116 protein-coding genes and 2 tRNA genes (2 of these 118 running past the window's edge) are annotated in these 112503 nt (G+C 65.9%); 81 read left to right on the forward strand and 37 right to left on the reverse strand.

Features of this window, described 5'->3' with window-relative positions:
- The 14 genes from pyrH to MWU52_RS03185 all read left to right on the forward strand — a co-directional run.
- On the forward strand, nucleotides 1-188 hold the final stretch of the coding sequence (gene pyrH / locus MWU52_RS03125) for a UMP kinase (RefSeq protein ID WP_246949332.1). 565 nt of this gene lie to the left of the window's left edge; only the last 188 of its 753 coding nucleotides appear in the window; the start codon falls outside the window, past its left edge; its stop codon occupies nucleotides 186-188.
- A gap of 110 nt (nucleotides 189-298) precedes the next feature.
- Nucleotides 299-856 carry a ribosome recycling factor gene (frr, locus tag MWU52_RS03130; protein WP_246949334.1) on the forward strand — a complete coding sequence of 186 codons (558 nt, stop codon included), beginning with the start codon at nucleotides 299-301 and terminating at the stop codon, nucleotides 854-856.
- Between the two features lie 96 nt (nucleotides 857-952).
- Nucleotides 953-1678 carry a polyprenyl diphosphate synthase gene (uppS, locus tag MWU52_RS03135; RefSeq protein WP_246949336.1) on the forward strand — a complete coding sequence of 242 codons (726 nt, stop codon included), beginning with the start codon at nucleotides 953-955 and terminating at the stop codon, nucleotides 1676-1678.
- On the forward strand, nucleotides 1675-2544 hold the full coding sequence (locus MWU52_RS03140) for a phosphatidate cytidylyltransferase (protein ID WP_246949339.1): 870 nt from the start codon (nucleotides 1675-1677) through the stop codon (nucleotides 2542-2544). Before uppS ends, MWU52_RS03140 begins: the two co-directional genes overlap by 4 nt.
- A gap of 2 nt (nucleotides 2545-2546) precedes the next feature.
- Nucleotides 2547-3722 carry a 1-deoxy-D-xylulose-5-phosphate reductoisomerase gene (gene dxr / locus MWU52_RS03145; protein ID WP_246949341.1) on the forward strand — a complete coding sequence of 392 codons (1176 nt, stop codon included), beginning with the start codon at nucleotides 2547-2549 and terminating at the stop codon, nucleotides 3720-3722.
- Nucleotides 3723-3738: 16 nt separating this feature from the next.
- Entirely contained in the window at nucleotides 3739-5070 is a 1332-nt protein-coding gene (gene rseP, locus MWU52_RS03150; RefSeq protein ID WP_246949343.1) for an RIP metalloprotease RseP, read from the forward strand.
- Nucleotides 5071-5180: 110 nt separating this feature from the next.
- Nucleotides 5181-5306: a hypothetical protein gene (locus tag MWU52_RS17930; protein ID WP_281493889.1), complete on the forward strand. Its 126-nt coding sequence runs from the start codon at nucleotides 5181-5183 to the stop codon at nucleotides 5304-5306.
- Nucleotides 5307-5524: 218 nt separating this feature from the next.
- Nucleotides 5525-7804: an outer membrane protein assembly factor BamA gene (gene bamA / locus MWU52_RS03155; protein WP_246949345.1), complete on the forward strand. Its 2280-nt coding sequence runs from the start codon at nucleotides 5525-5527 to the stop codon at nucleotides 7802-7804.
- Nucleotides 7804-8400 carry an OmpH family outer membrane protein gene (locus tag MWU52_RS03160; protein ID WP_246949347.1) on the forward strand — a complete coding sequence of 199 codons (597 nt, stop codon included), beginning with the start codon at nucleotides 7804-7806 and terminating at the stop codon, nucleotides 8398-8400. Before bamA ends, MWU52_RS03160 begins: the two co-directional genes overlap by 1 nt.
- Before the next feature lie 63 nt (nucleotides 8401-8463).
- Nucleotides 8464-8937, forward strand: a complete 474-nt coding sequence (fabZ, locus tag MWU52_RS03165) for a 3-hydroxyacyl-ACP dehydratase FabZ (protein WP_246949350.1) — start codon at nucleotides 8464-8466, stop codon at nucleotides 8935-8937.
- Nucleotides 8934-9731, forward strand: a complete 798-nt coding sequence (gene lpxA, locus MWU52_RS03170; protein WP_246949352.1) for an acyl-ACP--UDP-N-acetylglucosamine O-acyltransferase — start codon at nucleotides 8934-8936, stop codon at nucleotides 9729-9731. Before fabZ ends, lpxA begins: the two co-directional genes overlap by 4 nt.
- Nucleotides 9728-10516, forward strand: coding sequence for a UDP-2,3-diacylglucosamine diphosphatase LpxI (gene lpxI / locus MWU52_RS03175; protein WP_246949355.1), 789 nt, complete (start codon nucleotides 9728-9730; stop codon nucleotides 10514-10516). The genes lpxA and lpxI overlap by 4 nt, the downstream gene beginning before the upstream one ends.
- Nucleotides 10516-11643: a lipid-A-disaccharide synthase gene (gene lpxB, locus MWU52_RS03180; RefSeq protein WP_246949358.1), complete on the forward strand. Its 1128-nt coding sequence runs from the start codon at nucleotides 10516-10518 to the stop codon at nucleotides 11641-11643. The genes lpxI and lpxB overlap by 1 nt, the downstream gene beginning before the upstream one ends.
- 40 nt (nucleotides 11644-11683) lie before the next feature.
- Nucleotides 11684-11760: transfer RNA gene (locus MWU52_RS03185), tRNA-Arg, on the forward strand.
- 31 nt (nucleotides 11761-11791) lie between these two features.
- Here MWU52_RS03185 and MWU52_RS03190 read toward each other — a convergent pair.
- On the reverse strand, nucleotides 11792-12916 hold the full coding sequence (locus MWU52_RS03190) for an aminotransferase class I/II-fold pyridoxal phosphate-dependent enzyme (protein WP_246949361.1): 1125 nt from the start codon (nucleotides 12914-12916) through the stop codon (nucleotides 11792-11794).
- Between the two features lie 319 nt (nucleotides 12917-13235).
- A tRNA-Ser gene (locus MWU52_RS03195) sits at nucleotides 13236-13325 on the reverse strand.
- 159 nt (nucleotides 13326-13484) lie between these two features.
- Between MWU52_RS03195 and MWU52_RS03200 the strand changes: the two genes are divergently transcribed.
- The 16 genes from MWU52_RS03200 (at nucleotide 13485) to phoB (ending at nucleotide 28812) form a co-directional block, all read left to right on the forward strand.
- Nucleotides 13485-14333 (forward strand): DUF2059 domain-containing protein, encoded by an 849-nt coding sequence (locus tag MWU52_RS03200; RefSeq protein WP_246949364.1) that lies wholly within the window; start codon nucleotides 13485-13487, stop codon nucleotides 14331-14333.
- A gap of 186 nt (nucleotides 14334-14519) precedes the next feature.
- Nucleotides 14520-15239, forward strand: a complete 720-nt coding sequence (locus MWU52_RS03205) for a 50S ribosomal protein L21 (RefSeq protein WP_246949366.1) — start codon at nucleotides 14520-14522, stop codon at nucleotides 15237-15239.
- Nucleotides 15240-15245: 6 nt separating this feature from the next.
- Nucleotides 15246-15515, forward strand: coding sequence for a 50S ribosomal protein L27 (rpmA, locus tag MWU52_RS03210; RefSeq protein ID WP_246949367.1), 270 nt, complete (start codon nucleotides 15246-15248; stop codon nucleotides 15513-15515).
- Nucleotides 15516-15689: 174 nt separating this feature from the next.
- A complete protein-coding gene (locus MWU52_RS03215) occupies nucleotides 15690-16292 on the forward strand; it encodes a LysE family translocator (RefSeq protein ID WP_246949368.1) in 603 nt (200 codons plus the stop codon).
- A gap of 74 nt (nucleotides 16293-16366) precedes the next feature.
- Nucleotides 16367-16855 (forward strand): GNAT family N-acetyltransferase, encoded by a 489-nt coding sequence (locus tag MWU52_RS03220; RefSeq protein WP_246952740.1) that lies wholly within the window; start codon nucleotides 16367-16369, stop codon nucleotides 16853-16855.
- A 32-nt stretch (nucleotides 16856-16887) separates the two neighbouring features.
- Nucleotides 16888-17946, forward strand: coding sequence for a GTPase ObgE (obgE, locus tag MWU52_RS03225; protein ID WP_246949370.1), 1059 nt, complete (start codon nucleotides 16888-16890; stop codon nucleotides 17944-17946).
- Nucleotides 17931-19034 (forward strand): glutamate 5-kinase, encoded by a 1104-nt coding sequence (proB, locus tag MWU52_RS03230; RefSeq protein ID WP_246949372.1) that lies wholly within the window; start codon nucleotides 17931-17933, stop codon nucleotides 19032-19034. The genes obgE and proB overlap by 16 nt, the downstream gene beginning before the upstream one ends.
- Nucleotides 19031-20290, forward strand: a complete 1260-nt coding sequence (locus MWU52_RS03235; RefSeq protein ID WP_246949375.1) for a glutamate-5-semialdehyde dehydrogenase — start codon at nucleotides 19031-19033, stop codon at nucleotides 20288-20290. Before proB ends, MWU52_RS03235 begins: the two co-directional genes overlap by 4 nt.
- A 26-nt stretch (nucleotides 20291-20316) precedes the next feature.
- A complete protein-coding gene (locus tag MWU52_RS03240; RefSeq protein ID WP_246949378.1) occupies nucleotides 20317-21507 on the forward strand; it encodes an aminotransferase class I/II-fold pyridoxal phosphate-dependent enzyme in 1191 nt (396 codons plus the stop codon).
- Between the two features lie 12 nt (nucleotides 21508-21519).
- Nucleotides 21520-22551 (forward strand): ATP-binding protein, encoded by a 1032-nt coding sequence (locus tag MWU52_RS03245; RefSeq protein WP_246949381.1) that lies wholly within the window; start codon nucleotides 21520-21522, stop codon nucleotides 22549-22551.
- A gap of 154 nt (nucleotides 22552-22705) precedes the next feature.
- Nucleotides 22706-23740: a substrate-binding domain-containing protein gene (locus tag MWU52_RS03250; protein ID WP_246949384.1), complete on the forward strand. Its 1035-nt coding sequence runs from the start codon at nucleotides 22706-22708 to the stop codon at nucleotides 23738-23740.
- A 56-nt stretch (nucleotides 23741-23796) separates the two neighbouring features.
- Entirely contained in the window at nucleotides 23797-25245 is a 1449-nt protein-coding gene (gene pstC, locus MWU52_RS03255; protein ID WP_246949386.1) for a phosphate ABC transporter permease subunit PstC, read from the forward strand.
- Nucleotides 25242-26594, forward strand: a complete 1353-nt coding sequence (pstA, locus tag MWU52_RS03260) for a phosphate ABC transporter permease PstA (protein WP_246949389.1) — start codon at nucleotides 25242-25244, stop codon at nucleotides 26592-26594. The genes pstC and pstA overlap by 4 nt, the downstream gene beginning before the upstream one ends.
- A gap of 5 nt (nucleotides 26595-26599) precedes the next feature.
- On the forward strand, nucleotides 26600-27397 hold the full coding sequence (gene pstB, locus MWU52_RS03265) for a phosphate ABC transporter ATP-binding protein PstB (RefSeq protein WP_246949391.1): 798 nt from the start codon (nucleotides 26600-26602) through the stop codon (nucleotides 27395-27397).
- Between the two features lie 4 nt (nucleotides 27398-27401).
- A complete protein-coding gene (phoU, locus tag MWU52_RS03270; protein WP_246949392.1) occupies nucleotides 27402-28121 on the forward strand; it encodes a phosphate signaling complex protein PhoU in 720 nt (239 codons plus the stop codon).
- Nucleotide 28122: 1 nt separating this feature from the next.
- A complete protein-coding gene (gene phoB / locus MWU52_RS03275; protein ID WP_246949394.1) occupies nucleotides 28123-28812 on the forward strand; it encodes a phosphate regulon transcriptional regulator PhoB in 690 nt (229 codons plus the stop codon).
- Between the two features lie 57 nt (nucleotides 28813-28869).
- Here the strand turns inward: phoB and MWU52_RS03280 are convergent, their stop codons facing one another.
- Nucleotides 28870-29280 carry a MarR family transcriptional regulator gene (locus MWU52_RS03280; protein WP_246949397.1) on the reverse strand — a complete coding sequence of 137 codons (411 nt, stop codon included), beginning with the start codon at nucleotides 29278-29280 and terminating at the stop codon, nucleotides 28870-28872.
- 74 nt (nucleotides 29281-29354) lie between these two features.
- Here MWU52_RS03280 and hmgA point away from each other — a divergent pair, with 74 nt between their 5' ends.
- The 7 genes from hmgA to MWU52_RS03315 are packed head-to-tail and all read left to right on the forward strand — an operon-like array spanning nucleotide 29355 to nucleotide 35659.
- Nucleotides 29355-30689: a homogentisate 1,2-dioxygenase gene (gene hmgA, locus MWU52_RS03285; protein ID WP_246949399.1), complete on the forward strand. Its 1335-nt coding sequence runs from the start codon at nucleotides 29355-29357 to the stop codon at nucleotides 30687-30689.
- Nucleotides 30686-31627 (forward strand): fumarylacetoacetate hydrolase family protein, encoded by a 942-nt coding sequence (locus MWU52_RS03290; RefSeq protein ID WP_246949401.1) that lies wholly within the window; start codon nucleotides 30686-30688, stop codon nucleotides 31625-31627. Before hmgA ends, MWU52_RS03290 begins: the two co-directional genes overlap by 4 nt.
- Nucleotides 31624-32112, forward strand: coding sequence for a DUF2059 domain-containing protein (locus MWU52_RS03295; RefSeq protein ID WP_246949403.1), 489 nt, complete (start codon nucleotides 31624-31626; stop codon nucleotides 32110-32112). Before MWU52_RS03290 ends, MWU52_RS03295 begins: the two co-directional genes overlap by 4 nt.
- Entirely contained in the window at nucleotides 32109-33065 is a 957-nt protein-coding gene (locus MWU52_RS03300; protein ID WP_246949405.1) for an MBL fold metallo-hydrolase, read from the forward strand. The genes MWU52_RS03295 and MWU52_RS03300 overlap by 4 nt, the downstream gene beginning before the upstream one ends.
- Nucleotide 33066: 1 nt before the next feature.
- On the forward strand, nucleotides 33067-34638 hold the full coding sequence (locus tag MWU52_RS03305; RefSeq protein WP_246949407.1) for an FAD-dependent monooxygenase: 1572 nt from the start codon (nucleotides 33067-33069) through the stop codon (nucleotides 34636-34638).
- Nucleotides 34635-34823 (forward strand): DUF2783 domain-containing protein, encoded by a 189-nt coding sequence (locus MWU52_RS03310; RefSeq protein ID WP_246949409.1) that lies wholly within the window; start codon nucleotides 34635-34637, stop codon nucleotides 34821-34823. The genes MWU52_RS03305 and MWU52_RS03310 overlap by 4 nt, the downstream gene beginning before the upstream one ends.
- Nucleotides 34824-34879: 56 nt before the next feature.
- On the forward strand, nucleotides 34880-35659 hold the full coding sequence (locus MWU52_RS03315; RefSeq protein ID WP_246949411.1) for a LuxR family transcriptional regulator: 780 nt from the start codon (nucleotides 34880-34882) through the stop codon (nucleotides 35657-35659).
- Between the two features lie 281 nt (nucleotides 35660-35940).
- Here the strand turns inward: MWU52_RS03315 and tsf are convergent, their stop codons facing one another.
- From tsf to MWU52_RS03330, 3 genes are all read right to left on the reverse strand, one after another.
- A complete protein-coding gene (gene tsf, locus MWU52_RS03320) occupies nucleotides 35941-36816 on the reverse strand; it encodes a translation elongation factor Ts (protein ID WP_246949413.1) in 876 nt (291 codons plus the stop codon).
- 75 nt (nucleotides 36817-36891) lie between these two features.
- Complete coding sequence (gene rpsB / locus MWU52_RS03325) at nucleotides 36892-37701, reverse strand: 30S ribosomal protein S2 (protein WP_246949415.1); 810 nt, start codon at nucleotides 37699-37701, stop codon at nucleotides 36892-36894.
- Nucleotides 37702-37903: 202 nt separating this feature from the next.
- Complete coding sequence (locus tag MWU52_RS03330) at nucleotides 37904-38461, reverse strand: YSC84-related protein (RefSeq protein WP_246949418.1); 558 nt, start codon at nucleotides 38459-38461, stop codon at nucleotides 37904-37906.
- Nucleotides 38462-38701: 240 nt separating this feature from the next.
- Between MWU52_RS03330 and MWU52_RS03335 the strand changes: the two genes are divergently transcribed.
- On the forward strand, nucleotides 38702-39343 hold the full coding sequence (locus MWU52_RS03335) for a LysE family translocator (protein ID WP_246949420.1): 642 nt from the start codon (nucleotides 38702-38704) through the stop codon (nucleotides 39341-39343).
- Nucleotides 39344-39451: 108 nt separating this feature from the next.
- Here MWU52_RS03335 and hflX read toward each other — a convergent pair whose 3' ends face one another.
- The 4 genes from hflX to trkA form a co-directional block, all read right to left on the reverse strand.
- Nucleotides 39452-40855 carry a GTPase HflX gene (gene hflX / locus MWU52_RS03340; RefSeq protein WP_246949421.1) on the reverse strand — a complete coding sequence of 468 codons (1404 nt, stop codon included), beginning with the start codon at nucleotides 40853-40855 and terminating at the stop codon, nucleotides 39452-39454.
- Nucleotides 40818-41072: an RNA chaperone Hfq gene (hfq, locus tag MWU52_RS03345; RefSeq protein ID WP_246949422.1), complete on the reverse strand. Its 255-nt coding sequence runs from the start codon at nucleotides 41070-41072 to the stop codon at nucleotides 40818-40820. The genes hflX and hfq overlap by 38 nt, the downstream gene beginning before the upstream one ends.
- Nucleotides 41073-41209: 137 nt before the next feature.
- On the reverse strand, nucleotides 41210-42730 hold the full coding sequence (locus MWU52_RS03350) for a potassium transporter TrkG (RefSeq protein ID WP_246949423.1): 1521 nt from the start codon (nucleotides 42728-42730) through the stop codon (nucleotides 41210-41212).
- A 46-nt stretch (nucleotides 42731-42776) separates the two neighbouring features.
- Entirely contained in the window at nucleotides 42777-44159 is a 1383-nt protein-coding gene (gene trkA, locus MWU52_RS03355; RefSeq protein WP_246949425.1) for a Trk system potassium transporter TrkA, read from the reverse strand.
- 121 nt (nucleotides 44160-44280) lie between these two features.
- Between trkA and MWU52_RS03360 the strand changes: the two genes are divergently transcribed.
- Nucleotides 44281-44700 carry a hypothetical protein gene (locus MWU52_RS03360; protein ID WP_246949427.1) on the forward strand — a complete coding sequence of 140 codons (420 nt, stop codon included), beginning with the start codon at nucleotides 44281-44283 and terminating at the stop codon, nucleotides 44698-44700.
- Here MWU52_RS03360 and MWU52_RS03365 read toward each other — a convergent pair.
- The 5 genes from MWU52_RS03365 to dusB form a co-directional block, all read right to left on the reverse strand.
- Complete coding sequence (locus tag MWU52_RS03365; RefSeq protein ID WP_246949429.1) at nucleotides 44697-46091, reverse strand: sigma-54 dependent transcriptional regulator; 1395 nt, start codon at nucleotides 46089-46091, stop codon at nucleotides 44697-44699. The two genes, MWU52_RS03360 and MWU52_RS03365, sit on opposite strands and share 4 nt — an antisense overlap.
- Before the next feature lie 3 nt (nucleotides 46092-46094).
- Complete coding sequence (locus tag MWU52_RS03370; protein WP_246949431.1) at nucleotides 46095-48293, reverse strand: PAS domain-containing sensor histidine kinase; 2199 nt, start codon at nucleotides 48291-48293, stop codon at nucleotides 46095-46097.
- 105 nt (nucleotides 48294-48398) lie between these two features.
- The gene (locus MWU52_RS03375; RefSeq protein ID WP_246949433.1) at nucleotides 48399-49766 is read right to left on the reverse strand and encodes a response regulator; all 1368 of its coding nucleotides are present in this window, start codon (nucleotides 49764-49766) and stop codon (nucleotides 48399-48401) included.
- A 3-nt stretch (nucleotides 49767-49769) separates the two neighbouring features.
- Nucleotides 49770-50846: an ATP-binding protein gene (locus MWU52_RS03380; RefSeq protein ID WP_246949435.1), complete on the reverse strand. Its 1077-nt coding sequence runs from the start codon at nucleotides 50844-50846 to the stop codon at nucleotides 49770-49772.
- On the reverse strand, nucleotides 50843-51862 hold the full coding sequence (dusB, locus tag MWU52_RS03385; RefSeq protein ID WP_281493890.1) for a tRNA dihydrouridine synthase DusB: 1020 nt from the start codon (nucleotides 51860-51862) through the stop codon (nucleotides 50843-50845). The genes MWU52_RS03380 and dusB overlap by 4 nt, the downstream gene beginning before the upstream one ends.
- Before the next feature lie 196 nt (nucleotides 51863-52058).
- On the opposite strand from dusB, the gene MWU52_RS03390 reads away from it, so the two are divergent.
- From MWU52_RS03390 to MWU52_RS03400, 3 genes are read left to right on the forward strand one after another with little or no spacing between them, the layout of a single operon-like run.
- Nucleotides 52059-53189 (forward strand): bifunctional 2-C-methyl-D-erythritol 4-phosphate cytidylyltransferase/2-C-methyl-D-erythritol 2,4-cyclodiphosphate synthase, encoded by a 1131-nt coding sequence (locus tag MWU52_RS03390; protein ID WP_246949436.1) that lies wholly within the window; start codon nucleotides 52059-52061, stop codon nucleotides 53187-53189.
- Complete coding sequence (locus MWU52_RS03395) at nucleotides 53186-53665, forward strand: phosphatidylglycerophosphatase A (protein WP_348645486.1); 480 nt, start codon at nucleotides 53186-53188, stop codon at nucleotides 53663-53665. The genes MWU52_RS03390 and MWU52_RS03395 overlap by 4 nt, the downstream gene beginning before the upstream one ends.
- A complete protein-coding gene (locus MWU52_RS03400; RefSeq protein ID WP_246949438.1) occupies nucleotides 53662-54129 on the forward strand; it encodes a CinA family protein in 468 nt (155 codons plus the stop codon). Before MWU52_RS03395 ends, MWU52_RS03400 begins: the two co-directional genes overlap by 4 nt.
- On the opposite strand, the gene MWU52_RS03405 is transcribed toward MWU52_RS03400, so the two are convergent.
- Nucleotides 54108-54563: a type II toxin-antitoxin system RatA family toxin gene (locus tag MWU52_RS03405; protein WP_246949440.1), complete on the reverse strand. Its 456-nt coding sequence runs from the start codon at nucleotides 54561-54563 to the stop codon at nucleotides 54108-54110. The genes MWU52_RS03400 and MWU52_RS03405 overlap by 22 nt on opposite strands.
- Before the next feature lie 70 nt (nucleotides 54564-54633).
- Between MWU52_RS03405 and hpt the strand changes: the two genes are divergently transcribed.
- Nucleotides 54634-55176 carry a hypoxanthine phosphoribosyltransferase gene (hpt, locus tag MWU52_RS03410; RefSeq protein WP_246952746.1) on the forward strand — a complete coding sequence of 181 codons (543 nt, stop codon included), beginning with the start codon at nucleotides 54634-54636 and terminating at the stop codon, nucleotides 55174-55176.
- Here the strand turns inward: hpt and MWU52_RS03415 are convergent.
- The 6 genes from MWU52_RS03415 to MWU52_RS03440 form a co-directional block, all read right to left on the reverse strand.
- On the reverse strand, nucleotides 55173-56747 hold the full coding sequence (locus MWU52_RS03415) for a hypothetical protein (RefSeq protein WP_246949442.1): 1575 nt from the start codon (nucleotides 56745-56747) through the stop codon (nucleotides 55173-55175). The two genes, hpt and MWU52_RS03415, sit on opposite strands and share 4 nt — an antisense overlap.
- 69 nt (nucleotides 56748-56816) lie before the next feature.
- On the reverse strand, nucleotides 56817-57920 hold the full coding sequence (locus tag MWU52_RS03420) for an ABC transporter ATP-binding protein (RefSeq protein ID WP_246949443.1): 1104 nt from the start codon (nucleotides 57918-57920) through the stop codon (nucleotides 56817-56819).
- Nucleotides 57921-57941: 21 nt separating this feature from the next.
- A complete protein-coding gene (locus MWU52_RS03425) occupies nucleotides 57942-59588 on the reverse strand; it encodes an alpha-amylase family glycosyl hydrolase (protein ID WP_246949445.1) in 1647 nt (548 codons plus the stop codon).
- 8 nt (nucleotides 59589-59596) lie between these two features.
- Nucleotides 59597-60736, reverse strand: coding sequence for a carbohydrate ABC transporter permease (locus tag MWU52_RS03430; protein ID WP_246949448.1), 1140 nt, complete (start codon nucleotides 60734-60736; stop codon nucleotides 59597-59599).
- 1 nt (nucleotide 60737) lies between these two features.
- Nucleotides 60738-61715 carry a sugar ABC transporter permease gene (locus MWU52_RS03435; protein ID WP_246949451.1) on the reverse strand — a complete coding sequence of 326 codons (978 nt, stop codon included), beginning with the start codon at nucleotides 61713-61715 and terminating at the stop codon, nucleotides 60738-60740.
- A 93-nt stretch (nucleotides 61716-61808) separates the two neighbouring features.
- Complete coding sequence (locus tag MWU52_RS03440; protein ID WP_246949454.1) at nucleotides 61809-63158, reverse strand: ABC transporter substrate-binding protein; 1350 nt, start codon at nucleotides 63156-63158, stop codon at nucleotides 61809-61811.
- 234 nt (nucleotides 63159-63392) lie between these two features.
- Between MWU52_RS03440 and MWU52_RS03445 the strand changes: the two genes are divergently transcribed.
- The 10 genes from MWU52_RS03445 to MWU52_RS03490 all read left to right on the forward strand — a co-directional run bounded on the left by MWU52_RS03445 (nucleotide 63393) and on the right by MWU52_RS03490 (nucleotide 71541).
- Nucleotides 63393-64418, forward strand: a complete 1026-nt coding sequence (locus MWU52_RS03445) for a substrate-binding domain-containing protein (protein ID WP_246949456.1) — start codon at nucleotides 63393-63395, stop codon at nucleotides 64416-64418.
- A complete protein-coding gene (locus tag MWU52_RS03450) occupies nucleotides 64373-65734 on the forward strand; it encodes a GH1 family beta-glucosidase (RefSeq protein ID WP_348645487.1) in 1362 nt (453 codons plus the stop codon). Before MWU52_RS03445 ends, MWU52_RS03450 begins: the two co-directional genes overlap by 46 nt.
- Nucleotides 65735-65746: 12 nt before the next feature.
- The gene (locus MWU52_RS03455) at nucleotides 65747-66706 is read left to right on the forward strand and encodes a glucokinase (RefSeq protein WP_246949458.1); all 960 of its coding nucleotides are present in this window, start codon (nucleotides 65747-65749) and stop codon (nucleotides 66704-66706) included.
- 74 nt (nucleotides 66707-66780) lie between these two features.
- Complete coding sequence (locus MWU52_RS03460) at nucleotides 66781-67077, forward strand: STAS domain-containing protein (protein WP_246949460.1); 297 nt, start codon at nucleotides 66781-66783, stop codon at nucleotides 67075-67077.
- Nucleotides 67074-67445, forward strand: a complete 372-nt coding sequence (locus MWU52_RS03465; protein WP_246949462.1) for a response regulator — start codon at nucleotides 67074-67076, stop codon at nucleotides 67443-67445. Before MWU52_RS03460 ends, MWU52_RS03465 begins: the two co-directional genes overlap by 4 nt.
- Nucleotides 67445-69445 carry a chemotaxis protein CheA gene (locus tag MWU52_RS03470; RefSeq protein ID WP_246949464.1) on the forward strand — a complete coding sequence of 667 codons (2001 nt, stop codon included), beginning with the start codon at nucleotides 67445-67447 and terminating at the stop codon, nucleotides 69443-69445. Before MWU52_RS03465 ends, MWU52_RS03470 begins: the two co-directional genes overlap by 1 nt.
- Nucleotides 69442-69957 (forward strand): chemotaxis protein CheW, encoded by a 516-nt coding sequence (locus MWU52_RS03475; protein ID WP_246949465.1) that lies wholly within the window; start codon nucleotides 69442-69444, stop codon nucleotides 69955-69957. The genes MWU52_RS03470 and MWU52_RS03475 overlap by 4 nt, the downstream gene beginning before the upstream one ends.
- The gene (locus MWU52_RS03480) at nucleotides 69954-70811 is read left to right on the forward strand and encodes a CheR family methyltransferase (protein WP_246949467.1); all 858 of its coding nucleotides are present in this window, start codon (nucleotides 69954-69956) and stop codon (nucleotides 70809-70811) included. The genes MWU52_RS03475 and MWU52_RS03480 overlap by 4 nt, the downstream gene beginning before the upstream one ends.
- Nucleotides 70802-71191, forward strand: a complete 390-nt coding sequence (locus MWU52_RS03485) for a response regulator (RefSeq protein WP_246949470.1) — start codon at nucleotides 70802-70804, stop codon at nucleotides 71189-71191. Before MWU52_RS03480 ends, MWU52_RS03485 begins: the two co-directional genes overlap by 10 nt.
- The gene (locus MWU52_RS03490; RefSeq protein ID WP_246949473.1) at nucleotides 71188-71541 is read left to right on the forward strand and encodes a hypothetical protein; all 354 of its coding nucleotides are present in this window, start codon (nucleotides 71188-71190) and stop codon (nucleotides 71539-71541) included. Before MWU52_RS03485 ends, MWU52_RS03490 begins: the two co-directional genes overlap by 4 nt.
- Before the next feature lie 21 nt (nucleotides 71542-71562).
- Here MWU52_RS03490 and MWU52_RS03495 read toward each other — a convergent pair whose 3' ends face one another.
- A complete protein-coding gene (locus tag MWU52_RS03495; RefSeq protein ID WP_246949476.1) occupies nucleotides 71563-73377 on the reverse strand; it encodes an ABC transporter ATP-binding protein/permease in 1815 nt (604 codons plus the stop codon).
- A gap of 54 nt (nucleotides 73378-73431) precedes the next feature.
- Nucleotides 73432-75045: a LysM peptidoglycan-binding domain-containing protein gene (locus MWU52_RS03500; RefSeq protein ID WP_246949479.1), complete on the reverse strand. Its 1614-nt coding sequence runs from the start codon at nucleotides 75043-75045 to the stop codon at nucleotides 73432-73434.
- Nucleotides 75046-75134: 89 nt separating this feature from the next.
- Between MWU52_RS03500 and MWU52_RS03505 the strand changes: the two genes are divergently transcribed.
- On the forward strand, nucleotides 75135-75671 hold the full coding sequence (locus MWU52_RS03505) for a TIGR00730 family Rossman fold protein (RefSeq protein WP_246949482.1): 537 nt from the start codon (nucleotides 75135-75137) through the stop codon (nucleotides 75669-75671).
- Between the two features lie 21 nt (nucleotides 75672-75692).
- Here the strand turns inward: MWU52_RS03505 and MWU52_RS03510 are convergent, their stop codons facing one another.
- From MWU52_RS03510 to MWU52_RS03545, 8 genes are all read right to left on the reverse strand, one after another.
- A complete protein-coding gene (locus tag MWU52_RS03510) occupies nucleotides 75693-76160 on the reverse strand; it encodes a host attachment family protein (protein ID WP_246949485.1) in 468 nt (155 codons plus the stop codon).
- On the reverse strand, nucleotides 76160-76387 hold the full coding sequence (locus MWU52_RS03515; protein ID WP_246949487.1) for a hypothetical protein: 228 nt from the start codon (nucleotides 76385-76387) through the stop codon (nucleotides 76160-76162). The genes MWU52_RS03510 and MWU52_RS03515 overlap by 1 nt, the downstream gene beginning before the upstream one ends.
- A 116-nt stretch (nucleotides 76388-76503) precedes the next feature.
- On the reverse strand, nucleotides 76504-77103 hold the full coding sequence (locus tag MWU52_RS03520) for a superoxide dismutase (protein WP_246949489.1): 600 nt from the start codon (nucleotides 77101-77103) through the stop codon (nucleotides 76504-76506).
- 75 nt (nucleotides 77104-77178) lie between these two features.
- Complete coding sequence (locus MWU52_RS03525; RefSeq protein ID WP_246949491.1) at nucleotides 77179-77670, reverse strand: sarcosine oxidase subunit gamma family protein; 492 nt, start codon at nucleotides 77668-77670, stop codon at nucleotides 77179-77181.
- The gene (locus MWU52_RS03530) at nucleotides 77663-80638 is read right to left on the reverse strand and encodes a sarcosine oxidase subunit alpha family protein (protein WP_246949493.1); all 2976 of its coding nucleotides are present in this window, start codon (nucleotides 80636-80638) and stop codon (nucleotides 77663-77665) included. Before MWU52_RS03530 ends, MWU52_RS03525 begins: the two co-directional genes overlap by 8 nt.
- Nucleotides 80635-80943, reverse strand: coding sequence for a sarcosine oxidase subunit delta (locus tag MWU52_RS03535; RefSeq protein ID WP_246949494.1), 309 nt, complete (start codon nucleotides 80941-80943; stop codon nucleotides 80635-80637). Before MWU52_RS03535 ends, MWU52_RS03530 begins: the two co-directional genes overlap by 4 nt.
- Nucleotides 80944-81000: 57 nt before the next feature.
- On the reverse strand, nucleotides 81001-81180 hold the full coding sequence (locus tag MWU52_RS03540) for a hypothetical protein (RefSeq protein ID WP_246949495.1): 180 nt from the start codon (nucleotides 81178-81180) through the stop codon (nucleotides 81001-81003).
- A gap of 232 nt (nucleotides 81181-81412) precedes the next feature.
- The gene (locus MWU52_RS03545; protein WP_246949497.1) at nucleotides 81413-82657 is read right to left on the reverse strand and encodes a sarcosine oxidase subunit beta family protein; all 1245 of its coding nucleotides are present in this window, start codon (nucleotides 82655-82657) and stop codon (nucleotides 81413-81415) included.
- 179 nt (nucleotides 82658-82836) lie between these two features.
- Between MWU52_RS03545 and ccmI the strand changes: the two genes are divergently transcribed.
- From ccmI to MWU52_RS03560, 3 genes are read left to right on the forward strand one after another with little or no spacing between them, the layout of a single operon-like run.
- Entirely contained in the window at nucleotides 82837-84033 is a 1197-nt protein-coding gene (ccmI, locus tag MWU52_RS03550; protein WP_246949500.1) for a c-type cytochrome biogenesis protein CcmI, read from the forward strand.
- The gene (ruvX, locus tag MWU52_RS03555; protein WP_246949503.1) at nucleotides 84030-84506 is read left to right on the forward strand and encodes a Holliday junction resolvase RuvX; all 477 of its coding nucleotides are present in this window, start codon (nucleotides 84030-84032) and stop codon (nucleotides 84504-84506) included. Before ccmI ends, ruvX begins: the two co-directional genes overlap by 4 nt.
- The gene (locus MWU52_RS03560) at nucleotides 84503-84748 is read left to right on the forward strand and encodes a DUF1289 domain-containing protein (RefSeq protein ID WP_246949505.1); all 246 of its coding nucleotides are present in this window, start codon (nucleotides 84503-84505) and stop codon (nucleotides 84746-84748) included. The genes ruvX and MWU52_RS03560 overlap by 4 nt, the downstream gene beginning before the upstream one ends.
- Here MWU52_RS03560 and MWU52_RS03565 read toward each other — a convergent pair.
- Together MWU52_RS03565 and dusA are read right to left on the reverse strand one after the other, a co-directional pair.
- A complete protein-coding gene (locus MWU52_RS03565) occupies nucleotides 84745-85563 on the reverse strand; it encodes a sulfite exporter TauE/SafE family protein (protein ID WP_246949508.1) in 819 nt (272 codons plus the stop codon). The genes MWU52_RS03560 and MWU52_RS03565 overlap by 4 nt on opposite strands.
- A 71-nt stretch (nucleotides 85564-85634) precedes the next feature.
- A complete protein-coding gene (gene dusA, locus MWU52_RS03570) occupies nucleotides 85635-86624 on the reverse strand; it encodes a tRNA dihydrouridine(20/20a) synthase DusA (RefSeq protein WP_281493891.1) in 990 nt (329 codons plus the stop codon).
- Nucleotides 86625-86737: 113 nt separating this feature from the next.
- Here dusA and MWU52_RS03575 point away from each other — a divergent pair, with 113 nt between their 5' ends.
- Both MWU52_RS03575 and MWU52_RS03580 read left to right on the forward strand, forming a co-directional pair.
- Nucleotides 86738-87826: a site-specific integrase gene (locus MWU52_RS03575; RefSeq protein WP_246949513.1), complete on the forward strand. Its 1089-nt coding sequence runs from the start codon at nucleotides 86738-86740 to the stop codon at nucleotides 87824-87826.
- Nucleotides 87827-87915: 89 nt separating this feature from the next.
- On the forward strand, nucleotides 87916-89106 hold the full coding sequence (locus MWU52_RS03580; RefSeq protein WP_246949516.1) for a DUF932 domain-containing protein: 1191 nt from the start codon (nucleotides 87916-87918) through the stop codon (nucleotides 89104-89106).
- A 68-nt stretch (nucleotides 89107-89174) separates the two neighbouring features.
- Here MWU52_RS03580 and MWU52_RS03585 read toward each other — a convergent pair whose 3' ends face one another.
- Together MWU52_RS03585 and MWU52_RS03590 are read right to left on the reverse strand one after the other, a co-directional pair.
- The gene (locus MWU52_RS03585; protein ID WP_246949518.1) at nucleotides 89175-89864 is read right to left on the reverse strand and encodes an RES family NAD+ phosphorylase; all 690 of its coding nucleotides are present in this window, start codon (nucleotides 89862-89864) and stop codon (nucleotides 89175-89177) included.
- Nucleotides 89861-90250 carry an antitoxin Xre-like helix-turn-helix domain-containing protein gene (locus tag MWU52_RS03590; protein ID WP_036172788.1) on the reverse strand — a complete coding sequence of 130 codons (390 nt, stop codon included), beginning with the start codon at nucleotides 90248-90250 and terminating at the stop codon, nucleotides 89861-89863. The genes MWU52_RS03585 and MWU52_RS03590 overlap by 4 nt, the downstream gene beginning before the upstream one ends.
- Before the next feature lie 170 nt (nucleotides 90251-90420).
- Between MWU52_RS03590 and MWU52_RS03595 the strand changes: the two genes are divergently transcribed.
- The 10 genes from MWU52_RS03595 to MWU52_RS03640 all read left to right on the forward strand — a co-directional run bounded on the left by MWU52_RS03595 (nucleotide 90421) and on the right by MWU52_RS03640 (nucleotide 100045).
- On the forward strand, nucleotides 90421-92550 hold the full coding sequence (locus MWU52_RS03595) for a ParB N-terminal domain-containing protein (protein ID WP_246949520.1): 2130 nt from the start codon (nucleotides 90421-90423) through the stop codon (nucleotides 92548-92550).
- A gap of 100 nt (nucleotides 92551-92650) precedes the next feature.
- Entirely contained in the window at nucleotides 92651-93694 is a 1044-nt protein-coding gene (locus MWU52_RS03600; RefSeq protein ID WP_246949521.1) for a toprim domain-containing protein, read from the forward strand.
- 251 nt (nucleotides 93695-93945) lie between these two features.
- The gene (locus MWU52_RS03605) at nucleotides 93946-94872 is read left to right on the forward strand and encodes a DUF2493 domain-containing protein (RefSeq protein ID WP_246949523.1); all 927 of its coding nucleotides are present in this window, start codon (nucleotides 93946-93948) and stop codon (nucleotides 94870-94872) included.
- Nucleotides 94873-94991: 119 nt separating this feature from the next.
- Nucleotides 94992-95444 (forward strand): hypothetical protein, encoded by a 453-nt coding sequence (locus MWU52_RS03610; RefSeq protein ID WP_246949524.1) that lies wholly within the window; start codon nucleotides 94992-94994, stop codon nucleotides 95442-95444.
- A 643-nt stretch (nucleotides 95445-96087) separates the two neighbouring features.
- On the forward strand, nucleotides 96088-96426 hold the full coding sequence (locus tag MWU52_RS03615; RefSeq protein ID WP_021100681.1) for a DUF736 domain-containing protein: 339 nt from the start codon (nucleotides 96088-96090) through the stop codon (nucleotides 96424-96426).
- A 233-nt stretch (nucleotides 96427-96659) separates the two neighbouring features.
- Nucleotides 96660-97601 (forward strand): hypothetical protein, encoded by a 942-nt coding sequence (locus MWU52_RS03620; RefSeq protein WP_246949526.1) that lies wholly within the window; start codon nucleotides 96660-96662, stop codon nucleotides 97599-97601.
- Complete coding sequence (locus MWU52_RS03625) at nucleotides 97556-98101, forward strand: hypothetical protein (protein ID WP_246949528.1); 546 nt, start codon at nucleotides 97556-97558, stop codon at nucleotides 98099-98101. Before MWU52_RS03620 ends, MWU52_RS03625 begins: the two co-directional genes overlap by 46 nt.
- 120 nt (nucleotides 98102-98221) lie before the next feature.
- Complete coding sequence (locus MWU52_RS03630; protein WP_246949530.1) at nucleotides 98222-98491, forward strand: hypothetical protein; 270 nt, start codon at nucleotides 98222-98224, stop codon at nucleotides 98489-98491.
- Nucleotides 98488-98805 carry a type II toxin-antitoxin system RelE/ParE family toxin gene (locus MWU52_RS03635; protein WP_246949532.1) on the forward strand — a complete coding sequence of 106 codons (318 nt, stop codon included), beginning with the start codon at nucleotides 98488-98490 and terminating at the stop codon, nucleotides 98803-98805. Before MWU52_RS03630 ends, MWU52_RS03635 begins: the two co-directional genes overlap by 4 nt.
- Nucleotides 98806-98809: 4 nt before the next feature.
- Nucleotides 98810-100045 carry a hypothetical protein gene (locus tag MWU52_RS03640; RefSeq protein ID WP_246949534.1) on the forward strand — a complete coding sequence of 412 codons (1236 nt, stop codon included), beginning with the start codon at nucleotides 98810-98812 and terminating at the stop codon, nucleotides 100043-100045.
- A gap of 108 nt (nucleotides 100046-100153) precedes the next feature.
- Here MWU52_RS03640 and MWU52_RS03645 read toward each other — a convergent pair whose 3' ends face one another.
- Nucleotides 100154-100393 (reverse strand): helix-turn-helix transcriptional regulator, encoded by a 240-nt coding sequence (locus MWU52_RS03645; protein WP_246949536.1) that lies wholly within the window; start codon nucleotides 100391-100393, stop codon nucleotides 100154-100156.
- Between the two features lie 140 nt (nucleotides 100394-100533).
- Between MWU52_RS03645 and MWU52_RS03650 the strand changes: the two genes are divergently transcribed.
- From MWU52_RS03650 to MWU52_RS03705, 12 genes are all read left to right on the forward strand, one after another.
- Nucleotides 100534-100806 (forward strand): DUF2285 domain-containing protein, encoded by a 273-nt coding sequence (locus MWU52_RS03650; RefSeq protein ID WP_246949537.1) that lies wholly within the window; start codon nucleotides 100534-100536, stop codon nucleotides 100804-100806.
- Between the two features lie 131 nt (nucleotides 100807-100937).
- Nucleotides 100938-101108 (forward strand): DUF6499 domain-containing protein, encoded by a 171-nt coding sequence (locus tag MWU52_RS03655; RefSeq protein WP_246949539.1) that lies wholly within the window; start codon nucleotides 100938-100940, stop codon nucleotides 101106-101108.
- 28 nt (nucleotides 101109-101136) lie between these two features.
- Nucleotides 101137-101682 carry a DUF2285 domain-containing protein gene (locus tag MWU52_RS03660; RefSeq protein ID WP_246949541.1) on the forward strand — a complete coding sequence of 182 codons (546 nt, stop codon included), beginning with the start codon at nucleotides 101137-101139 and terminating at the stop codon, nucleotides 101680-101682.
- A gap of 176 nt (nucleotides 101683-101858) precedes the next feature.
- Nucleotides 101859-102140, forward strand: a complete 282-nt coding sequence (locus tag MWU52_RS03665) for a helix-turn-helix domain-containing protein (protein WP_021100692.1) — start codon at nucleotides 101859-101861, stop codon at nucleotides 102138-102140.
- 4 nt (nucleotides 102141-102144) lie between these two features.
- Nucleotides 102145-102603 (forward strand): DUF2840 domain-containing protein, encoded by a 459-nt coding sequence (locus MWU52_RS03670; RefSeq protein ID WP_246949542.1) that lies wholly within the window; start codon nucleotides 102145-102147, stop codon nucleotides 102601-102603.
- A complete protein-coding gene (locus MWU52_RS03675; protein WP_246949544.1) occupies nucleotides 102600-103127 on the forward strand; it encodes a S26 family signal peptidase in 528 nt (175 codons plus the stop codon). Before MWU52_RS03670 ends, MWU52_RS03675 begins: the two co-directional genes overlap by 4 nt.
- On the forward strand, nucleotides 103114-103818 hold the full coding sequence (locus MWU52_RS03680) for a lytic transglycosylase domain-containing protein (RefSeq protein WP_246949546.1): 705 nt from the start codon (nucleotides 103114-103116) through the stop codon (nucleotides 103816-103818). Before MWU52_RS03675 ends, MWU52_RS03680 begins: the two co-directional genes overlap by 14 nt.
- A 247-nt stretch (nucleotides 103819-104065) precedes the next feature.
- Nucleotides 104066-105823 (forward strand): DUF3363 domain-containing protein, encoded by a 1758-nt coding sequence (locus MWU52_RS03685; protein ID WP_246949548.1) that lies wholly within the window; start codon nucleotides 104066-104068, stop codon nucleotides 105821-105823.
- 17 nt (nucleotides 105824-105840) lie between these two features.
- Complete coding sequence (locus MWU52_RS03690; RefSeq protein WP_246949550.1) at nucleotides 105841-107835, forward strand: conjugal transfer protein TraG; 1995 nt, start codon at nucleotides 105841-105843, stop codon at nucleotides 107833-107835.
- Nucleotides 107836-107844: 9 nt separating this feature from the next.
- Complete coding sequence (locus tag MWU52_RS03695; RefSeq protein ID WP_246949552.1) at nucleotides 107845-108267, forward strand: CopG family transcriptional regulator; 423 nt, start codon at nucleotides 107845-107847, stop codon at nucleotides 108265-108267.
- 216 nt (nucleotides 108268-108483) lie between these two features.
- The gene (locus MWU52_RS03700; RefSeq protein WP_246949555.1) at nucleotides 108484-112104 is read left to right on the forward strand and encodes a hypothetical protein; all 3621 of its coding nucleotides are present in this window, start codon (nucleotides 108484-108486) and stop codon (nucleotides 112102-112104) included.
- Between the two features lie 18 nt (nucleotides 112105-112122).
- Nucleotides 112123-112503, forward strand: partial view of a hypothetical protein gene (locus MWU52_RS03705; protein ID WP_246949558.1) — the 5' portion only. Its footprint extends 114 nt past the window's final position; 381 of the gene's 495 nt are visible here — the first part of the coding sequence; its start codon is at nucleotides 112123-112125; its stop codon lies beyond the right edge, outside the window.

Raw genomic sequence — 112503 nt, forward strand, 5'->3', positions numbered from 1 at the left:
ACGCGAAACGCTACGACACGATCACCTACGACGAGGTGCTGTCGAAGCATCTGAAGGTCATGGACGCATCGGCCATCGCGCTGGCGCGCGAGAACGGCCTGCCGATCATCGTGTTCTCGCTGGATGCGCCCGGAGGGTTCCGGTCGATCCTGGCGGGCGAGGGGACGTATACCCGCGTCGAGGGCTGAACGGCACCGGGGCCACCGGGCCACGGGTGGCGGGCATGTCGGGCCAACCGTCTTTCCCTGCGCGGGATCCCCCGATATACCGCGCCGAAAGCCTGCGGGAGACGAATGACATGGCCGACGATTTCGAGCTGGACACCGACGACATGAAACGCCGGATGGACGGCGCGATGACCAACCTGAGGACGGAATTCGGCAGCCTGCGCACCGGCCGCGCCTCGGCCTCGATGCTGGAGCCTGTGATGGTCGACGCCTACGGCGCGCCCACGCCGATCAACCAGGTCGGCACCGTCAACGTCCCCGAGTCGCGCATGGTCACCGTCAACGTCTGGGACAAGGGACTCGTCGGCAAGGTCGAGAAGGCCATTCGCGAAAGCGGGCTGGGCATCAACCCGCAGCTCAACGGCACCATCATCATGCTGCCGATCCCCGAATTGAACGAGGAGCGGCGCCGCGATCTGACCAAGGTGGCCGGGCAGTATGCCGAGCACGCCCGGGTCTCGATCCGCAACATCCGGCGCGACGGCATGGACCGCATCAAGAAGGCCGATGGCCTGGCCGAGGACGAGGCGAAGATGTGGGAGAGCGAGGTCCAGGAAATGACCGATTCCTACATCAAGAAGATCGACCAGGCGCTGGAAGACAAGCAGGCCGAGATCATGCAGGTCTGACCCGGTCTGCCCCGGCGCGCCGGTGATGGCCACGGGAAAACGGGCACAAGGCCGCGGGACGAACCACGCGGCCCCGACAAAGCGAGGACGAGCGAGATGACCATGCCGACCCAAGTCACGATCGGGCCACGCCACGTCGCCATCATCATGGACGGCAACGGACGCTGGGCGCAGAGCCGGGGGCGGCCGCGCCTGCTGGGCCATCGCGCGGGCGCCCGGCGCGTGCGCGAGATCGTCGCCGCCTGCCCGGATCTGGGCGTCGAATACGTGACCGTCTTCGCCTTCTCGACCGAGAACTGGAAACGCACGCAGAGCGAGGTCTCGGGGCTGATGTCGTTGTTCCGGCGCTACATCCAGACCGAGGCGAACAGCCTGCTGGAGCAGGGGACGCGGGTGCGCTTCATCGGCGACAGACTGCGCCTGGACGCCAAGCTGCGCGGCCTGATGGACATGATCGAGGCGCTGACCGCGCACAACACGCGGGTGAACCTGACGATCGCGCTGAACTATGGCGGGCGGGACGAGGTTGCGCGCGCGACCAAGCGGCTGGCCCGCGATGTGGCCAGCGGCCGCCTCGACCCCGAGGCGATCACCGACGAGACCTTGCCGCGCTATCTGGACACCCATGTCCTGCCCGATCCCGATCTCGTGATCCGCACCTCGGGCGAGGCGCGGATCTCGAACTTCCTGCTGTGGCAGTCGGCCTATGCCGAGTACGAATTCGTTGACACGCTGTGGCCCGACTTCACGCGTGAGCGGTTCGAGGAGGTCCTGTCGCGCTTCGGCACCAGGGAACGCCGCTATGGCGGTATGACCGCGTGAACGAGCGGCCCGAGGACCACGCCGAGGAGGAGGAGCCGCCCCTTTTCGAGTTCGAGTTCCAGCCCCCGCTGGAGCCCAAGGTCGCGGGCCGGTTTCAAGATCTGGCCCCGCGGCTGGGCACGGCGATCTTCCTGCTGGTGATCGGCGGCGTGGCCATCGTGGGCGGCGGGCTCTGGTTCGTGGCGCTGATCTCGGTCTGCGTGGGCCTGATGCTGTGGGAGCTGGCGACGATGCTGCGCTGTGGGCCCAAGCGCGCCAAGCTGATGGCCGGAGTGGGCGCGGTCGCGCTGTTCCTGGCCAACATCCTACCCATCGGGTTCGGCCTGCCGCTTCTGATGCTGGTGCCGATGACGGGGATCGCGTTCATCCGCAACGACCGCCGGATCATGGTCGGCTTCTCGGCGGCGATCGTGTTGGCGGGCCTGAGCCTGACGCAGCATCTGACGCAGTTCGGCCTGATCTGGATGCTGTGGCTGATCGCGGTCGTCGTGATGTCGGACGTGGCGGGATACTTCGCCGGGCGCATGCTGGGCGGGCCGAAGTTCTGGCCGCGCGTCAGCCCCAAGAAGACGTGGTCGGGCACCATCGCGGGCTGGATCGGCGCGGCGCTGGTCGGCTGGATCTGGGTGATCTGGCAGGATGCCGGGTGGGAGACGGTCGGCGTCTCAGTCGCGCTGGCGATGATGGCGCAGATGGGCGACATCGCCGAGAGCGCGGTCAAGCGGAAGGTGGGCGTCAAGGACAGCTCCAACCTGCTGCCGGGGCATGGGGGACTGTTCGACCGGTTCGACGCGATGCTGGGCGCGGCGCTGATGCTCTTGGTGATCGAGTCCCTGTCGGAGTTTCCGCCCGTCCCGGTGCTCTGAGCATGCGGCGCGTGTCGATCTTCGGCGCGACCGGCAGCATCGGTCAGAACACGCTCGACCTGATCCGTCGCGCGCCGGACGCCTATCATGTCGTCGCCCTGACCGGGGGCGCGAATGTCGAACGGCTGGCCGCGGATGCGCGCGCGCTCGGGGCCGAGATCGCCGTCACCGCCTTCGAGGATCGACTGCCGGAATTGCGCGCGGCGCTGGACGGGTCGGGGGTGGACGCGGCGGCCGGGGCAGGGGCACTGCTTGAGGCCGCGGACCGGCCCGCCGACTGGATCATGTCGGCGATCGTCGGCTCCGCCGGTCTGGCGCCTGGCCTGCGGGCCTTGCGTCATGGCACGACGCTGGCGCTGGCCAACAAGGAGAGCCTGGTCTGCGCCGGCCCGTTGCTGATGGCCGAGGCGCGGGCGCAGGGCGCCACCGTCCTGCCGGTCGACAGCGAACATTCGGCCGTCTTCCAGGCCCTGCGCGGCGAGGACATGAATGCCGTCGACAAGATCACCATCACGGCGTCCGGCGGGGGCTTGCGCGATTGGCCGCTGGAGGCGCTGGACGGCGCCACGCCCGCGCAGGCCGGCACCCATCCGAACTGGGACATGGGGCGGCGGATCACCATCGACTCGGCCTCGATGTTCAACAAGGCGATGGAGCTGATCGAGACCCATGAGTTCTTTGGACTGCCGCCCGACCGCATCGACACCGTGATCCACCCGCAATCCATCGTTCACGCGTTGGTGCGGTTTCGCGACGGGGCGACGATGGCGCATCTGGGGGCGCCCGACATGCGCCACGCCATCGGCTTCGCGCTGAACTGGCCGGAACGCCGGGATCTGCCCGTGGCGCTGCTTGACCTGGCCGAAACCGGGCGGCTCGATTTCCGTGCGCCCGATCTGGCGCGTTATCCCGCCCTGCGCCTGGCGCATCGCGTGATGGAGGCCGGCGGGCTGGCCGGCGCCGCGTTCAACGCCGCCAAGGAGGCGGCGCTGGATCTGTTCATCGACGGCCGCATCCGGTTCACCGACATGGCCCCGCTGGTCGCGACGGTGCTGGACAGGCTTGCGACGGAAGATCGCCTTGAAGCTGCCACCATGACCCTCGATATGGTGCAGCAGACCGACCGTGTCGCCCGCGACACCGCGCGGGCCGTCGCCGCGCAGGGTCGGCACGCCTAAGCAGGAAAGACCGCCAATGATCGCATCACTCGTCCCGCAGTTCGGCGGCTTGATCTGGACGCTTCTGGCCTTCGTGCTGGCGCTGTCGGTGATCGTGGCGATCCACGAATACGGCCACTACATCGTCGGGCGCTGGTGCGGCATCAAGGCGGACGTCTTCTCGATCGGCTTCGGGCCGGTGCTCTGGTCGCGGATGGACCGGCACGGCACGCGCTGGCAGATGGCGGCGCTGCCGCTGGGCGGCTACGTCAAGTTCCGGGGCGACGCGAACGCGGCGAGCGTCGGCGATGACGGCACCGTGGCCGAGATGACCGAGGCGGAGCGCGCGCAGACGATGACGGGCGCATCGCTTTGGCGCCGGGCGGCCACGGTGGCGGCGGGACCGATCTTCAACTTCATTCTGTCGATCCTGATCTTCGCGGGGTTCGTCATCGTGTCGGGCCGGGTCGTCGACAATCCGGTGGTAGGTGAACTCAAGCCGTTGCCCGAGGCGGTGGTGACGCTGCAACCGGGCGACGAGATCCTTTCGATCGGCGGCCAGTCGATCGAGGCCATCACCGATGTGGCGTCCACCGCGGCGGAACTGCCGGCGGGCGAGTCCATCTCCTACGAAGTGCGGCGCGATGGCGAGATGTTGCGGCTGGACGCCGCCCCGCCGATGCCCGCGCGGGTCGAGCAGGTGCAGGCCCGCTCCGCCGCATGGGATGTCGGCATTCGCGCGGGCGACGTCGTGACGGCCATCGACGGCGTTGCGATCCACTCCTTCCGCGACCTGCAGCGCAAGGTCGAGGTGGCCGAGGGCGCACCGCTGGGCCTGACGGTATGGCGCGAGGGCGAGGTGCTGGAGTTCACGCTGACCCCGCGTAGCCAGGCGCTGCCGCTGCCTGATGGCGGGTTCGAGACGCGCTATCTGATCGGCATCACCGGGTCGCTCTTCTTCGAGCCGGTGACCGAGACGGCGGGGCTTGTCGAGGCGGTGAGCTATGGTTTCAGCCAGACCGGCTATATCCTGAAATCCTCGCTGTCGGCGCTTGCGCATATCGTCACCGGGCAGATCAGCACCTGCAACCTGTCGGGGCCCATCGGCATCGCCGAGACGTCGGGGGCGGTCGCGACACAAGGGTTGGAGAACTTCGTATGGTTCATCGCCGGCCTGTCGGCGGCGGTGGGTCTGCTGAACCTGTTTCCCATCCCCGTTCTCGACGGCGGCCACCTGGTCTTCCACGCCTACGAGGCCGTTCGCGGCAAGCCGCCTTCGGACAATGCGGTGCGCGTGCTCATGACCATCGGGATCGCGCTGATGGGGGCGTTGATGCTCTTCGCGCTCTGGAACGACATCTTCTGCTAGGGCTGGCGACAGCCCCGAAACGCCGCGCACCGAAATCGCCCGAACTGCGCCTCAATCGCGCCCCATTCCGCGGGCATCCCGGGGTCGATTGGAGTTTCGAGGATTTTCCCATGCGACACGTGCAGAACGGATATCGCGGCCTGACCATCTTCATGGGCCTGAACATCGACCGTTTCCTGTCGGCCTTCGCGATCCTCGCCGCGGTGATGCTGGCCGCGTGGATCCAGTCTCTCTGATCGGGCACGCCCGTCGATCGACGGTGTGTTGCATGCCGACGACCCCTTGCGCCGCGCGTGATTTGCGGCGCTCTCGCGCTTTGACATGACTCCGTCCAGCCGATAGGACCGTCCTCAAGAAAATCGAGGACGGGGCAGACGACATGGACCGACGGGGCGGGGCCTTTCCGGGCACGGGGCGGCAGGGTTTTCAGGGCAACCGAACGGGCGGCAGGACGATGCGTCTGACCGCCCTTGCCATATGCGGGGCCGCGTTTCTGGCGGGGGCCGCCGCGGCCCAGACCTATCAGTTCAACAGCTTCGAGGTGCAGGGGAATACCCGCATCGAGACGGCGTCCATCCTCGCGAACCTGGGCGTGGCGCCGGGCGAGGTCATCACCGCCGGGCAGCTCAACGACGGGTTCCAGCGCCTGCAGGCCTCGGGCCTGTTCGAGACGGTCGAGATCGTGCCGCAGGGATCGCGCCTGGTCGTGATCGTGACCGAGTATCCGACCGTCAACCGCATCTCCATCGAGGGCAACAACCGCCTCTCGGACGAGGATCTGCAGACCATCATCGGCAGCCAGGTGCGCCGCGTCTACGACCCGCGGCAGGCCGAGCGCGACGCCGCCGCCATTACCGACGCCTATGCGCAATCGGGTCGTCTGGCGGCGACCGTTCAGCCCAAGATCATCCGCCGCAGCGAGAACCGCGTCGACCTGATCTTCGAGGTGGCCGAAGGTCGCGTGTCCGAGATCGAGCGGGTCAGTTTCGTCGGCAACCGCGCCTTTTCCGACCGCCGCCTGCGCCGCGTGCTGGAGACCAAGCAGGCCGGGATCTTCCGCGCCCTGATCCGCGCCGACACCTTTGTCGGCGACCGGGTCGCGCTCGACACGCAGCTGCTTCGCGACTTCTACCTGTCGCGCGGCTATGCCGATGTGCAGGTCCTGTCTGCGACGCCCGAACTCGTGCCGACGCGCGACGCGTATTTCCTGACCTTCCGCATTCAGGAGGGGCAGCAGTTCCGGTTTGGCCGGGTCGCCGCGATGTCGAACCTGCCCGAGATCAACGTGGCGGAATACCAGTCCGAGATCCGCGTGGACCCCGGCGACATTTTCACGCCGCAGGCGCTGGAGCGGACGATCGAGCGGCTGGAGCTGTTGGCGACGCGCCAGGGTCTGACCTTCATCCGCGTCCGCCCCGAGATCCGCCGCAACGACGCTGATCTGAGCCTGGACATCGATTTCGTCATCGAAAAGGGCGAGCGGCGCTTCGTCGAGCGGATCGACATCGAGGGCAACGCCACGACGCTCGACCGGGTAATCCGGCGGCAGTTCGACACGGTCGAAGGCGACCCGTTCAACCCGCGCGAGATCGAGGCCGCCGCGCGGCGGATCCGCGCGCTGGGCTATTTCAGCGAGGCCGAGGTGACGGCCCGCGAGGGAACGGCGCCCGAGCAGGTGATCGTCGATGTCGATGTCGAGGAGCAGCCGACGGGCGCGCTGGGTTTCGGCGCGAACTACTCGGTCGAATCCGGCGTGGGCGTGTCGTTCAGTTTCTCGGAGACGAACTTCCTGGGGCGCGGCCAGACGCTGAACTTCGCGGTCGACACGGGATCGGAGAATTCCAACTCCGCGCTGACCTTCATCGAGCCCTACTTCCTCAATCGCGACCTCGCCGCGTCGGTGTCGGTCTTCTACCGCGAGACCTCGCGCGACTCGCTCACCTTCGACACGCGGAGCGCGGGCGCCCGGTTCGGGCTGGAGTTTCCCGCCGGTGAATACAGTCGCCTGGGCGTCTTCTACGGCATTACCCAGGACAAGCTGGACGCACGCGACAGCACCGACCTGTCGCCGATCCTGCTGGCCGACGAAGGCGAGGCGACCACCTCATTCGTGGGTTACAGCTGGACCTACAACACCATCGGCACCGGCCTGGACCTGACGCGCGGCTACCGGTTGCGCTTCGGCCAGCAATTCGCCGGCGTGGGGGGCGACGAGGAGTTCATCAAGACGACGATGCTGGCCGCGGCGCAGCGAACCATCCGCAACGATGAGATCGTGCTGAACGCCACGTTCGAGGCGGGCGCGGTCAACACGCTGGACGACGACGCGTCGCGGCAGTCGACGCGGTTCTTTAACAGCCAGTCGATCATCCGCGGCTTCGAGTCGGGCGGCATCGGCCCGCGCGACCTGAACTTCTCGGATGCGGCGCTGGGCGGCAACTATTTCGCCGCCGCCCGGTTCGAGGCGCAGTTCCCGTTGGGCTTCATTCCCGAAGAGTACGGAATCGCGGCCGCGACCTTCCTGGATGCCGGCTCGGTCTGGGGGCTAGACGACACGTCGGCGACGGGCCCGATCCCGGTGGACGACGATTTCTACCTGAACTCCGCCGTGGGCATCGGCCTCCTTTGGGATACCGCGATCGGACCGCTCCGGTTCAACTTCACGCGGGCGATCCGCAAGCGGGATTTCGACCGCGAGCAGACGTTCGACCTGACGATCGAGACCCGCTTCTGATGCGCGCGGCGCTGCTGCTGGCGGCGCTGCTGACGGTGGGGCCGGCAGCGGCACAACAGGCGGGGTCGCAAGGCCCGTCGCCCAGCCTGGGCGTGCCGCAATCGTCTGTGGTCGTGCTGGACCGCGATGCCCTCTTCGCGCAGAGCATGTTCGGCCGCCGCGTGGCGCGCGACATCGAGGCGGCCTCGGCCGAACTGGCGGTCGAGAACCGCCGGATCGAAAGCGAGCTGGAGGCCGAGGAGCAGGCGTTGACCGATCGTCGCGCCGCGATGAACCCGGAGGCCTTTCGAGAGCTGGCCGCCGATTTCGACGCCCGGGTCACGGACATCCGCCAGACGCAGGCGGCGAAGGCCCGCGCCATCACCCAGCAGGGCGAACGCGCGCAGGCCCTGTTCCTGGAGCGTGCGAACCCCATCCTGGTGGAGCTTGCCCGCGAGACCGGCGCGCTTGTGATCCTGGACCGGCGTCTGGTGATCGCATCGGCCGACCAAGTCGACATCACCGTTCTTGCGCAGGACCGGATCGATGCCGCCCTGGGCGACGGGACCGAGATCGAGCCATCGGCGCCCCAGCCCCGGCCCGAAGGGGACCGCTAGCCGCCGCTTGCCCCATACCCCCGGCGCACGATATGCCCCGGAAATCAAACGGGGGACCGCGACATGACGACCGAGGCCGACATTCACCTGATCCAACGGGTGCTGCCCCATCGCTATCCGTTCCTTCTGGTCGATCGGGTCCGCGACATCGTGGAGAACCGTTCGGCCGTCGGCATCAAGAACGTCACCTTCAACGAGCCGCATTTTCAGGGCCATTTCCCCGGCACGCCCATCATGCCCGGCGTCACAATCATCGAGGCGATGGCCCAGACGGCGGGCGTGCTGGTCGGTGTCTCCAATAACCTGATGGACCGCGACGCGCTGATCTATTTCATGTCCGTCGAAGGGGCCAAATTCCGACGCAAGGTCGTGCCCGGCGACGTGCTGGAGCTGCATGTCGAGGTCGTGCGCGGCAAGCCGGGTGCGAAGGTCTGGAAGTTCCGGGGCAAGGCGACGGTCGATGGCGAGGTGGCCGCGACCGCCGATTTCACCGCCATGATCGACATGCCCAAGGACCAAGCGGACACCGGGGCGTGAGCGTCGACCCGACCGCGACCGTTCATCCCTCGGCCGTGATCGAGGACGGGGCGACGATCGGCCCGGGTGCCCGGATCGGGCCGTTCTGCGTCATCGGGCCCGAGGTCACGGTCGCGGCCGATGTCGACATCCGCAGCCACGTGGTCGTCGCGGGCTGGACCGATATCGGCGCAGGCACGGTGATCTTTCCCTTCGCATCGATCGGTGAGGTGCCGCAGGACCTGAAATTCGCCGGCGAGCGGACCCGCCTGCGGATCGGCGCGCGCAACCGGATCCGCGAGCATGTGACGATGAATACCGGGACCGTCCAGGGCGGCGGCGAGACGGTGGTGGGCGATGACGGCCTGTTCATGGCCGGATGCCACATCGCGCATGACTGCCATATCGGCGACCGGGTGATCGTGGTGAACCAGTCGGCCATCGCCGGCCACTGCCAGATCGCGGACGACGTGATCGTGGGCGGGCTGTCGGGCATTCATCAATGGGTCCGCATCGGCCGAGGGGCGATCATCGGCGCGCTGTCGATGGTGACGAACGATGTGGTGCCGTACGGGCTGGTCCAAGGGCCGCGGGCGGAGCTGGACGGCCTGAACCTCGTCGGGCTGAAGCGGCGCGGTGTGGCGCGGGCGGACATCCAGGCGCTCCGCGTGGCGCTTCTGACACTAAAGCAGGGGGAGGGGACGTTCCTGGAGCGGGCCCGCCGTCTGGGCGACGAGACCGAGAGCGATCACGTCCGCCAGATGGTGGAGTTCATCACCGGCGCCTCGGATCGAAGCTTCCTGGTCCCCAAGTGACGAAGCTGGCCCTGATTGCCGGGCAGGGGGGGCTGCCGGCCGTACTGGCCCGCGGGCTGGACGGCCGGGACTGGCGGGCCTGGCATCTCGCCGATCATCCGCCGGACGGCATCGCGTCCGAGGGGTTCCGCATCGAGCGGCTGGGAACGCTGCTGGCGCATCTGGCGGAGGACGGCTTCACCGAGGTTTGCTTCGCCGGCCGCGTTGCCCGGCCGGCCATCGATGCGCAGGCGATCGACGCCGCGACCGCGCCGCTGGTGCCGCGCATGATGGCGGCGCTGCGGCAGGGGGACGATGCGGCGTTGCGCACCGTCCTGTCCTTCTTCGAGGAGGCGGGGTTGCGCGTGGTGGCGCTACAGGAATTGGTGCCGGGCCTGATGGACGTCCCGCAGGTCGGCACGCCCGCGCAGGCGGACCGGGCGGATATCGCACGCGCGGCCGAGCTGCACCGGGCGCTTTCGCCGCTGGATGTCGGGCAGGGGCTGGTGGTGGCGGGCGGCCAGGTGCTGGCGATCGAGGCGCTGCCCGGCACCGATCACATGCTGGACGGATTGGCCGCGCCATTCGCGCGCCCGCCGGGCGGCGTGTTCTACAAGGCGGCCAAGGCCGGGCAGGACAGACGAATCGACATGGCGACGTTGGGCCCCGACACCGTCGATCGCGTGCGCGATGCGGGACTGTCGGGCATCGCGGTGGAGCGCGGCGCCGTCCTCGTCTTGGATGCCGATGAGATGCGCCGCGCCCTGACCGAGGCGGGGCTGTTCCTGGCCGTGCAGGGCCCCTGATGCGGCTGTTCCTGATCGCGGGCGAACCTTCGGGCGATCGGTTGGGCGCGGCGCTGATGCAAGGGCTGCGGCACCTGGTGCCGGACGTCGAAATCGTCGGCATCGGCGGCCCGGCCATGACCGCCGAGGGGTTGGAGAGCCTGTTCCCGATGGAGGTGCTGTCGGTCATGGGGCTGGCCGAAGTGGTGCCCCGGTTGCCGGAACTTTTGCGCAGGCGGGATGCGGCCGTCGCGGCCATCGCCGACCTGCGGCCGGATGCGTTGATCACGATCGACAGCCCCGATTTCTGCCTGCGTGTGGTCGCGCGCGCCCGGCGGGTCCGCCCGTCGCTGCCGGTCATCCACTATGTCGCGCCGTCGGTCTGGGCCTGGCGTCCGGGGCGGGCCGAGAAGATGGCGCGGCATGTCGACCATGTCCTGGCCCTTCTGCCTTTCGAGCCGCCCTATATGCAGGCGGCCGGGATGAGCTGCGATTTCGTCGGTCACCCGGTCGTGACGGAGCCGCGGGCCACACCGGCCGAGGCCGCCGCCTTCCGCGCACGGGCGGGCGGCGAGGTCGCGCTCGTCCTGCCTGGATCGCGGCGGGGGGAGGTGACGCGCCTGGGACCCGTCTTCGGCGAAGCGATCGAGCAGCTACCCCGCGGCAGCCGGGTCGTCGTTCCGACCGTGCCGCATCTGGAGCCAGTCCTGCGCGAGATGACGCGGGGCTGGCCCTTCGATCCGATCCTGGTGACGGACCCGGCCGACAAGCGTGCGGCCTTCGGGGCGGCGACGGCGGCACTCGCCGCATCGGGCACCGTCAGCCTGGAACTCGCCGCGAGCGGGACGCCGATGGTCATCGCCTACGACATGAACTGGTTCAGCTGGCAGATCGTCAGCCGGATGCTGCGTGTGGATACGGGGACCCTGGTGAACCTGATCGCGGGCCGCAACGTCGTGCCCGAGTTCCACGGCCCGGCCTGTCGCGCCGGCCCGGTCGGTGCGGCCTTCGCACGGCTGATGTCGGTGCCGTCGGAACGCGATCGCCAGACGCAGGCCCTGTCGGATGCGATGGACGCGCTCGGCCGCGGCGGCGTGGCGCCCGGCCTGCGCGCGGCACGGTCGGTGGTGGACCATCTCGCGAAGTGACTTGCGGGGGGCGGGGATCGCGGCTATCCCCCGGCGCGAGGCACCCATAGCTCAGCTGGATAGAGCGCTGCCCTCCGAAGGCAGAGGTCTCAGGTTCGAATCCTGATGGGTGCGCCAATCCCCTCTCTAGCGGTCGGCCGTCGCCATTTCACGCACGGCGTGCGGCCAGGAACCTCGACAGGCGCGGCAGGCCGTCCGCCATCGCCGCGGGGTCGTTGCCGAACCCTATCCGCACGCAGCCCTCGACCCCGAAGACCGATCCGGGGGTCAGCAGGACGCCGGTCTGTGCCAGAAGATCGAGGCAGAACGCCTCGGACGGCAGGTCGATGTCGTAGTGGATCAGCGCGGTCGTCCCGGCCTCGGGCCGGACCCATGTCAACGAAGGCTCGCCCGCCATCCAGTCGTCGATGAGCGCCAGATTGCGGGACGTGATCGCGCGCGCGCGGTCCAGCAGGCGGTCGGCGGCGCCGAGCGCGATGGCCGCCAGGTGGTCGTCGATCATGCCGACGGAAATGGTGTTGTAGTCGCGATGCAGCGCCACCGCCTCCAGAACCTCGCGCGGGGCCGTCACCCAGCCGAGGCGCAGCCCGGCCAGCGAGAACGCCTTGGACATGCCCGCCGTGGCGATCCCCTTTTCGTAGAGGTCGACGATGGACGGATCGAAGCCCGGATCTTCCCGCCCGGTGCCGCGATAGACCTCGTCCACCAGCACCCAGGCATCGGCAGCGCGCGCGATTTCGACGATCCGGGCCATCGCGTCCGGTGCGATCCGGGCCCCGGTCGGGTTGTTGGGGTTGGTGAAGGCGATCATCCGGGTCTCCGGCGTGACGGCATGGTCCAGCGCGCCGAGATCGGGGTGCCAGCCGTCCCCGGGATGAAGGGGAAAGCGCACGACGTCGGCGCCCAGGCTTTCGGGGATGGAGACATGCTGCTGATAGGTCGGCACGAAGCTGACGACGCGGTCGCCCGGTCCGACCATCGCCTGCCAGACGAGCGCGTTCGCGCCCGCCGTGCCATGCGTCACCACGATATCGCCGCGCGTCCGGTCGACATAGAGGGCCGCGATCGCATCGCGCAGCGCGTTCGATCCTTCGATCGCGCCATAGGTCAGGCGCAGGGGAAGCAGGTCGCCGAGCGCCGCCTCGTTCCGGCCGGCCAGTTGCAGCAACTCGCCCAGCGTCAGGCTGCGCACGCAGGTTTCGGCGAGATTGAGTTCGCACGCGGTCTCATGCGCGTTCATCCAGATCTCGACCGCGAATGGATCGATATGCATGCGGTGCCCTCTCCGGTTCGATTGTTCGAACCGATCATCCCGGGCGCGCGTCGTCCAGCCCATGTGAACCGGGGGCGATGCAAGTGGGTAACAGTCAAGACTTGGTTTGCGGGTTTGCGAAAATGCGCGGATCGACGGCGATGCCGCGGCTGAGACATGGGCCGGGGTGACCCGTGCGGGGGCGCCCCGCCGGGAGCGGAAACGCCGGAGGACGGATTCGGGCCGGCCGTGACCCGCATGCCGAAGTCGAGACGCCGCGCAGGCCGGTCCAAAGCCGAATTTTCGCATTTTTTGGAATGTCTTGCGAAGCAGGGCGGGGTGGCGGAGAGACAGGGATTCGAACCCTGGGTAGACGTTAATCCACAACGGTTTTCGAAACCGTCCCGTTCGACCACTCCGGCACCTCTCCGCACCTCGGGTCGTGGCGCGTCTTTAGGCAAGTGCTTCGAGTGCTGCAAGAGGATCACGCAGCTTTTCACACGATGCCGCGAGGGGGGCGGTTTCGGGTTCTCAGCCGGGCCCCGGCCCTGTTCACTGGGGCGGGGACAATGAACGAGGGAGCGGTAACATGAAAAGGACGATCAGGATCCTCGCCACGGCGTTTTTGGGCATCGGACTGACCTGCGGCGCGAGTTGGGCGGAGAACACGGCGGAGCAGGAAGTGCGCGCCGACACAGTGGGCACGATCATGAACGCGGTCCGGGTGGAGGCCCTGATGCAGGTCGTCGCCACCGAAGGCGCGCGTCACGGCATGAGCCTGGAGAAGGCGCTCTTCGCCGGGCGCGGCGGGCGGGACTGGGCGCGGGCCGTCTCGGCCATCCAGACGCCCGAGCGGCTGGTGCCGATCATCGCGTCCACCCTTCGGGACGAGCTGTCGCCAGCCGATGCCGAGGTGGTGGCCGCATTCTATTCCGGCGATCTGGGCGGGCGGATCGTCCGCCGCGAGGTCGAAGCGCGGCGCGACATGCTGGATACCGACATCGAGACGAGCGCGACCCGGGCCGTCGCGGACCAGGGGACGGAGCGCACGGCGCTGATCGATCAACTGATCGATGGCATGGATCTGGTCGACAGTAACGTGTCGGGCGGGCTGAACGCGAACTTCGCATTCTATCGCGGGCTGGGCGATGGCGGCGCGCTGCGCAAGCGCATGACCGAAAGCGAGATGATCGCGATGGTCTGGAATCAGGAAAGCGCGGTTCGCGCGGCGACGACGCGTTGGCTGCGCGGATACCTGACGCTCGCCTACGCGCCGTTTTCGGATGCCGAACTGCGCACCTACATGACGTTCACGCAGACGCCCGCGGGCCGGCGCTATGTCGCGGCGATGTTCGCGGGGTTCGGCCGCGTGTTCGAGACGACGTCCTACGATCTGGGCCTGGCCGCGGCCCGTTTCATCGCGCAGGACACGATCTGACCGCGACTTGACAGTCGGCCGACCCCATGGGATAGGGCCGCGCGTGGGCCGTGAGGATTCTCGCGGCCCATTGATATTCTTGCATGCCCCGCGAAGGGCACGCTGTCCGAGGTGGCCCGTTCGACGGGTCGGAAACGTCCGGGATCCCGGGGACCGCAGGGCGCGACTGACATAAGGAGAGAACGGATGTTCGCCGTTCTGAAGACCGGTGGGAAGCAGTACCGGGTCGCCACGGGCGACGTGCTTCGCGTGGAGAAGCTGGCTTGCGAGGCCGGCGAGAAGATCCAGTTCAATGACGTGATGATGATCGGTGGCGACAAGGTCACCGTGGGCGCGCCCCTGATCGACGGTGCGGCGGTCCAGGCCGACGTGATCGACCAGATCCGCGGCGAGAAGCTGATCCACTTCGTCAAGCGCCGCCGGAAGCACGGGTCGCAGCGCACCAAGGGCCATCGTCAGTACCTGACCTTGCTGCGCATCACCGACATCTTGGAAAAGGGCGCCGACAAGTCCGGCGTGAAGGTCGCGATCGGGGCCGGCTCGGCGCCTGCCGCGAAGGCTGCACCGAAGAAGGCCGCCGCCAAGAAGGCGGATGTCAAGAAAGCCGTGCCCGCCACCGCGTCGAAGGAAGACAAGATCGCGGATGCGGCGCTGAACGGCACGCGTCCGGCGAACCTTCTGGACGCGCCGCGTGGCGGCAAGGCCGACGACCTCAAGAAGATCGCGGGCGTCGGACCGAAGCTCGAAGGGCTGCTGCACGAGAACGGCGTCTTCCATTTCGACCAGATCTCGGCTTGGGGTCCCGAAGAGATCGCCTATATGGATGACAAGCTGTCGTTCAAGGGCCGGATTGAGCGGGACGGCTGGATCGACCAGGCGAAGCAATTCGCCGCAGAACAGGAGTAATTTCTCATGGCACACAAGAAAGCCGGTGGTTCCTCCCGCAACGGTCGCGACTCCGCGGGCCGCCGTCTGGGCGTGAAGCTCTTCGGTGGTCAGCAGGCGATCGCGGGCAACATCATCGTTCGCCAGCGCGGCACGAAGTGGTGGCCGGGCGAGGGCGTGGGCCTGGGTCGCGACCACACGATCTTCGCGACGACCGATGGCGCCGTCACGTTCCGAAAGGGCTTCAAGGGCCGCACCTTCGTAAGCGTGCTTCCCGTGGCCGAGGCAGCCGAGTAAGCCGGATTTCCAAGGTTTCATGAAATGGGGATCGGCGGATTGCCGGTCCCCATTTTCGTTTTATCCCCTCACGCGGAAGGGTCAGATGCCCCGCCTGCAGCCGCACAATGGATACGCCGCGCGGACGTGCGTCGACGGGATGGCCGATGGTCCGGTCCCACGCGGGTATCGGGCGTGACGGTCGCGGTCCTGCCGTTCCTGGCCTTCGCAGCCAGTCAGGTCGGCACGCCCGGCCCGGCGAACATGGCGCTAATGGCGACGGGCGCGCGGTTCGGCTTGCGCGCGGCGCTGCCCTTCGTGGCGGGCGTCGCGTTGGGAAAGCAGTTCATCATCTGGCCCGTCGGGTTCGGCCTTATGCAGCTGGCGGCATCGGCCCCCTGGGCGTTCGAGGCGCTGAAATGGGCCTCGGCGGCATATATCATCTGGCTGGCGTGGCGGGTCGCGAACCTGCGCCTGGGAGAGGGCGGCGCGGCGGAGGCGCCGGGGTTCGTCGCGGGGTTGATCGTGCATCCGCTGAACCCGAAGGCTTGGGCGATGATCACGGGCGGCTTCACCGCGTTCGTGGCGCCCGGCACGCCCGCGATCGAGGCGACGGCGACCATCGCGGCGGTCCTGTTCGGATGCCAGGTGGTGCTTCACCCGCTCTGGACATGGGGTGGCAGCTTGGTCGCCCACCATCTTCGCGGCACCGCCGCGGAACGTTACCTGATGTGGACATTGGCCGGGCTCACCGTCGCCAGCGTCCTGTTCGTGCTGTTCGGAGGAGGAACGACATGACGCCGCAGAAAGCCCCCATCCGGCTGGACCCCGACAGGTCGGCCGAGCAGCCGCGCATTCAGACCGAACGTCTGATGCTGCGACCGCTCCGGCGGGCGGATATGGGCCTGATCGAACACTATGCACGGGATCGGCGCGTGGCGGAGATGACGACCGCGATCCCGCACCCGCTGCCGCCCGGTGCCACCGACGCCTTTGTGACCCGCTGTCTGGGCGACGCGGGCGACGAGGTGGTCTGGGTGATGGACGCGTCGGAGGCGAGCCTGGGCGAACTGGTGGGCCTGATCACGTTGGAGCGGATGGACCGGGGCCAGGCCGAGATCGGCTATTGGGTTGCGCCCGTGGTTTGGAACACCGGCCTCGCCACCGAAGCGGTGCGTGCCTTGATGGAGGCCAATCCGCTGGGCAACGCGCAGGTCTTCGGCAAGGTCTTTCAGGACAATCCGGCCTCGGCCCGGGTGCTGACCAATGCGGGCTTCGACTACATCGGCGACGCCGAGGCGTTCAGCGTCGCGCGGGGGGCCGTCGTTCCTCAATGGACCTATATCCGGCAGATGGCTTGAGGCTACGGGCGGGCGGGCGTAAGGGCTGACGCATGAAATTCCTCGATCTGGCCCGCGTCTATATCCGCTCGGGCGGCGGCGGCTCGGGCGCGGTGTCGTTCCGGCGCGAAAAGTACATCGAATACGGCGGTCCCGACGGTGGCAACGGCGGGCGCGGCGGCGATGTCGTCGTCGAGACGGTCGAGGGTCTGAACACCCTGATCGACTTCCGCTATCAGCAGCATTTCTTCGCCAAGGCCGGCCAGGGCGGCATGGGCAAGCAGCGCACCGGCAAGGACGGCGACGACATCGTCCTGCGCGTGCCCGTCGGCACCGAGATCCTGGACGAGGATCAGGAGACGGTCATCGCCGACATGACCGAACCCGGCCAGCGGGTCGTCCTGGCCAAGGGCGGCAATGGCGGCTTCGGCAACATGCATTTCAAGTCGGCCACCAACCAGGCGCCGCGCCGGGCCAACCCCGGACAGCCGGGGGTGGAGCGTGAGGTCTGGCTGCGGCTGAAGCTGATCGCGGATGTCGGGCTGCTGGGCCTGCCGAATGCCGGAAAGTCGACCTTCCTGGCCGCCACGTCCAACGCGCGGCCCAAGATCGCGGATTATCCGTTCACCACCCTGGTTCCGAACCTGGGCGTCGTGGGTGTCGATGGTGTCGAGTTCGTGGTCGCGGATATCCCCGGCCTGATCGAGGGCGCGCATGAGGGGCGGGGCATCGGCGACCGGTTTCTGGGCCATGTGGAGCGATCCGGTGCGCTTCTGCACCTGATCGACGCGACGAGCGGCGACGTGGTGGCCGATTACCGCACCATCATTGCCGAGCTGGAGATGTATGGCGGCGGCCTTGTCGAGAAGCCGCGCCTGACCGTGCTGAACAAGATCGACGCCATCTCGGACGAAGATCTGGCGGAGCGCCGCGCGACGCTTGCGGATGCCGTGGGCGGGGACGTGCTGGCCATGTCGGGCGTGTCGGGCGAAGGCGTGACCGTCGTGTTGCGCGCGCTGCGGGACCTGATCGGCCGGGGTGGCGCCGACGGGGCGGGGGACGGCCCGTCCGATCCCTCGGGAGACGGGGACGCGCCGTGGTCGCCCGTCTAGAGGACGCGGCGCGGATCGTCGTCAAGATCGGCTCCGCCCTGCTGGTGGATCCTGAATCGGGCGCGCTGAGGCAGGATTGGTTGCGCGGTCTTGCCGCCGACGTGGCCGAGTTGCGCGGGTCGGGAAGGGATGTGATTCTGGTGTCGTCGGGCTCGATCGCGCTGGGACGGCGCGTGCTGGGCCTGCGATCCAGCCTGACGCTGGAACAGTCGCAGGCGGCCGCGGCGGTCGGCCAGATCCGCCTGGCGGCCGCGTATGACGACGTCCTCGGTCCCTTGGGGATCACCTCGGCGCAGGTGCTGGTGACGCTGGACGACAGCGAGAACCGCCGCCGCTATCTGAACATGCGCGCCACGTTCGAGACGTTGCTGGGTCTGGGCGTCGTGCCGATCGTCAACGAGAACGACACGGTGGCGACCGACGAGATACGGTTCGGCGACAACGACCGTCTGGCGGCCCAGGTCGCCGCGATGGCGGGCGCCGATGTCTGCGTCCTGCTGTCGGATGTCGATGGGCTCTATACCGCGAACCCGAGCCTTGACCCTGCGGCCCGTCATATCCCGCATGTCGCGACAATCACCCCCGAAATCACCGCCATGGCCGGCGAAGGCGTGTCGGGCCTGTCGAAGGGCGGCATGGTGACCAAGATCATGGCCGCCCAGATCGCCACGCAGGCCGGCTGCGCGCTGGTCATCAGCCTTGGATGCGATCGTCCGCTGCAGGCGCTGAACGGTGCGGACCGCGCGACGTGGTTCGCGCCCGACGGTGACCCGAGGGTCGCGCGCAAGCGGTGGATCGCGTCGATGAAGCCGCGGGGCACGGTGGCCATCGACGAAGGCGCCGCGCGGGCCTTGCAGGATGGCCGGTCCCTGCTGGCGGCGGGGGTCACCTTCGTGGGGGGTGCCTTCGGGCGCGGCGACCCCGTTGCGATCGAGGGGCCGGACGGGCGCAAGATGGGGCAGGGCCTGATCCGCTATACCGCGGACGAGGGGCGCGCGATCCGTGGACTCAGGTCCAGTGACATCGAGGCGCGGCTGGGCTATCCGGGGCGCGCGGCACTGATCCACAGGGACGACATGGCGATATGAAGGATCACGGCGAAGACATTCCCGCCTTGATGGACCGGATCGGCCGGGCGGCAAGGGCGGCGTCGGCGGTGCTCGCCACGGCGTCCGACGCGCGGAAGCGTGCCGCCCTGACGGGGGCGGCGGATGCGCTTTGGTCGCGGCGCGAGGCCGTGCTGCGTGCGAATGCCGACGATCTGGACTACGGGCGGAGAAGGGGCCTGTCGGATGCGATGCTGGACCGGCTGACGCTGGACGAGGTGCGGATCGAGGGTATCGTCGAAAGTCTGCGCGCGATCGCCGGACAGGACGATCCGGTCGGGCGCGTGCTGGCGGAATGGGATCGGCCGAACGGCCTGCACATCCGCCGCGTCGCCACGCCGCTGGGCGTCGTCGGCGTCATTTTCGAAAGCCGGCCGAACGTCACCGCGGATGCAGGTGCACTGTGCCTGAAGGCCGGGAACGCCGTCATTCTCCGCGGCGGATCCGAGAGCTTCCATTCCAGTGCGGCGATCCACGGTGCGCTTTGCGAAGGGCTGCGCGGCGCGGATCTGCCCGAGGCGGCGATCCAGCTGGTGCCGACGCGCGACCGTGCCGCTGTGCAGGCGATGCTGACGGCGGTCGACCATATCGACGTGATCGTCCCGCGGGGTGGCAAGGGCTTGGTCGGACTGGTCCAGCGCGAGGCGCGCGTGCCCGTGTTCGCCCATCTCGAAGGGATCGTGCACATCTATGTCGACCGATCCGCTGAGCCGGATATGGCGCGCAAGGTGGTGCTGAACGCCAAGACGCGCCGGACGGGAATCTGCGGCGCCGCGGAGTGTCTGCTGATCCATCGCGACATCGCCGAGGGGCTGGGACAGGACCTGCTGGACGACCTGATGGCCGAGGGGGTCGAGGTGCGCGCGGGCGAGGGCCTGCGCGGCCGCGTCGCGGCGACGTCCGACGATTGGGGCACGGAGTTCCTCGACATGAAGATCGCGGCCCGGGTCGTGGACGATGTCGAGGGCGCGATCGCGCATGTTCGGGAATACGGCTCGGACCACACGGACTGCATCCTGGCGGAAGACGCGGATGCGGTCGCGGCTTTCTTCGCCAGGCTCGACAGCGCGATCCTGATGCATAATGCGTCCACCCAGTTCGCCGATGGCGGCGAGTTTGGCATGGGTGCCGAAATCGGGATCGCCACCGGCAAGATGCACGCCCGTGGGCCCGTCGGGGCCGAGCAGTTGTGCAGCTTCAAGTACCTCGTCACCGGCAACGGCGCGATCCGGCCCTGATCCCGCAAGACACGCAAGGCGATCCGATGAACGAACGTCCCAATCTCGTCCGCCGGACGGTGTTTCCCCGCTCGGACAGCCGCGCGGTGGTCACGCCGCTGCAGCCCTCGGTCGTCTATGCCTCGCCCGATCCGGACGCGCTCGATGCGCAGTACGAGGGGCGCGCGAAGGGCTATACCTACGGCCGCGAAGGGCACCCGAACGCGGACGTCCTGGCTGCCATGATCGACCTCATGGAGGGCGGTCCGTTCGAGGAGGGGCAGGGCGGTATCGTCACCGGCAGCGGCATGTCGGCGGTCACGGCAACGCTGCTGGGCCTTCTGTCGGCGGGGGATCATGTCGTCGGGGGCAATCAGCTTTACGGTCGCAGCCTGCGCATGCTGACGCAGGACCTGCCCCGATGGGGGATCGCGGCGACGCTGGCCAATCCGACCGACCTGCAGGCGATGGAGGCGGCGATCCGCCCCGAGACACGGCTCTTGCTGGTGGAGGTGGTGTCGAATCCGACCCTGCGCATCGCCGACATGGCGGGGATCGAACGGCTGGCGCGCGAGCGGGAGCTGATCCTGGTTGTCGACAACACGTTCACGACGCCCTACGCCTTCCGGGCTTTCGACCGGGGGGCGGATGTCGTCATTCATTCGGTGACGAAGCTGCTGGCGGGGCATTCGGACGTGACGCTGGGCTATGTGCTGGCGCGCGATCCGGCGCGGCGCAAGGCGGTCTACGATACCAACGTCACGCTGGGGCTGACGCCCAGCCCGTGGGATTGCTGGATGGCGGAACGCGGGCTCTACACCTTCGATCTGCGGTTCGAGCGGGCCCAGGCCAACGCGGCCGCTCTGGCCGACCTCATCGCCGACCATCCGGCGGTGGAGGCGGCGATCTATCCGGGACGCACCGACCATCCGGACCATGACCGGGCGCGGGACCTGCTGGGCGGCCAGTTCGGCAACATGGTCAGCTTTCGCTTGAAAGGCGGGCGGGACGAGGCCAACGCCCTGGCACGCGCAGCGCCCCAGATCGCGTTCGCCCCGACCCTGGGCGACGTGGGCACGACCCTGTCGCACCCTGCGTCCAGCAGCCACCGCGCGCTGACACCCGAGGCGCGGGCGGATCTGGGGATCACGGAAGGGTTCTATCGTGTCTCCGTGGGGTGCGAGCCGTTCGACCTTCTGGCGCGCGATTTCGGTGCCGCGCTCGACGCCGCGCGCTAGCGGGACGGTTCCGTGATCGACGCCGTTCTGGAGGCGCTGACCGAACCGGCGCTGCTGCTCGACCCGACGGGGCGGGTGGAACTGGCCAACGGGGCGGCGCGCGAACGGCTCGGCGTCTGGGTGGTCGGCCGATCCTATGTCAGTGTCCTGCGCCAACCGGCACTGCTGGCGCCGGTCGAGGACGCCTTCGCCGAGGGGCGCGCGGGCACCGCGCGGTTCACGCATAACTCGGGCGAGGTGGAGACGCTGTTCGACGTCCGCGTGACGCCCGTGGCGCGGGCCGGCGCGCGCCGGCAGGTGCTGCTGGTGTTCCGGGACGTGTCGGAAATGCGCGCGGGGGAATCGATGCGGCGGGATTTTGTCGCCAATGTCAGCCACGAGCTGAAGACGCCCCTGACCGCGGTCATGGGTTTCATCGAGACGTTGCAGGGCCCGGCCCGGCAGGACCCCGCTGCGCAGGAGCGGTTTCTTGGCCTGATGGCACAGGAGACGGCGCGGATGAACCGTCTGGTATCGGACCTTCTGTCGCTGTCGCGGCTGGAGGGGCAGTCGCGGCGGCGGCCGACGGGCCGTGTCGACCTGATCACGATCCTCGACGCGGCGATCAGCCCGCTGCGCCCGCGGGCCGAGGCCGATGGCGTGGCGATCGTGACGGACGCGCCAGCGACCGCGCCTGCGCCCGGCGACCGCGATCAGTTGATCCAGGTGATGACCAACCTGGTCGAGAACGCGATCAAGTACGGCGCGCGCCCCGGCACCGTCAACGTGGCGGTCCGCGCGATTGACCGCGAGCCGGTCATTCGCGGCCCGGCCTGGCGCATCGATGTCGTGGATGGCGGCATGGGCATCGCGCCGGAACATATCCCGCGCCTGACGGAACGTTTCTACCGGGTGGATACCGGTCGGTCGCGGGCCGAAGGCGGCACCGGCCTGGGGCTGGCCATCGTCAAGCATATCGTCAATCGCCACAGGGGCCGACTAAAGATCGAGAGCGTGGCCGGCCAGGGGACCGAGGTGTCGATCACCCTGCCGGCCGAACGATAGGGCAAATGGGCCGGAGCTGACGAGACGGAACCCGCGCCTGTCATAAAAGCGTTACGCAGACGTCACAAAAGGCAAACACCCGCTGCCTAGGTGCCGCTTCGAACGGGCGCCAGGGGGGTGTCCGTCATCGCTCAGACAAGATCAGGAGCATTCCATGACCTTCACCAAGGCCACCGTATCGGCCCTCGCCATCACGGCCATCTCGACCGGCGCTGCCGCCGCGCGCGATCAGGTTCAGATCGCCGGATCTTCGACCGTGCTGCCCTATGCCTCGATCGTGGCCGAGGCGTTCGGCGAGAACTTCGACTTCCCGACGCCTGTCGTCGAATCGGGCGGCTCCTCGGCCGGCCTGAAGCGGTTCTGCGAGGGCGTGGGCGAGAACACGATCGACATCGCCAATGCCAGCCGAGCCATCCGCGACAGCGAGCGCGAAGCCTGCGCCGAAGCGGGCGTGACCGACATCATCGAAGTCCGGATCGGCTATGACGGTATCGTCTTCGCGAGCCAGCAATCCGGCCCCGAATTCACCGAGTTCACACCATCGCAATGGTATCAGGCGCTCGCCGCCGAGATCCCGGGCGAAGACGGCGCGATGGTGGAGAACACGAACACCAATTGGAGCCAGGTCGACGAAAGCCTGCCCGACGCCGAGATCCTCGCCTTCATCCCGGGCACCAAGCATGGCACGCGCGAAGTGTTCGAGGAGAAGGTCATCCTGCAGGGCTGCGAGGACACCGGCGCCATGGAGCGGATGATGTCCGCCGGCATGGACGAGGACGCGGCCGAAGAGGCCTGCATGAACATCCGTGCCGACGGCGCATCGGTCGACATCGACGGCGACTACACCGAGACGCTGGCCCGGATCGAGAGCGACGCCAACGGCGTGGGCGTCTTCGGCCTGTCCTTCTATGAGAACAACACCGACAAGCTGAAGGTCGCGACGATGAACGGCGTGACCCCGTCGACCGAGACCATCGCGTCGGGCGAGTATCCGGTCTCGCGGCCGCTCTACTTCTACATCAAGAAGGCGCATATCGGCGCGATCCCCGGCCTGAAGGAGTTCGCGGAGTTCTTCGTCAACGACGACATCGCCGGCCCCGGCGGCCCGCTCTCCGACTACGGCCTCGTGCCCGATCCGGAGTTGGCCGAAACGCAGGCAACCGTGGCAGACGAAACGACGATGCAGTGATGCGACCGGGCCGGGGGTTCCGCCCCCGGTCCGACCCGCCCATTCGAGGATCTTGAATGCCCGTCACCTGGATACTTCTGATCCTCGCGGTCCTAGGTATCGCCACCTTCGTGGCGAGCCGGGCCCGGGCCATCGCGTCGGTGGGCGGGGATGCGCGCGGGCTGCACAGCCTGCCGCTCTATTACGGGCTGAATGGTCTGCTGATGGCGCTGCTCCCGGCGCTCGGCCTCCTGGTCCTTTGGCTTCTGGTTCAGCCGCTTCTGCTGGAACGATCGGTCTCGGCCAACATTCCCGAAACCGCGATCCCCGAGGGGAGCACGATCGGCCTGGTGATGTCCGACGTCCGCCGCGTCGCCGATGCGCTTGACGCGGTCGAAAATCAGGCCGGCATAGGGGCGCTTTCGCTCGAAGAGCTGGAGTTGACGATCGCCGACGGAGGCACGGCGCTGGGTGCGGCCCTGTCGGACGACATCGTGCAGGCCGCGCAGGATTACCGGAATGCGCGAGCGACGTTGAATGTGATCATGGTCGTGGCGGTTCTGGTGTTGGCCCTGGCCTGTGCCGGGCTGTCCTGGTGGCGGACACATGGCGATTTCCGCGCGCGCAACGTGGTCGAGAATGGTGTGCTGATCCTGCTGATCGCGGCCGCCTCCATCGCCATCCTGACGACGGTGGGCATCGTGCTGTCGATGCTGTTCGAGACGATCCGCTTCTTCGATCAATATCCGTGGGACGAGTTCTTCCTGTCGGCCACTTGGCAGCCCAGCTTTTCGGGGCGGGGCGGGGCGTCACAGTTGGGCATCCTGCCGCTTCTCTGGGGAACGCTCTATATCTCACTGATTGCGCTGATCGTGGCCGTGCCGATCGGCCTGTTCGCGGCGATCTACCTTTCCGAATATGCCGGCCCGAAATTTCGCAGCATCGCCAAGCCGCTGATCGAGATCCTGGCCGGCATCCCCACCATCGTCTACGGCCTCTTCGCGCTGATCACCGTCGGCCCGCTGCTGCGCGATGCCATCGCCTCGCCGTTGGGGCTGGGCAATTCGGCGTCGTCGGTGATGACGGCGGGGCTGGTGATGGGGATCATGCTGATCCCGTTCGTCTCGTCGCTGTCGGACGACATCATCAACGCGGTGCCCCAGGCGATGCGCGACGGCTCGCTGGGCCTCGGCGCCACGCAATCCGAGACCATCCGTCAGGTCATCGTGCCCGCCGCGTTGCCCGGCATCGTCGGCGCGATCCTTCTGGCCGCGTCGCGCGCCATCGGCGAGACCATGATCGTCGTTCTGGGGGCAGGGGCCGCGGCCCGGCTGGATCTCAACCCGTTCGAGGCGATGACGACCGTGACGGTCAAGATCGTCAGTCAGCTGACCGGCGACACCGACTTCGCCTCGCCCGAGACACTGGTGGCCTTCGCGCTTGGCCTGACGCTGTTCGTGATCACCCTTGGGCTGAACGTGCTGGCGCTGTTCATCGTCCGCAGATACCGGGAGCAGTACGAATGACCGACGTGATTTCCGGACCGGCCCCGAGCGGTGCGGGGCAGGGCAGCCTGCTGGCGAAGGACGACCGCACGGCGCGCCGCAACGCCGCCGAGGGACGGTTCAAGATGTACGGGCTGATCGCCGTCTGCATCGGCATCGCCATGCTGGTCCTGCTGCTGACGTCGATCCTGACGAACGGCCTGTCCGCCTTCCAGCAGACCCGCATCCAGATCGAAGTGACCCTGCCGGAAGACAAGCTGGACAAGTCCGGCGTCCGCGACCCGGAGGTAATGGCGAAGGTGACGACCTTCGGCTATGCGCCGCTTCTGCGCGATGGCCTGATGACGACGCTTGCCGGGGCCGGGATTGAGACCGAGCTGGACCCGAAGGATGCGGCCGAGCTGATCTCCGACGAGTCGGTTGCACAGTTGCGCAGCATGGTGCTCGCGAACCCGGACCTGATCGGCCAGACCATCCCGGTGGAAGTGCTGGCCTCGGGCCGGATCGACGGGTTCTACAAGGGGCGCGTCACCTATGCGACGGCCGAACTCGACAGCAACATCAGCCCGGCACAGTTGCAACTCGCCGAGGCGCTGGAGGAAGCGGGTCTTCTCAAGACCGGGTTCAACTGGCTGTTCCTGACGGCGCCGGACGCTTCCGACACCCGCCCCGAAGCGGCGGGGCTGGGCGTTGCCATCCTGGGATCGCTCTATATGATGCTGATCGTGCTGGTCCTGGCCCTTCCCATCGGCGTGGCCGCCAGCATCTATCTCGAGGAATTCGCGCCGCAGAATCGCTGGACCGACCTGATCGAGGTGAACATCTCGAACCTCGCGGCGGTGCCGTCGATCGTGTTCGGCATCCTGGGCCTTGCCATCTTCATCAACTTCGCGGGCCTGCCACAATCGGCCCCCATCGTCGGCGGTCTCGTCCTGACGCTGATGACGCTGCCGACGATCATCATCGCGACACGCGCCGCCCTGAAGGCCGTACCGCCGTCGATCCGCGACGCGGCCCTGGGACTGGGCGCATCCAAGATGCAATCGGTGTTCCACCACGTGCTGCCGCTGGCCATGCCCGGCATCTTGACCGGAACGATCATCGGCCTGGCGCAGGCCCTGGGCGAGACGGCCCCGCTTCTGCTGATCGGGATGGTGGCCTTCGTGCGCGAATACCCCGACACGCCGCTCGACGGCGGTCTGTTCGACCCCGCCACGGCGCTGCCGGTGCAGGTCTTCAACTGGACGCAGCGGTCCGACCCTGCTTTCGTGGAGCGGGCATCGGGTGCGATCATCGTGCTGCTGGTCTTCCTTCTGATCATGAACCTGACGGCCATCTTCCTGCGCCGACGGTTCGAGCGGCGGTGGTGACCGACATGAACGACATGCGACTGACGGAGAGAGCCGTGGACCAGCAGAACATCAAGATCGCGGCACGGGGCGTCCATGTCTTCTATGGCGATACGCATGCCATCAAGGACGTGAATGTCGACATTTCCGACAAGACCGTCACCGCTTTCATCGGGCCGTCGGGCTGCGGCAAGTCGACGTTCCTGCGCTGCATCAACCGGATGAACGACACCATTCCGATCGCGCGGGTCGACGGCGATATCCGTATCGACGGCGAGGACATCTATGACAAGCGTGTCGATCCGGTGCAGTTGCGCGCCAAGGTCGGGATGGTGTTCCAGAAGCCGAACCCGTTCCCGAAGTCGATCTACGACAATGTGGCCTATGGCCCTCGCATCCATGGGCTGTCGACGGACAAGGCCGATCTGGACGCCATCGTCGAGAAGTCGCTGCGCCGCGCGGCACTCTGGGATGAGGTGAAGGACCGGCTGACGGCGCCCGGGACCGGACTTTCGGGCGGCCAGCAGCAGCGGCTCTGCATCGCGCGGGCCGTTGCCACCAGTCCGGAGGTACTGCTGATGGACGAGCCCTGTTCGGCGCTCGATCCGATCGCGACCGACCAGGTCGAGAACCTTATTCATGAGCTGCGTAAGAACTACAGCGTGGTGATCGTGACCCATTCCATGTCGCAGGCCAGCCGCGTGAGCCAGAAGACCGCATATTTCCATCTGGGCGAAATGGTCGAGTACGGGGACACCGGCAATATCTTCACCAACCCGCAGGACGAGCGGACCGAGAACTACATCACCGGAAGGATCGGGTGAGTACATGAACCAGAACCCCCACATCTCGCGCGCATTCGACCGCGACCTCGAAGCGATCCAGGCCCTTATCATGAAGATGGGCGGCATGGTGGAGCAGGCGATCGGCGATGCAACGACGGCGTTGATCGACGGGGATGCCGAACTGGCGAACGCCACCCGCAAGGGCGACCGCGCCATCGACGACCTGGAGGTTCGCGTGAACGAGGAGGCGGCCCGCGTCATCGCGCTGCGCCAGCCGATCGCGACCGACCTGCGGACGGTCCTGACGGTGTTCCGCATTTCGGCGGCGCTGGAACGGGTCGGGGACTACGCGAAGAACATCGCGAAACGGTCTGAAATCCTTCAGGAACTGCATCAGGTGGATGGGGGGACGGCATCGCTCAAGCGCATGTCGAAGGCTGTTCAGCTGATGCTGAAGGACGCGCTGGACGCCTATATCCAACGCGACTCGGACCTCGCGCGGGATGTCCGGGCCCGCGACGAGGAGGTCGACCAGATGTATAACGGGCTGTTCCGCGAGTACCTGACGCACATGATGGAAGACCCGCGCAACATCACCGCCTGCATGCACCTTCACTTCATGGCCAAGAATATCGAACGCATGGGCGATCTGGTCACCGGCATCGCCGAGCAGGTCATATACCTCGTGACCGGCGAGATGCCGGACGATGAACGCTCCAAGGCCGATGTGACGAGCACGGCCAGGGGCGGGCAGGTCAGCTGACATGACGACGCGACCCTCCGTCCTCGTGGTGGAAGACGAGGCGCCGCAACGCGAAGTGCTGGTCTACAACCTGGAGGCCGAGGGCTACGACGTGCGCCAGGCCGGGTCCGGCGACGCGGCACTGGACCTGGCGCGGGAGGACCACCCGGATCTCGTCCTCCTCGACTGGATGCTGCCGGAGGTGTCGGGCATCGAGGTCTGCCGCCGGCTGAAGGCCACGCCCGAGACGCGCGGCATACCCGTCATCATGATCTCTGCCCGGTCCGAGGAGGTCGACCGCGTCCGCGGGCTGGAGACCGGGGCCGACGACTACATGGTCAAGCCGTATTCCGTGGTCGAACTGATGGCCCGCATCCGAACCCAGCTTCGCCGCGTGCGTCCGGCCTCGATGGGCGAGCGGCTGGAGTTCGAGGACGTGACCGTCGACACCGCGGAGCATCGCGTCTTTCGCAATGGCAACGAGCTGCATCTGGGCCCGACGGAATTCCGTTTACTGACCACGTTCATGGAGCGGCCGGGCCGCGTCTGGTCGCGTGACCAGTTGCTCGACCGGGTTTGGGGCCGCGACATCTATGTCGACAGCCGTACGGTCGATGTCCACGTCGGAAGACTGCGGAAGGCGCTGCGCGGCGCGACGGGGCAGGACGACCCGATCCGGACGGTGCGCGGCGCGGGATACGCCTTGGGTTGATGTCAATCGGCTCACCTTTAAGTCCGGTAATCAGAATTATGTAAAATACCGACGTGCCTAATCCAGCTTCGCGCGGTGGCGAAGCCAGCGCATCAGACGCTCGCGTTCCTGCTCCCCGATACCGGCCAGCAACCTCTCGTTATATTCCGCCGCCAGGTTGCTGAGCGTCTCGTATGTCGATGTGCCGTGATTGGTCAGCGCCAGCCTATCCTGCCGTCGATCTTCCAGCGGCTCCCGTCGCAACATTCGTGACCGCTCCAGCCGCGCGACCGCGCGGCTGATCTTGGTCTTGTGCAGATGCGACCGCGCGCCGATCTCGGACGCGGTCATCGGGCCGTAGCGCCCGAGGTGAAACAGCACGCGCCAATCCGTGCGCAGCATGCCGTACCTGGTCCGGTACTCCTTTCGAAAACCTTCCGAAATCTCCTCGGCGGCTTGGGTCAGCAGATATGGCAGAAAGTCACGCATCTCGATCCGCGGCATGGCTCGGCCCTTGTTAGTTACATATGTAACGACTATGCCCGGCCGAAGCGGAGGATGCGATGGAAGACTTGCAGGCGGCAGCGGCTGATCAGATCCGGTACATGCCCGGGTTCGGGAACGATTTCGAGACCGAGGCCCTGCCAGGCGCGCTGCCCCAGGGTATGAACAGCCCGCAACGCTGCAACTACGGCCTCTATGGCGAGCAGCTTTCGGGAACCGCCTTCACCGCGCCGCGGGGCGAGAACGAGCGGACCTGGTGCTATCGCATCCGCCCTTCGGTCAAGCATTCCGGCCGATATGAACGGATCGACCTGCCGTACTGGAAATCCGCGCCGCTCGTAGACCCGGACGTGGTCTCGTTGGGCCAGTACCGCTGGGATCCGGTGCCGCATTCCGACGCGCCGCTCGATTGGCTGACGGGCATGCGGACGATGACGACGGCGGGTGACGTGAACACCCAGATCGGCATGGCGAGCCACATCTATGTCGTCACGCAAAGTATGGAAAACGAATACTTCTATTCCGCCGACAGCGAGCTTCTCGTGGTCCCGCAGGAAGGTCGGCTGCGCTTTGCGACCGAACTTGGGGTCATCGACCTGGCGCCGCAGGAAATCGCGATCATCCCGCGCGGGCTGGTCTACCGGGTTGAACTTCTGGAAGGTCCCGCGCGCGGCTTCGTATGTGAGAATTACGGTCAGAAGTTCGCGCTGCCCGACCGCGGCCCGATCGGCGCGAACTGCATGGCGAACCGGCGCGACTTCAAGACGCCCGTCGCCGCGTTCGAGGACCGGGAGGTGCCGTCACGCCTGACGATCAAATGGGCCGGCACGTTCCACGCTTGCGACATCCCGCAATCGCCGCTCGACGTGGTGGCCTGGCACGGGAACTACGCGCCGATGAAATACGACCTGAACACCTATTGCCCGGTGGGCGCGATCCTGTTCGACCACCCGGACCCGTCGATCTTCACGGTGCTGACCGCGCCTTCGGGCACGCCGGGCACCGCCAATATCGACTTCGTCCTGTTCCGCGACCGCTGGATGGTGGCCGAGGATACGTTTCGCCCGCCCTGGTACCACAAGAACGTCATGTCGGAGCTGATGGGCAACATACACGGCCAGTATGACGCCAAGCCGCAGGGCTTCGTGCCCGGCGGCATGTCGCTCCATAACATGATGCTGCCGCACGGCCCCGACCGGCAGGCGTTCGAGGGGGCATCGCGCGCGGAGTTGAAGCCGGTGAAGTTGGAGGACACGATGTCCTTCATGTTCGAGACGCGCTTTCCGCAGCACCTGACCCCGTTCGCCGCGACCGAGGCGCCGTTGCAGGACGACTACGTCGATTGCTGGGCCGATCTGCCCAAGCTGTTCGACGGTACGCTGGGGCGCAAGTGATTCTGGCGAGCTATCCCGACGGTCGCGACGGGTCCGCGCGGATCGTGGCACCCAATCGGGCGACCGCCCGGCCGGTCGGCGCATCCTTCGCCGACATGATCGACGGGCATCCCATGACGGCGGGCGATCCGGCGCCGTTCGACATCGCGCGCTGCGCGGCTCCCCTGCCCCGTGCGCGGCAATTCCTGGACGGCTCGGCCTATGTGAACCATGTCGAGCTGGTCCGACGCGCGCGTGGGGCCCAGATGCCGGCAAGCTTCTGGACCGATCCGCTGATGTATCAGGGTTGTGCCGATCCGTTCCTGGGGCCGACCGATCCGATCCGAAGCGATCCCGCCTGGGGAACCGACTTCGAGGCGGAGATCGCCGTGATAACAGGCGAAGTGCCCGCGGGGGCGGATGTCGAGACCAGTCGCGCGGCCATCCGATATCTCGTCCTTCTGAACGACATTTCGCTGCGTGACCTGATCCCGGCCGAACTCGCCAAGGGCTTCGGTTTCGTCCAATCCAAGCCGCCCTCGTCCCTGTCTCCGCTGGTGCGCAGCGTCGACGACATGCCGGGTTGGGACGGCGACCGACTGCATGTCACGATGTGTGTCGACCGGAACGGCGCGCCTTTCGGGCGGCTTGACGCGGGAGCCGACATGACGTTCGGCTTCCCGCAACTGATCGCCCATGCCGCAAGGACCCGCCCCCTGCCCGCCGGCACGGTGATCGGGTCGGGCACGGTGTCCAACAAGCTGGATGGCGGGCCGGGCCGGACGGTCGACGATGGCGGCGCGGGTTATGCCTGTATCGCCGAACAGCGGATGGTCGAGACGATCCGCGACGGACAGGCCCGGACGCCCTGGCTGCAGCCCGGCGACCGGGTCAGGATCTGGGCCGAGGCGGACGGGCAGGACCTGTTCGGGGCCATCGAACAGGAGGTGATCGAATGACGAAAGCGAGATGGACCGCTCCGGGCCTCGCGCTCGCGGTTTGCGTGGGTGGCGGGGCCCTGGCGCAGGAGGCGGATATTGAAGCGCTTGCCCGCGACTACGTGATGCTGCCGGCGAATCACGCGATGATGGATCAGATGCTGGGCGCCGATACGCTGGCGGCCCAGTTCGCGGCCAGCCTTCCGCCGCAGGTCGATCTGCGCCCCGAGACGATGGCCGAGGTCGGGGTGCTGATGGAGGAGACGATGGCCCCCCTGCGCCCGCGCATGGAGGAACTGATGGTCGAAGGGGCCGCCGAGACCTTCAGCGAGGCGGAACTGCGCGCGCTGATCAACTTCTATTCCACCCCCGAGGGAGAGGGTGTCCTGATGAAGATGCAACCCTACTTCACCCGGACCATGGGCGAACTGACCCCGGAGATCATGGCGGCCATGTCGACCCGTCAGGATGACCTTATGGCCATCATGGAAGAGGATCTGCAATGAGCCCGAAGGCCTTCGCATCCGCCGGCGACCTGGAGGAGAAGCCCACGTCCTTCACCGAGATCGGCCCCGGCCTCTATGCCTTCACCGCCGAGGGGGATCCGAATTCCGGCGTTATCATCGGTGACGACGGCGTGATGGTCGTCGAGGCCCAGGCCACGCCGCGACTGGCGCGCAAGGTGATCGAGTGCATCCGTACCGTCACCGACAAGCCGATCACGCATCTTGTCCTGACCCACTATCATGCGGTCCGGGTGCTCGGCGCCTCGGCCTATGGTGCGCCGACCATCATCATGTCCGAACCCGCCCGCGCCATGGTGGCCGAACGCGGGCAGGAGGATTGGGACAGCGAATTCGACCGCTTTCCCCGTCTGTTCCAGGGGCATGAGGAAATCCCCGGCCTCACCTGGCCCACCACGACCTTCAAGGGACGGATGACGGTCTATCTGGGCCAGCGCCGCATTGACATAATGCAACTCGGGCGCGCGCATACGGCGGGCGATGCCGTCGTCTACGTGCCCGATGCAAACGTGATGTTCACGGGCGATATCGTTGAAGATCACTCCGCATGCTATTGTGGCGACGGATATTTCCATGACTGGCCCGGCACGCTCGACGCGATCCGCGCCTGGGAGCTGGACGCCATCGCGCCGGGCCGGGGTGGCGCGCTCAGCGGGCGCGACCGGGTGAATGGCGCGCTCGACAGCACGACGGATCTCGTGACTTCGACCTATCGCTCCGTCGCCCGCGTGGCCCTCGGGGGCGGCACGCTGGCCGAGGCGATGGCGGCCTGCCGCGCGGTCTGCGACCCGAAGTTCGGCGACTACGCCATCTACGAGCATTGCCTGCCGTTCAATGTCGCCCGCGCCTATGACGAGGCGCGCGACATCCTGCATCCGCGTATCTGGACGGCCGAGCGCGACAAGGCACTCTGGGCGGCGCTTCAGGACGGCTGACATGCTGGACGACGGCCCCCTGCTCTACCCCTACGCTCGCAGCGTCGATCAGGACCGGGTCGCGCATCATCCCGTGGTGGTTGTCGGCGGCGGTCCGGTGGGCCTTGCCCTCGCGCTCGACCTAGGCCTGCGCGGCACGCCCGTCCTGCTCCTCGACGATCAGGAGGGCGCGGGCGAGGGAAGCCGCGCGATCTGTTTCGCACGCCGCACGCTGGAGATCGCCGATCGTCTGGGCGTGGGCCGGGCCATGCGGGAAAAAGGCGTGGAATGGCGGGTGGGTAAGGTCTTTCACGATGCGGACCTCCTCTACGAATTCGACCTGGCGCCGGAGGGTGGACACAAGGCGCCTGCCTTCGTGAACCTGCAGCAGCCCTATGTTGAACGGTTCTTGGTCGAGCGGATCCGCGCGGCCGCAGCCGATGGCGCCCCGATCGAGATCCGGGGCGGCAATCGCGTCACCGACCTCACCGCCGGCCACCCCGTCACCCTGGCTGTCGAGACGCCCGGCGGCCCGTACCGCATGACTGCCGACTGGGTCGTCGCGGCCGATGGTGCGCGGTCGCCCCTGCGCGGAATGCTGGGACTGGATTTCGAGGGGCGCGTCTTCGAGGACAATTTCCTGATCGCAGACGTCCGCATGAAAGCCGATTTCCCGACCGAGCGCTGGTTCTGGTTCGCGCCGCATTTCAAGTCGGGCGACAGCGCCCTTCTGCATCGGCAGCCCGATGACGTCTGGCGCATCGACTTTCAACTCGGCTGGGACATCGACCGCCGGGCCGAACTGGCCGAGGATAAGGTCCGCGCCCGCATCGACGCGATGCTGGGCGGTGTCGAATACGATCTCGTCTGGACGTCGATCTATACGTTCCAATGCCGCCGGATGCGCCGGTTTCGGCATGGACCGGTCCTTTTTGCCGGGGACAGCGCGCATCAGGTGTCCCCGTTCGGCGCGCGCGGCGCGAATTCCGGCATCCAGGATGCCGAGAACCTGGCGTGGAAACTGCACATGGTGTCGGGCGGCGCGTCGGAGACGCTTCTGGACAGCTATGCCAGCGAGCGGGAGGCAGCCGCCGACGAGAATATCCTGGCTTCGACCCGATCGACCGACTTCATCACGCCGAAATCTCCGGGAAGCCGCGTGTTCCGCGATGCGGTGCTGTCGCTGGCGCGCGATCACGCGTTCGCCCGGCGGATGGTCAACTCGGGTCGTCTGTCGGTGCCGGCGCGCTATGCCGCGTCGCCGTTGAACGGACCGGACGCCCTGCCCGGCGGCCCCCACGGGACGCGGCCCGGATGCCCCTGCCCCGATGCGCGCGTCGGCAATGGCCACCTGCTGGAACGTCTGACGGGGTTCACGGCCCTGGGGCTCAACGTCGACCCGCCGAATTGCGACGCGACGCGCCTGCGCATCGACGCGGTCGACAGCCCGGACGTCGCCCGCCGCTATCTCGGCGGGGCATCGCAGGCCGTCTATCTGATCCGGCCCGATCAGCACGTGGCCGCCCGGTGGGCCGCCGTGGACAGGGCGGCTTTCGACGCGGCCTTCCGGACGGCGCAGGGGGCAGCGGCATGACCGACTTGATCACGAACCCCAACCTGGACGACCCCGACGCGGCCTATGCCATGTTGATCGCGGCGCATGATGGGCTGGCCGCGCAGGAAAGTGCGGCGCTGAATGCCCGGCTTATTCTGCTTCTGGTCAATCACTTGGGCGATCCAACCCTTCTGGAGCAGGCGTTGCAGGCGGCGCGGCGTTGAAACGCTCGACTGTGGCGTCCCGGTTCTTTACCTTGGGGAAAGAAGGGAATGCGCCAGTGCCTCTCACGGATGCCGAGCGTTTTCTGCATGAGATCACCCGTCTCACTCAGGCGGAGGAGCTCTGGCAGAAGCTGCAGGATCGCATGGCTGGATACGGTTTCGACCGTATCCTCTATGCCGCGACGCGCTTTCGGACCGATCACAGCACCGGCGACATCCGCGATGCGGTCATCCTGACGAACTATCCCAAGGAATTCACCCAAGACTATCTAGACGGCGGACTGTTCCGCAACGCGCCGATGGTCCGCTGGGCGATGGAGAATACCGGCACGCTGTCCTGGGGCGCGATCGCCGACCAGGCCCGCGCCGGCGCCCTGCCCCCCGAGGTGATGCGCGTGGTCGAGTTCAACCGCCAGCATGGGATCGTCGCGGGATACGGGATCAGCTTCCCGCGCATCTCGGCACGGACGGGCCACGGGATCGGGCTGGCGACGACGACCGGCACGCAGGACGATCTGGACGCGCTCTGGGCGGAGAAGGGGCCGGAGATCGAGCTGGTCGCGCATGTCGCGCATCTCACGCTGTTGTCGCTACCGCACGGATTGCACGGGCGCAGCCTGACGCCCCGACAGCGCGAGGCGCTGGAAATGGTGGCGGATGGCAAGACCGTGCAGGACGTGGCGATGCTGATGGGGCGGACGCCCACCACGGTCGAAAAGCACCTGCGCCTGGCGCGCGATGGATTGGACGTGGAGACGACGGCGCAGGCGATCCTGAAATTGGGGTTTCAGAACCAGTTCTTCCGCTATGAGCCGAGCGACGATCCGGCAAGGTAAGGAAAACCCGACTTACCTTCCCCAAGGTCAACTGGCACCCTGACAATGTCTTGTGAGTGATGGCCATTACGCCAGAGACTAATCGGACGGCGCAGTTCCGGCGCATTCACCGGATCCCGTCGGCCGCCGGATGAATTCCGGACCGGTGAGGTTCCGGGGCATTCTTCCCCGGGGCCGAGCCCAGTTCGGGGCGCTATTCTCTCCCCTTCGACGAGCCCCGAAACGAATGCGGCGCCAGGATTTTGACCCTGGCGCCGCCTTTTCGGTACGTCTGACCTGCGTCAGCCCTGAGCGGCCTTGGCAACCTCGGCCGCGAAATCTTCCTGGACCTTCTCGATGCCTTCCCCGACCTCAAGCCGGACGAAGCCCGTCACCTCGACGCCGGCCTCTTCCGCGGCCTGGGCCACGGTCAGGTCGGGATTGACGACGAATTGCTGGTTCAGAAGCGTGACCTCGGCCATGTACTTCTTCATCCGGCCCTCGATCATCTTCTCGATCACCTGCTCGGGCTTGCCGCTCTCGCGGGCGATGTCGATCTGAACCTGACGCTCCTTGTCGACGATCGCGGCATCCAGATCAGCCTCGGACAGCGCGGCCGGGTTGGCCGCCGCGACATGCATCGCGACCTGCTTGCCGAAGGCATCGTTTTCCGCCGACAGCGCGACCAGCACGCCGATCTTGCCCATGCCGGGGGCGGCGGCGTTGTGGACATAGGTCACGACCGACTTGCCCGACAGATGCTCCATCCGGCGGATGGCCATATTCTCGCCGATGGTGGCGATCTTGTCGGTCAGGATGTTCTCGACCGTCTTGCCGTCGATCTCCGCCGCTTTCAGCGCGTCGACATCGCTGACGTTCAACGCGGCCTTGGCGAAATCCGAGACCATCTTCTGGAAGTCGGCGTTCTTGGCGACGAAATCCGTCTCGGAATTGACTTCGAGCGCGACGGCATAGCCGCCCTCGACGGCAACGGCCACCAGGCCCTCGGCCGCGGTCCGGCCGGATTTCTTGGCAGCCTTGGCAAGGCCCTTGGTGCGCAGCCAGTCGACGGCGGCTTCCATGTCGCCATCGGTCTCGGTCAGCGCCTTCTTGGCGTCCATCATGCCCGCGCCGGTCGTGTCGCGCAGTTCCTTCACCTGTGCAGCGGTGATCGCCATGGTCCTGTCTCCTTGAAAATCAGATCTGGGCGCGGCCCGACGACCGCGCCCGATAGCCGTTCCGCGGCGAAGGCCTCAGGCCTCGGCCGGGGCTTCCTCGGCGGGGGCGTCGCCCTCGGGCTCCACGGCTTCGCCGGGATCGACGTTCTCGTCCACACCCTCTTCCATGGCGCCAATATCGACGCCGGCGGCGCCCAGCTGCGCCGACATGCCGTCGAGCGCCGCGCGCGCAACGAGGTCGCAGTAGAGCGCGATCGCACGTGCCGCATCGTCATTGCCCGGAATGATGTAGTCCACGCCGTCGGGCGAGCAGTTGGTGTCGACGACGGCCACGACCGGGATGCCCAGTTTCTTGGCTTCAGCGATGGCCAAGTCTTCCTTGTTGACGTCGATCACGAACAGGAGGTCCGGCAGGCCGCCCATCTCGCGGATGCCGCCCAGCGATGCCTGCAGCTTCTGCTGGTCACGCTCCATGCCGAGGCGTTCCTTCTTGGTCAGGCCCTCGAACCCGGTATCCATCGCTTCGTCGATCGACTTCAGACGGTTGATCGAGTTCGATACCGTCTTCCAGTTGGTCAGCGTGCCGCCCAGCCAGCGGTGGTTCATGTAATACTGCGCACAACGCTCGGCCGCCTCGGCGACGGGTTTCTGCGCCTGGCGCTTGGTGCCCACGAACAGCACGCGACCGCCGCGGGCGACGGTGTCGCGGACGGCCTGAAGCGCTTGGTCGAGCATGGGGACGGTCTGGGTCAGATCCATGATGTGAATCCCGTTCTTGGCACCGTAGATGTACGGGCCCATGCGGGGATTCCAGCGCTGGGTCTGGTGGCCGAAGTGAACGCCCGCTTCGAGAAGCTGACGCAGAGAGAAATCAGGCAATGCCATCCTGTTGATACCTTTCCGGTTTCGATCCTCGGCGAGGGATCAGAGCCTGGGCTCAACCGGTGGACCGTCGGGGGATGTCTCCCCCCGGGGCCCGCCCTCGCCTGTGAAGTGCGCGCGTCCTAGGCCATCGAAGGACGCGCTGCAAGCCGTAATGCGCATGTATCGGCTGCGTCCGACCCGCGCATGCGGGGGCCGGATGCGGTCAGGGGATGATGCGGCTGTATTTCTGCCCTTCGAGCGAGGCACCTGCCAGCAGGCCCGCCTGGCCGAAGATTACCGCGATCACCGGCGTCAGCAGCGAGGTCGTGTCGGTCGTGATCGCGCGCGCATTGGACGAGACCGCGTATTCCAGATCCGCGCCCGCGGTCCAACCCGGCGAGGTGCGGAAGTTCATCAGCGCGGGCTGCGTCATGAAGAACAGGGCGTGGCTGTACTGCTGGCCACCTGCCTGCAAACCGAAGGACAGCTCGCTGGTGGAATAGTAATCGACGGTAACATCGTCGATCCGCAGCGCACCACGGCCATAGGCGCCGCCAAGGCCGAAGCCGGCCTCGGTCACGACGGGCATCATCAGGATCCCGGCGGCCTTGCCGGCCAGGACCTGCGTATCCGGCAAGGTGGCGTACATGAAGTTGAAGGCGGCGTCAACGCGCCCGTCGATGCGTTCAGCGCCGGCACTGCCGACACCATTGCCACAGGCGGTGACGGCTGCGGTTGTCGAAGCCGCCGCGAGAAAGCGGCGACGCGTGAATGCGGTCATGGGGTCTGTCCTGTCCAAAGTCTGCTCATAAGCCGAGGTCTGACGCCCCGGTCTGCGCGGGCAGGATAGCAAGGGGGGGCGAAGCTGTCACGTGGGGAATGCGGGGTGGGTGTCGGGTTGTGGGTGGGTGGTGGGTTTGCGGGACGGCGCTGCCTCTCGTCGTTTATTTCCGAAAGGCTGCTTTTCCCCGAATGCATTTGTCATATCGTTAAGTAACTGAGTTCACATACCGAGGTTCCTATGCTCGATACGACTGGCTTGGCTGCGATCCTTGCCGCCTTCTTTATCGTCGCCGTATCTCCAGGCCCCGCGACGCTCGCCGTCAGCACGGTATCGGCCGCTTCCGGGCGTCGCAGCGGAATGCTATTCGGATTTGGGTTGGGTGCTGGGCTCGCATTCTGGGGCCTGGTGGCTGCAACTGGGCTGGGCGCGATGCTGCAAGCAACAACATACTTCCTGGCCATAATCAAAGTTGCGGGCGGGCTCTATCTCTTATGGCTAGCCATCGGGTCGGCTCGCTCCGCATTTCGTTGCAACGCGCTCTCCGACGATCCTGCTGACGGAAAGAACGCGATCAATGAAGGTCGCTGGTTCGTGCGCGGACTTATCCTGAACCTATCGAATCCAAAGGCCGTTATTGCGTGGATGGCGGCATTGTCTGTCGGCATGGGTGCTGAGAGTGGTTGGTTTGGCATCGCCGTTGCGACCGGAGCCTGCGCAGTCATCGGGTTTGCGATCTACACTGCCTACGCAGCAGCTTTTTCCATGTCTGCCGTCAGGCGTACCTATACCCGTGTTCGGCGTCAGGTTGATGGAGCGGTCGCCGCGCTTTTTGCTGTCGCCGGACTAAGACTTCTCCGTTCGGCCTTCTCGCGAGTTTAGCGACGATCCGAATCTCGTTGCATTCGTTTCATCGCCAAAGCAGTCGTTCGTGCCAACCGCAGCATCTGTTAATTTGGGCTCAAAACCGGACCCCCGCCCCCGCCTCCCCTACCCGTTCCCCCACGGATCATCGGACCGGTCGCGATCGGGGCCATCCCGCGCAATCCGTAGGCCGTCGGGCGCGACGTCCGGGAAGGCGCCGGCGAACCGGGCAGCTTGTCGTGCCGTCCAGCGGAGGGTGAATTGGGTGCCGTCGTCGGACGGCATCTCGGCCAAGACCGCGCCCTCCTCGTGCAGCCAGGCGCGGGCGCGGCCGGCGGCGAAGGGAAGTGTCAGCGCGGTCTCGGTCAGGGTTTCGGTCAGGTCGTCGGCCGCGCGGTCCAGAAGCGCGTCGAGCCCCTGCCCCGTCAGCGCCGACCCCAGATAGACGTCGTCGCGACGGGCGGCGAGGTTGCCGACCGTCTCCGCCGCGTCGGGCGGCAGCGCGTCGGCCTTGTTCCACATCTCGATCCGGGGGATGTCCGTGTCGACGCCCAGACCTTCGAGGATGGTCTCGACATCGTGGGCCTGTTCCTCGGTCTCGGGGTGGCTGATGTCGCGAACGTGTACGATCAGGTCGGCATCCAGCACCTCCTCCAGCGTGGCGCGGAAGGCGGCGACCAGTTGCGTCGGCAGGTCGGAGATGAAGCCCACCGTGTCCGACAGGATGACGTTGAGCCCGTGCGGCAGTTCGACCGCGCGCATGGTGGGGTCGAGCGTGGCGAAGAGCATGTCCTTGGCCATCACATCCGCCCCGGTCAGGCGGTTGAAGAGCGTGGATTTGCCCGCATTGGTGTAACCCACGAGCGCCACCACCGGATAGGGCACCTTGGCACGCGCGGCGCGGTGCAATTCGCGGGTCTTGGCGACCTTGCCCAGCTGGCGGCGCAGCTTGGTCATCTGTTCGTCGATGGCACGGCGGTCGGCCTCGATCTGGGTCTCGCCGGGACCGCCGACGAAGCCGAGGCCGCCGCGCTGCCGCTCCAAATGGGTCCAGGCACGGACGAGGCGCGTGCGCTGATAGCTGAGCGCGGCCAGTTCGACCTGCAGCACGCCCTCGCGGGTGGCGGCGCGATCGGCGAAGATTTCGAGGATCAGGCCGGTGCGGTCCAGCAGCTTGACCTTCCAGGCCTTCTCAAGGTTGCGCTGCTGGACGGGGGTGACGGCACCGTCGATCAGGACCAACTCGATTTCGTCGCCCTCGATCCGGGCGCGAAGTTCGTCGACCTTGCCGGACCCGAACAGCATGCCGGGATGGGGGCGCGGCAGGCGCACGATATCGCCGCCCGCGACCTCCAGCCCCGGCAGGGCATGGGCGAGCGAGATCGCCTCCTCCAGCGCGCGGCGGGGATCGCGGCCGGTGCGGTCGCCGGCGCGGGTGTCGGGATGCAGGACGAGCGCGCGGGTCGGGCGCGCCTCGGTCGAATGCGTGTTGTCAGGTGGATTCGACAGCCGCTTCTTCCCCGCCATCATAGAGCTGGATCGGCTGCGCGGGCATGACGGTGGAAATCGCGCTCTTGTAGACGAGCTGGGACTGACCGTCGCGGCGCAGCAGGACGCAGAAATTGTCGAACCAGGTGATGACGCCCTGCAGCTTGACGCCGTTGATCAGGAAGATCGTCACCGGCACCTTCTGCTTGCGGACCTGATTGAGAAAGGCGTCCTGAAGGTTCTGCTTGTCCGTTGCCATGCCGGTATTCCTGTCCACGCGCCCCGTTCGTCGGAGCGATCCTTGTACCACGCCGACTTTATGGGGCGCTCACGGAAAAGTTTCCACCCCTGAAACACATGAAACTTACGTAGCGTGGCAAGGGGCTGCCGACGCGGTCAGTCGCGCCAGAAGTCGGGGTTGAGAAGCGCGATCAGCGCCAGCGTCTCGAGCCGGCCCAGGACCATGGTGAGCGCGGCGATGATCTTGACCGGATCGGGCAGCGCATTCAGGGCGCCCTGCCCGCCCAGCACCATCTCGGCCAGCGGGCCGGTGGTGGTCAGGCAGGCGACGGCAAGGGCCAGCCCGCCCTCGAAATCGAGACCCGCCAGCGTCATCAGCAGCGTGACGCCCGCGATGGACGTGGCGAAGAGCATGAAGAACACCCACGCCCCCTCGATCCCGCCCTTGGGGATGCGGCCGAGCGCGCCCTTGCCGCCGACGACGGAGCTGGGATGCACAAGCAGGTTCATCTCGCGGCGGCCATGTTCGTAGAGGGTATAGATACGCAGCAGCTTGACGCCCCCCGCGGTCGTCGCCACCCCCCCGCCAAAGACCGCCAGCCCCAGCAGCAGAACGGTGGGCGTGCCCAGGCCCGACCAGTCCTGTGCCTGTTGCCAGTGCGCGCTTTCGAACCCGGTGGTGGTGAGGAAGGACAGAACCGTGAAGGCCGATCCCCAGAGCGCGCCGAACGCGGCGCCGGTATCGGCGATGGCGTCGACCTCGAACGCGCCGATCCAGTGGCGGGCGAACAGCGCGGCGGTCACGACGAGGACGATCAGGCCGGCGATCCGCAGCTCGCGATCGCGGCCGAGGTTCCGGATGCGTTCGGCGTTCATGTCGGTGGTGAAGGTCTGCCGGCTGAGCGCGAAGACCAGGAACAGCGCGACGGCCATCTCGCCCGGGATGGCGGCGGCACTGTCGGCCAGGCCGGTCCCGTCCGTGATGCCCGAAGTGGACAGGGTCGACATCGCGTGGATCAGGGCCGTGGTGCCGCCCTCGCCCAGCCAGACGAGGATCCCCCACAGAAGGAAGGTCAGCGCGACATAGGTGGGCAGCAGCGCCTGGACGGCGCGCACCACGCGCATTTCGGGATCGGCGGTGCGGTCGCGCGTGCGATCGGGGTCGAGGCCGGGCCGGATGGAGGGGTTGCCCTCCGACACCTCGAACCCGCCGAGGTTGAGCGGCGCCAGGATAGCGATGGCCGCGACCCAGACGACCAACCCGCCCTGCCAGGCGACCATGGCGCGCCAGAGATGCACGCTCTCGCCCAGGCGTTCGGGGGCGTAGAGGCTGCCGCCGGTGGTGGTCATGGCGGCGACCATCTCGACATAGGTATTCAGGAACCGCGTGTCGGCCACGATCTGCCAGAGCGGAAGTGCCGCCATCGCGGGCAGGACGGTGAAGGCGGCGAAAAGCGCCAGCAGATGGCTGCGCGTTACGTTGGACGAGGCACGGCGCGCCGTCGCCACGCCCAGCGCCGCCAGAAGCGCCAGGAGGAGCGTGGCCGAATAAAAGAAGGCGCGTGCCTCGGCATGGGCGTCCGTCACCGAGGCATGGATGGCAGGCAGGTACATCGACGCCGCCAGCGTGCCTGCCAGCAGAACGGGAAGCGGCACGCGGCGCAGCGGGCCGGTCATCGCGTGGGACGGGGCGCCGGCCGGACGGGCATCCGCGGGCGCGGCATCAGAAGAAGTCCACCTGGACCTGCAGGAGGCGCTCGACCTCCGGCACGTCGTCGGACAGCGCGAAGATGACGACCACGTCCCCCTCCTCGATCCGCGTCCCGCCTTCGGGTCGGATCACGCGACCGTCGGCCTTGGCGATGGTGCCGACCAGCGCCCCTTCGGGAAAGGCGATGTCGCGGATCGCGCGGCCGGTCATGGGCGAGGTCGAGAGAACCTGCGCCTCGATCACCTCGGCCTCGGCGTCGCCCACGGAATAGACGTTGCGGACCCGCCCGTGGCGCACATGCCGCAGGATCGAGCTGACCGTCGTCTGCCGCGGATTGACATAGGCGTCGATTCCCAGCGGTTCCATCAGGGGAACCAGGGTGGGGTCGTTGATCAGCGCTATGGTCTTCGAGCAGCCGGCCGCCTTGGCGCGGACGGCCGCCAGCATGTTGGTCTTGTCGTCGTCGGTGACCGTCAGGACGGCATCGGCGCGTTCGATATTGGCCTCGCGCAGCAACTCGATATCCAACCCGTCGCCGGACAGAACGATCGTTCGCTCCAGCGCCTCGGCGGCGCGTTCGGCGCATTTGCGGCTGCGTTCGATCATCTTGGCGCGGATGCGTTCGGGCGCGTTCTCCAGCGCCTCGGCCACGGCGAGGCCAACGTTGCCGCCGCCGATGATGACGACGCGTTCCTGCTTGCGGACCTTGTGGCCGAAGATCTCCTGCGTGCGGGTCAGGTCGTCGGAATGAGACAGGACGTAGATCTGGTCGCCGGCCTTCAGCTGGTCGTTCGGATCCGGCGCGAACAGCCGCCCGCCCTCGCGGCGCACGCCGACGACGACGGCGCGCAGGGTGCTGAACAGCTCGCTCAGCTGGCGCAGCGGCGTGTCGAGGACGGGGCAGTCCTGGTCGAGGAGCAGGCCGATGAACGTGGCGCGCCCCTCGACGAATTCCTCGACGTCGAACGCCTCGGGCGCGCGCAGGCGGCGCAGGGCGGCCTCGGCCACCTCGCGCTCGGGCGAGATGACGACGTCGATCGGCAGGTGATCGCGCCGGTAGAGGTCCGCACGGACGGCCGACAGGTAGGATTGCGCGCGCAGACGGGCGATCTTGCGCGGTACGGTGAAGATGGAGTGGGCCACCTGACAGGTGACCATGTTGACCTCGTCAGAATGGGTGGCCGCGATCAGCATGTCCGCATCCTCGGCCCCCGCGCGTTCGAGGACGTCGGGGTAGGACGCGAAGCCGGTGATGCCCTGCACGTCGAGCGAGTCGGTCGCGCGGTGCACCAGTTCGGGGTTGTTGTCGACGATGGTGACGTCGTTGCGTTCGCCCGACAGATGGCGGGCGATCTGCCAGCCGACCTGCCCCGCACCGCAGATGATGACCTTCATGAAGCGCCCTTCGCGGCCCTGGATCAGACGGTTTGGATAGGCGTGGCGGCGCGGGCGGTCAATGTCCGCACTCGGGCCGGACCGCATTGCCGCCGCGCGCCGAGATGCTAGTTTGAGCGTCATGAGATACTTGCTTGCCCTGGTGGCGCTGTCCGCCTGCGCCCCTGCCCCCGACCCCGTCTGGCTGAAGCCGGGCACGCCCGCCCTGGCGGCGGAGCGGGCGTTCCTGTCCTGCGCCGCCGAAGCGCGTCGCGACTTTCCCGAACGCGATCGGATCGCGACGGCGCCCCGCGTCGTGCTGGGCGGGCGGGTCTGCGACGGCAATATCTGTCTGGGCGGCTACAACGGCCCCGACATCTATTCCTACGACCGCAACGGGCCCCTGCGCGAACGGGCGCTGGCCGCCTGCATGGCGGCCGAGGGATACCGGGCCGCCGACCTGCCGGCCTGTCCGTGGGGCGAGGCGACCCTGTTGCAGAGCCAGCCGTTCGACACGACCGGCCTTTGCGTGATCGACGGGCGGATCGCGGCGCCCTCCTAGTCGTCGACCCGCGCCACGCGCGCCCCGCCCCGGCTGGTCGTCACGACGCCAAGCGACTTGAGCTTGCGGTGCAGCGCGCTGCGTTCCATGCCGACGAAGTTCGCGGTGCGGCTGATGTTGCCGCCGAAGCGGTTGATCTGCGTCATCAGGTACTGGCGTTCGAACAGTTCGCGTGCCTCGCGCAGGGGCAGGCTGGCCAGGCTGCCCGACAGGGTCATCTCGCCCGTGTCGCCGCCGCCATCGGTGGGGCTGGGCAGTTCGCCCGGCTCGATCGGACCGGTGCCGTCGCCCAGGATCAGCACGCGCTCGATCACGTTGCGAAGCTGGCGCACGTTGCCCGGCCAGCGCATCGTCTGCAGCAGCGCGTTCGTCTCCTCGGACACCTCGCGCAGCGGTAGGCCCTGGGCCTTGTTGAGCGCGGCGATGAAATAGTCGGCCAGCACCGGGATGTCGTCGCGCCGCTCTTCCAGCGAGGGGACGGCGATCGGGACGACATTCAGGCGGTGGTACAACTCCTCGCGGAAACGCCCCGCGCGCACCTCCTGTGCCAGGTCGCGGTTGGTGGAGGAGATGACGCGCAGGTCCACGCGCACCTTGTCGGTGCCGCCGACGCGGGTGAAGGCCTGTTCGACCAGGACACGCAGGATCTTGGATTGCGTGCCTTGCGGCATGTCGGCCACTTCGTCGAAATAGATCACGCCCTCATGCGCCTGCTCCAGCAGGCCCGGCTCGATCCCCTTCTCGGCGTTCTCGCGGCCGAACAGGACGGTCTCCATCCGCTCCGGTTCGATCGAGGCCGAGGAAACGGTGACGAAAGGTGCGCCGGCGCGGTTCGACTTGGCGTGGATGTAGCGTGCGGCCACTTCCTTGCCCGCGCCGGCGGGACCCGTCAGCATGACGCGCCCGTTGGAGTTCATCACCTTCTTGAGTTGCGCGACCAGGTTCTTGTAGGCCGCCGACTGGCCGATCATCTCGGCCGAGGACGCATCCTTGCGGCGCAGCTCGCTGTTTTCGTGGCGTAGGCGAGAGGTCTCCATCGCGCGGCCGACGACGACCATCAGCTGGTCGATGTTGAACGGCTTCTCAATATAGTCGTAGGCGCCCTGCTTGATGGCGGCGACGGCGATTTCGATGTTGCCGTGGCCCGAGATGATGATGATCGGGATATCCGGGTGGCTGCGACGCACGGATTTCAGGATGTCGATCCCGTCCATGTCGCTGTCCTTCAGCCAGATATCCAGGATCATGGCGGCGGGCGCCTCGTCCTCGATGGCCTTCATGCAGGCCTCGGCGGTGCCGGCGGTGCGGCAGAAATAGCCCTCGTCCTCCAGAATGTCGGAGACGAGGCTGCGGATGTCGTCCTCGTCATCCGTGATCAGTATGTCGCCCATGGTTCAGTGTCCCTCCTCGATATGGGGAAGCCTTATGACGGCTTCCGCTCCTTGATGTCCGTCGGCCGCGGGCGCCGCGTCGTGCAGCTCCAGCGTTCCGCCATGTTCCTCGATGATCTTCTTGACGATCGGCAGGCCCAGCCCGGTGCCCTTGTCGCGAGTGGTCACGTAGGGCTCGAACAGGCGCGCGCGGTCCTCGGGCAGGCCGATGCCGGTGTCCGAGATGCGGATCCGAAGCTGGGCACCGTCGACATCCAGTCGCACGCCCACGCGCCGCTCGAACTCCGCGCCCTGCTTGGCCTCGCGCGTCTCGATCGCCTCGCCCGCGTTCTTGATCAGGTTGGTGAAGGCCTGGCCCATCATCGTCTGGTCGAACTCCGCCATGACCGGACCGGCCGGAATGTCGGCCACGATCTCGACCGGATCCAGCGCCGCGCGCTGCAGCGTCACCGTCTCGCGCAGGAGGGCGGCGATATCACCACGCCGGCGCTCGGGTTCGGGCATGCGGGCAAAGCGCGAGAACTCGTCGACGATGCGCCGCAGATCGCCGGCCTGGCGCACGATCACGTCGGTCAATTCGGCCAGCTTGGCCGCGCTATCAGGTTCCAGTTCGCGGCCGAAGCGGCGCTTGACGCGTTCCGCCGACAGCTGAATCGGCGTGAGCGGGTTCTTGATCTCATGGGCGATGCGGCGGGCAACGTCGCCCCAGGCGGCCATCCGCTGCGCCGAAACGAGCTCGGTCACGTCGTCGAACGCCACGACATAGCCTTCCGTCGTTCCATCCGAGCCGAAGCGCGTGGCGATGCGGACCAGCAGGTTCTCCATCCGAGAATTGCGGACGACGCGGATCTCTTCCTGCACGGTGTCGGCGCGGCTTTCGCGCAACCGCTCGAACAGGTCTGCGTATTCGGGGACCACGCGGTCCAGCGCCATGCCGTAACGCTCCTCCTCCAGCCCCAGAAGGCGCTGCGCGGAACGGTTCATGAAGTCGATCTTTCCCTCCGGGTCCAGGCCGATGACGCCCGCCGTAACCGAGCCCAGGACGCTGTCGAACAGGCGCCGTCGGCGTTCGGTCTGCATGTTCGTCTCGACCAGCGCGTCGCGCTGACCCTTCAACTGCCGGGTCATCTGGTTGAAGATGCGGCCCAGCATCGCGATCTCGTCGTCGCCGCTATCCTCGCGCACGCGCACGTCGAGGTCGCCCTGCCCCACCCGCTGCGCCGCGCCCGCCAGGCGCCCGACGGGCCGCGACAGCCGTTCGGCGAACCAAAGCCCGGCCCAGGTCGCCGCCAGGATCAGGATCATCGCGAAGCCGAGGTAGAGCAGCCCGAACTCGAACAGCAGCCTCCCGCGGTCCCGCTCCAACTGATTGTAGAGCTGCGCCGTCGCCTGTGTCTCGTCGAGCAGTTCGAGGATGTCGCCATCGACCTGCCGCGTGACGTAGAGGAACCGATCGGTATAGCCATTCAGTTGAAGAAGGACGCGGAACTCGTTGATTTCCTTGTCTTCGATCAGGATAATCGCGCCCTCGCGCGCCTGCGTGATCTGCGCGGGCGTGACCGGCTCGAAATCGAACAGGTAGGACCGTTCGCCCCGGGCCCGTATCTCGCCCGCGCCGTCGATCACGAAAGCCTCCTCCAGCCCGCGCTGCACCAGTTCCTGGCCCTGACCCAGAAGCTCGCGCAAGTCGCCGTCGGCCATGAAGAACGACGCCCGCTTGGCCACGGTCAGGTATCCCGCCAGCGCGCGGGCGTCCTCGGTCAGGCCGTCGCGATGTTCCTGCGCGTACGCTTGCGCCGCTTCGACTGAATTGCCGAGCGCATTGCGTACCCGGTCCGAGAACCAGCCCTCGAGCCCGATATTGATGGTGATCGTGGCGAAGACCGCCGTCAGCACGGTGGGGATCAGCGCGATGCCGGTGAAGACGCCGGTCAGCCGCAGGTGGAGCTGCGATCCGGCCGATCCTGCGCGCCGCGCGGCGATCATCCGCGTCAGGCGGCGCACGACCAGCGCCGCGATCGTCAGGATATAGACCAGGTCGCCCAGCAGCACCGCGCGGAGCCAGCCGAAATCATCCTCGGGCTGACGAAAGCTGAGCGACATAAAGGTCAGGATCACGAGAACCGGGCCGAGCACCACGAGGGTGACGGCCAGAATCGTCTGCACCTGCCTGCGACCACTCCAGAGGAAGTGCCGCGACATGGCCTCGACTGAGGGGGCCGTGGGCCGCAAGATCGCCTCGTATCAATGTCTTACCGCGCGTCGTTCTTGCCGGATTGTTTCCGATCTGCAACGCCTGTGGCGGTTTTACATCAATTTGCGCCGCCGTGTCACGAGGATATCGAGATCGGTGATCTTCTTGCGGAGCGTATTGCGGTTGATGCCCAGCAGGTCGGCGCATTTCGCCTGATTTCCGCCGGTCGCATCCAACGCGATCTCGATCAGCGGCGCCTCGACGTCCCGCAACACGCGCTGATAGAGACCCGAGGGGGGCAACTGTCCGCCCTGCAATTCGAAATGCCGCCGAAGATGACGCTCGACCGCTTCCGACAGGTTGTCGGCGGCCGCCACGGCGCGCGGCCCTGCGCGACCCGTCTCGATCACCGCCTCGACCTCCGTACGAGCGATTTCCTCGGCGGGCGACGTCGCGACGAGGCGGCGGGTGACGTGTTCCAGTTCGCGCACGTTGCCGGGCCAGGGGTGCTGACGGATCAAGGCCATCGCCGGGTCCGAAAAGCGCCGGAGCGTTCCGCCATCGCGTTCGGCCCGGGTCAGGAAATGCGCGGCCAGCAGCGGAATGTCATCCACCCGTTCGCGCAAGGCCGGCACGTCGAGCTGCGCCCCGGCCAAACGATAGTAGAGATCCGCGCGAAAACCCGTCCCGTCGCCGCGGTCGAGATGCGGTGTCAGGTCGCGCTGCGTGGTGGCCATGATGCGCGGGCCGCTGCCGTCCAATGTATCCAGCATCCGCACGACGCGGCCCTGCGCCTCGGGGTCGAGGTCGCCGACCTCGTCGAAGAGGAGTGTGCCGCCGCGTGCGGCCGCAAGGATGTCGGCCGGCCCGTCGAACCCCGTCAGGTCGGCGGCGGTGGCGGTGACGAAAGGCAGCGCGCGCCGGTCGCTGAAATCATGTATGGCACGGGCGATCAGGGATTTTCCGGTCCCGCTTTCCCCTGTCACCAGCACGGGCAGGTCCGTGTTCATCACCCGCGCGATCAGCCGATAGAGCGCCTGCATCCGCGGCGTGCGCCCGACCAGCGGAAGGTCGTCCCCCTGGTCCTCGACGACCCCCCTTGCCGGTGCTGCGGCGCGCTTTTGCTCCAACGCCCGGGCCGCGCGCTTCATCAGGTCGGGCAGGTCGAACGGCTTCGGCAGATAGTCGAAGGCGTCCGCCTCGGCGGCTTGGATCGCCGTCATTATGGTGTTCTGCGCCGAGATGACGATGACCGGCAGGCCCGGCCGCTCCTCGGTGATGCGGGGCAGCGTCTCCAGCCCGTTGCCGTCGGGCATGACGACGTCCGAGATGACGAGATCGCCTTTCCCTTCCTCCACCCAACGCATGAGGGTCATCAGCGACGACGTCGCATGCACTTTGCAACCCGCCCGCGTCAGGGCCTGCGTCAGGACCGTGCGAATGGTACGGTCGTCGTCGGCGATCAGTATCGTGCCATCCATTGCTTAATCCTCAGTATCTTGCAGTCCGTTCTTCATGTCTTTCGGCGCGAGCGGCAGCGAGATGCGGAACGCCGTCCGACCGGGCGCCGTGTCGACGGCGATCCAGCCGTCGTGGTCGTGCACGATCTTGGACACCAGCGCGAGGCCGAGCCCGGTGCCGTTCTCGCGCCCCGAGACGAAGGGCTCGAACAGATTCGATGCGACCGAGGGCGGGATTCCGGGGCCGTCGTCCACGATCTCGATCTGAAGTGGCACGGCGCTGCGGGTGCCGTCGGGGCGGCGCACGCGCAGCGACAGCTCATAGAAGGTTCGGATCGTAATGTTTCCTTCGGAACCAGACGCTTGCGCGGCGTTCCTCAGAAGGTTCAGCACCACCTGCAACAACTGGTCCGCGTCGCCCCAAGCGGGTGGAAGCGAAGGATCGTAGGCTTCCGATATGGTCATGTGCGCGGCGAAGCCCACCATGGCCGATCTGCGCGCGCGGTCCAGGATGTCGTGCACGTTGATCGCGCGCCGCTCGGGCGGGCGCAGGTTGCCGAACTGTTCGACCTGCTCCAGCAGTTTCACGATCCGCCGGCTCTCCGCGACGATCAGGTCGGTCAGCTCCAGATCCTCGCCCGCCAGGTTCATGCCCAGCAATTGCGCGGCCCCGGTGATGCCGGCCAGGGGGTTCTTGATCTCATGGGCCAGCATCTCGGCCATGCCGATGGCCGAACGTGCGGCGCTGCGCGATTTGCGCGCCCGGTCGAGCCGTTGCGCGATGTCCTGCGGCGATATCAGGAGCAGCACACCATCGTCCAGCGGGCTGAGATGCAGCTCGCACCGGATAGCGGGGGCCGGACCTGCGCGCAGGGCCGTGTCATGCAGGGTCATCGGCGCCTGCATGCGCCTGACCCGGTCGGACGCGGCGGCCAGGCCGCCCTCGAATTCGAGGAGATCTGGCAGGACGGCGCCGTTAAGCGTGCGGGCGGAACGGTTCAGGAACCCCTCGGCCGGCCCGTTCGCCGCCAGAACCCGGTCGCCGGCATCCAGCGCGAAAGCCGGGATCGGCAGGGCCTGCCAGATGTCGCCCGTGATCATGCCGCCGCCCGTCGCGGGGGAATCAGCGCCGCCGGCAACAGGGCGGCCACCTCGTCGGGTGCGGCGGTCAGGACGCGGCGACGCATATCGGGGTCCGTGCCGGCATCGTCCATGTACCAGCCCAGATGCTTGCGCGCGACGCGTCCCCCCATCGCGTCGCCGTAGAACGCCAGGAGCGCAGCGTGGTGGCCTGCCACCATGCGCACGAAATCGCCCCGTTCGGGGATCGTGGGCCGCGGGCCGCGCAACAGATCGGCGGCGATCGCGGCCGGCAGCCACGGGCGGCCCTGCGCGCCGCGCCCTACCATGACGCCCGCCGCGCCCGAGGCCTCCAGGGCGGCGCGCGCATCGGTGGTGTCGCGGATATCGCCGTTCGCCAAGACAGGGATCGCGACCGCCTTGACGATCGGACGGATGGCGCCCCAGTCGGCCCGGCCCTTGTAGAACTGACAGCGCGTGCGGCCGTGGATCGTCAGCATCCGTATCCCCGCCCCTTCGGCCCGGCGGGCGAGCGCGGCGGTGTCGCGACTCTCATCGTCCCATCCCAGGCGCGTCTTCAGCGTCACGGGCATATCGACGGCGGCGACCACCGCTTCGATCAGGCGCAGGGCGTGGTCATGATCACGCAGGAGCGCCGAGCCCGAGAGCCCGCCCGTCACCTTCTTGGCGGGGCAGCCCATATTGATGTCGATGATGCCGGCGCCCTGCCCTTCCAGCAGCTTCGCCGCCTCGGCCATCCAGTGGGGATCGCGCCCGGCGATCTGGACGGCGGTCCCTTCGATCCGGGTGCCCAGTTCGGCCCGGTCGCGCACCGAGCGCTTGGCCTGCACCATCTCGCGGCTGGCGACCATTTCGGACACGACGAGGCCGGCACCGAAGGACTGCACCAGGTTGCGCGTCGGAAGATCAGTGATGCCGGCCATGGGCGCCAGCGCGACAGGCGAGGTCAGGCCCACCGCCACCAGACGTGGGTCGAGCGGGCCGGGTTCGTCTTGATGTACGGCGGTTGTGGGCATGGCGTGAATTTCGGGTCCGTCTGTCGTCACGGGAGATAGGGCCGTCGGGCCGGAATTGGCAGGGCCGGATCGGTGTGCCCAAGGGTGCGCCGACGCTATGCACAAGAATTAGGCAGATCGCCAGCACATTGCCCGTCCGGTTGTCACCTGGGGGCCCAGTCGCTAGGACGATCCGGTCCCCAAGCCGGAGCCCAGGATGACCCGACCGACCGTTACCGCGCTGATTGTGGCCGCCGGGCGCGGCACGCGGGCCGGCGGGGGAATGCCCAAGCAATTCCGCGACCTTGCCGGTCGACCCGTGTTGACGCGCTCCGTCGTCGCCTTCGATGGGCTGGTGGACGCGGTGGTCGTCGTGGTCGACGAGGCGTATCGCGAGATGGCGACCAGCATGGCGCCCGATACGCGGCTGGTTCTTGGCGGCGCGACGCGTGCGGCCTCGGTCGCGGCGGGGCTTGAGGCGGTCGAGACCGACTTCGTTCTGATCCACGATGCCGCGCGTCCGGGCGTCCCGCGCGAGGTGATCGGTTGTGTGATCGCGGCCCTGGGGGACGCGCCCGCGGCGGCACCGGCCCTGCCGGTGACCGACGCCCTTTGGGTCGGCGACGGCTTGGTGACTGGCCTGCGCGACCGTGCCGGGCTTTGGCGCGCCCAGACGCCGCAGGGGTTCCGGACCCAGGATATTCGCGCCGCCCATGCCGCATTCGCCGGAGAGGCCGCCGACGATGTCGAGGTCGCGCGCGCCGCGGGGCTGGACGTCGCGATCGTGACGGGCGACGAGGATGCGATGAAGATCACGACGGCCGGCGATTTCGCCCGCGCCGCCAGATTGTTCGAAGGGCGCCGCGAAATGGATGTGAGATTGGGCAACGGGTTCGACGTGCACCGGTTCGGCCCGGGGGACCACGTGGTCCTGTGCGGCGTACGGGTGCCGCATGACCGGGGCCTGCAAGGGCATTCGGATGCCGATGTGGGGCTGCATGCCATTGCCGATGCGATCTATGGCGCGCTGGCCGAGGGCGATATCGGGTGCCATTTCCCGCCCTCCGATCCGCAATGGAAGGAAGCCGACAGTGCCGTGTTCCTGGCCCATGCCGCCGACTTGGCACGGACCCGCGGCTTTGCGATCGGCAATGTCGACGCGACCTTGATTTGCGAGAGGCCCAAGATCGGGCCGCATGCCGCCGAGATGCGCGACCGCGTGGCGGCTATCGCCGGGCTCGATGCCGGGCGCGTGTCCGTCAAGGCGACCACGACGGAGCGCCTGGGCTTTGCCGGCCGGGCTGAGGGCATCGCCTGCATGTCCACGGTCGCACTGGTGTCCGCGTGATCGCGCGGCTGATCGCGACGGTCGGGCTCGTGGGCCTGATGCGGCCCGCGCCGGGCACGTGGGGATCGATCGCGGCGCTGCCCCTGGCGTGGATTGCGATGCAGGGCGGGCCGGTGTTGTTCACGGTGCTGACGGCTGCGCTGCTGCCGCTCGGCTGGTGGGCAACGGCGGAGGTGACGCGGGGTAAGGAGGATCATGATCCGTCCGAGGTCGTCATCGACGAGGTGCTGGGCCAGTGGATCGCGCTGCTGCCGATCGCGTGGGGCGCGGCGCAGGCCGGGGTGCCGGTGGAACGGCTCTGGCCGGGCTGGCTGGCCGCCTTGGTGCTGTTTCGCCTGTTCGATATCCAGAAGCCCGGACCGGTCGGATGGATGGACCGCCGCCGGGACGTCGCGGGCGTGATGCTGGACGATGCGGTGGCGGGCGCCCTCGCGGCGTTGGGCGTCATGGCGCTGGCTGCCTTGGCGCATCTGTGAACGCGCGCGCCCTTCTTCGGGCCTGCCGCGATCGCGGGCTGACGGTGGCCACCGCGGAAAGCTGCACCGGAGGAATGGTCGCCGCGGCGCTTACCGATCCGCCGGGGGCGTCGGAGGCGTTCGTCTGGGGTGCAGTGACCTATTCCAACGCGGCCAAGCGCAGCATGTTGGGCGTATCGCAGACGACACTGGTCGCGCATGGCGCCGTGTCCGAGGAAGTGGCGGTCGAGATGGCACGCGGCGCCCGCCTGCGATCGGGCGCATCGGTCGCGGTCGCGATCACCGGGATCGCGGGGCCCGGCGCATCCGCGCACAAGCCCGAAGGCCGGGTCTGTTTCGCGCTGGCCGACCCCGAGGGTGTCCATGCGGAGACGGTGGAGTTCGGCCCCCGCGGGCGCGATGCGGTGCGTCGGGCCGCGCGCGACCACGCGCTTGCGATGCTTCAGGCGTTCGCGGGGCCATAGAGTTCGCGCGCGCGCTTCTCGAACGCGGCGACGACGCGGTGCATCGCCTGGTTGAAGACCGAACCGACGACCCGGCCGACCAGCTTGTTCTTGAATTCGAAATCGACCCAGAAATGGACGCGACAGCCGTTCTCCAGCGGCTCGAACCGCCATTCGGACTGCATGTGATGGAACGGCCCGTCCAGATATTCCGTCTCGATGCGACGTTCGTCGGGCCAGAGGGTGACCTTGGAGCCAAAGCTCTCGCGGAAAACCTTGAAGCTGATGACGAGGTCGGCCAGCATCACCTCTCCCTCGGGTCCGCCGTCGCGCGAGCGGATACGCGCGGCCGCCGTCCAGGGCAGGAACTCGGGATATCGCGCGACATCCGCCACCAGGTCGTACATCTGTTCCGCCGAATACGGCAGGTCTCGGCTCTCGGAATGTCTGGGCATGTGGTCCCTTGGGTCTGGGGGCGTCTCCGTGCTAACGCCCGTCATGGCGCAAGGGTCCGAAGGGGGCAACATGCAGGACGGGTATGTGATCGACCAGATGATCAGCGCGAAGGCCATTGCCGCACGGATCGAAGCCCTCGCGCGCGAGATCGAGGTCCGGTTCGCCGGCACGGACAAGCTGATCGTGGTCGGCCTGCTGCGGGGATCGTTCGTGTTCATCGCCGATCTGGTGCGGGAGCTGGCCTTGCCGGTCGAGGTCGATTTCCTGGAGGCGTCGAGTTATGGCGACGCGATGGAGAGCTCCCGCGAGGTACGGATCCTGAAAGACCTGCGCGGCGAGATCGGCAAACGCGATGTGCTGGTGGTCGAGGACATCGTCGATACCGGCCATACGCTGCACCACGTCACCAACCTCTTGCGCTCGCGCGCGCCCGCCCGACTCGAGACGATCGCGCTTCTGGACAAGCCCTCGCGGCGCGAGGTCGACATCCGCGCCACATGGACGGGGTTCGAGATCCCGGACGCATTCGTGGTGGGCTATGGCATCGACTATGCCCAGCGGAACCGGAACCTGCCCTACATCGGATCGGTGCGCGTGATATCCGAGGCTTAGGCTTGGCCCATCCGCGCTGCGCGCATGGCGCGCAGTTGGTCGCTGGATACGTTGACGACCGGATCGCCCTTGTAGTCGGTCTTGGGCAGCGTCCCCAGCTGCTTGAAGAATGAAATCAGCAGGATCGACGTCACGGCCACGCCCGTGATCGCCTTGAAGAGCGGGGGCACGGTGGGCATCAGCGCGGCGTGATAAACGTTGGGCGTAAAAGTCTCGATCGCGACGTGGATCGGCGGGATCAGGAACAGGGCGGCCGCGACCAGGAGGGCTGATTTCACCAGCCCCCAGCCGACGTGACGAGGCGCGGCGATCCGGCCTGGCAACAGGAATGGCACCGCCAGCAGCGCGCCGAGCCCGGCATAGACATAGACGGCGTTCATCGCGTCGTAGCCGTAGGTCAGCGTTCCGGCCTCGGCCAGGCGGCCATCCTGGACCATCTGCCAGAGCAACCAGGCGGCCGCGATCAGGCCCAAGCCCATCAGGCGAAGGACGAACCAGTCGGCCAGGATGTAGAGCTTCATCGCGGCGCCGATGGCCGGAAGGTTGCTGCGGTGGGCCGGTGCGACCGTGCGGTGCAATTCCGGCAGGGACCCGGCGGGCGTGGTCGGGGCCGGGCGCGCGCCCCGCTGACTTAGGGCTGCGGCGGACGGCGTCTGGAACAGCAGGCCGATCATCGTGAACCAGGCAAGCTGGAGCGGAAGCGCGACGGCGGCATAGGCGCGCAGCCCATCCGCGCCCAGGGCCGATGTGACGAGCGCGGTGATTTCCTCGGGGGAGCGGGTGATTCCGGCGGCGACGTCATCGTTCGCAGCCTGCAGGATCTCGGTTATGGCCGGCTGCAGGAATGCCATCAGCGGCGGGTAGATCAGAACGCCGCCGAGCAGATTGAACGCGAAGAAATGGAACCAGCGATGCGGCCGGGCGACGACCTTCGGCGTCAACCGCGGAACGAGGAAGCAGAGCGAAGCCAGCAGGCCCAGACCGCCCCACATCACCTGATCGGCCGGGGTGCCGGCCCGGTTCACGACGCCATAGGCGGTGGTGCAAAGCGCGGCGATGCCGGTCAGGCGGATGAAGACCAGGTGAACCCGTTCCAGTCCCGTCCGGCCCGGCCGCGGCGCTTCCGTCCCCGTCGTGGCCTGGGTCGGCGATGCGGTGCGGGGCGCGCCGTTTGCCAGGCGGCAGACCACCGCGGCCCCCAGGAGGCCGAGCGCGATGCCGGTGATCCAGACCGAACGGACGGTGGTTTCCCCTTCGACCGAATAGACGAACAATAAAATCGCGACGTTACGGGCGAGCAACGCGGCCGCCGCTAGGCTGACAGCGAACAGGACGATGCCCCAGATCTTGTGCACCTTGGTGGAAGGAAAGCGCAGGCCATCCGGCAGCCACCACGGCACGAGCAGAAACAATCCGACGACGAAGGCCGTGAATTCCGAGAATGGCGGGACGTAGTGCGCGATCGATTGGCGCGAAGCAAGTTCCAGCGCCACCAGCGTCAGGAACGCAAGCGCGATCAGGCCGAGGCCGGAGATCCGCAGGTAGAGCGCGTAGAACAGGCGGAGGGACATGAAGCAACCGGATTGGAAACAAGCGATTGCCCCGTGTTTGCCCCCAAATCAGGGCAATATTCCGACCGACTATCTATAAAGCAGCGACACACCGTTTCTAAATATGTGCACTTTTCCCGGATCGGCCGTCAGATGCATCTCGCGCCCGCGGATATCGGTATGGATGCCCTGCAGCTTGGCGATCACGGTATTCGTCTCCTTGTCGGCCTTGGGCGCGGCGAAGTACAGCTGGGTCAATTCGCCTAGCGCCTCGACGATCTCGACCTTGCCGGAATAGGCGTAGTCCGGGCCGTTGGCGGGGACCATGTCCTCGGGGCGGATGCCGACATTGACCTGGGCGCCCATGTCCGACTCCGTGGTCGGCACGTTCGAGGTGAAGGTCCCGCCGCCTGCCGTCGTCTTCAGCGTGGTCACGGGGCCGGTGCCCACGATCTCGCCGGCCAGCAGGTTCATGGCGGGCGAGCCGATGAACTGTGCCACGAACTCGCCATTGGGCCGCTCGTAGAGTTCAAGCGGCGTGCCGACCTGCGCGATCCCCTTGTTTGCCAGAACCACGATCCGGCTGGCCAGGGTCATGGCCTCCACCTGGTCGTGGGTGACGTAGATCATCGTGCTCTCAGGCATCTGTTCTTTCAGCTGGGCGATCTCGATCCGGGTGGCGACGCGCAGGGCCGCGTCAAGGTTGGAGAGCGGCTCGTCGAAGAGATAGACCTTGGGGTCGCGCACGATGGAACGGCCGATGGCCACGCGCTGGCGCTGACCGCCGGACAGGGCCTTGGGCAACCGGTCCAGGTATTCGGTCAGTTGCAGCTTGGCGGCGGCGGCTTCGACGGCGGCATCCATCCTGTCCTTGGGGACCTTGGCGATCTTGAGGGCAAACTGCATGTTCTCGCGCACGGTCATGTGCGGGTAGAGTGCGTAGGACTGGAACACCATGGCGATGCCGCGCTCGGACGGGGGGACGTCGTTGACGACCACGCCGTCGATCTCCAGCGTGCCGTCCGAGATCTTCTCCAGCCCCGCGATCATGCGCAACAGCGTGGACTTGCCGCAGCCCGACGGCCCGACGAAGACCACGAGCTCCCCCGTCTCGATATCCAGGTCGATGTCCTTGAGCACCTCGACCGTGCCGCCATAGACCTTGGCCACGTCCGTGAGTTTCAGGTTCGCCATGTGTCGTCCCTCCCTGTTCTTTCAGTCCGCGCGCAGCAGAACATACTGCCACGGGCCAAGGTTCATTCCCGCCGCATCCGCGCCCACGGCCTCCCCGCCGATGCCCTCGATCCGCGTCCAGACGCCTTTGGGGGCTGGCACCGAATAGGTCCCACCGCCCAGGTTGAACGCGCAGAAGATGCGCTCGCCCTCGACCTCGCGGATGAAGGTCAGCACGTCGCCCCGGGCCTGCGTTTCGGTCTGCGACCCCGACCGCAGCGCCACGGATGCCGCACGCATCGCGATCACCGCGCGGTAGTGGTGCAGCAAGGCGTCGGGGCGCTGTTCCTGTGCGGCGACGGACTGGCCCAGATGTTCGGCGGCGACCGGCAGCCAGGGGCGCCCCTCGCTGAAGCCGCCATTGGTGTTCGACGCCTCCCAGACCATCGGTGTGCGGCAGCCGTCGCGGCCGGCGAATTCGGGCCAGAACTCGATGCCGTACGGGTCCTGCAGGTCCTCGAAGGCGACGCGCGCCTCACTCAGGCCCAGCTCCTCGCCTTGATACAGGCAGACGGTCCCGCGCAGTGCGTTGATCAGCGTGGCGTAGCAGCGCGCGCCCTGCCCATCCAGCTGCCAGCGCGTGATGTGGCGGGTCACGTCGTGGTTCGAGAACGCCCAGCAGGCCCAGCCGTCGGGGGCCTTCTGCTCCAGCTCATCGAACACCTCGACGACGCGGGTGGCCGTCAGCGGCTCGCCCGAGAGGAAATCGAAGGCGTAGCACATCTGAACGCCCTGCCCTTCGCGCGTATATTGGCCCAGCAGTTCCATGCCCCACTGGGAATCCCCGATCTCGCCGACGGCGGCGGCACCCGGATATTCGTCCAGCAGATCGCGGAAGCGTTTCAGGAAGACGAGGTTTTCGGGCTGGTTCTTGGAGTGGATGTGTTCCTGATGGTTGTAGGGGTTCACCTGCGGGGCGATCTTGGCGTTGCGCCGCTCGGGCGGCAGGGCCGGATTGTCGCGCAGCAGGGCATCCGCGAAGTAGAAGTTGATCGTATCGAGGCGGAAGCCGTCGACGCCGCGATCCAGCCAGAACCGCGTGACGTCGAGCATCGCGTCCTGCACGTCGGGGTTGTGGAAGTTGAAGTCCGGCTGGCTGACCAGAAAGTTGTGCAGGTAGTATTGCTGCCGCCGCGCGTCCCATTGCCAGGCCGGGCCGCCGAAGATCGACAGCCAGTTGTTGGGTGCGGTCCCGTCGGGCTTGGGGTCGGCCCAGACATACCAGTCGGACTTGTCGTTGTGGCGCGACAGCCGGCTTTCCTGGAACCAGGCGTGCTGATCGGAAGAATGCGACAGCACCAGGTCGATCATCACGCGGATGCCCAGTCGATGCGCCGCCGCGATCAACATGTCGAAATCGCCCAGCGTCCCGAACATCGGATCGACGTCGCGATAGTCGCTGACGTCGTAGCCGAAATCCTTCATCGGCGAGGTGAAGAACGGGCTGATCCAGATCGCGTCGACGCCGAGGCTGGCCACGTAGGGCAGGCGTTCGGTGATCCCGGCCAGGTCGCCGATGCCGTCGCCTGACGTGTCCTGATAGGACCTGGGATAGATCTGATAGATGACCCCGCCCCGCCACCAATTCAGGTCGGGGGCGGGAACGGGCGCTTGGGCGATCGCGGTCATGCGGCTTCCTATTTTACGGACCCGGCCAGAAGGCCGCGGACGAGGTAGCGTTGCATGGTGAAGAAGACCAGAAGCGGAATTGCGATCGACACGAAGGCCGCAGCGGCGAGGATGCCCCAGTCACCCCCGCGCGACCCCAACAGGTCATCGGCGATCTTGACCGTCATCACCCAGGACTCGCTGCTCGACGGCAGGAACACCTTGGCCACCAGCAGATCGTTCCACGTCCACAGGAACTGGAAGATCGCGAAGCTGGCCAGCGCGGGGAACGACAGTGGAAGCACGATGCGGGTGAACACCTGGAAATCGGTCGCGCCGTCGACCTTGGCGCTTTCGATGATGTCGCGCGGAAGGCCGACCATGTAGTTGCGCAACAGGTATATCGCGAGTGGAAGCCCGAAGCCCGTATGCGCGAACCATATCCCGTAGAAGCTCTGCCCGATGCCGATCTGGTTGTGGAACTTGAGCATCGGGACGAGCGCCAGTTGCAGGGGCACCACCAGCAACCCCACGATGATCGCGATGATCGTGCCTCGGAACGGGAAGTCCATCCAGGCCAGCGCATAGGCCGCGAAGGCGGCGATGAGGATCGGGATGATCGTGGCCGGGATCGTCACCGTGAGCGTGTTGATGAAGGCCACGTCCATGCCGGCCGAGAACAGGATCGTCTCGTAGTTGTCGGTCGAGAACTGGGGCGGAACCTCGGTCGCGATGTAGATCGTGGGGTTTCGCGATGGCTCCTCGGGGTAGGTGATGGTGAAGTCGCCGTCCGGCTCCACCATCAGGGTCCGGCCGCGGACCAGATTGCCGGTCACGCCCGGCTCGAACTCGGCAGGCGCGGCGCGTCGACCGCCGAAGGCCGTCACCGTGCCGGCGCCGTCTTCGCCGAAGACGTTGCCGGTCAGCACCCATGTGCCGTCGGCCTGGGGCTCGAACTCCCCTTCGGCGGGGATGGCGAAGTTCTGTTCGGTCGGGAACGGCGATTTCCACCAGCCCGACTGACCGATCGCGTCCCGGTCGCGGAAGCTGGATACCAGGAGCCCGATCGTCGGGATCAGCCAGAGGACCACCAGAAAGACCACGGTCAGGTTCGTGACCAGCGAGAGCGAGGACTTGGCGCCTGCGATGCCGTCGTCGTCGGTAGCCATGTCAGCGCACCTCCTTGCGGGCCTGGGCGATGTTCCAGATCATCACCGGAAGGACGATGATCATGATGACGAAGGCCACCGCCGTGGCGCGTCCGTCATCGCGGAACAGATATTCCATCATGTAGCTGGGCAGGATCTGCGTTCCGAAATTGCCGCCCGTCATCGTATAGACGATGTCGAAGACCTTCAGCACGAGGATGGTGATGGTCGTCCAGACGACGACGATCGTTCCCATGATCTGCGGGATCTTGATCTTGAAGAAGATCTGGACCGGGTTGGCGCCGTCGATGATCGCGGCCTCGATCGTCTCCTCGGGGATGCCGCGCAGGGCGGCCGACAGGATCACCATGGCGAAGCCGGTCTGGATCCAGACCAGTATAACCATCAGGAAGAAGTTGTTCCAGAACCCGACCTGCAGCGGATCGAGCGGCGACAGGCCGATCGTGTCGCGGATGGCGTTGATAATCCCGATCTCGGGGTCGACGGCATAGACGAACTTCCAGATGAGCGAGGCACCCACGAAGCTGATGGCCATCGGCATGAAGATCAGGGACTTGGCGATGTTGCCCCATTTCAGGCGGTCGGTGAGCTGCGCCACCAGAAGCCCGAGAAACGTCGCGGCGGCCGGCACGAACAGGACCCAGAGGAAGTTGTTGAGCAGCGCGGTGCGGAATTCGCCATCCTCGAACAGGCCGAGATAGTTGCCCAGGCCGACGAACTCGGTCCCGGACCGGTTGAACATCGACCGCCAGAAGCTGCCGAAGACGGGATAGACGAGATAGAGCCCCAGTGCGGCCAGCGCCGGCAGCAGGAACAGCCAGGGCCGGACGGCATTGGCGCGGTTGATGTTGCGCCCCGCCTCTGGCCCCTTGGCGGGAAAGATGAACCTGTCGAGCACGAAGTTCGAGGTCCAGAAATAGCCGATGCAGCCGCCGACGCCGATTATGACGGTCAGAACGCCCTGTAACAACGGTGACATGGTTCTGCCCCTCCCTCATGTGTTCCGGCCTTGGCTCCTCCCGCCGCGGTCCGGGTTCGGCCCGGCCCCCGTGTCGGGGCCGGGCCGGTCGTCTCAGTTCAGGGCGTTCCAGCGCTCCTGGATGCCGGCGGCGACGGCATCGGCCTCGGCCCCGGTGACGTAGTCGACCATGCCGGTCCAGAACGCACCCGCGCCGATCTCGCCCGGCATGAGGTCGGACGCGTCGAACCGGAACGTCGTCGCACCCAGCAGGATGTCACCCTGCGCGCGCAGGCTGTCGTCGGCATAGGCTTCGGTGTTGACGCCGGAATGCGGGGTCAGGAACCCGCCCTGCGCCATCCACAACTCATGCGCGGCGGGCAGCTTGAGGAACTCGATCATCGCGTTCGCGGCATCCGACGGGTCGGTGATCGCGAAAAGCGTGCCGGCCCCCAGAACGGGCGAACCCAGATCCCTCTCGGCATAGGCCGGGAAGTAGAAGAAATCGACGTCCTCGCCCACGACGGATCCTTCGGGAAAGAAGGCCGGGATGAACGACGCCTGACGGTGCATGTAGCAGTCGGGCGGGATCGCGAAGAGGCCGGTCGGGCTGTCGCGGAAGTCGGTATTGGCCACCGATTGCGCGCCGCCGCTGACATATTCGTCGTTCTTGGCGAAATAGCCGAACTCCTCGATCGCGCCGACGACTTCGGGCGCGTCGAAGGGCATCTCGTTCTCGACCCAGGCGTCATAGACCTCGGGCGGCTGCGTGCGCAGCATCATGTCCTCGACCCAGTCGGTCGCCGGCCAGCCCGTCGCGGCGCCCGAGCCCAGACCGATGCACCAGGGCGTGCCACCATCGGCGACGATCTGGTCCGTCAGCTCCTTCAGCTCTTCCATCGTTTCAGGGATGTCGTAGCCGGATTCGTCGAAGGCGGCGGGCGAGTACCAGACCAGCGACTTGACGTCGACGCGGTAGAACAGACCGTAGAGATCCTCCTCCCCGTCCGGGCCTTCGTAAGTGCCCAGGTCCACCCAGGACTGGCCGGCCGCGAAGTTGTCGGCCACCCATTCGCCCGTCCCGTCGGGCAGCGGGGTCAGCAGGCCCTGGCTCGCCATGTCGGCGGCGAGGCCCGGCTGCGGAAAGACCGCCAGGTTCGGGGCCGAGCCCGCGCGCGCGGCGATGATGATGTCCTGCTCGAAGTTGTCCGAGCCGGAATAATTCACGTCCGCGCCGGTGGCCTCCTCGAAATAGGCCATGATCTTGTCGACCTTCTCCTTCTCGTTCCCGGTCCAAGGACCACTGATCGTCAGTGTCTGGCCCGACAGGTCGGTCGCATCGGCGAAGCTCTGGTAGCTGTCCCAGGTGAAGGGACCTTCGCCGACCGGAAACTCCAGGTCCTGCGCCGCGGCGGCGCCCGCGGTCAGCACCGCGATGGCGGTGCCGGTCATCAATCTCTTCATAATTCCTCCCTAGCGGGCATGCCCGCGCTCTTGCTGCATTGCGGCAATTTTCCAAACCGCTTTGACACAGACAGCATGGGGCCATCCCCGCCCCCTTGTCAACGCGCTTGGGCCCGTTTCTTCCAACCGCGCAACCGGAAATTCCAGTTGCCTGCCCGGACGATTTCGGGGCACCCAGAGAGGGAGGCCCGTGAGCGGGACGCGTTCTTGAAATCGGTTTGGCAAAGGACGGGCATGAACCTCAAGGAATTCTCGGAGCTTCTGGGCCTGTCCCCGACCACGGTCAGCCGTGCACTAGGCGGCTATCCCGAAGTCAAGGAGGACACGCGTCGCCGGGTCCTGGAGGCGGCCGCCAAACATGGATACAGCCCGAACCGCCGCGCCGCCTCGCTCGCCACCGGGCGGGCCATGGCCATCGGCCACGTGATTCCGACCGTCTTGAACCACGAGATGGTCAATCCGGTCTTCGCCGATTTCATCGCCGGGGCCGGCGACGTCTATGCGCGGGCGGGCTACGACATGGTCCTGTCGGTCGTGTCCGAGCGCGAGGAGGCGCGCGCCTACGCTCAATTGGCCGACATGGGCAGCGTCGATGGCCTGATCGTGCACGGCCCACGCGAAGGGGACCCGCGCGTGGCCCTCCTGCGCAAGAGCAACCTGCCCTTCGTCGTCCATGGCCGCGTGCCGGACCGTCCGCTGGATTACAGCTTCGTGGATATCGACAACCGACGGGCCTTCCAGCGCGCGACCGATCTGCTGCTCGACCTCGGGCATCGACGGATCGCCCTGTTGAACGGGTTGGACCAGATGGACTTCGCGCGCCGTCGCCGGGCGGGCTACCTTGCCGCACTGGGTGCGCGCGACGTGCCGGCGGACCCCGACCTGATCGCGGGTTTCGAGATGACCGAACACGCAAGCCACGCGGCCGCCCGCCGCATGCTGGCCCTGCCCGATCCTCCCACGGCATTCCTCGCGTCGTCGCATATCATGGGGATCGGCGTGCGCCGGGCCATTCACGACCTGGACCTGTCGATGGGGCGCGACGTGTCGGTGGTGATCCATGACGACATGCTCAGCTATCTGGCGAACGGCGCCGACATTCCCGTCTTCACCGCCACCCGCTCCTCGGTCCGCGCGGCCGGGCGGCGTTGCGCGGAGATGCTGATGGAACACATCGCGATGCCGAATGCCGGCCTGAAGCAGGAGGTCTGGGAATGCGATCTCGTCCTCGGCGCCTCGACCGGACCGGTGCCGCGATGACGGAGTTTTCCTGGAAGCGGAGCGATTTTCCCGAGGGCTTCGTCTTTGCGGCGGCCACGTCCGCCTATCAGATCGAGGGGCACGCCTTCGGCGGCGCGGGGCGAACGCATTGGGACCGCTTCGCCGAGATACCGGGCAAAGTCGCGCGCGGCGAGAACGGCGCCGTGGCCTGCGACCACTATCACCGCTGGCCCGAGGATCTGGACCTGATCCGCGATGCGGGCCTCGACGCTTACCGCTTCTCGACCTCCTGGGCACGGATCATGCCGGACGGCGTGACCGTCAATCCGGACGGTCTCGACTTCTACGACCGGCTGGTCGACGGGATGCTGGAACGCGGTCTGCGCCCGATGGCGACACTTTATCACTGGGAACTACCCGAAGCCCTGTCCCTGCGCGGCGGATGGACGGTTCGCGAGATACCCGAACGCCTGGCCGATTTGGCCACCGTCGTCGCGCGGCGGCTGGGCGACCGGCTCTATTCCACCGCGCCGATCAACGAGCCGTGGTGCGTCGCCTGGCTGAGCCACTATCACGGCGACCATGCGCCCGGCACGACCGACCTGGGTGCCGCCGCACGCGCGATGCATTACGTCGGCCTGGCTCACGGCCTTTGCCTGTCCGCCCTGCGCGCCGAGGGCGTCGCCAACCTGGGTGCCGTCTGCAACATGGAATACGCCCTGCCCGCCGATGACAGCGCCGACAGCGAAACCGCCGCGCAACTCTACGACGGGATCTACAATCGCTGGTTTCCGGGCGCTTTCCTGCAGGGCGTCTATCCCGACGACATCCTGGCCGGGCTGGAGCCGCATTTGCCCGAAGGCTGGGCCCGCGACATGGAGGTGATCTCGCAACCCGTCGACTGGTTCGGAATCAACTACTACACCTGTCGCCGACTGCGCCAGGACGGCCCGGTCTGGCCGCATGTGATCGACGTCCCCGGCCCCCCGCCCCTGACCGACATGGGATGGGAGATCGCACCCGAAGGGCTGGGCCGGCTGCTGCGCCGCACCGCACGCGATTTCACCGGCGATACCCCGCTCTTCGTGACAGAGAACGGGATGGCCAGCCCGCATTACGACGATCGACCCGACCAGCCGCGTATCGACTATCTGGACGCGCACCTGCGACAGGCGCGCGATGCGATCGCAGACGGCGTCCCCCTGCGCGGCTATACCTTCTGGTCGCTCCTGGACAATTTCGAATGGGCGCTGGGCTACGACAAGCGGTTCGGCCTGGTGCATGTCGATTTTGAGACCCAGACCCGCACCCCCAAGGCCAGCTATCGTGCGCTTGCCCGCGCCTTGGCCGATTGATAGGCGCGAACAATGTCTGATCCGCTTCTTCTCGTGGCCGATGTCGGCGGGACCAACACCCGTGTCGCACTGGCCGAGGGTGCGCGCGTGCGCCCCGATACGATCCGGCGCTACGCGAACCGCGAGTTCGCGAACCTGGCCCCGGTGCTGCGCCGCTATCGCGAAGATCATCCGGGCCCCGACCCCGACGGCGCCTGCGTGGCCGTGGCCGGCCCGGTGGCCGATGGCCGGGCCGAGTTGACGAATCTCGACTGGTCGATCGACACGGCGCGCCTGCTGCAGGCGACGGGCGCGTCGCGCGGCGCGATCCTGAACGACCTTCAGGCGCAGGGCCATGCCCTGGGACATCTGCCGGCCGACCTGTGTCGCCCGGTGATCGACGTGGCCGGAATGCCCGGCGCGTCGCGTCTGGTGATCGGCGTGGGCACGGGGTTCAACGCGGCCCCGGTGCACGACACCCCCATCGGGCGCTTCGTTCCGCCCTGCGAGGCGGGGCACGCGAACCTGCCCATCCGGACCGAGGCGGAGCTGCGGCTGTGCAACTTCGTCTCGACCGCTCATGGCTTTCCGGCGGTCGAGGATGTCCTGTCCGGGCGGGGCCTGGAACAGGTCTATCGCTGGCTGTCGAGCGAAGACGGCTCGGACGCCGAGTACCTGGCCGCGGATATCATGGCACACATCGACACCGATCCGCGTGCCGAAGCCAGCGTTCGGCACTTCATTCGCATCCTCGGCACCGTGGCGGGCAACCTGGCGTTGATCCACCTGCCCCTGGGCGGCGTGTTCCTGGTGGGCGGCGTCGCGCGCGCGATGCAGCCGTATCTCTCGACGATGGGGTTCGCCGACGCGTTCCGCGACAAGGGACGTTTCGCCGGGTTCATGTCGAACTTTCCGGTTCATCTGGTCACCGACGATTTCGCGGCGCTCACGGGTTGCGCGGCACATCTCTGCGACGGGCAGGCAGCCCGGTAACGAATTCTTAGCGGTCCGGGACCTATCCCTTGCCTCGTAGAACGAGAGGCGAGGCAAGGGATGCGGGGTCGGACATGACACAATTGAAGGAACGGGACGGTCGCGTCTGCCTGCCCCCGCGCCTGGACCAATCCGCGGCCGGTGCGCTCCGCGATGCGGCCCTGTCCGCGGCGGGCGATCTGCGCCTGGATGCGAGCGTGGTATCCCACCTCTCCACTTCGGCGGTCCAGGTTCTCCTCGCGGCGCGGGCGCATCTAGCCGGTCACGGACGCGTTCTGCAGGTAGAAGGGGCCTCGCCCGATTTCCTCTCCGGTTTGCGCATGCTGGGCGTCGAGACGGGTGCGGTCGGTATCGTGGACGGCCCGGCATGAAGGTCCTGGCCATCGATGACAGCCGGACCATCCGCGAACTGGTCCGCGTGACGCTGGAGCGGGAGGCGATCGAGGCGGTACTGGCCGAGGACGGTCTTCATGGCCTCGAACTGCTGGCCGGGATGGAGGACCGTCCCGATGCGATCCTGACGGACGTCAACATGCCGCGGCTCGACGGGTTCGGTTTCGTGCGAAAGGTGCGCGATCGGCCCGACTGCGCCGACGTTCCGATCCTGATGCTGACGACCGAAAGCGCGAAGGACCTCAAGCAGCAGGCCCGTGCGGCGGGTGCCACCGGCTGGATCGTGAAACCGTTCGACCCGGCACGGCTGGTCGGCGCGTTGCGCACGGTGACCGGGCTGACCTGATGGCCGACCCGATGGACGCCATTCGCGCCACCTTTTTCGAGGAGTGCGCCGAGCTTCTGGAGAGTCTCGAGACGGGCCTTCTCGCGCTGCAGACCGGGCCGCGGACTGCCGAGACGATCGATGCGGTCTTCCGTTCGGTCCATTCAATCAAGGGCGGGGCCGCGGCTTTCGCCTTTTCCGACCTGGCCGCTTTCGCCCACGAATTCGAAACGGCGCTCGATGCCTATCGCATCGGGCAGAGGGGCGATCTGCCGCACGGTGTCCCGATCCTTCTTCGCGCCTGCGACGGTCTGCGGGATCTGGTGGCGGCCAGCCAGACGGGCGCCAAGGCCACGGCGCCCGATCCGACCGGGCTGCGTGCGCTGTGCGGATCGAACGAGGTCGTTCCGACCGACCCGCGTGGCGACCCGGACCCATTGCCATCCGTGCCGAACGGGTTCCCGAAAGTCTGGACCATCTCGTTCGAGCCGCGCCCGGAACTCCTGAGCAGCGGGAACGAGCCGTCGTTCCTGTTCCGCAGCCTCGCGATCCTGGGGCGCATCGAGGTGCGGGCCGACGCGGCGAACCTCCCGCCGCTCGAAAATGTGGACCCGACACTTGCATATCTTCGCTGGACGCTCCGGCTCTGGCCGAGCGCACCGGATCTGACGGAAACGGAGATCGAGGCGGCGTTCGAATTCGTCCATGACCTGTGCGACCTCCGGATCGCGCCCGGAACCGAGGCGCTTGCGCCGGGTCGCGCATCGCAGATACCGGATATGGGCCCCCGGAACGCGGTTCCAGACATTCCTTCGCTGGTTCCGACGACGATCCGCGTCGATCTCGCGCGCGTCGACCGCCTGGTCGATCTGGTCGGCGAGCTGGTCATCGCGCAATCCATGCTGGCGCAAGACATGACGCCCGGCGGATCCGGCGGGAACCCGACGGGGACGGACCGGATGAATGACCTGCAGCAGTTGACGCGCGACTTGCAGGAAAGCGTGATGGCGATCCGTGCGCAGCCCGTCCGGTCGCTTTTTCAACGCATGGAACGGATCGTCCGCGAGACGGCGGCCCAGACGGGCAAGACGGTCCGCCTCGTGACCGAAGGGGTCGCGACCGAGATCGACAAGACGGTGATCGAGCGGCTCGCCGATCCGCTCACCCACATGATACGCAATGCGATCGACCACGGGCTCGAAGATCCGCAGCGGCGGACAGCGGCGGGGAAGGATCCGACCGGAACCGTAACCCTGCGGGCCCTGCAGCGATCGGACCGCATCCTGATCGAGGTGTCCGACGACGGGGCCGGCCTGGACCGCCCGCGGATCTGCGACCGTGCGATCGCGCGCGGCCTTCTGCCGCCCGGCGCGGCGCCCGACCCGGCCGAGATCGACCAGTTGATCTTCAGCCCGGGCTTCTCGACCGCATCCGGCGTCTCTGCCGTATCGGGACGTGGGGTCGGCATGGACGTCGTAAACCGCGCCATCAGGGACCTGAGCGGGTCGATCGCGATCGAGTCCGCGGAGGGGGCCGGATGCAGGATCACCACCAGCCTGCCGCTCACGCTCGCCATTCTCGACGGCATGGTCGTTCGCAGCGGCCGGGAGCGAATGGTCCTCCCCCTCTCCACGATCCTCGAGGCGCAGACGGCCGACCTCGCCGCGATCGAGCGGCTCGGAACGGGCGGATGGGCCGTGCGTCTGCATGATCGGTACGTCCCCCTGCTGGACCTGGGCCGGAGCATGGGGTTCGCCGTGCCGCACGAAAGGTGGGAAGCGGGCGAGGACAGCGCGGTTCTTTTCATCCGCGTCGAGGGGGGCGATCCGTTCGCGCTTCGCGTCGACGCGATCGAGGCGCAGCGGCAGGTCGTAGTCAAGGGCCTGGACGACAACCTCGGACGCGTGCCATGCGTTTCGGCCGCCACCATCCTGGGCGACGGACAGATCGCGCTGATCGTCGATACGCCCGCGATCGCGGCGGCGGCGGGCCTCGACCTTCAACTGGCAGGTGCGGCATGACTGCGGAAGAGCACGAATGGAACGCGGCGCCGCCGGGGGACGCGACTCCGCCATCGGGGCCCGCGCGGACCGAACTGCTGACCTTCCGATGCGGCGGCCAGTGCTATGCGCTCGACATCGCCTCGGTTCGCGAAATCCGGGGTTGGAGCCGGCCGACCCCCCTGCCCCATACGCCGAAGTTCATGCTCGGCATGGTGAACCTGCGCGGCACCGTTCTGCCGGTCACGGACCTGGCGCTCCGGCTCGGTCATCCGGCCATGCCCGACGACGCACGAAACGTCATCATCGTCGTGCAGCAGGCCCGGCGGCTGCACGGTTTGCTGGTCGAGGCTGTGACCGACATCGTGCGTCCCGCGCCCGACCAGCTGCAGGACATGCCACAAGTCGGGGCGGCTCGGGACGGCGTCGCGCCCGACCGGATGTTTCTCAGCGAAACCGGGATCCTCCAGATCCTCGCGCTCGAGCGTGTTCTACCGGCATTGCACGCCCCCGATGCGGAGGCGATCCCTTGATCGCGATTGAACCGGAAGAGTTCGCACGGTTGGCCCGGATTGCGCATGACGAGGCCGGGTTGCACATGCCGCAAAACAAGTCGTCGTTCGTTGCCGCGCGGCTGCAGCGTCGCCTCCGGCGGCTGGGAATGGAGGGCTTCGGGGACTATCTGCGATATCTCGGATCGGCCGAGGGGGGCGCGCGGCGGGAGGTTCGCGAACTGGTCTCGGCGCTCACGACGAACGTGACCGGAACCTATCGCGAGGCCCACCATTTCGAACTGCTGGCCACGCATCTGCGACGGTGGGAGCGGGTGGCCCCCCGACATCGCTCCTTCCTCGCCTGGTCCGCCGGATGCGCGAGCGGGGAGGAGCCGCTTTCGATCGCTGCGACATGCCATGCGGTGCTTGGCCGGAGCTGGGCCGAGCGAGTGCGGATTCTGGCGACCGATGTCGATCGGGCCGTACTCAATCGGGCGCAAACGGTGCAGGAAACGCATGCCTTGGGTCAGGAGCTTCTGGCAGGTCCGGTGGGCTCGCCCCGCCAATCCGATCTGCTCGATCCGTGCGCCCATGTAGAGGCGCTTCAGGCCGGGATCACCTACATGGCGCATAACGTGCTGCGCCCGCTTCCCGTGCCCGGACGCTTCGACGCGATCTTTTGCCGGAACGTCATGATCTATTTCTCGGCGGCCGATCAACGGAATGCGCAGCGGCTGCTTCGGGAGCGTCTGGCGCCGGGCGGACTGCTTGCGATCGGGCATTCCGAACGCCTGACCCCCGATTTGTCCGGTCTCGAACGGGTCGGGCGGACGGCGTTCCGCGCGTGCCCGTCGGCGCGTCCGGCCCCCGAAGGGACGGCCAGATGCCGATGAGGGACGCGCTGCGCATTCTGATTGCCGACGACATGTCGACCAGCCGGGGCCTCTTGCTGCAGGCGCTGGATACACTGGGACTGCCGGAAGTGGTCCAGGCGACCGACGGCCTGCAGGCACTCGAACTGGCGCTGTCCGAAAAGCCGGATCTTGTCCTGTCGGATCTTCACATGCCCGGCCTGGACGGACTGGAACTGCTGCAGGGGCTTCGCACCGATGCACGGACGCGGGCCACGCCTTTCGCGCTGATCACCGCGCGGGTGGACACGGCGACATTGCAGGCGGCGGAGGCGCTTGGCATGCGTGCGGTTTTGTCCAAGCCCTACACGCCTGCTCAGTTGCGCGATTGCATCGAGGCCGCGATCGGGCCGTTGGGATGAAGACGGAGTCCGACATCTTCGCGGAACGGGTTTCGCAGGAATGTCGCCGTGCGGCGGAAATCCTGCTGTCATTGCAGGACAGCCTGTCGGAGGAGTTGGGCGATGACCAGCTGACCGACCGGGTCATCGGCGATCTACAGGTGCTGGATACGCTGACTCAGACATTGACCGACCTGGGACGCGTGTTCGAAACAGTCGCCGTCGAGGTGCGGAACCCGCGCTGTCGGCGGACCGTCCCCGATCGCGTGTTGGCCGCCGTGCGGCAGACGTCCCTCCGACTTCGGCTGGAGGGGGCCGATATCCTCCGGAAGACATCGGATGTCGACCTCTTCGACGGGCCCGACGACTGACCCGCACGTGCCGCGGGGCGGCTAGGCCGCGTCCTCGTCGGATTGCTGGCGATACCACATGCTGGCATAGCGCCCGCCCCGCGCCAGCAATTCATCATGCGTGCCCTGCTCGACGATCTCGCCGGCTTCGAGCACGACGATGCGGTCCGCCTCCACCACCGTCGACAGACGATGCGCGATCGTGATGACGGAACGTCCATGCGCCATGGCCTGCAGCTCCGACTGGATGGAGCGTTCGGTTTCGGTGTCCAGCGCCGACGTGGCCTCGTCCAACAGCAGGATCGGCGGGTCCTTCAGCAGCGTGCGCGCGATGCCTACACGCTGTTTCTCGCCGCCCGAGAGCTTCAGCCCGCGCTCGCCGACCGTGGTCTCGAACCCGTCGGGCAGGCCGTCGATGAATGTGCCGATCCGGGCCGCGCGGGCGGCTTCGCGGATCTCCTCGAAGCTGGCATCGGGTCGCCCATACGCGATGTTGTAGCGGATCGTGTCGTTGAAAAGGACGGTGTCCTGCGGCACGACGCCGATCCGCGCGTGCAGGCTGGCCTGTGTCACGCTTCGGATGTCCTGCCCGTCGATCAGGATCGCGCCACCATCGACGTCATAAAACCGGAACAGCAGGCGCCCGATCGTCGATTTCCCCGATCCCGACGGACCGACCACAGCGACCGTCTCCCCCGCCCCGACGATCAGGCTGACCCCGCGCAGGATCGGTCGCGCGCTGTCATAGCCGAACCGGATGTCCCGGAACTCCACCCGGCCCTGCGGCACCGAAAGCTGCGTGGCGTCGTCGGCATCGCGCACCTCGGCGGGCTGTTCCAGAAGGCCGAACATCTCGCCCATGTCGACCAGGGCCTGACGGATTTCGCGGTAAACGGTGCCGAGGAAGTTCAGCGGCATCGTGATCTGGATCATGTATGCGTTCACCATCACGAAATCGCCCACGGTCAGGGTGCCGGCCTGAACGCCCATGGCTGCCATCACCATCACGATCACCAATCCCGCGGTAATCAGGGCCGACTGACCGAAATTCAGGAAGGCGAGCGAATAGGACGTTTGCAGGGCGGCCCGCTCGTATTGTTGCATCGCGCCGTCATAGCGCGCCGCCTCGCGTGCCTCGGCCCCGAAATACTTGACCGTCTCGAAATTCAGCAAGCTGTCGATGGCCTTCTGGTTCGCGTCCGTGTCCTGGTCGTTCATCACCTTGCGGATGCGGACCCGCCATTCGGTCACCTTGAACGTGAACGCGACATAGGCGGCGATCGTCACGAGGACCACGACAAGGTACCAGATATCGAACACGAAAAAGAGGATGATCGCGATCAGAGCCAGTTCCAGAACCAGCGGGCCGATGGAGAAGAGCAGGAAGCGCAGCAGGAAATCAACGCCCTTCACGCCGCGTTCGATGATCCGGCTCAGCCCGCCCGTCTTGCGGCTGATGTGATAGCGCATCGAAAGGCGGTGCATATGCGTGAACGTCTCGGCGGCCAATCGTCGAAGGGCGCGTTGGCCGACGGGCGCGAAGATCACGTCGCGCAGCTGCTGGAACCCGGTGTTGAAGGCACGCGCGGTTCCGTAGATGACCGTCAGGCCGACGGCGCCCAGCCCGAGCGCCCAGGCCGGCGTGACCGTCTCGGGCGCCAATGCATCGACGGCGGCCTTGTAGAAGAACGGCGTGGTTACCGCGATCAGCTTCGCCACGACCAGCATCGCGATGGCGAAGACCACGCGCACCTTCACGCCGGTTTCGCCCGGCGGCCAGAGATAGGGTAGGACGCGGCGGATGATGCCCATGCCCCCGGCGGGGGCTTCGGTCGTGGTGATGGTGGTTCGGCGCATGCGGGTCCCCGGTTCGGCCGGCACAGTAGGGGCAGCGCCGGGCGAGGGAAACCGTCAGTCCGCCTGTTCGGGCAGGGTAAAGACCTGACCGGGGAAAATCAGGTCCGGGTCGCGGATCAGATCGCGGTTGGCCTCGAATATTTGGACGTAGCGGATGCCGTCGCCGAAATACCCCTCGGATATCGCCCAGAGCGTGAAGCCGGGTTGCACGGTGATGGCCGCCACGCCGTCGCGGCGCGCGGCCGCCGCGATCTCGGGTGCGGTTCGTCGGAACGGCGTCTCGATCCGGGTCTCGACGCTGCCATCGGGGGCCAGGGCATCGATCCGCAGCGTGTAGGTGCCGGTATCGACATCGGGGAGCGAGGAGGTCCAGGCCCCGCCGTCATCGACGCGGGCCAGCTGGACCGGCCTGTTGTCCAGATATATCTGCAATCGGCTGTCGCGCGCGCCACGTCCGGCCAGGCGCACCTCGCCGGCCGCGTCGTAGGTGATCGCGTCGATGCCCAGCGTCTCGGTCACTTCGGGCGGTCCGGGCTCGGCGGCCGGAACGGCGGATACGCCGCCGGGCCCGGTGCGGAACAGCCGCGGTGCTGCGCGGGGCCCGGCGGTGGCGCGCCCGTTCGTGGCGACGGCGATATCACCGGACGGGCGCGGTATGGCCGAACCGGGCGACGGGGCGTCGATGCCGGTATCCGGTGCGGGGGGTGGCACGTCATCCGCAACTTCGGTGTCGGATGGCGCATCCGTCGCCGACGGTTCGGCTTCCACCGCGTTCGTCGCGGTTCGCGGCGCGCCGGAGGTTGCCGCGGTCGCGACGGTCGTGTCGGGATCGGGTTCCGATGTCGGGGACAGGGCAGCCGACGATGCTGGCGCGGCAATCGACGGCGACGGTTCGACGGTGGCACCGGCCGTTGCGACCGGCGACGGCGCAGGGGGCGATGGCGTCAGCGCGGCGGTTCGGGTCTCCGGCGCCCCCGTCGTGACGACGTCCTTGGCCGGGTCGATGGCGTCGGTGCGGATGGTCGGGGCGTTCGGTCCGGGCGGGGCGGTCGGGAAGAACGGCGCCACGATGATGCTGTCCTCGGACAACGCCGTCCGGCCAGCGGCGTCGCGCGTCTCGACCGTCAGCAGGCGCGGCGTGTCCGTGGCGTCGAGCGTGAAGAGCGAGACGAAATTCCCCTCCCGGTCTGCAGTGGCGGACGCCACCTCCTGCCCGTCCAGCCGCAGGATCACGTCCGCGCCGGCCTGCCCCTGCCCGGCCACGACGGCGGCCCCGGCGGCATCGACGCGCACGACATCCAGGGTCGGATGGCGCATCGCCTCGGGCAAGTCGGGCGTCGGAGCCGGCTGTGATGCGGTCGCGGACGCCGGGGGCACGGTGTCGGCTGCGACAGGTGCGGATGTCGCATCCCCGGCGGGATTCGGGGCCGTCGGGTTTGTATCGACGGCTCCGTCGGGGGCGACCGCCTGCCCCGCCGCATCCCCGGTGGACGGGGTGGCGTCATCCGATTTCTCGACCGTCGCCTTGCCGCCCGGATCGGAGGCGACCACGGCCGCCGGGGTCGGCCCCTCCAGCGGGCGCGGCATCAGCAGCCATGCGGCCAGACCAAGTGCTGCCAGCACCGCGACGATGCCCGAGCCCTTCGCGGCGGCATTGCTGTTGTCCATCCGTCATCCCCAGTGCCCGTGACCCGGGCTTTGCCCAAACCCTAGCAACGGCGTAAGGCGGGGTCAAAATATGCCAAACGGGGCCCGGAATGACGAAATCGATCTGTGTCTATTGCGGGAGCCGCGATGGCAGCGACCCCGCCTTCGCCGACGCGGCCGAGGCCCTGGGCCGGGGCATCGCCGACCGGGGCTGGCGTCTGGTCTATGGCGCCGGGGATGTCGGGCTGATGGGACGCGTCGCCCGCACCGTTCAGGCCGCAGGGGCCGAGACCTTCGGCGTGATCCCCACGCATCTCTTGCAAGCCGAGGTCGGAAAGCAGGACCTGACCCGTTTCGTCGTCACCGAAACGATGCACGAGCGCAAGAAGGTGATGTTCATGAACGCCGATGCGGTGATCGTCCTGCCCGGGGGCGCCGGCACGCTGGACGAGTTCTTCGAGGTGCTGACGTGGCGGCAGCTCGGCCTGCATGGCAAGCCGATCGTGATCGCGAACGTCGCCGACTACTGGACGCCCCTGATCGCGCTGCTGGAGGCGACGGTCACCGGCGGGTTCGCCGAACGGACGCTTCTGGACTACGTAAGATCGGCCCCCGATACGGAGGCCGCCCTGAAGCTGTTGGACTGATCGCGCCTCTGGAAAAGCCGATCAGGCGGCGTCGTCCATATCCGCCAACTCGTCCTTCACCAGTTTCTCGATCTTGTTGACCGGGTGGTTGGTCAGCGTCTTGGGGATCTCGGCGATCACCTTGTCGCTGACCTCCTTGTGCATCTCGTCGCGCAGGACGCCCAGCACCTGGGGCGAGGCCACGATGACGAGGGAAGAGAAGCGCCCGGAATGGGCCATCTTGTAGAGCTTGTCGGCCAGGTCCGCCGCAAACCGCTCCTTCTGCAGCTCGTGGAAATCCGTCTCGTCATAGGCCGAGACACCGGAACCCGCGCTTTCCTGAACGCGCCCGCGACGGTTCGCGGTCTGCTCGCGGTCGCGTGGATTTTCCTCCTCATCCTTGCGGACGATTTCGAGGTTCGGATCCTCGGCATCGGTCCGGTTCACCAGGAACAAGGCCTTCTCGCTGTCGGTCACGACCACCATCGTTCCGTTCTTCAGGCTCGGCATCAGCTGTCCTCCTCGGATGCGGTGCCGTGGTCGATCTCGTCGGACTTGCGAACGCGGGTGACCCCCTTGACCCCCTGTTCCGTGGCGCGGTCCAAGGCCGCCTCGGTTCCGACGTCGCGCGCCAGGTTGCCGCCTGCTCTGCCCTGCTGATCCGGCGTTTCGGGCATGTCCTTTATGAACTTGTCGGTTTCGCGTGTGCCGTCGTTCGAACGATGTCGCTCGGCCATGTGTCGATCCTCCTTGGCAGGTTCCGAGGTCTCAACGTCCCGCCCCGGGGGGCGGTTCCGGCCATGAAAAAAGGGGCCATCCGGCCCCTTCTTCCCCGGTCGAACCGATGTCGCGCCTACATGCGCGATGCGACGTTCTCCCAATTCACGAGCTTCTTCAGGAAATTGTCCAGATAGGCCGGACGCTTGTTGCGATAATCGATGTAGTAGGAATGCTCCCACACGTCGCAACCCAGAAGCGCGGTCTGCCCGAAGCAGAGCGGGTTCACCCCGTTCTCGGTCTTCGTCACCTTCAGGCCGCCGTCCGTGTCCTTGACCAGCCAGGCCCAGCCGGAGCCGAACTGCCCCGCACCGGCGGCGGCAAACTCCTCGTGGAACTTGTCGACGGAGCCGAAGCTGTCGGTCAGCGCGCTTTCCAGCTCCGACGGCATCTTGCTGTCGTCCGGGCTCATCATTTCCCAGAACTGGTTGTGGTTCCAAAGCTGACTGATGTTGTTGAAGATGCCCGACTGGGCCACGGCACCTTTGTCGTAGGTGCCTTTGATAATCTCCTCCAGCGACTTGCTCTCCCACTCGGTCCCGGCGATCAGCTTGTTGCCGTTGTCGACATAAGCCTTGTGGTGCAGGTCGTGGTGGTACTCCAGCGTCTCCTTCGACATGCCCTTGGAGGCGAGCGCGTCGTGGGCGTAGGGAAGATCGGGAAGCTCGAAGGCCATGGTGTTCTCCTTGACGTTGGTGTCCCCGGGACATGTCGCCCGGAACGTGCCCCCGTCAAGGCCCCGTTTGGCGGGTCAGGTCGCGGCGGCGTTCCGCAACAGGTCTTCGGCATAGCGGGCCACCGAACGGAAGCAGACCAACCGATAGCCGTCCGCATGGCGCCAGATCGCAGCGGGAACCTGCGCCAGCCGCGACCGGCGTATCTCGGCCCGGGCCAGGCGGTCGAAATCGACCGGCATCAGGCTGGCAAGCGTCGGCTCCACCCCCGCGCCGGTCAGATCGAAGACCTGTCGCGCATCGCTGACCACGGCCACGGTCGCGAAGGCATCGCCCAATGCGTCGGTCAAGCGGTCGGCCAGTCCGGGCGCGTCGTCGTAGGGACAGACCAACAGATACTCGTCGGGCGACATCCACAATGCCGTGCGATCCCCCGACACGGTCGCCATGCGCCGGTCCGGCGGGGCGCAAGCCGTAACCTGCTCCACGGCTGGCCCCAGGACGGACGGGTCGCCGCGCAGCGTGATCATCCCCATGGGCGGTACGGCGTGGATAGTGACGTCAGACATTCTGCTTCTCCCCCTCAGGGTCGTAGAAGACCGGATCGACGATCCGCGCCTCGACGGGATCGGCGCCGATGCGGGTGAACCGGATCGTCTCGCCCATGCGTTCGGGGCCGCGCTCGACCAGGCCCATGGCGATCCCGCGACCCAGCGTCGGCGAAGGATAGGTCGAGGTCACGCGACCCTGCGTATTGCGCTGCCCGTTCGCATTCGCACCCTCGGCCAATGCGTATGCGCCGTCCTCCAGCACGGAGCCGTCCAGCGTTTCCAGCCCGACCAGCTTCCACCGGTCCGACTTCTGGAACTCGACCCGCTGCTGTCCGCGCTTGCCCAGGAAATCGTCCTTCTTCTTCGAGATCGCCCAGTTCAACCCCAGATCCTGCGGGATGACGGTGCCGTCGGTCTCGTCGCCGATCATGATGAACCCCTTCTCGGCCCGCATGACGTGCAGGGCCTCGGTGCCGTAAGGGGTCACGCCGAACTCCGCGCCCGCCTCCATCAGCGCCTCCCAGAGTGCCAGGCCGCGTGTGGCCGGCACCGCGATCTCGTAGCTCAACTCTCCCGAGAAACTGATCCGGTAGGCGCAAACGTCGAAGCCGCCCAGCGTCCCGTCGGCCCAGGCCATGAAGGGCAGCGCGTCGGCCGACAGGTCCATGCCGCCCAGCTTCTCCAGCACCTTGCGTGCGTTCGGGCCGACGACCGCGATCTGCGCGAACTGCTCGGTCAGGTTGACGGTATGGACCTGCCAGTCCCACCATTCACATTGCAGCCAATCCTCCATCCACCCGTGGATGCGGTCCGCGCCGCCGGTTGTGGTGTGGCAAAGCCAGGTCTGATCGTCGATCCGGGCGACCACGCCGTCGTCGATCAGGAACCCGTTCTCGTCACACATCAGGCCGTAGCGGCAGCGGCCCGACTTCAGGGTCGACATCATGTTCGTGTACATCATGTCCATGAACCGCCCGGCATCCGGTCCCCGCACGAGGATCTTGCCCAGGGTCGAGGCGTCAAGCATTCCAAGGCTTTGCCGGGTGTTCTTCACCTCGCGAGCGACGGCGTCGGCATGGCTTTCGCCCCCCTTCGGATAGCAATAGGGCCGCCGCCAGTGGCCGACCGGCTCCCAATGCGCGCCGTGGCTCTCGTGCCATTCGTGCATCGGCGTGCGTCGTAGCGGCTGGAAGATCGCGCCGCGCGCCTCGCCCGCCAGCGTGCCGATGGTCACCGGAGTATAGGGCGGGCGGAACGTCGTCGTGCCGACCTGCGGGATCGTCGCGTCCAGACGATCGGCCAGAACCGCCAGACCGTTGATGTTGCTCAGCTTGCCCTGGTCCGTCGCCATGCCGAGCGTGGTGTAGCGCTTCGCGTGCTCGACGCTCTCGAACCCCTCCTGCGCGGCGAGGCGGACGTCGCTCACCTTCACGTCGTTCTGATAATCCAGCCACATCTTGGCACGCAGCTTGGGCCCGGCGCCGTCGGGCATCATCCAGACGGGCAAGATCGCGTCCTCGGGCGTGTCGTGACAGGCCGGCGCATCAATGCCCATCGTCCCGGCAACGTCGATCAGCACCTCCTGCGTCGTCAACGCGCCGGAGGCGGCGCCCACGACTTCCACGAACCCAACGCCGTCGGCGCCGGTCGGCGGGGCGTCCGCGTCGGGCCGGAACATCGCGCGCGCCTCGTCCCACCAGAGCTTGCCACCGCAATGCGACCAGAGATGGACCGCCGGGGACCATCCACCCGACATCGCCACGCAGTCGCAGCGGATCTCCTGCATCACGGCGCCATCGCCCGCCTGATGGCAGATCGACACGCCGGTGACCCGGTCGTCGCCATGTACCTTGGCGATGCCTCGGCCGGTATGGACGCGAACGCCCATGCTGCGGATCTCGTCGATCAGAGGCGATTTCGGATCGGGCCGCGCGTCGACGATCGCCGACACGCGCAGACCGGCCCCAATCAGGACCTTGGCGGTTCGATAGGCATCGTCGTTGTTGGTGACGATCACCGTCCGCTCGCCGATGGCCACGCCATAATCCGCCACGTAATCCCGCAGCGCCGAGGCCAGCAGGACACCGGGCACGTCGTTGCCGGCAAAACTCAGCGGTCGTTCGATCGCGCCGGTGGCGACGATCACCTGTCCAGCCCGGATTCGCCAAAGACGTTCGCGTGGCCCGGACTTGTCTGCCAAATGATCGGTCAGGTTCTCGGTGCACAGGACATAGCCGTGGTCGTAGACGCCAGAGCCTTCGCATCGGTTCAGGAGGGTGACATTTTCCCTGTTCTCAAGGTCTTGTACGGCGTTCTTCAACCAGTCCGAGGCGGGCAGCCCGTCGATCTCCGCCCCGTCCAGCGGTGCGCGCCCGCCCCAATGGGCCTGCCGCTCCACCAATGTAACCCGCTTGCCCGCCTCGGCCGCCGCCCGGGCCGCCAGAAGGCCCGCAATACCGCCGCCGACGACCAGCGTGTCACAGTAGGCGTAGCGGTGGGCGTAGCGATCCGCGTCGCCATCGGTCGGCGCCGGGCCCAGACCTGCGGCCTTTCGGATGAACGGCTCGAACACGTGTTTCCAGAACGGGCGCGGATGGATGAAGGTCTTGTAGTAGAATCCGGCGGGCAGAAACTTGGACCCGTAGTCGTTCACGCGCCCGATATCGAAACCCAGCGAGGGCCAGGCGTTCTGGCTGCGCGCCGCAAGACCCTGCCACAGCGGCTGAACCGTCGCGCGGCGGTTCGGCTCGAACCGGGCGCCTTCGCCGATGGAAAGAAGCGCGTTCGGCTCCTCCGGGCCGGCGCCGACGACGGAACGGGGGCGGTGGTATTTGAAGCTGCGGCCCATCACCAGACGGCCGTTCGCCAGCAGGGCCGAGGCGAGCGTGTCGCCCGCGAAACCGCGCATCTCGCGTCCGTCGAACGTAAAAGTCACGGGGGCCGAGCGGTCGATACGGCCGCCGCCGGTCCTGAGGCGTCGGCTCATGCGCCCTTCCTTTCGCGAATGCGGGCCAGGATATGCTCCGGCGGTTCGGGCGTCTGCGCGGAATAGGTGCCGAAGACCTCCAGCGTGGCCGTATCGCGCGCGGCCAGGAACCACTTGCCGCAACCATGCGCATGGCGCCACCGCTCGAAATGGACGCCCTTCACGTTGTCGCGCAGGAACAGGTATTCCTCGAACTGATCGTCGGAGGAGCCGGGGCCGTGGCGTCGCAGATGCGCCTCGCCCCCGGGGGCGAGTTCGGTTTCCTCGACGGCCAGGTCGCAGTTCGGGCAGGTCAGCAGAAGCATCGCGCACCTCGTGTCCGAGGGGCGCGAGGGCCCGGTGTCAGAAAGCGGGCTGCGGCCCTAGCGCTTGGCGTTCGCCGTGGCGACCGGCCCGTCGATGCGCACATCGGGCGTGCCGCCGATGCGGAAATCGATCGAGCCGCCGAGAATGGCAAATAGGATGAAACCGGCGGCGACGACGGACCCGCCGAGAAGGAAATTGATGCCGCGCGGAAGGCGGCGGATAGAATGTGAAGGCATGGCAGACGGCCCCCGATCAAATCGTTACGATCCCTCAACCCTATACCATCGGCGAAGTTCCGCCTAGCCCGCAGCGGGCAAGGAAATCCTCCAGTCCGTGAACATTCCGTTGCAGATCGCCCCCTTGTCGCGGCGTCCAGGGGACGCGCAAGGGCCGAAACGACCGGCCGGCCGGCGCCATGGGCCAGCCACGGGGCGGGCGCGATCGTCGTCATGCAGGGCCGTGCCGTCATCAATGTGCGACCCCGGCGGCCACGGATTCGTCGATGAAGCGTCCTTCGCGGAACCGTTCCATCCCGAACGCCTCCGTCAGCGGGGAATGCCCCCTGGCGATCAGTTCGGCCATGCCCCAGCCGGACCCCGGGATGGCCTTGAAGCCGCCGGTGCCCCATCCGCAGTTGACGAAGATCCCCTCCACCGGCGTCTTCGACAGGATGGGTGAGCGGTCGCCGGTCACGTCCACGATCCCGCCCCACTGCCGCAACATGCGCAGGCGGGAGATCATGGGGAACGTCTCGACCAGGGCGCGCAGCGTCTCCTCGATATGGTGGAAACTGCCGCGCTGTGTGTAGTTGTTGTACCCGTCCGTGCCGCCGCCGATCACCATCTCGCCCTTGTCGGACTGGCTCATGTAGCCGTGCACCGTATTCGCCATGACGACCACGTCCATGCAGGGCTTGATCGGTTCGGACACGAGCGCCTGCAGTGCCACCGATTCCAGCGGCAGCCGGAACCCGGCCATCCGTGCCAGCACGCCCGAATGCCCCGCGACGACCAGGCCCAGCTTGTCGCAGGCGATGGCACCCAGGGATGTCTGGACCCCGGTGACGCGATCGCCGTCGCGGTCGATGCCGGTGACTTCGCATTTCTGGATGATGTCCATCCCCATGTCGGTGCAGGCCCGCGCCAGGCCCCATGCGACCGCGTCGTGGCGCGCCGTTCCGCCCCGCGCCTGCCAGAGGCCGCCCAGGACAGGATAGCGTGGCCCCTCGATGTTCATGATCGGGCAGAGTTCCTTGACCCGCGCCGGGCCGATCCATTCGGTCGTCACGCCCTGCAGGCTGTTGGCATGTGCGGTACGCTTGTAGCCGCGAACCTCGTGCTCGGTCTGGGCCAGCATGATGACGCCGCGCGGGCTGAACATGATGTTGTAGTTCAGGTCCTGGCTCAGGGTCTCATAGAGGCTGCGCGATTTCTCGTAGATCGCCGCCGATGGATCCTGCAGGTAATTGGAGCGGATGATGGTGGTGTTGCGCCCGGTGTTCCCACCGCCAAGCCAGCCCTTTTCGAGGATGGCGACGTTGGTGACGCCGAAGTTCTTGCCAAGGTAATACGCCGTCGCCAGCCCGTGCCCGCCCGCGCCGACGATGACGACGTCATAGCGCGCCTTGGGCGGACGCTTGGCCCAGGTGCGGCCCCAGCCTTCGTGGTTGCGCAGGGCCTCGCGCGCGATGGCGAAGGCGGAAAAGCGTCGCATCGGCGTCCGTCCCCTGTTCGTCTGCCGCCCCGTTTGCCCCGGCAGGGCAGGGATGGTTGGCATTGCTGCGGCATCTGCGCGAAGTTTCGCGACATTCCCGACAGCCCGTCGGCTAGAGGTGCGGTCACGAACGCGCAAGGGGGGCTTCTGTCGCACCGGCATTGGCGCTACGGGGGGGCATGACTTTCTGGATCGTGGCGGGGCTTCTGCTGGCCGCCTGCATCGTACCGATCGCGTCCGCCCTGCGGGCTCGTCCGACGGCCACCGGCCCGGCGGATGTCGCCGTCTATCGCGACCAGTTGGCCGAGCTGAAGCGCGACGCCGCGCGCGGCACCCTGCCCCCCGAGGAGGTCGAGGCCGCCCGCGCCGAGGTCGGGCGCAGGTTGCTGGCGGCGGATCGGGTGTCGCGACGGACGGGACGGCGCGGCAATGTCGTGCTGGGCGCGGCGCTGATCGCGACCGCGGTCCTGACCGTGAGTGTCGGAACCTATCTGGCCATCGGCGCGCCCGGCTATGGCGATCTGCCCCTGCAGGCGCGCATCGCGCGGATCGAGGCGGCCCGCGCCGACCGCCCCGACCAGCAAGGCGTCGAGGCCGGGGTGCCCGACCGGCGCGACACGTCCCGCCCCGACATCATGCGCATGGCCGAACAGTTGAAGACGGTGCTGGCCGACCGGCCCGACGACCTGCGGGGATGGCGTCTGGGCGTTCAGACCTATTCCGGCCTGGGCGACCTGGAGGCGGCCTGGCGCGCGCAGGAACGTGTCGTGTCGCTGCTGGGCGACGCGGCGACGGGCGAGGACTACGCCTTGCAGGCCGAGCTAATGGTGCTGGCTGCCGGGGGGTATGTATCCCCAGAGGCGGAGCGCGCGCTGGCGGAGGCACTGCGCCGCGACCCGGCGAACGGCACGGCGCGCTACTATGCGGGGCTGATGTACGCGCAGGGCGGGCGACCCGACCTGGCCTGGCGTCTGTGGCGGCGCCTGATCGCGGACAGCCCCGAAGGCGCCCCGTGGCTGGATCCGATCTATGCCCAGATCGAGGACGTGTCGGTGCGCGCCGGAGATCCGACCGCCCTGGCCGATCTGCCGCGCCCGCGCGGCCCCTCGCCCGAAGATGTCGAGGCCGCCGCGGACATGACCCCCGAACAGCGCTTCGAGATGATCGAGGGGATGGTCACCGGCTTGGCCCGGCGTCTGGCCGACCAAGGTGGCCCGGCCGCGGACTGGGCGCGTCTGATTACCGCCTATGGCGTGCTTGGCCAGCGCGACGCGGCCGCCGAGATCTACGCCGAGGCGCGGACGGTCTTCGCCGACGACCGAACGGCGCTGGACAGCTTGGCGCGGGCGGCCGAGCAGGCGGGGATCGCCCCTTGATCCACGACGATATCGAGACGTTCGCGGCCGCCCTGCCCCCGCTCGGCGCGTTGATGGGGCTGGATCTGGGGACCAAAACGGTAGGAATTGCCGTCAGCGATACGATGCGCGCGGTCGCAAGTCCGCTGGAGACGATCCGGCGGACGAAATTCACCGCGGACGCGATCGCGATCGAAACGTTGATGACGGCGCGGGGTGTCACCGGCCTGATCCTGGGGCTGCCGCTGAACATGGATGGCAGCGAGGGGCCGCGCATCCAGTCGACCCGTGCCTTCGCCCGGAACATGGCCCGGCGCGTGGATATACCCATCGCCTATTGGGACGAGCGCCTGTCCACCGTCGCGGCCGAACGCGCCCTGCTGGAGGCGGATACGTCACGGAAACGTCGCGCCGAGGTCATCGATCACGTCGCCGCGGGATATATCCTGCAAGGCGCGCTGGACCGCCTGCGCCATCTGAAGGGCTCCCGATGACCGACGATCCGACCTCTGACCGCATCTGGGCCCGCGCCGAGGTGGAAAGCCCCTGCGTCAAGCTGTGCGTGGTTGATCCCAAGTCGCGGCTCTGCATCGGATGCCACCGGACCATGGACGAGATCGCCGCCTGGTCCCGGATGACGCCCGAGGCCCGGCGCGAAGTGATGGCGGGACTTTCCGAGCGCGCGAAGGGTGCCCGGCAGCGGCGTGGCGGGCGGGCGGCGCGGCGCGCACCCTAGCCCAGCGTCTTGCGCAGCATGTTCAGCGCGACGAGAAACAGAAAACCCGCGAACACCCGTTTGAGCGGCGCGGCGTTCATGCGGTGCGCCAGCCGTGCCCCCACCGGGGCCGTCAGGACGGTCATCGCCACGATCACGACGAAGGCCGGCAGGTTTACCAGTCCGACGGTCATCGGCGGGCGAACCCCCTGGGCCGGCAGGACCAGGAACAGAAGCACCGCCGGAACCGCGATCAGCATGCCGAAACCCGCCGCCGTCGCGACCGCGCGATGGATGACCACGCCGTGCAGCGTCATCAGCGGTACGCCGAAACTGCCCCCGCCGATCCCCATGAGGACCGAGAGGAACCCCACGACGGGCGAGTAGAGATAGCGGCGCCAGCCCTTCGGCATCTCCGGCGCAAGGCGCCAGCCCGGACGCGACACGGCCATGTAGACCGACACCACAAGGGCCAGCACCGCAAAGATCGCCGTCAACGTGTCGGACCGCAGCAGCGTCGCGGTGCCCGCGCCGACGGCCGCACCCGCGACGATACCGGGGCCCCAGCCCCGCAGGATATCGAAGGCCACCGCGCCCCGTCCGGCATGCGCCTTGACCGACCGCCAGGAGGTCACGACGATCGTGGCGAGAGATGTGGCGACACAGATCTGCATGACGTTGGGCCCGTCATATCCCAGCACTTGGAACACGTAGTAGAAGGCCGGCACCAGGACGATGCCGCCGCCGACGCCCAGAAGGCCGGCCAGCACCCCCGCGAATGCCCCGACCCCGAGAAGGAACGCCACCAGGGGCAGAAGGGTCGACAACTCGGGCATGATCGGATCTCGCGAAACTCAGGCGGGACCGCCTTAGCGCCCCTACGCCGGTCCGGCCAGCCGGTATCGCTTCAGGCCGCGACCTGGCGGACATGCGACAGCGCGTCCAGGAGCGTGTCGATCCCGGCCCCGGGCCGGCTGGCGCCCTCCGACAGGCTGCGGCGCCAGGCTCGCGCGCCCGGCATCCCGGCGAAGAGGCCCAACATGTGGCGCGTGACCTGCCCCAGCTTGCCGCCCGCCGCCAGATGACGTTCGATATGGGGCACCATCCGCAGCGCCGCCGCCTCCCGGTCCGGGCACGGATCGTCCGCGCCAAAGACCCGGCTGTCGGCCCGCAGCAGGACGGCCGCGGGATCGTGATAGGCCACACGCCCGATCATCACGCCGTCGACGTGAGAAAGATGCTCAAGGGCCGCATCGAGCGACGCGATCCCGCCGTTGATCGCGATCGAGAGACCGGGGAACTGCCGCTTTATCGCGTGGACGAGGTCGTAGTCGAGGGGCGGAATGTCGCGGTTTTCCTTGGGGCTGAGGCCCTGCAGCCAAGCCTTGCGCGCATGGACCGTCACCTGTCCGATGCCGGCATCGGCCATCCGGGCTAGCAGATCGGGCAGGACGACCTCCGGGTCCTGATCGTCGACGCCGATCCGGCACTTCATCGTCACCGGCACACCGCCCGCGGCCGCCGTCATCGCCGACAGGCAGCGTTCGACGAGATCCGGTCGTTCCATCAGGACCGCGCCGAAGCAACCCGATTGCACACGGTCGGACGGGCAGCCGACGTTCAGGTTCACCTCGGCATAGCCCCGCGCGACGCCCATCGCGGTGGCGCGGCCCAGCTCGGCCGGGTCGCTGCCGCCCAATTGGAGGGCCACCGGGTCTTCGGACGCGTCGAAATCCAACAGATGTTCCGCCCCACCGCGGACGAGCGCAGCGGCAGTCACCATCTCGGTGTAAAGAAGCGTGCGGCGCGTCAGCACACGGTGAAACGCCCGGCAATGCCGATCGGTCCAATCCATCATAGGGGCCGTGGACAATCTAGCGTGTTGATTTATTTGCATTTTTTGTGTATCTTCAAACTGTTGGCGGCGACGGCTGCTACGCTGGAATACGCCCCGATATCCCCGAATTTGCCCCTCTACGACGACTCACTGCACATACAGCGCACACGAAAATGGCCACCATCACCAAGCTTCCTTCCGGTGCCTACCGGGTCCAGATCAGACGAAAGGGCCGCTACGCGAGCGAGACGTTCCTTCGCCGTGACGACGCCCATCGCTGGGCCCGCCAGGCGGAGACCCGGGTCGATCAGGGGCTGGCGCCAAACAAGTCGTCCGTCTCCCGCCTCCAGACCTTCGGCGACCTCATCGACCTTCATATAGCTGATATGTGCGAGGTAGGGAAACCGCCGCGTCGCAGCAAGGCCGCGACGCTCACGACGCTCAAGCGCGATCTCGGGAAGGAGAAGATCGGCCACCTCGACCGGCAAAAGCTGATCGACTACGGCAAGCTCCGCGCGGAGCAAGGTGCGGGCCCGGTGACGCTCGGGATCGACATCGGCGTGATCAAGATGATCATCACCCATGCGGCGGCTGTGCATGGCCTCGATATCTCTCCGGAGCCCGTCGATCTGGCGCGTGTCGCGCTGAAGCGGCTGGGGCTGATTGGCAAGGGCACGGAGAGGGATCGGCGTCCCAGTACGGACGAGTTGAACCGCCTATTCCGCTGCTTCGATGACAACGAACGCCTCACGACACCGATGACGCGGATCGTGAAGTTCGCGGTCGCCACGGCCATGCGGCTCGACGAGATCTGCCGGGTCGAATGGAGCGATCTCGATGTCGACCGCCGCATGCTCCTGATCCGCGACCGCAAGGACCCACGCAACAAGACCGGTAACGACCAGCGGATCCCCCTTTTCGCCGCAACCGGGTTCGATGCCTGGGCGCTGGTCACGGAACAGGCCAGGCATTTGGGTCACACCAAAGGGCGGATCTTTCCCTACAACTCCAAGTCGGTCGGGACAGCCTTCCGGCGCGCCTGCGTGGAAATGAGTATCAAAGACCTTCATTTCCATGACTTGCGCCACGAAGGCACAAGCCGCCTCTTCGAGGCAGGCTTCGCCATCGAACAGGTCGCCCTCGTCACCGGTCACAAGGATTGGAAGATGCTGCGCCGCTACACGCATATCAGGCCTGAAGCACTGCATAGGCTGGCCGCCTCGCGCGCGCCATTCTCGTCCGGGAACCTCGCGGCCGAGTGATCCGAGAGCCAGAGGGACGCCGTCCCGGCCCGTGACGGGTTTGGAGGTCGAGAGAGAGGCTCCCGGCCGCCCGTCGCGGAGGTTTTCAAATGAACACCGAAATCATCGACGCCGGGCGTGACATGAGCGGCGGCTACAAGGTGGATGTGTCGCGCGGCACGCACGTGGACCGCGTTTCGTCCGAATGGTTCTCGAGGCCGGATGACGAGCGGTATCTGTCGCTCGACGATCTCTTTGCCTCGGTCAAAGGCCGGGCGGAGCGGAGCCGGACGCGCACGGTGGAGAGTGCGGCGATCCGGGTCGAGGCGGATCGCGAAAACCCGGAAAAGCTCGGGCTTGTCCTGCCGGGCGCCGATGAGCCAGTTGCGCCGACCCATTGGTCCTTCGGCCAGCTCTCGAGCCTCGTCGGTGCGCCCGCGGCCTATCTGCGGCAACTGCCCGCGCCGCTGGCGGGGATCAACCTGCAGTATGGGCTGACCAACCACCGGGCGGAGCAGATCAAGACGATGGAAGTGGCGGATGGCCGTACGGAACTCCGTGCCGTGACCGGCCCAGACTATGGCCGCATCTACGACCATGAACTGGTCTCCGCCGTGCAGCGCATCGCAGGCAACGGCACCGGCGACACCCGGTGGAAGGTCCCCGGCGTGCTCGACTGGTCGACCGGTATCTACAACCCGCGAGTGGACGTGACCAAGGAGACGACGACGCTCTACGCCTCGGACCGCGACGTGTTCCTGTTCCTCGTCGATGACCTCAACCCCATCGAGGCGGGACTGCTGCCCGACGGCTCACCCGACCTCTATTTCCGGGGATTCTACTGCTGGAATTCCGAGGTGGGGGCCAAGACGCTCGGCATCGCCAGCTTCTACCTGCGCGCGGTCTGCCAGAACCGTAACCTCTGGGGCGTCGAAGACTTCCAGGAGATCACGATCCGGCACTCGAAATACGCCGCCTCCCGCTTCGCCCACGAGGCCGCGCCTGCGCTAAGCCGCTTCGCCGAGTCCTCGCCCGCACCCTTCATCGACGGCATCCGCGCGGCGCGGAGTAAGATCGTCGCGCGGTCGGACGAGGACCGTCAGGATTTCCTGCGCAAGCGCGGGTTCTCGAAGGCGGAGACGGGGCGAATCGTCGAGACGGTCCTGGCCGAGGAAGGCCGCCCGCCTGAGAGCGTCTTTGACTTCGTGCAGGGGATCACGGCGGTCGCCCGGTCGAAACCGCAGCAGGATGCGCGGTTGGTGATGGAGGGGAAGGCGAAGGCGTTGCTGGAGAAGGTCTGAGGGAGGTGGTTTGTTCTCAGAGCTTTAATGCCAAGAGTTGAAGTGTCGCATGAGGACATCGAGGGGCGTCAGAGCCCCTCGATCGTGAATTCGGGTGCACCTTGCCAGACCAGCTTCCAGCTCGCGCCAGGGCGGACATTCTGGATGATCCCGGGATCGAAGGCGACGAAGCACCGTCCGCCCGGGTAGCGTACGGAGGGATAGATCAGCCCGCGATGCCCCTCTGATCTCAGATCCGCGGCAAGGCGCTGCCCGGCCGGGTAGCCCCGCTCGGGGGCCGGATCGAGCGCGGGATGCGCCTCCCCGTGCAGATCCGGGAAGTCCCCGATGAAATCCGCCAGCAATTCCACGTAACGGGCCTCGTCCTCGTAGCGGCCGATGAAGCCCAGTTCGCGGGTCCGGTGAAACCCGACCTCTTGCGCGCTCGTCAGCATCTCCCAGGCGCAATACCAGGCACCGCGGTCACCAGTATTGAAGCGGTTGCCCGAGGGTCTCGTGTACGTGAAGGCCGCGTTGATATGGCTCTGTCCATAGAGGGTCAGGTCATGAGACCGCCGCGCGAAAGCGAGTTCGCGGCGGTCGAGCGCGGGGCTGCCCTGCGCCTCGGCGATCAGGCGGGCACTGGTCTCGCCCTCGATCTCGGCGAGAATCGCGGCCTCCTCGTCGCTGTCGACCAGTCCCCGCAGCACGGGCGGCTTGTGATGGGTCTCGGAGATCAGCCGGACAAGGGCGCGGTCATTGACCGACGTGATCCTCAAACCCCGCCCCGCAGCGCATCGACATAGCCCCGCACGCGCAGGATCTTGGGCAATCCCCCTTCGATCATCGCGTCAACAGGCCGCGCGCCGTCGAACTCCGGACCCCGGTTAGGCAGCTTCACCCAGTCCCGCGAAATCGGCTGATTGAAGTAGAGCTCAAGCGACTTATAGAGGCCGATCAGCGCGCTCAAACGCAGCATCTGATCCCGCGTCAAATCCCCAGCAAACCCCGGCTTCTTGGCCCGCTTCCAGGTCGAGTCCGACATATCCGCCAGCGCCGCCGCTTCACGCAGGGTGAGCGACCAGGCCTCCGCGATCCGCGCGAAGGCCTTGAGAGCGACACCCTGCCGATCCGGCGCCGGACGTTCCAGAACAAGGTTTTCCATGTGTTGGCGCTCCTTCCTAGCTTGACTGATGATATAAGGCCATATGGATTGATTTGCAAGTTCATATGGCCTGCTCGGTGCCTCCAGAGTGAGAGGGGTGCCGGGTTTTCCGTGACGGGTTTGGAGGTCGGGAGAGAGGCTCCCGGCTGGCCTGTCGCGGAGATATCCCGATGACAAAGCAACAAAAAATCACCCTCAGCGCCTCGCGCGACGTCCCCTTCAACAAGCTGATGCTCAGCCAGTCGAACGTGCGCCACGTCAAGGCGGGCGTGTCGATCGAGGAACTGGCCGAGGACATCGCGCGACGGACGCTGCTCAGCTCCATCACCGTGCGGCCCGTGCTGGACGACTGCGGCGCCGAGACCGGCATGTACTCGATCCCCGCCGGCGGGCGGCGGTTCCGGGCGCTCGAACTGCTCGTTAAGCAGAAGCGCATGAACAAGACAGCACTTGTCCCCTGCATCGTCCGCACCGATGGGCTCGCAGAAGAGGACAGCCTCGCCGAGAACGTCCAGCGTGCGCCGCTTCATCCGCTCGACCAGTTCCGTGCCTTCCAAGCGATGCGCGAGAAAGGTCGCACCGAGGAGGAGATCGCCGCAGCCTTCTTCGTCTCGGCCAGCGTGGTAAAGCAGCGGCTGAAGCTCGCCGCGGTCGCGCCGTCGCTGCTCGACGCCTATGCCGAGGAAGAGATGACGCTCGACCAGCTCATGGCCTTCACGGTCAACCCCGATCACGCGCGGCAGGAGCAGGTCTGGGCGGCGATACAGCGGCACTATTCGCGGCAGCCCTACGAGATCCGCCGCATGCTGACCGAGGGTGCGGTGCGCGCTTCGGACAAGCGGGCGCAGTTCGTCGGGCTCGACGATTACGTCGAGGCCGGGGGCGAGATCCTGCGCGATCTGTTCCAGCAGGATGACGGCGGCTGGCTGCAGGATGCCGCCCTGCTCGACGTCATGGTGCGCGAGAAGCTCGCCGAGGAGGCCGAGGGGGTGCGTGCCGAGGGCTGGAAATGGGTCGAGGTCGATACCGAGTTCCCCTATGGCCATACCTTCGGGATGCGCCGGGTCAATGGCGAAGCGGTGCCGATGAGCGACGAGGAGGAGGCCCGCTACCAGGCGTTGAAGGCCGAATACGACGCGCTCGAGGCCGAGCATGCGGAGGCCGACGAGTTGCCGGACGAGGTCGATGCCCGGTTGGGCAAGATCGAGGAGGCCATGGAGGCACTCGAGGCCCGTCCCATCCGGTTCGAGGCCGAAGACCTCGCGCTGGCCGGGGCCTTCGTCAGCATCGACAGTTCCGGGCGGCTGCGGGTTGAGCGCGGCTACGTGCGGCCCGAAGATGAGCCGATCGACGAGGAGGAGGACACCGGCGAGGTCGCACCGGAAGCGGCGCCGGTCGAGGACACCGTCGACACCGTCGCGCCTGCTACGGATGAGGAGGAAGAAGACGAAGGCCTCAAACCGCTGTCCGACCGCCTTGTCATGGAACTGACGGCCCATCGCACCCTGGCGCTGCGCAATGCGCTGGCCCAGGACCCGCAGGTCGCCTTACTCGCGGCCCTGCACGCGATGGTCCTGCGGCTCTTCTATCGCTACGCCGTCGACAGCTGCGTCGAGATCGAACCGCGCAACGCCGCCTTCGGATCGCAGGTGCCGGGCCTCGGCGACACGGCCTATGCGCAGGCCATCGACCAGCGCCACGAGACCTGGGCGCGGAACCTGCCGAAGGCATCCGAAGACCTCTGGGAGGCGCTGACCGAGTTCGACAGCTGCAGCCGCGAGGCGCTCTTCGCCCATTGCGTGGCGATGAGCGTCAATGCCGTCCACGATCCCTACCAGCGCCGCCCGCGGGCCATCGCGCATGCGGATGTGCTAGCCGGGACCGTCGGACTCGACATGGCCAATGCGGGCTGGACGGCCACGGGTGACAGCTACCTCGGCCGCGTGACCAAGGCGCGTATCCTGGAGGCCGTGCGCGAGGCGAAAGGCGAAGACGCCGCTGACCGGATCGCCGGGCTGAAGAAGTCGGAGATGGTGACGGCTGCCGAGGACCTGCTCGTGGGCACCGGCTGGCTGCCCGAACCTCTGCGCACGCCGCCGCTGCCGGAAGAGGATGCCCCGGAGATCGAGCTGGTCGACGAGGCGGACCGCTCCGACGATGACCCTTCGGAAGACGATCCCGATAGTGGCGAAGCGCAATCGGCGGAAGACGGCGGCGAACCGGCTATCGGAGATTACGACCCGATGGAGGAAGATGATCCCATCGCCGGTGACGCCTTCGCCCGGACTGCCGCCGAGTGACCTTCGAGCAGGTCGGAGCTCCTTCCCCCCGAGTTCCGGCAGCCGGGGTCCGCCAGAAATGGCGGGCCCCTTTTTCAATCCACGACAGGAGGCACAGAGCATGCACAGCCCCGCCGCCGACATCGCCCGCCGCCTTGCCGAAGATGCCGAGGCCGTCTGCCGTCACTACCTCACGAACGGCCGCAAGCAAGGCCGCTACTGGATCGTTGGCGATGTGCAGAACAAACCAGGCCGCAGCCTCTATGTCAGACTGACCGGTCCGATCTCTGGTCCCGGCGCCGCCGGAAAATGGACCGATTCCGCAACCGGGCAGCATGGCGACCTTCTGGACCTGATCGCCCTGAACATGGGGATCACCACGCTGAGGGACACGCTGGACGAAGCGCGCAGGCTTCTCAGCCTGCCGCAGACAGACAGGGACCGCGCCGCCAATCCGCCAGCCAGTCCTGGCTCACCTGAGGCGGCACGGCGGCTCTGGGCCATGGGCCAGCCGATGTCGGGCACCTTGGCCGAACGCTATCTCGCCGGACGCGGCCTCACCGGGCTGGGCCATCTCGACAGTCTACGGTTTCACCCGAACTGCTTTTATTGGCGCGAGGATCACGCACTGAACGATCCGCCCGAGACTTGGCCCGCCCTGCTCGCCAAGGTAACGGACCTCGATGGACGGCTCACCGGCCTGCACCGCACCTGGCTTGACCCCGCCACTGCGGACAAGGCCCCGGTCATTCCACCGCGCAAGGCGATGGGCAATCTCCTCGGCTATGGTGTTCGCATCGGCAAACCGGTCAGCGTGCTGGCCGCAGGCGAAGGGCTTGAGACCATGCTCTCCCTGCATCTGGCCCTGCCGGAGTTGCCTGTGGTGGCGGCTCTGTCCGCCAATCATCTCGCAGCCCTGCAGCTGCCCGCCGATCTTCGCAGCCTCTACATCGCCGTCGATGCCGACCCGGCAGGCCTGTCCGCCGCGGACCAACTGGCGTATCGGGCAAGACAGGTCGGGATCGACGCGATCCACCTCTCCCCACGTCTCGGCGATTTCAATGACGATCTGTGGGCCAATGGCCGCGACGAATTGCGCGCGCATCTGCGGCCGCAACTGGCGCCCGAGGATGCCGTGACCTTCCTCGACCACGCCATCGATTGATCGGGATCGGCGCAGCCGGCCAGCGCCTCCGCGATCAGAGCCACGCCTTCCGGCCTTCCGAGAGCGGGCAAAACGGAGCAGAACCCAGACGGGCCCGCAACGGCAATGGCCGTCCTCCGCTGCGCTTCGGTTCCACCCCATCGCGCGGGCGCGACGGGGACCCCTGAGAATGCAGACCCGCCCGGCCCCCGCTTTTCCGTTGCCCGGGAAGGCCGCGAGAGGCGCGGTCTTCGACAACCGGAGACGACATCATGACCGACACACATCTTCAGACCCGATCTTCCACCGCCGTCGTGCTCGAGGAACTTCAGCTCTACGGCTGGCGCCCCTTCACCAACGAGCCCGATCCCCGTCCCTTGCCGGAGCCCGACGCCATTCGCACCGCCGTCGCCGACATTTTCGACGCGCTCTTCTCGACGCTGTCCGACACGCGGTTGGAACCCGACCTCGAAGATCTGCTCTGGTCCACTACGAACCTGTTTCACCGCATGGCGACGCGGACAGGCCGGGATCTCGACAGCAACGAACAGGCCCAAAAACGCGCACAGCGCGAACAGGACGGGTCCGAGGTCCGGTCGGTCGAACTTGAGACCCTGATCGCCGAAGGCCTCACGCTGATCGAGCGGCGCAATGCCTTTGAGGCCATGCGCGATCTCGCGGCCGAGTTGTTCGAGATCCATCTCGGCCAGACCTGGCATCCGCACACGGGCAGCCATGTGAGCCGCCGCACCCTGACCGCCTCTTTGATCGACAGCCGCGATCACTTGGCCGCAAAACGTAGGGTCGATCTGGAACCACTCCTGCCCCAAGGCGTTAAGATCGCGTTTAGCGGCGGACTGGACTGCAATGATCACACGGCCATCTGGGCTGCCCTCGACCGCGTCCATGCGAAACACGCCGACATGGTCCTGTTGCACGGCGGCGCGCCACGCGGGGCCGAACGCATCGCTGCAGCCTGGGCCGACAACCGCAGCGTGATACAGATCGTCTTCAAGCCCGACTGGACGCGGCACGGCAAATCGGCCCCCTTCAAGCGCAACGACCATTTACTCGACACCCTGCCCATCGGCCTCATCGTCTTTCCGGGCTCGGGCATCACCGAAAACCTCGCTGACAAGGCCCGCGCGATGGGCATTCCCCTCTTCGACTTCCGGCCGAAAGCCGCCCCACCGGCATGACCGGATTTTCGCCGACGCCCGCCCCGGACCCTCCCGGGGTGGGCCGTTTTCTGCTATGATCTGCCCGTGCCAATGGAGGAGGTGGCGGCGCGATCCTTGTTCTCAGAAAGGAGTGCCTCATGTTTTTCTCCACCCTCTTCACGCTGTTCGGCCTTGGTGCCCTCTGCTGGATCCTGTTCAATCTGGCCGTCTACGCCCTGCCCTTCGCGATCGGGCTGACGTCCGGCATGTATCTGTATGACTCCGGCCAAGGCGTCTTCCTGTCGATCATTGCGGGCCTCTTCATCGGCGGCTTCGTCGCCGCTCTGGGGGAATTCGCCTTTGACCGCATCCGTTGGGCCCCGCTCAAACTCGCCATCGGTCTTATCTACGCGGTCCCCGCCGGGATCGCCGGGTTTCATGCGGCAAAGGGTCTTGCCGAATTCGGCAGCGCCGACGCCGTCACCATAACCTTCTTGTCCTGGCTGGGCGCGCTCATTATCGGCGGGACCGCTTGGGCGCGGGTGTCGGGCTGGTCCGAGGTCAACGCCATGTCCGACCCGCATCCGCACAGGTCTTTCGACGAACACTGAACGCCCTGTGAAGCTTGCACCGGTGCGCGCCGTCCGCCACGTCGTCAGCGTGCGCCGCAACCGATTGCTGCAAAAGGTCTCGATCCTCGCCGTCACCGAAGCGTTGCGGTTGGGCAGGATCGGCTGAGCAAAGCCAGATCACTGAGACCCACGTTGTGGCGCATGGCCCCGGTCGCGCATGCACTTGAAACAACGGCAGACCGAACATCACGGCAGACAAACATAGACACGGCGAGAGGGGGCAATCCCGGATTAGCGAGGCGCGTCCGGGACATGCACCGTTTCCGCCTGCACGCCATAGCCTGTCTTTGCACGACGCATGCTGCCGGGGTCTTGCGCGGTCCAAAGGTAGCCTGTCATTCCCTCTTCCATGGCTTGCGCAACGCGTCCCTTGCGGGCCTCTCAGCGGCTGATCTGACCCGGATCGGCTAACGCCTCGACCGCCTAGGCCGCAACGGCCGGTCCGGACTTTCTTCCCCTGGCGGATGCCCGCCATTCCTCGCGCTGCAAGAAAGACCGGCCTTGCCGTCCTCCGCTGGCGCTTCGGGCCACAGGGGCTGCGTCGACGGATCGCCCCGGTCCTGACGATCGCCATCGAGGCCGCGAAGGGCGCGGGCTCGGACAAGCCAAAAGGAGATATGACATGGCCACCATCGGAACCTTCAAGAAAACCGGCAGCGAATACGTCGGAGAAATCGTCACCCTCAGCGTCCAGGCGAAAGCCGTCCGCATCGTCCCCGAGGACAGCACCCCCAACGACAACGCCCCCTCCCACCGCGTCTTCGTCGGCCGTGCCGAGATCGGCGCCGCCTGGTCCAAGCGCTCGACCGAGGGCCGCGACTACCTGAGCCTCAAGCTCGACGACCCGAGCTTCACCCAGCCAATCTACGCCAACCTCTTCGACGACACGGTGATCGAAGGCGGCGAAGAGACCTTCAGCCTCATCTGGTCGCGCCCCAACACCCGCCGCAACGGCGACTGACAGCAGATGACCCCGCCCGGGATCACCGGGCGGGGTGAACTTTGCCTCCGATGAGTTATCCAGATAAGGTTCGCGGTCTGATTTGCGACTGACACGTACAACTCACGGAGGACATTGAAGCGGCTATCCAGCGCCGCGGTGCAACTTCTGAGAAAAGGAAACATGACAGAGGCACAACATTTTGCGCCCAATGCCCTCTTGGCAACGAGATCGGTGATACTTACATACCAAGGATGAACAGTCTTGGTCTCGCACCCTCACTGATAAGTAACAGTGCCGAGCCGCTGCGATGGCTTTACGTCTCGCGGCGCTTCAAGGCACTTCAGGCAAATCTCGCCCTTCAGGCCGCCACCATCGACGATGCAAACACCAAGGCTCGGGGAGTCATCAAGACACTGAACCGCAATTTCAGGGGCGAGAGTATTGTCGGACATTATGTGGTGGCGGGGTCTTGGGGAAAGAACACGGCAATTCATCCGCCAACCGACATCGATCTGTGTTTCATCCTTCCAGTCGAAGTCTATCACCGTTTCAACGCCTACAGCGGCAACAAGCAGTCGCAGCTGCTGAACCATGTTAAGGATGTTCTGACCACGACCTATTCACAGACCGCCATCCGACAGGATGGACAGGTCGTCGTGGTCGGCTTCAACAGCATCACGATCGAGGTTGTTCCTTCGTTCATAGCCGCAGATCGCGGTCTGATAACCTGCGATACGAACAACGGCGGACGCTGGAAGCAGGTCGATCCACTGGCCGAGATCGGCGTTCTCGATCAATCTGACAACTCGCTGCGGGGCAACCACCGCAAGCTGGTACGAATATTCAAGCAGTGGAAGCGGCACTGCAACGTGCCGATCAAGTCCTTCCACCTTGAACAGCTAATCGGCGAAGCCCTGCCCCGTATGACTTGGGGCAGTCATGACGAGTTCTGGTTCGACTGGGTCGTGCGGGATGTCTTCGCGCACATGATTGCGCGCGCGGGCGGCGGATTCTCTATGCCGGGCGGCATCAATGAATGGATCGATCTCGGCGATGCGTGGAAGTCAAAGGCAGAGAGCGCACATCAGTGCATGCTCAAGGCGTGCGAGTATGAGCGCGAGAATTTGAACCTTTTGGCGGGTAGTGAATGGCAGAAGATATTCGGAACAGTGATCCCCGAAATGGTGATCTGAAGGCGGCGCATAGGGCGCTTGTGAAGGAATGCCGTGAACAAGCGCGCAACACGCTTTACACGTCCACGAGCTTCTTCATCTGGCTGCGCATCCTGAAGATCGCGCGAGCCGTATTGTGGGTTTTCGCAGCAGCCTCGGGCGCAGCGGCTGCGAGCACGGTGCTATCATCGCGGGAGGATATGGAGATTGTGATCGCGGGATTGGCCTTGCTGGCCGTGATCCTGCCAGGCGCAACCAAGGCGCTGAACCTCGACGATGCCATCAAGGCCTATGCCGAAAAGGCAGGGGCTTTCAAAAACGCCGAAGGCGCTCTGCGCCGCACGGCCAACGTGTGGTCGAACAAGCCATACGATGAATTCGAGAAGGAGGCCAAGTCAGCGCTGTCCCAACTGGACGAAGCTCGTAAAGGCTCACTGACACCGCCCGAGTGGTGCTTCAAGGCGGCGCAGCGCAAAGTGAAATCCGGCGACTACGACCCGGACGAAGAAAGGCACGGTTGAATTTTCTCCAACTCAAAGGTCCTTGCGACTGCGGAGCACAACTGTTCTGCGACCTCCTCGAAAAGGTTGCGAATCTGGACCACTTTAGTGATATGACTAAGTCATACCCGGGAGGTAAGCATGACCGTCAAGACAACCCTCAGCTTCACCGACCGCCACCATCGGTTCCTGACCGACAAGGTTGGCCAAGGCGTCTTCGCCTCGCAAAGCGCGGCTGTGGCAGCGGCTCTGGAGCAGATGATGCGCGATGAAGAGGAGCGCGAACTGGTCCTTGGGGCGATGGCCGAGGAGATCCTAGCGCGGCTCGACACGCCGCGCGCCGATTATGTCCCCGCCGAGGACGCCTTTGCCGCCGCGCGGTCCCGGCTGCAGGCTGCGCGTGGGGCGTGAGCTATCGCATCCGGTTCCATCCGGCGGTCGCAGAGGATCTCGACGCGATCACACACTGGTTGATCGACTATGCCGGCCCGCAATCCGCCGCGCGCCGACTGGACGAGATCGAAGCCACCATCGCCAGCCTTGCCGACCTGCCACACAAAGGCAGCCGCCGGGACGAGATCGCCCCCGGGCTGCGTGCCATTCCAGCAGGCCGCAAGGCCGTGATCGCCTTCACTGTCGACGATGATGCCCGCGAGGTTCATATCCACGCCGTGACCTATGCCGGGGCCGACTGGATCATGCGCAGTAAAGCGCGCGGGCGGTAGCAGGATGGCGCACAAACCTGTCCACAAATGGGCCTTCAAACCCGGCATGCGCGCAAGCGCTTTCGGATGGCGCGGCTCCGCCAAGGCGACCCAGCGGTTGAAATCGGCCAGCGCGGAGATCCGGGCCGTAAATCGCGCGGAGCCTGTCACGGCGGCGGACGGCGTGGTCGCATTGGCCGCGCGGATCTGGCCCGCGTTTGAGCATATCGACACCTCGTCGGGTGCGCTTGGCACCGCCGTGCGCCGCACACTTGATGACCTTGTGCCGATCCTGATCGCCGCCCCTGCCGATGAAAAGACGCGCGCAAAATGGCTGGAGCAGTTGCGCGCAGCGATCGAGGACGATGGCGTTGACTACCTCGCCCCGATCTCGGAGCGGTTCGGCGAGATCGCGGCTTATCCCGCGCTCATGACCCTGCATGCCGACCGTGATCTCGCCCTGATCCATCGCGCCTGGTCAGATTGGGAGCGGTATGCCCACGTCGGCACGGCGACGCTCACGCTGTCCTGCCTTCTCGAGGCCGGACGCTATGACGAATTGTTGGCGCTCCTCGCGGTCAAGAAGACACGGCTGGGGTTCGATGACAAGTTCGGCGCCGAAGCCCTGCTTCGACAGGGCCGCGAGGATGACGCATTGGTCTATGCCGAGGCGCTTCTGGAGGGAGATCGCCAGACATGGGGCCATCACGACATCTGCCGGTTTTGCGAGGTTATCCTGGTACGCCAAGGCAAGGCGGACGAGGCCTATCGCCGTTTTGGCCTGCCCACAGCGAGCGGAAACACTTGGCTGGCGATGTGGCGCGATCTGGTCAAGCGCTACCCTGACCGGGATGCCCGTGCATTACTGGAAGACCTGATCGCGCTCCACGGGCGCAAGGGCAAATGGTTCGCCGCAGCCAAGACTGCGACGTATTTTGACATCGCGCTCGACTGCGCAGCGGACAATGAGGCCGCCCCCTCAACCTTGATCCGCGCCGCCCGCGATTTCGCGATCAAGGAACCGGCCTTCTCCGCCGAAGTCGCTCTGCACGCCATCAGGCATCTTCTGGCTGGCCGTGGCTATGAACCCAGCCCGTTAGACATCGACGAAGCCGTCGATCACCTGATGACCGCCAGCACGCGGATCGACCGTCGGGACTGGGCCATAACTGCGCTTCAGCGACTGGTGGAGACCACGCCCGGCGATGATTTGATGCAACAGCGCCTTGGCCAGAAACTGACCAAACTCAGTTCTGAATAGCGGATTGATCCCTGTCGAGAAGCAGCCTGCACGGCGCGATGAAACCAACCAATGCCCTGACCTGACCTCGCAATTTTCGACCCAACAGACGACCGCCCAGACGATCGATCACGATGATCGGGAACGCACATCTCCTTCGGCGCGTTCTTCGATCAGCTTCGCCGGTGCCACATCCAGATGTGCCGCGACCCGTTGAAGGGTCTGCAATGTGACGTTCTGCTGACCGCGTTCCATTGCGCTGACATGGGCGCGGTCGACATCCATCGCCGCCGCCAACGCGGCCTGTGTCAGCCCGCGCAGTTGGCGGTAGTGCTTGAGATTCCTTGCAAAAACAACGCGGATGTCCATCCGCGAGTAAAGAACCTATCGCGTATTTTGGTGCGACGTATTATAATACTCATCTGCGGTTTGACTGACCGCAATCCGACCTTGCACATGCAATCTGATGTGCTGTTATGAGCCTTAACGCCCAACGGCGAGGGGGAATCATGTCTGCCACCGGCACCACGCCGATCGCTGATCTCGCACCACAAAGCGATGAGCTGACCGATTACGACCACGCGCATATGACGCTGTACTTGCGCCTGTTTGATGCCGCCGAAAGCGGTGCCAGCCTGCAGGAAGTAAGTGAGATTTTGTTCGGTATAGATCCCGCCGAGGAACCAGAGCGTGCCAAAAAGATATACGACAGCCACCTCGCCCGCGCCCGCTGGATGACGGAGCACGGCTATCGCAAGCTGCTTGAGGGCCGGACTGGCTGAACTTTGCCCGATCCATCTGAGATCGGCGAACACCCGCGCAGGTTGCGCAAAGCAACCGTTCCTGCCGTCGTTTTGACGCGTCACCAAGCTATACTCATTGTTCATCGAAACAGCTAACGCGGAGCTTCGCCATGACCAAGGATTGGCAAGACGAAACGGCGTACAAGCATTTCGACAGTCTCGACCTGTCCGGGCTGGCCTGGGAATGCTTGCGCCGCAATTCCGACTATCGCGCCAATTACCCGCAAATGCGGGATGGATTGAAATCACCGGCCGCATGGGGGTTGCGATTTCCCCGTTGATCCGGACATCGACGCACCCAATGCACCCGTGTTCTGGACGCCATCAATCGCCCCGGCAGCGGTCGGGTATGTTGTGCCAGTCCCTGACGGCGACACCGCCGCGCCGCACATCGATGCAGATGATCTGACCGTCATCGGAACGCAGGACGGCTTGATCTATGTGCGCCTCGCAACAGGCGCATTGCTTGTGCTGGATGCCAAAAGCCTCCAACGCCCGATTGGGATTCTGGTGCCGCTGGACGAACATTGGGGGGCACGGATCGACATACTCAAGGCGCTCCGCGCGCAACTGTTGTACCGCAAACGATCCCCTCCGCCCCTGACGTCGCAGCAGCAGCGACGCATCCAGCTTGCACTGCGCACGCTCGACGCGCGCCGGGACCATGCCAGCTACCAGACGATCGCGCGGCACTTGTACGGCGCCGAGGCTGTGTCGCGCGAGCATTGGAAGACCAGCTCCCTCAAGGCCCAGATCACCCGACTGTCGGCCCATGGTACGCATCTCACCACCAAAGGCTATCGCTATCTCCTTCTCGGCAAAGGACCCACGGGGCGCTCCAAGCCGCGCAAGTGATCACCGCGCAGTCCCGGCATATCGAACCCCCATCAGCCCCTGATCCTGTTGGCCTTTGGGGGTGACGTTTTCACGGCGCGATCTTCGTCATCCCTCCCCAGGGCGCACTTGCGTTTTGATGACCTCCGACAGCCCGCGACGCGCCGTCGCGCGGCCTAGCCACCGGAGATACTCAAATGCCCGACCCAAATGAAGGACTCCCGCCCCGCTACCTCAGAACCCCGGAAGCCGCCCGCTTTCTCGGCCTCTCCGGACGCACTCTGGAAAAACACAGGACCTACGGGACCGGCCCGCGGTACTCGAAAATCGGCGGGCGTGTCGTCTATGCGGTCGACGATCTGCAGGCCTGGGTCACCAGGGGCGAGAAGACCTCGACCTCAGACGAGACCGAAGACCGCGTTCTGCCCGCCAAACGCCATGCCGCCGTTTCGCCGGCCTATCTGCGGCGGGGGCGCTGAGCCGATGCAGACACTTGTCCACCTCACCTGGATCGAAGGGCGTATCGAGCGCTGGATCCGTTTCGGTCGGATTGCCGAGGAAACCATCCTGACGCGCACGGAAAAGCGCGTGGCCTTCGCCCCCGGCGCAATCTTCGCGCTCGTCCGCTGGTCGTCGAACGACTATGGCACCGTTGAAAGCCGGATCGACATTCTGCGCGCCGTTGGTGCAGGCGAGCCCTGCTCCACGGTGCCCTGTGTCACGCCAGGCGGAGAGCTTTTGCTGCGCCTTTCCGGTTGGCCCAAGGTCGAGGCGGCCCTGCGGTCCGTCGATATCGTGGAAAGCTGTGGCATCGCACCGGAAGATGTCAGCCCCGACCATTGGCGGCACGTCCACAACCGCCTGACCGCTGCATTGGAGCCTCGGCCCTACACCCCTGCCCGGCACGCGGCCTGGCTCAAGCGTCGCATGGTGACGTCATGAGCGCGGCGGCCCCTCCCCTCCTCGCGGCCGGTTTGTCCCTCGGTTTGCTTGCAGTCGCACAGATCGACCGCGCACCGCGATTGATCTGGAATGCGTCAGCAAGCGTGCCGGTCGGACTCTACGTTGTTCGAGCGTCGAACCCGCCATCGCTGGGCGAACTCGTCGCCGTGCGCCTGCCGGAAGACCTGTCATCCCGGGTGGTTGAGCGCGGCTATGTCGGTGCGGATACCTTGCTGTTGAAACGCGTCGCGGCCGTCTCGGGCATGACGGTCTGTCGGAACAATCTCGAGATCACCATCGACGGCAGAGTAGTTGCCCGGGCAGCATCGGCTGACCAACAGGGCCGCCCGCTTCCGCGTTGGACGGGATGTGTCACGCTCGCCTCGGACGAGGTCTTCCTGCTCCTTGTTGGTGTCGCCGACAGCCTCGATGGACGCTATTTCGGGCCCTTGTCAGCGGACACGATCCTCGGACGTGCCATCCCTCTTTGGACATTTGGAGGGGCGGAAGATGCGTCGTCTTGAACGCGGTCACTGCCGTCAGCACGCGGGCGTCGCGACCGCGCTTGTACTGATCCTCTGCATGCCGATCACCGTGGCACCGTCCGCCGTGATCGCTCAGGACCGCAGTGTTCCAGCATCTGAGCAGCAACCCATCGACATCCATATTGCAGAAGCCGCGCGCAGGTTCGGCATCCCGCAGCCCTGGATTCGTGCCGTCATGGAGGTCGAAAGTGCGGGCAATCCACGCGCGGTCAGCACCGCAGGCGCCATGGGGCTCATGCAGATCATGCCCGGCACCTGGGCCGAATTGCGCGCAGCCTATGGGTTTGGCGATGATCCCTTCGATCGACGCGACAACATTCTGGCCGGTACCGCCTATCTGCGACAGATGTACGACCGGTTCGGGTCGCCCGGCTTTCTCGCGGCCTACAATGCCGGGCCTGCGCGCTACCAAGAGCACCTTGATACCGGCCGCGCCTTGCCGCGTGAAACCCGCAATTACCTTGCCATCCTCGCGCCACTCATCGGCGACGGGACCAACGTTGCGCAGGCAGTCAGCCGCCCGCACAGGACGCAGGACTGGCGCGACGCCCCGCTGTTCGCGGCAACGGCTGAGGCGGGTCAAACCCAAGTTGATGACGCCCAACGGATTGCGTCTGACGCATCTCAGTACGGCATCTTCGTGCCTCTCAGCCGGGGGCAAACGCCATGATCCGCGGCATCGCACCATTGCGAGGTCTGGAAAGCCCGGTCGCAGGAATGTGCCGGGGCGGGTCGACGCGCAGGGTCTCAACAGAAAGAGCGCGAGATAAAAGAGGTGCCGCAAGCGGACCTCAAGCTGTTGTTTCTCTGCGAGGATTTGTGCGGCATATCCAAGCTGCATGCCGCAGGACTTCGTCTAAAGTACTGATTTTGAGATATTCTTTGTGCGGCAGCTGGTCCTGCAAGCGAGTGCGGCCATGACCCGGCGCGACGATGACCTGCGCATCCGCCCCGGGCGTATCCGCGACGGCGGCAGGACCTCGAAGCATTCGACACGCTTCGTCAACGAGGTGATGCGTGCCGCGCGGAAATCCGGACATACCGGCTATCGTATCGGCGCGGGCAGCACGCGTTTCGGCAACACCTCTTTCGGGCGCGGACGGTTTGTCCGAACCGCCAACGGTCTGACCCGTACCTCCCGGCGCGTCGTCGTGAAGGCCCGCGTCGTGCGCCACCAGGGCAAGCGCTTTCGCTCCGCGCCGATGGCCAAGCACCTCGGCTACCTGCAGCGCGACGGCGTCGGCCAGGACGGGCGCGACGCCGACTTGTTTGGGCCTGAAAGCAATGATCTCGACCGGGGCGGCTTTGCGGCGCGCTGCGAAGACGACCGGCATCATTTCCGATTCATCATCTCGCCGGAAGACGCGGGCGACCTCGAGGATCTGCGTGCCTTCACCCGGGATCTGATGGCCCGTGCCGAACGGGATCTCGGCACAAGATTGGACTGGGTCGCCGTCGATCACTGGAACACCGACAATCCGCATGTCCACATTCTGGTGCGCGGCAAAGTCGACGATGGGCGCGATCTCGTCATCTCACGCGATTACATCAGCCGGGGGTTTCGCGCGCGCGCAGAAGACCTCGTACAACTGGAACTGGGCCCCCGCAGCGAGCGCGAGATTTCCCAAGCCCTGGAAACGCAGGTCACGGCGGAGCGCTGGACCGATCTAGATCGCGGCCTGCGATCCCTGGCGGATGATCATGCCGGCACCGCCGACCTGCGCCGCGGCACGCCGGCGCCCCGCGATCCGGAACTGCGCCGCTTGATGATCGGCCGCGCCCAGACACTGGAGAGGCTCGGGCTGGCCGAACAAATCGCCCCTGCCGTCTGGGAGTTGAAACCGAATGCCGAAGAGACTCTGCGCGAGCTTGGGATGCGCGGCGACATCATCAAACGAATGCACCGCGCCATGGGCGCCGACCGTAATCGCGCAGCGGGTGATTTCGCCATCGAAGGCACGCCCATCGCGCCGATCCTCGGGCGGCTTGTGGAACGCGGCTTTCATGACGACCACGCCGGTAGTGGCTACGCGATCATCGACGGAGTTGACGGTCGCGTACATCACCTACGCTTCCGGGATCTCGATGCGACCGGCGACACGCCGCAAGGTGGCATTGTCGAAACCCGGCTCTGGACAGGGAAGACGGACGGGACACAGCAACTGTCGCTTGTCGGTCGTTCCGATCTGTCGCTGGCCGCCCAGATCGCGGCGGATGGCGCCACCTGGCTCGACCGCCTGCATCTTTCCCGAGACCGCGAACCGCTGAGCGGTGCCGGATTTGGCGCAGAGGTTCGCCAAGCATTGGAACGCCGCTCGGATCACCTTGTCGCCGAAGGCCTCGCCCGACGGCAAGGGCAGCGGGTCACCTTTGCCCGCGATCTGCTGGCCACCCTGCGCAACCGCGAACTGGACACCATCGCTCAAGACCTCAGCACGCAAACCGGCCTCCCCCGTTACAAACCGACCGAGGGCGAACCCGTCGCAGGGACGTTCCGGCAACGCCTCGATCTCGCGTCTGGCCGCTTCGCCATGATCGACGATGGGCTCGGATTCTCGCTCGTCCCTTGGACCCCGCAACTCGAACGTCATCTCGGCCAGGCCGTCACAGGCACGATGACGCCCGGCGGCGGGATCGATTGGAGCCTCGGGCGCAAGCGCGGGCTGAGCCTTTGAGCAGAAAGGACATCACCATGAGCCGTCAGGACACGTCATCGGCCACCAAGATCCTCTGGGGCCAGATCCTCATCGTCAGCATCGTGGCGCTGATCTTCGTCTGGGCAGCGACGCAATGGGTCGCGTTTCGTCTCGGGTTCCAACCCCAGCTTGGCGCGCCTCTCACCGCCCTCTTCGGCCTGCCGATCTACCGCCCGTGGCAGGTCTTCACTTGGTGGTACTGGTACGACGCCTACGCGCCCCGCGTCTTCATGGAAGGAGCCGCAATCGCCGGCGCAGGCGGGATCGCCGCCATTGCCGTCGCGATCTTGCTGTCGGTCCTGCGGGCGCGCGAGGCGAGCGACGTGACAACCTATGGCTCGGCCAGATGGGCAAGCCCCAAGGATATCACCGCCGCCGGGCTGTTCGCAGACGACGGGGTCGTACTGGGCCGTCTCGACAAGCGCTACCTCCGGCATGATGGTCCGGAACACGTGCTATGCTTCGCGCCCACCCGCTCCGGTAAGGGCGTCGGCCTGGTGATCCCGAGCCTGCTGACCTGGCCAGGCTCCGCGATTGTCCACGACATCAAGGGCGAGAACTGGCAACTGACGTCCGGATGCCGGGCGCGGTTCGGGCGTGTCCTGCTGTTCGATCCGACCAATGCGGCCAGCGCCGCCTACAATCCGCTGCTCGAGGTCCGCCGCGGCGAGCGCGAGGTGCGGGACGTGCAGAACATCGCGGATATCCTCGTCGATCCCGAAGGCCAGCTCGAGCGGCGCAACCATTGGGAGAAGACCAGCCACTCCCTTCTGGTCGGCGCGATCCTGCATGTTCTCTATGCCGAGAAGGGCAAGACACTGGCAGGCGTCGCCGCCTTCCTGTCAGATCCTCGGCGTCCCATCGCCGCCACACTGACTGCAATGATGCGGACCGCCCATCTCGGAGATCGCCCGCATCCTGTTGTCGCCCAGGCCGCTCGCGAGCTGCTGAACAAATCCGAGAACGAACGCTCCGGCGTCCTGTCCACCGCCATGTCTTTCCTCAGTCTCTACCGCGACCCCGTGATCGCCGCCGTGACCCGGCGCTGCGACTGGCGGATCGACGATCTGGTCTCAGATGCGCGGCCGCTCACCCTCTACCTCGTGGTGCCGCCATCGGACATTTCCCGCACCAAACCGCTGGTCCGGCTGATCCTGAACCAGATCGGCCGCCGCCTGACGGAAGAATTGCACAACACCTACCGCAAGCACCGCCTTCTGTTCATGCTCGACGAGTTCCCCGCCCTCGGCCGTCTCGACTTCTTTGAAAGCCAACTGGCCTTCATGGCGGGCTACGGTCTCAAGGCCTTCCTGATCGCCCAGTCGCTGAACCAGATCGAAAAGGCCTATGGCCAGAACAACGCCATCTTGGACAACTGCCATGTCCGCGTCGCCTTCGCGACCAATGACGAGCGCACGGCGAAGCGCCTGTCCGACGCCCTCGGCACCACGACCGAACTGCGGGCGATGAAGAACTATGCCGGCCATCGGCTGTCACCCTGGCTCGGGCATCTGATGGTCTCGCGCCAGGAAACCGCCCGCGCCTTGCTGACCCCCGGCGAGATCATGCAGCTGCCATCTGACGACGAAATCATCCTCGTGTCGGGCGCGGCCCCGATCCGGGCCCAAAAAGTGCGGTATTTCCGCGACGCGCAACTGACGGCAAGGATCCACAAGCCGCCTGTCGTCGAAGCACCTGCATTCGTCCGCCCCGTGGAAACCGATGATTGGAGCTGTCTTCAGCCAGTCGCACCGCCCCAAGAAACCGGCGTGAAAAAGCCCGCTGACGACGGGGATGGTGGCATCCGACGAGAGCCTGAGATCCCCGCGCATGAAGACGTGGCCCCGGAACTCCCATTCCCGCGCGAGGAATTCGCGGCCCTCGAAGACGAACCCGACGACGAGGCCCAACGCGCCCGCCCCATGCAGACCCGGTTCCGCACCGTCGCGCGTCAAGCGGCCCTCGATCCGGATGATGGCATCGATCTATGAGGTGACGACATGAAGAAAGCCAAGATCACCGCCTATGTCCACGCAGCCCTCTTCGATAAAATCGACGAACTGGCGGCACGGCGGCGCGTCCCCAAAACCCAAGTAGTCGAGGCGGCCCTGGCGTCGTTCCTCTCACCCGACAGCGCCGAACAGAGCGAGGCCGCGATCGTCCGCAGGCTGGACCGCCTGACAAGGTCGCTCGAGCGGCTGGAACGCGACCAAGAAATCACAACCGAAGCACTGGCGCTGTTTGTTCGCTTCTGGCTGACGACGACGCCCCCCCTGCCTGATGACACCTACTCAGCGGCCAAGGCGAAGGGGAAGGAGCGGTATGGAGGCTTCGTCGAGACGCTGGCGCGGCGGTTGGGCAAAGGCACCACACTGATGAAGGAACTTTCGCGTGACTTTCATGGTTCAGTGGACTCGCAGTAGGCATCATTTACTGCTACCGAACGCATTCAGTTGTTGAACCGCGCATGGCCCCCAAATTTCTGACCCACCACAGTTGCGGTCAGAGCAACCTCTGCAAGGTTAGTGCTTGAGTGTCGTTGCTGGCCAGTCAATCTTGTGAGTCTAAACCCGAAGGGCTGTCACACTGTTAGAAACCGCATCGTTTCTGGTTATCCATTTTGTGAAAAGGATCGTTAGTTGTCTAGTAAGGGAAAATTCTGCTGCTTTAGGTGTCCCAAGCCTGATTTCGACATCAAGGCCATCGACGAATTATGCCCTGATTGCGGATACCCTTACAACTTTGAGCTTGAAAACCCACCAGAAAAGATCGGCGATTACAGGATTGTTCGTGCCCTTGGTCGAGGCTTCTATGGAGCGACATTTGTCGCTGAGCGTACGGGTCCGATCCCGCGCAAGTATGTCCTCAAAGTAGTTCCAAAAAAGAATTACCAGGAATTCAAAAAGGACTTTTCGGAAGAATGTCAAACCCACGCAAGAACTGCGGATGGAGCAGACTTCATTGTGGACATCGTCGATGCATTTGATGGCCAAGCAGTTTTCGGAGATTGTCATCTTGAGGTACACGTTGCGGTCTTGGAATATTTGAATGGCAAACCACTTCAAAGTTATCTTGATGGGAAATCGAAACTAAGCGCAGGCCTTGTAGCACAAATAGCATGCGATTTGGTCAAGGTTGTTCATGAGCTTCGAGCAAGAAGCCAGAACCACAACGACTTCCATGCTGGCAACATACTAGTCGAAGAATTAACACAAGAGCGCTACCGAGACGCAGCTCTTGAGCCGTCAGTACGCGCAGTTGCAATTGATCTTGGGTCGACTTCCGGAGATCGCCGTTCTGGAGACGGATACAAAAGCGACCTGCATTGGGTCGCAGAACATATCGATATCCTTTCAAGCAAATTGCTTCAGAATGTTGACGGCCATGTAGACGATCTCGATGCAAGAGTCGCGCTGGCATTAAAAGACGTTGCTGCATCGATTTCTGCACCAGTTGAAACCCAAAGAACGCCACCTGCTGAGGAAATAGTCAGAACCATTGAGCAAGCCTATTACCGATCTGGGGAACCTTGGAGGCCATGGCGCTCTCCTCTGGTTTTCAAGAACTTTGGCGAATCTTACAATGCGCAGACCTTGGCACCTTGGCACATTCCGCAGTTGTTAGTGGATCCAGAAGGCGATTGGCAAAGACGAGCAAGCTCGAAGGGACCTCTTATTGTCACTGGCATGCGGGGTTGCGGGAAAACTATGTTGCTACGATCTCTGCAGTTTCACGCGCGCGCAATGCAAAAGCGCGCTGAGACCGAAGAACAGGTGATCGCTAGACTAACAAGTGATGGCTTTGTTGGTTTGTTTGTCTCGGCTCAAATTTTGGTGGACCGTGGCACCTCAGTTGAGGCGCCCAACAACAAACTATTCGCCAGACTGTTATTGGCGTATGCCCTTGAGGCTTCGAGAGCTCTTGCCCATCTAAAAGATATCAAGGCAGAGCTCGTATCCGCGCAATCGCCTAAACTCATATCTAACGTGCTTTCTGACCTGCTCACTGGCTTTCAAATCGAAGTTCCTGGAAATTCCATTGAGCGGTTTGAGCACACTTTGGTTCGAAAGCTCTTGGAGGTAAGTAAGCCGGACAACTCATGCACTCTGGACATCCATCCATCAAAGTCTTTTCCTGCGCTTGCCAAAGCGATCGCTCAATGCTCGAAGATCTGGGCTGACTCTCGGATTCTGTTCCTTCTGGATGACGTGTCAACACGGTACCTACAGCCTGAAAAAATCGAGGAAATTTTCTCCGCAATAATCTTTCAAAATACAGATCAAGGTGCAGATTGCGCATTTAAGCTCACATCAGAAACTCAAACGATTTTTCTATCCCTGAAGTCATTAGGAGGAGTCGAATATGCTGCCCATTGGCGGGATTTTGAGACCTTCGATCTAGGTGCGGAAGTATACTCTCGACTTAAAGGAAAGGGAGGAAAAGCCTTTATTGGAGAAATTCTTTCTCAGAGATCCCAGTACTTCCCAAGTCACCCAAAGGTTCACCCAACAGTAGTGTTGGGCGATAAGAAGCTAAATAAACTTGCTCATGAAATCGTCGTAAACTCTGCTGCATCGGGCCGCAGGAAATCTGTCTATGCTGGAATCTCTGCTTTGAAAGCAGTTTGTGTCGGCGACATCGGCAGCGTAATTTCCATTTACGAGAGTATTCTACATAAAGGTCAGACTGCTCACCCCGTTTCTGCAGACGTCCAATCTCAGGTATTCCAAGATCACTGTGCACGCCATCTCTACGTTTTAGACCGAAGGGGGAGCGATCTAAAGAACACCGCAAAGTCTTTTGCGGAGGCATCGTACCGCGCATTGATAAACTCGCATCGAAAAGGCGAGACTAGAGGCCTTCGGCAATACACATCTATTTACGTAAACGCTTCTGCTGAGGAAGCAGGTACCCAGAATGAGCGACTGCGTGAATTGGTTGATGCAGGTGTTTTTGTATTTCATGGTGGAACACCTAGAAGCAAAACTGAGCACTCGGATCCAGTACAGCAGTTCAAACTTGTCTTTCGGAAGCTCTATGGTCTCGCGGACTTCATCCCTTTGGCTGATCGAGACCGGTTTGAGTTGACTGGAAAGGACCTGTTCGAGTGGCTTTCAAATCCCCAAAAGGGGCCGGACCTCCTAAACAGAAACCTTGGTACCGAGATTGATGATGAATATGAGACGGACGAAGGTGAAACATCAGTTATAGAGCCAAGAACCCTTGAGACAGACCAACCCGAGTTCGACCTTGCAGTTCCAACGATTCAATCTCAGGCAGTCACGAAGAAGCATTACCTTGATGTCCCGAAGATCTACGAGTTGTCAGACAAGGAAGTAGATAACCTTCAGATAGATGAAATACTGCTTGGCCTGGGCTTCGAAGAGTCGTGCGAGAAATCTGCGAGTAACTGTTTCGAAAGACTAAACCCGAAAACAGCTAAGTTGATTGAGTACAACCTTTCCGGCCGTGCGGACGCCATCAGAAAAACTGTGCTAGGTCGCCTAAGCGATGTGGAAATACGGAAGGCAGATGCGAAATCCTTTTTTGAGAAAGGAGCCGATCAAATCTGCAGGCTGGTCGATATTTCTGGACTTGCCAAGCCGATAATCTACCGGAGCGTAAAGGAAGCCCTACAGTTGGAAGGGTTCGTATATCTGGCGTTCACTGAGCCAGAAGTGACCTCCCCTAAGGACGAAGATCTAGCCAAGATACTAAATGCTCAAGAACAGCAAGAGTCTGTTGTCGACAGTCTGCGTCAGATCGTCGGCAGTGAGTTTCCCCCGTATCATTCGGTTGAGGTCGACAGCATGGAATCCGATGCCACTCGTAGTCGTGCACTTTTGGCCTTTTCGAGTGCATCTCATGAAAGGCTAGTGCATTTAGTTTCGGAAAATAATTACAATCATGCGGACCTAGTAACTAGTACCGCCGATAGTTCGCATGCCAAGATTGCTGCGATGTTAGCCAAAGCGGCGGCCAGAGAAGCGGAATCAAGCGAGATTCTCGAGGTCGACCTTATGAATCCTCAGCACATTCTTAAAACGATCGAGCAGTCCTACACGCAAAAGTACCTTGATAGCGGTATGAACTTCGAAATTGGGCTAACAGGAGGAAAGCTGGATACGGTTGCAAGTGCCGCCTTTTGCTCTCGTTATCCAGTAAACAAAGTCTGGTACGTAAGGCCAAATAAATTCGATCCCGACAAGTTTTCGCGGGGCGCGAAGGCAACTCGGTACTTCAAAATTTCCGAGGAATAGTGCTCTGAGGTAGATGCAATGGCAAATTCTCCATATCTAAAAGACGATGCGCGACTGGGCGACGTTATTGCTGCGATTCAGGCTATGAGCATCTATAAATTTTATAAGCTTGACTTTGCTGGATGGTCTGACCGCATTTCCGGAGACCCAGGAAAATGCGAACACTGGAAGCAAGTCTTCGTAGAGCACCCTGAGTTCTTCCGATTGGATGCGGCTAGAGAAAAGGCATCGCTAGTAGCGAGGCGTCAGCATCCTAAGAACTACGATGTTGATGCCAGAAAACAGATTGAGACCGATGAGTTTCGTTCTATGGATGCTTCAAAGAAGGGCCGAATCTCTAGAAGTCCATTGTCACACGGGGAAATGGCGTCTTTGATCCAAACGGCCGTGGAGCTTCAT

The organism is Jannaschia sp. S6380 (assembly GCF_023015695.1).
In the GTDB taxonomy this organism is placed as follows: Bacteria; Pseudomonadota; Alphaproteobacteria; order Rhodobacterales; family Rhodobacteraceae; genus Jannaschia.

Coding starts and splice junctions, on each gene's coding strand:
- MWU52_RS03605 (WP_246949523.1), top strand. CDS start 93,946: ATGACCGACACACATCTTCAGACCCGATCTTCCACCGCCGTCGTGCTC.
- MWU52_RS03425 (WP_246949445.1), bottom strand. CDS start 59,588: ATGACCGCGATCGCCCAAGCGCCCGTTCCCGCCCCCGACCTGAATTGG.
- MWU52_RS03490 (WP_246949473.1), top strand. CDS start 71,188: ATGAAGACGGAGTCCGACATCTTCGCGGAACGGGTTTCGCAGGAATGT.
- MWU52_RS03460 (WP_246949460.1), top strand. CDS start 66,781: ATGACACAATTGAAGGAACGGGACGGTCGCGTCTGCCTGCCCCCGCGC.
- MWU52_RS03560 (WP_246949505.1), top strand. CDS start 84,503: ATGACCGACGATCCGACCTCTGACCGCATCTGGGCCCGCGCCGAGGTG.
- MWU52_RS03640 (WP_246949534.1), top strand. CDS start 98,810: ATGGCGCACAAACCTGTCCACAAATGGGCCTTCAAACCCGGCATGCGC.
- MWU52_RS03565 (WP_246949508.1), bottom strand. CDS start 85,563: ATGCCCGAGTTGTCGACCCTTCTGCCCCTGGTGGCGTTCCTTCTCGGG.
- pstC (WP_246949386.1), top strand. CDS start 23,797: ATGCCCGTCACCTGGATACTTCTGATCCTCGCGGTCCTAGGTATCGCC.
- MWU52_RS03545 (WP_246949497.1), bottom strand. CDS start 82,657: ATGCGACGCTTTTCCGCCTTCGCCATCGCGCGCGAGGCCCTGCGCAAC.
- MWU52_RS03675 (WP_246949544.1), top strand. CDS start 102,600: ATGAGCGCGGCGGCCCCTCCCCTCCTCGCGGCCGGTTTGTCCCTCGGT.
- MWU52_RS03620 (WP_246949526.1), top strand. CDS start 96,660: ATGAACAGTCTTGGTCTCGCACCCTCACTGATAAGTAACAGTGCCGAG.
- MWU52_RS03370 (WP_246949431.1), bottom strand. CDS start 48,293: ATGTCGCGGCACTTCCTCTGGAGTGGTCGCAGGCAGGTGCAGACGATT.
- fabZ (WP_246949350.1), top strand. CDS start 8,464: ATGACGACCGAGGCCGACATTCACCTGATCCAACGGGTGCTGCCCCAT.
- MWU52_RS03190 (WP_246949361.1), bottom strand. CDS start 12,916: ATGCATATCGATCCATTCGCGGTCGAGATCTGGATGAACGCGCATGAG.
- MWU52_RS03160 (WP_246949347.1), top strand. CDS start 7,804: ATGCGCGCGGCGCTGCTGCTGGCGGCGCTGCTGACGGTGGGGCCGGCA.
- MWU52_RS03475 (WP_246949465.1), top strand. CDS start 69,442: ATGACTGCGGAAGAGCACGAATGGAACGCGGCGCCGCCGGGGGACGCG.
- rpsB (WP_246949415.1), bottom strand. CDS start 37,701: ATGGCATTGCCTGATTTCTCTCTGCGTCAGCTTCTCGAAGCGGGCGTT.
- MWU52_RS03695 (WP_246949552.1), top strand. CDS start 107,845: ATGAAGAAAGCCAAGATCACCGCCTATGTCCACGCAGCCCTCTTCGAT.
- MWU52_RS03305 (WP_246949407.1), top strand. CDS start 33,067: ATGCTGGACGACGGCCCCCTGCTCTACCCCTACGCTCGCAGCGTCGAT.
- dusB (WP_281493890.1), bottom strand. CDS start 51,862: ATGCCCACAACCGCCGTACATCAAGACGAACCCGGCCCGCTCGACCCA.
- MWU52_RS03655 (WP_246949539.1), top strand. CDS start 100,938: ATGACCAAGGATTGGCAAGACGAAACGGCGTACAAGCATTTCGACAGT.
- MWU52_RS03240 (WP_246949378.1), top strand. CDS start 20,317: ATGAACGAACGTCCCAATCTCGTCCGCCGGACGGTGTTTCCCCGCTCG.
- MWU52_RS03610 (WP_246949524.1), top strand. CDS start 94,992: ATGTTTTTCTCCACCCTCTTCACGCTGTTCGGCCTTGGTGCCCTCTGC.
- MWU52_RS03250 (WP_246949384.1), top strand. CDS start 22,706: ATGACCTTCACCAAGGCCACCGTATCGGCCCTCGCCATCACGGCCATC.
- MWU52_RS03580 (WP_246949516.1), top strand. CDS start 87,916: ATGAACACCGAAATCATCGACGCCGGGCGTGACATGAGCGGCGGCTAC.
- MWU52_RS03515 (WP_246949487.1), bottom strand. CDS start 76,387: ATGGCCGAGCGACATCGTTCGAACGACGGCACACGCGAAACCGACAAG.
- MWU52_RS03300 (WP_246949405.1), top strand. CDS start 32,109: ATGAGCCCGAAGGCCTTCGCATCCGCCGGCGACCTGGAGGAGAAGCCC.
- MWU52_RS03540 (WP_246949495.1), bottom strand. CDS start 81,180: ATGCCTTCACATTCTATCCGCCGCCTTCCGCGCGGCATCAATTTCCTT.
- MWU52_RS03360 (WP_246949427.1), top strand. CDS start 44,281: ATGAGATACTTGCTTGCCCTGGTGGCGCTGTCCGCCTGCGCCCCTGCC.
- MWU52_RS03295 (WP_246949403.1), top strand. CDS start 31,624: ATGACGAAAGCGAGATGGACCGCTCCGGGCCTCGCGCTCGCGGTTTGC.
- MWU52_RS03690 (WP_246949550.1), top strand. CDS start 105,841: ATGAGCCGTCAGGACACGTCATCGGCCACCAAGATCCTCTGGGGCCAG.
- MWU52_RS03670 (WP_246949542.1), top strand. CDS start 102,145: ATGCAGACACTTGTCCACCTCACCTGGATCGAAGGGCGTATCGAGCGC.
- MWU52_RS03615 (WP_021100681.1), top strand. CDS start 96,088: ATGGCCACCATCGGAACCTTCAAGAAAACCGGCAGCGAATACGTCGGA.
- MWU52_RS03575 (WP_246949513.1), top strand. CDS start 86,738: ATGGCCACCATCACCAAGCTTCCTTCCGGTGCCTACCGGGTCCAGATC.
- MWU52_RS17930 (WP_281493889.1), top strand. CDS start 5,181: ATGCGACACGTGCAGAACGGATATCGCGGCCTGACCATCTTCATGGGC.
- MWU52_RS03235 (WP_246949375.1), top strand. CDS start 19,031: ATGAAGGATCACGGCGAAGACATTCCCGCCTTGATGGACCGGATCGGC.
- MWU52_RS03350 (WP_246949423.1), bottom strand. CDS start 42,730: ATGACCGGCCCGCTGCGCCGCGTGCCGCTTCCCGTTCTGCTGGCAGGC.
- hpt (WP_246952746.1), top strand. CDS start 54,634: ATGCAGGACGGGTATGTGATCGACCAGATGATCAGCGCGAAGGCCATT.
- trkA (WP_246949425.1), bottom strand. CDS start 44,159: ATGAAGGTCATCATCTGCGGTGCGGGGCAGGTCGGCTGGCAGATCGCC.
- hfq (WP_246949422.1), bottom strand. CDS start 41,072: ATGGCAACGGACAAGCAGAACCTTCAGGACGCCTTTCTCAATCAGGTC.
- MWU52_RS03375 (WP_246949433.1), bottom strand. CDS start 49,766: ATGGATGGCACGATACTGATCGCCGACGACGACCGTACCATTCGCACG.
- MWU52_RS03445 (WP_246949456.1), top strand. CDS start 63,393: ATGAACCTCAAGGAATTCTCGGAGCTTCTGGGCCTGTCCCCGACCACG.
- MWU52_RS03525 (WP_246949491.1), bottom strand. CDS start 77,670: ATGTCTGACGTCACTATCCACGCCGTACCGCCCATGGGGATGATCACG.
- MWU52_RS03505 (WP_246949482.1), top strand. CDS start 75,135: ATGACGAAATCGATCTGTGTCTATTGCGGGAGCCGCGATGGCAGCGAC.
- MWU52_RS03650 (WP_246949537.1), top strand. CDS start 100,534: ATGTCTGCCACCGGCACCACGCCGATCGCTGATCTCGCACCACAAAGC.
- MWU52_RS03455 (WP_246949458.1), top strand. CDS start 65,747: ATGTCTGATCCGCTTCTTCTCGTGGCCGATGTCGGCGGGACCAACACC.
- MWU52_RS03465 (WP_246949462.1), top strand. CDS start 67,074: ATGAAGGTCCTGGCCATCGATGACAGCCGGACCATCCGCGAACTGGTC.
- MWU52_RS03600 (WP_246949521.1), top strand. CDS start 92,651: ATGCACAGCCCCGCCGCCGACATCGCCCGCCGCCTTGCCGAAGATGCC.
- dusA (WP_281493891.1), bottom strand. CDS start 86,624: ATGCAAATAAATCAACACGCTAGATTGTCCACGGCCCCTATGATGGAT.
- MWU52_RS03430 (WP_246949448.1), bottom strand. CDS start 60,736: ATGGCTACCGACGACGACGGCATCGCAGGCGCCAAGTCCTCGCTCTCG.
- uppS (WP_246949336.1), top strand. CDS start 953: ATGACCATGCCGACCCAAGTCACGATCGGGCCACGCCACGTCGCCATC.
- MWU52_RS03680 (WP_246949546.1), top strand. CDS start 103,114: ATGCGTCGTCTTGAACGCGGTCACTGCCGTCAGCACGCGGGCGTCGCG.
- MWU52_RS03520 (WP_246949489.1), bottom strand. CDS start 77,103: ATGGCCTTCGAGCTTCCCGATCTTCCCTACGCCCACGACGCGCTCGCC.
- MWU52_RS03435 (WP_246949451.1), bottom strand. CDS start 61,715: ATGTCACCGTTGTTACAGGGCGTTCTGACCGTCATAATCGGCGTCGGC.
- MWU52_RS03380 (WP_246949435.1), bottom strand. CDS start 50,846: ATGATCACGGGCGACATCTGGCAGGCCCTGCCGATCCCGGCTTTCGCG.
- MWU52_RS03405 (WP_246949440.1), bottom strand. CDS start 54,563: ATGCCCAGACATTCCGAGAGCCGAGACCTGCCGTATTCGGCGGAACAG.
- MWU52_RS03200 (WP_246949364.1), top strand. CDS start 13,485: ATGAAAAGGACGATCAGGATCCTCGCCACGGCGTTTTTGGGCATCGGA.
- hflX (WP_246949421.1), bottom strand. CDS start 40,855: ATGATGGCGGGGAAGAAGCGGCTGTCGAATCCACCTGACAACACGCAT.
- MWU52_RS03595 (WP_246949520.1), top strand. CDS start 90,421: ATGACAAAGCAACAAAAAATCACCCTCAGCGCCTCGCGCGACGTCCCC.
- MWU52_RS03330 (WP_246949418.1), bottom strand. CDS start 38,461: ATGACCGCATTCACGCGTCGCCGCTTTCTCGCGGCGGCTTCGACAACC.
- rpmA (WP_246949367.1), top strand. CDS start 15,246: ATGGCACACAAGAAAGCCGGTGGTTCCTCCCGCAACGGTCGCGACTCC.
- MWU52_RS03685 (WP_246949548.1), top strand. CDS start 104,066: ATGACCCGGCGCGACGATGACCTGCGCATCCGCCCCGGGCGTATCCGC.
- MWU52_RS03220 (WP_246952740.1), top strand. CDS start 16,367: ATGCTGCGACCGCTCCGGCGGGCGGATATGGGCCTGATCGAACACTAT.
- MWU52_RS03470 (WP_246949464.1), top strand. CDS start 67,445: ATGGCCGACCCGATGGACGCCATTCGCGCCACCTTTTTCGAGGAGTGC.
- ccmI (WP_246949500.1), top strand. CDS start 82,837: ATGACTTTCTGGATCGTGGCGGGGCTTCTGCTGGCCGCCTGCATCGTA.
- phoU (WP_246949392.1), top strand. CDS start 27,402: ATGAACCAGAACCCCCACATCTCGCGCGCATTCGACCGCGACCTCGAA.
- MWU52_RS03625 (WP_246949528.1), top strand. CDS start 97,556: ATGGCAGAAGATATTCGGAACAGTGATCCCCGAAATGGTGATCTGAAG.
- MWU52_RS03645 (WP_246949536.1), bottom strand. CDS start 100,393: ATGGACATCCGCGTTGTTTTTGCAAGGAATCTCAAGCACTACCGCCAA.
- MWU52_RS03495 (WP_246949476.1), bottom strand. CDS start 73,377: ATGCGCCGAACCACCATCACCACGACCGAAGCCCCCGCCGGGGGCATG.
- MWU52_RS03310 (WP_246949409.1), top strand. CDS start 34,635: ATGACCGACTTGATCACGAACCCCAACCTGGACGACCCCGACGCGGCC.
- MWU52_RS03500 (WP_246949479.1), bottom strand. CDS start 75,045: ATGGACAACAGCAATGCCGCCGCGAAGGGCTCGGGCATCGTCGCGGTG.
- MWU52_RS03665 (WP_021100692.1), top strand. CDS start 101,859: ATGCCCGACCCAAATGAAGGACTCCCGCCCCGCTACCTCAGAACCCCG.
- phoB (WP_246949394.1), top strand. CDS start 28,123: ATGACGACGCGACCCTCCGTCCTCGTGGTGGAAGACGAGGCGCCGCAA.
- MWU52_RS03535 (WP_246949494.1), bottom strand. CDS start 80,943: ATGCTTCTGCTGACCTGCCCGAACTGCGACCTGGCCGTCGAGGAAACC.
- MWU52_RS03440 (WP_246949454.1), bottom strand. CDS start 63,158: ATGAAGAGATTGATGACCGGCACCGCCATCGCGGTGCTGACCGCGGGC.
- rseP (WP_246949343.1), top strand. CDS start 3,739: ATGATCGCATCACTCGTCCCGCAGTTCGGCGGCTTGATCTGGACGCTT.
- MWU52_RS03280 (WP_246949397.1), bottom strand. CDS start 29,280: ATGCGTGACTTTCTGCCATATCTGCTGACCCAAGCCGCCGAGGAGATT.
- frr (WP_246949334.1), top strand. CDS start 299: ATGGCCGACGATTTCGAGCTGGACACCGACGACATGAAACGCCGGATG.
- MWU52_RS03365 (WP_246949429.1), bottom strand. CDS start 46,091: ATGGGCGACATACTGATCACGGATGACGAGGACGACATCCGCAGCCTC.
- pstB (WP_246949391.1), top strand. CDS start 26,600: ATGAACGACATGCGACTGACGGAGAGAGCCGTGGACCAGCAGAACATC.
- MWU52_RS03510 (WP_246949485.1), bottom strand. CDS start 76,160: ATGCCGAGCCTGAAGAACGGAACGATGGTGGTCGTGACCGACAGCGAG.
- tsf (WP_246949413.1), bottom strand. CDS start 36,816: ATGGCGATCACCGCTGCACAGGTGAAGGAACTGCGCGACACGACCGGC.
- obgE (WP_246949370.1), top strand. CDS start 16,888: ATGAAATTCCTCGATCTGGCCCGCGTCTATATCCGCTCGGGCGGCGGC.
- MWU52_RS03530 (WP_246949493.1), bottom strand. CDS start 80,638: ATGAGCCGACGCCTCAGGACCGGCGGCGGCCGTATCGACCGCTCGGCC.
- hmgA (WP_246949399.1), top strand. CDS start 29,355: ATGGAAGACTTGCAGGCGGCAGCGGCTGATCAGATCCGGTACATGCCC.
- MWU52_RS03335 (WP_246949420.1), top strand. CDS start 38,702: ATGCTCGATACGACTGGCTTGGCTGCGATCCTTGCCGCCTTCTTTATC.
- MWU52_RS03450 (WP_348645487.1), top strand. CDS start 64,373: ATGCGATCTCGTCCTCGGCGCCTCGACCGGACCGGTGCCGCGATGACG.
- lpxB (WP_246949358.1), top strand. CDS start 10,516: ATGCGGCTGTTCCTGATCGCGGGCGAACCTTCGGGCGATCGGTTGGGC.
- MWU52_RS03420 (WP_246949443.1), bottom strand. CDS start 57,920: ATGGCGAACCTGAAACTCACGGACGTGGCCAAGGTCTATGGCGGCACG.
- dxr (WP_246949341.1), top strand. CDS start 2,547: ATGCGGCGCGTGTCGATCTTCGGCGCGACCGGCAGCATCGGTCAGAAC.
- MWU52_RS03205 (WP_246949366.1), top strand. CDS start 14,520: ATGTTCGCCGTTCTGAAGACCGGTGGGAAGCAGTACCGGGTCGCCACG.
- MWU52_RS03415 (WP_246949442.1), bottom strand. CDS start 56,747: ATGTCCCTCCGCCTGTTCTACGCGCTCTACCTGCGGATCTCCGGCCTC.
- pstA (WP_246949389.1), top strand. CDS start 25,242: ATGACCGACGTGATTTCCGGACCGGCCCCGAGCGGTGCGGGGCAGGGC.
- MWU52_RS03390 (WP_246949436.1), top strand. CDS start 52,059: ATGACCCGACCGACCGTTACCGCGCTGATTGTGGCCGCCGGGCGCGGC.
- MWU52_RS03630 (WP_246949530.1), top strand. CDS start 98,222: ATGACCGTCAAGACAACCCTCAGCTTCACCGACCGCCACCATCGGTTC.
- MWU52_RS03590 (WP_036172788.1), bottom strand. CDS start 90,250: ATGGAAAACCTTGTTCTGGAACGTCCGGCGCCGGATCGGCAGGGTGTC.
- bamA (WP_246949345.1), top strand. CDS start 5,525: ATGCGTCTGACCGCCCTTGCCATATGCGGGGCCGCGTTTCTGGCGGGG.
- MWU52_RS03485 (WP_246949470.1), top strand. CDS start 70,802: ATGCCGATGAGGGACGCGCTGCGCATTCTGATTGCCGACGACATGTCG.